Genomic DNA, 88,724 nt, shown 5'->3' with positions numbered 1-88,724 from the left:
CCGTCCGCACCACCATCGGCTCCACCGTCCGCGCCACCGCTGCGCGCGGGCGCACCGCCGGCCTGGTCAGGGTCCACCTTTTCGAAGGCCTCCGAAAGGTTGTCGCTGGTCAGCTTGGAGTCCGAGAACTCCTCGTTGGTCGATTCGTCTTGCGTGCTCATCTGCATCTCCTCGTCCATGGCCCACCGGCTGGCGGACCTATGCCTCACTCTGGACAGCACCGCCCCGACGCGCAACCGGAAGAGCCCGATGTCTCCGATCGCGGCGCCGCCAGGTCAGGTGAGACCGGGGAACCAGATCGCGATCTCGCGCGCTGCAGACTCCGGCGAGTCCGAGCCGTGCACGATGTTCTGCTGGACCTTCAGGCCCCAGTCGCGACCGAGGTCCCCCCGAATCGTGCCCGGCGCCGCAGCGGTCGGATCGGTTGCCCCGGCCAGCGAGCGAAAGCCAGGGATGCAGCCCTGCCCCTCGACGACGACGGCGGTCACCGGTCCGGAGGACATGAACTCCACCAACGGCTCGTAGAAAGGCTTGCCTTCGTGCTCGGCATAGTGCGAGGCCAACTGCTCTTGGGTCGGCATGGTCACGGCGAGCGCGGTCAGGGTGTAACCCTTGGCCTCGATGCGGCGCAGCACCTCACCGGTCAGGCCACGGCGATAGCCGTCGGGCTTGACGAGGACGAGGGAGCGTTCGGTCTGCGGAGTCTCAGTCACAGGCCCCAGCGTAGGCGGCGGGACGCTACGCCTGGATGACCCCTGCGCCGAGGAGGCCGAAGAGCACCAGCGCCGCGATGATCCGATAGATCATGAAGGGCGTGAAGGTGTGCGTGGTGATGTAGCGCATGAACCAGGCGATCACGGCATACCCGACGACGAAGGCGATCACGGTCGCGAGCCAGATCGGGCCCCACGCCGTCCCGGTGCCGATCGCGGTGCCGGTGAAGACCTTGACCACCTGCAGCCCGCCGGAGGCGAGGACCGCGGGGATCGCGAGCAGGAAGGAGTAGCGCGCCGCAGCTTCTCGGGTGAAGCCCATGAACAGGCCGCCGGCGATGGTGCCACCACTGCGCGAGACGCCGGGCACGAGCGCGAGCGCCTGCCAGAAACCGAAGGCCAGCCCGTCGCGCCACGTCAGGTCCCGCAGCTCCTTGTGCTGGCTCGCGCGCCGCTCGGCCGCCAGGATCACCAGGGCGAAGACCAGCAGCATCGTCGCCGTCAGCCACAGGCTGCGCAGGTCCGTCTCGATCCAGTCCTGCAGCGCGAGCCCCAGGATCGCGATCGGGAAAGTGCCCAGGATGACCCACCAGCCCAGGATCGCGTCGGGGTCGTTGCGCGGGATCCGCCCGGCGAGCGAGGCGAACCATGCCTTGATGATCCGGGTGATGTCGCCCCAGAAGTACAGCACCACCGCCGCTTCGGTGCCGAGCTGGCTGATCGCGGTGAACGCCGCGCCGGGGTCGTCCTGGCCCAGCAGGCGCCCGACGATCGAGATATGGGCGCTGGAGGAGATCGGCAGAAATTCGGTCACCCCTTGCACGAGGCCCAGGATGGCGGCAGTCAAGAAGTCCACGCGTTCAGTCCTCCTGGATGTCGTCGCTGCTGGGGTAAGTCACAGCCCACGCCGCCTTGTCCGCGTCGATCCGGCCTCCGTAACGCAGGCACACCCACCAGAGACCGGTAAAGATCAGGCCGACCACGAGCATGGCCGGCAGGATCAAGGCGGAGGCGAGGGTGAGCGCCTGGCACAGCCAGCCGAGCGCGATGCCGGCTCGGCTGCGCAGCGCTCCGGCCGTGACGAGGCACAGGAGAGCCAGGGCGGAGAGGGCCCAGAGGTGGGCGCTTCCACTACCCGCTCCAGCGGCGCTGGTGAGCTGCCACGCGACGAGGCCACCGAAGAACACGGACATGGCCTGCGCTAGGAGGGTGACTGCGCCGAGCCTTCTGGTCATCTGACCCGGCGCCGATGATGCACGGGAGCGCGAGGGGCTCAAGGGACGGTCTTCCACCGCCAGATCATCCCAGACCCAGCAGCACAGGTTTTCCAGGAACACCGCATACCCTTTCGACCACAGCACTCAACTCTCCGCACAGACACCACCAGGAGCCACCGTCGTGCCCCGACCCGGCCGCAGCCAGACCACCGATCGCGCCAGCAAGGTCGCCCAGATCCAGAAGGCGACGCAGGCCGCAGACCGTCGCCGTGCCACCCTGATCTGGGGGGCGGCCGCTCTCGTGGTGGCGCTCATCATCGGGGCAGTCGTGTATGTCGTGGCCAAGGAGAGCCCGGACCTAGCCGACCTGTCCGGAGTCCAGACCTATGAGTATGAGGCGGCCGTCCACAATGACGCCGCGATCACCTACGCCGAGAACCCGCCGGTGGGCGGACCGCACCACAACGCGTGGTGGAACTGCGGCGTCTACGACCAGGAGCTGCCCAAGGAGCACGCGGTCCACTCGCTGGAGCACGGCACGGTGTGGCTGACCTACCAGCCGACGCTGCCGGCGGACCAGATCGAGGTGCTGAAGAAGCTGGGCAATCAGGAGTTCATGCTCGTCTCGCCCATGGCCGACCAGTCCTCCCCGGTCGTCGCGACCGCCTGGAACCACCAGCTGACCCTCGACTCGGCCGACCAACAGACGCTGACCAAGTTCGTCCGGACCTACAAGCAGGGCCCGACGACGCCTGAGCTGGGAGCGGCGTGCACCGGTGGCACGGTGACCGACCTGGTGGATCGGTCATGACGCAGAGCCAGCTCGCTGCCCCACCCCGGGACAGGTGGCGCACCTTCGGCGCTCCCGCGCTGGCGATCGTGACGGTGGCCGCGCTGTGCCTGGGGACGCTGCTCGGCTGGCTCACGTTCGCCCCGCGCTACCCGGCCGATACCAGCGTGGAGGCCGGATTCGCCCGGGACATGAGTGAGCACCACGCGCAGGCGACGCAGATGTCGCTGCTGGTCATGCAGCGCACCGAAGACGAGCCGGTGCGGCGGCTCGCCAGCGACATCACCAACAACCAGGAGTTCGAGCGGGGCGTGATGGCCACCTGGCTCGGCGAGTGGGGCCTGCCGCGGGCCCGTGAGGGTGAGCGGATGACCTGGATGACCGGGCACGATCACGCCGCGATGGACCTGCCCGCGGGCGTGACGATGGCTGGGATGGCGTCGCCCACACAGATCCAGGAGCTCACGGATGCGACCGGCAAGGCGGCGGAGGTGCTCTATCTCCAGCTCATGACGACGCATCACCTCGCCGGCGTCGAGATGGCCGACGCAGCGCTGGAAGGCGCCACCGACCCCGACGTCCTCGCGGTGGCCCAGCGGATGGTGGGCGCGCAGGTCGGCGAGGTCGAGCAGATGGACCAGTTCCTGCGCGACCGTGGCTCGCAGCCCCGCGAGGATGTCTCCGCCTGGTTGACGTCGCGGGCCGCGGACGCGCAGCCTTCCGGCGGCGACAAGGGCCACGAAGGTCGCTGACTCCGCGCGGCACGATGCCTAGCGGCAGAGCGCCTCCGCAAGACGAGCACGGTTCTCCACCAGCCATTGCTCGCGGCGGCGGATCTGGTCGCCGATCCCCTCGTCCCACATGCGCGCCCACCCGCCACCGAGTCGGGCAGCGCGGTCCCGCATCCGGTGCCAGGAGCGCCCCGCTGTCCGGATGGCGACCGGGAGGATGTGGGCGCGCAGCTCGGGGTCCACGCCGTAGGCGTCCACCAGCAACCTGCCCCTGGACGTCGCATCGATCCCACGCATCACTGGCTCCCGGTCCTCGACCGGCATCCACCCTCCCCACCACAGGAGCAGGTTGCCGACGCTGTCGACGCGCGTCGCGGGCCGCACCAGGTCGAAGTCGATCAGGGCAAAGGCCTCTCCGTCTCGGAAGACGGTGTTCTCCGGCGTGACGTCAAGGTGCCCAAGGAAGGAGGGCACCGGATCGCAGGGCTCGTCGGTGGGCAAGGGGGCTAGCCCGGTGGGCGACGCTGAGCCCATGGGCAGCCCGAGCGGGACCATGGCGTCGTCGAGCCGTCGCAGCAGCCGTGCCACCGAGGCCGCACGGTCCTGGTCGGCCACCCAGGACGGCCATGGCCGTCCGGCGACCTCTCCCTCCACGAAGGTCAGCACCTCGCGGCCGCGGTGATCCAGCATCAGGAAGCGCGGTGCCCCGTCAAAACCGACCGCCTCGAGGTGCCGCAGGACCACGTGCACCAGGGGCGAGTGCTCACCGACCGGTCGACGCACCGTGTCACCGACCCGCACCACACCTTCGGTGACGTCGCCACCGGTCAACGGGATCTCTGCCTGCGCCACGGGTCGATCCTCCCAGGGCGCGAGATTCGCCGGGGCGGTGGTGGCATCGGCCTCAGGTGGTGGTCAGACCGAGCAGCGCCCGGACCTCCGCGGCAGTGATGACGGAGCCGGTGGCGAGGACGGCGCCGCCGATGCCCGCCTCGTCTGCCAGCCCGGACGCGACGTCGAGCGCCTCCGGCAGGGTGTCGACGACCGTGACGCGGTCCTGGCCGAAGTAGTCGGCCACCAGGGCCCCGAGCTCACGAGGCGGGATCGCCCGTGGGGAGGTGCTGCGGGTCACCACCACATGATCGAGGATCGGCTCGAGCGAGCGGATCATCGGCTCGACGTCCTTCTCGCGCAGCACCGCCAGCAGGCCGACCAACCGGGTGAAGGTGAAGGACTCACGGATCGCCTCGACCAAGGCGTCGATCCCTGCAGGATTGTGGCCGGCGTCGACCAGCACCGTGGGCGAGCGCCGCACGATCTCCAGACGGCCCGGCGAAGTCACCCCGGCCAGGCCAGCGCGGAGGACGTCGCGGTCGAGCGGCTGCTCACCACCACCCACGAAAGCCTCCACTGCAGCCACCGCCATCGCCGCATTGTGCGCCTGGTGCGCGCCGAAGAGCGGCAGGAAGAGGTCGCTGTAGTCGCTGGCGAGTCCCCTGACCGAGAGCTGCTGTCCGCCGACCGCCACCTCACGGGTCAGCACACCGAAGGAGAGCCCTTCGGCCTTCAGGTCCGCCCCGACCCCGTCGGCTCGCGCGATGAGCACCTCCATCGCCTCCCCCTCCTGCACGCCGACGATCGCGATCGAACCCTCCTTGATGATCCCGGCCTTTTCGGTGGCGATCTCCTGGATCGTGCTGCCCAGGAGACGGGTGTGGTCCAGGGAGATGGGAGTCACCACCGCCACCGTGCCGTCGGCCACGCTCGTGGCATCCCATACCCCGCCCAGACCGACCTCGACGACGGCGACGTCCACGGGCGCATCGGCGAATGCGGCATACGCGAGGGCGACGACGACCTCGAAGTAGGTCATCCGGACCTGACGGCGCGGCTCGTCCTGCGCCATGGACTCGGCGTCGACCATCTCGATGAAGGGCAAGACGTCGTCATAGGCGGCGAGGAAGGACTCGATCGAGACTGGCTCCCCGTCCAGCGCGATCCGCTCCCGCATGTCGTGCAGGTGCGGGCTGGTGAACCGGCCGGTGCGCAGCCCCAGCTCCCGGAGCAGCCGCTCGACCATGCGGGCCGTGGAGGTCTTGCCGTTGGTGCCGGTCAGGTGGACCATCGGAAACGCGTGCTGCGGGTCACCCATCAGCTCCATCACCCGCTGCACGCGGTGCAGGCTCGGCTCCGGCATGTGCTCCGGGGTGCGGTCTAGGATCTCGGCGACCACTTGGTCATAGCGCGCCACCAGCTCCGGCGGGACTTGGGCCGTCGGGCCGCGTCCCTGCCCCCGAGTGGCGGGAACGGCCGCTCCCGGGTCGAGGGGCAGCTCGTTCTCGTCGAGGGAATCGTCGAAGGGCTCGTTGTCGTCGAGGGGCAGCTCGTTGTCCTCGAAGAACTGGTCGCTCATCGGACCTCCATCTTGCTGATCATCAGGTCGACGCGGCGGCCCGCGCCGAGGTCGGCGTTGGTCGTGTATGTCGTGGCTCGGGGCTGGGTGCTGCCGTCCGGGTCGCTCCCGCCGCCGAGGCCGTGGCTCTTCGGCTTGGGCAGGGACGCGCCCGCGCCAGCCGCGCCGAACTGCACCGCCAGAGTCTCGTCCATCACCAGCTTCTGGTGCTCGGTCGCTGCCTGCCACACCTCGTCGTCGCCCACGACGGTCAGGCTGATCCGGTCACTGATCTGCAGACCAGCATCCTTGCGGGCGCCCTGGACGGCACGGACCAGGTCCCGGGCCAGGCCCTCCCGGGCCAGGTCTGGAGTCACCTCGGTGTCGAGGACGACGAAGCCACCGCCGTGTCCGCGCAGCATCGCGGTCGCCTGTCTGCCGCCTTGCTCCTGCGACTGGGCCACCACCGTCTCCAGGGTGTACTCACCTTCCTGCAGCAGCAGACCTCCAGAGGTCACACGCCCGTCCGCAGCCACCGACCAGTCACCGTTCTTGGAGCCCTTGATCGCGGTCTGGACCTCACGGCCCAGGCGCGGTCCGGCTGCCCGGGCGTTGACGGTGAGCCGTTGCTCGACGCCGAAGTCGGCCGCAGACGCCGCCGCGAGGTCCAGCACCTTGACCTGCCTCACGTTGACCTCGTCACGGACGATGTCAGCCAGCGAGGAGAGGCCCTCCGGGTGGGCGGTCGCGACCGTGAGCGTGGACAACGGCAGCCGCACCCGCAGGGCCTCAGCCTTGCGCAGCCCGAGCGTCACTGAGCACACCTCGCGGACCGCGTCCATCGCCGCGACGAGATCCTGGCCAGCGGGCAGGTCGTCGGCAGCTGGCCAGTCGGTCAGGTGCACCGACTCTCCGCCGGTGAGCCCTCGCCATACCTCCTCGGTGGTCAGCGGGAGCAACGGGGCAGCCACCCGGCAGGTCACCTCGAGCACCGTATAGAGGGTGTCGAAGGCATCGTGGTCCTCGGCCCAGAAGCGGTCGCGGGACCGGCGGATGTACCAGTTGGTCAGCACGTCCACGAACGTTCGGATCGTGTCCGCCGCAGCTGCGATCTCGTTGCGTTCGAAGGCGCCCTGGGCCTCCTCCACGAAGTCGCGGGTCTTGGCCAGCAGATAGCGATCGAGTTCGTGCGAGGAGGCCGTCGACCACTTCGCCTGATAGTTGGCCGCGTTGGCATAGAGGCCAAAGAAGTACCACGCATTCCACAGCGGGATCATGGTCTGACGCACACCATCGCGGATGCCCTGCTCGGTGACGATGAGGTTGCCGCCGCGCAGGATCGGGCTGGACATCAGGAACCAGCGCATCGCGTCGGCACCGTCGCGGTTGAAGACGTCACGCACGTCCGGATAGTTCTTCAACGACTTGGACATCTTCTGCCCGTCGTTGCCGAGCACGATGCCGTGGCTGATGCAGCTGCTGAAGGCCGGCCGATCGAAGAGTGCGGTCGCCAGGATGTGCAGCGTGTAGAACCAGCCGCGGGTCTGACCGATGTATTCGACGATGAAGTCCGCCGGGAAATGGTGCTCGAACCAGTCGGCGTTCTCGAACGGATAGTGCACCTGGGCATAGCTCATCGAGCCGGAGTCGAACCAGACGTCCAGCACGTCCTCGACGCGACGCATCGTCGACCGGCCCGTGGGGTCGTCCGGGTTGGGCCGGGTCAACTCGTCGATAAACGGCCGGTGCAGGTCGACATTGCCCTCGCGGTCACGCGGGAGCTGCCCGAAGTCGGCCTCGAGCTCGGCGAGCGAGCCGTAGACGTCGATCCGTGGGAACTGCGGGTCATCGCTGGTCCAGACCGGGATCGGGCTTCCCCAGAAACGGTTGCGGGAGATCGACCAGTCGCGGGCGTTGGACAGCCACTTGCCGAACTGACCGTGCTTGACATGGTCGGGGACCCAGGTGATCTCCTCGTTGGCACGCAGCATGTCGTCCTTGAACTTCGTCACCTCGACGAACCAGGAGGAAACCGCCTTGTAGATCAACGGCTGCTTGCAGCGCCAGCAGTGCGGGTAGGAGTGCGCGTAGGACTCGCGGCGCAGCAGCACCGTGCCGTCGGTCACGGCCCCCTGCTCGCGCCGCTCGTCCGTCCACACCTGGTTGCGCGTCGCAGCCTTCAGGTGCTCCTGCAGGGGTGCGTTGGCATCGAAGACCAGCATGCCGGCGTACTCGTCGACCGGGTGGGTGAACTGGCCGTCGGCGCCGACCGGCATGACGGGCTCGATGCCTTCGCGGTCGGTGACGACCTTGTCGTCCTCACCGAAGGCACCGGCGGTGTGGACCAGCCCGGTGCCGTCAGTGGTCGTGACGAACTCGGCGATGACGAGCCGGTGCGCCTTCTCCCAACCCTGGTAGTAGCGAAACGGCGGCACGTAGGACCGGCCGGACAGCTCGGCGCCCGTGTAGGACGCCAGGACGTTCGGCTCCTCGCCGAGCTCGTGGGCGTAGGACGCGAGGCGTTCCTTGGCGATGATGTAGCGCTGCGGCTCACTCTGACCGTCAGTGGCACCGGGCAACGGCGCCTCCACCACGACGTAGTCGATGTCCTCCCCGACCATGATCGCCAGGTTGGCCGGCAGCGTCCACGGCGTGGTGGTCCAGACCAGCGCGAGCGCACCGTCGAGCACAGGGTCGGGCGTCGAGCCTGGCAGCAGCCGCAGCCCGACGGTCACCGCCGGGTCCTGCCGCACCTGATAGACCTCGTCGTCCATCCGCAGCTCGTGGTTGGACAACGGCGTCTGGTCGTTCCAGCAGTAGGGCAGCACGCGGTAGCCCTCGTAGACCAAACCCTTGTCGTAGAGGCTCTTGAAGGCCCACAGCACCGACTCCATGAAGTCGACGTTGAGCGTCTTGTAGTCGTTCTTGAAGTCGACCCAGCGAGCCTGCCGGGTGACGTAGTCCTCCCATACCTGGGTGTACTTCAGCACCGACTCGCGGCACTTGGCGTTGAATGCCTCCAGCCCCAACTCCAGGATCTCGTCCTTGGTCTTGATGCCGAGCTGCTCCATCGCCTCGAGCTCGGCCGGCAGTCCGTGCGTGTCCCACCCGAAGCGCCGCTCCACCCGTTTGCCGCGCATCGTCTGGTAGCGCGGGACGACGTCCTTGACGTAGCCGGTCAGGAGGTGTCCGTAGTGCGGCAGGCCGTTGGCGAAGGGGGGCCCGTCATAGAAGACGTATTCGTTGGCGCCCTTCTCCCCCGCGGGCCGAGACTCGACGCTCTTGGCGAAGGTGTCGTGCTCGCGCCAGTAGGCGAGCACGGCTTCCTCGATCTCCGGAAAGCGCGGCGAACTGGTCAGCGCGTTGCCGGAGGTGCTGGTGAGCGGATAAGCCATGGGGAAGGCTCCTCGTCAGTGGTGCTGGTGTCGGGTATGCAGTCTCATCCCGAGGACGACACCTTCCCGGCCTGCTCGGCCGGGCGAGTACCGCGGTACCACCTCGCTTGCGCGCCCTCGAGGGACGCACCACTTCCTCCTGCGGCGCTCACGGGCCTGCCCCGTCCGGTTCTAGTGGGGCCACCGCTGGCTCGCGGTGCCCGTTCTGCCGGAAGCTTGCCGCTGATGACGGCTCTGACGCTGTTGTCCCCATGATAACGGCTCTGCGTGGCCAGCTCTGGCTCCACCACCCTCCTGGGCCGATGAACCCCCTGTTATTGCAGGTGGTTCATCCCCATAAGGGGTGGTTCGTCGCCAACTCAGCCAACTCAGCCGGCCCGTCGCCGTGACCGTGCCCGCTGCAGAGCCGCCTCGACCTTGGCGCGGACTACCCCCGGACGGGCCAGGTCAGCCCAGGTGAGCCGGACCACCTCATAGCCCAGCGCTCTCAGACGGTCTTCCCGGAGCTTCTCCGCCGCGAGATCAGCCGGTCGTTCGTACTTGAGCATGCCGTCGAACTCGACCACCACCGAGCCCTCCATCAGGAAGTCCACCCTCGCGACCCACGTGCCGTCACGCGTGAGGATGTCGACCTGGGGACGCACCTGCTCGTAGCCCAGCCGGTGCAGGATCCATGCGGTCCGCGACTCCCCCGCGCTCTCGTGGCGGGCGTCGGCGCGGTCGATGACGACGCTGGCGGCGGGGCGGCCACGTCCCAACCAGGCCCAGCCGCGGAGAGCCTCCAAGTCGTCTCGGGCACAGCGGCCCAGCCGCAGGGCGGAGTCCGCGGCGACCAGCCCGGCCTCGACGCCGAATGCCGCTGCGACCTGGACGCAGGCTATGGACGGCATCACCACGGGAAGCCCGAAAGCGCCGGTCACCCGTGCCTCGTCGACCGCCGCATGTCGGACGAGGTCGCCGCGTCGACGGCTCTTTCCGGCCCCGATGGAGACCACGTGCACGAGGTCGTCGACGCCATGGATCGACAGGCCCATCACGGCCAGCGCGCTGTGGTGGCTGAGCGCGAGCGACGCCGCTCCTGCACCGGATTTTTCAGCGCGATGGCCGCGCTCGAGCATGACCCCTCGCGCCCTGATCAGATGCCGGTCCCACGGGGGTGCAGCACGCCAGAGGTCACCCTCGACGAGCACGTTGCGACGCAGTCGGACGACTCGACCGGAGCAGATCCAGCCGCGCAGCAGCTCCGGTGAGACTCCACGCGCACGCAGCTGCACGGCCGTGGCGATGCCGTCCTGGCCCAAGACCAGGGGCGCGACGATCTCGGTCCACGGGTCGGGGCTCACCTGTCCAGGATGACCTCGCCAGCGACGAGTTGCTGTCGTTATCCACAAGCCTCGTAGGCTCACCGTCATGCCCACCCACATCCAGGCCCTCCGAGAGCTGCTCGGTGATCGGGTTGTCACCGACCCCACCATCGCCGCGGGTTATGCGGCGGACGCCTACCCCCAGGCGACGTCGCTGCGTGGTGAGGAGTTCACCGTGGTGCGCGCCCGCCGCCGTGAGGACGTCGTCAGCACGCTGCGGTATGCCGCTGAGCAGCGCGTCCCGGTCGTCCCGCAGGGTGCACGCACGGCCACGACTGGGGCCGCCTGCGCCCTACCCGGCGCGATCGTGCTCTCGACCGAGCTCATGACGGCTGTGGAGATCGACCCGGTCGAACGGATCGCCGTCGTCGGGCCGGGCGTCATCAATACCGATCTCAAGGCCGCCGCAGCCGAGCACGGCCTGGCCTACCCTCCGGACCCGGCCAGCTCGTCGATGTGCACGGTCGGGGGCAATATCGCCACCAACGCGGGTGGGCTGTGCTGCGTGAAGTACGGCGTGACCGCCGACTACGTCCGCGGCCTCGAGGTCGTCCTGCCCGGCGGGGAGGTCATGCGCACCGGCCGCCGCACGGCCAAGGGGGTCGCGGGCTACGAACTGACCGGGCTCTTCGTCGGATCGGAGGGCACGCTCGGCGTGGTGACCGAGGCTGTCCTGCGGCTGATCCCGCTCGGGGATCCTGCACTGACCGCGCTGGCCGTCTTCCCCACCCTGGACGCCACGATCGCGGGGATCGCCGCGCTGCGTGGCACACGGCATACCCCGAGCCTGATCGAGATGCTCGACGGGCCGAGCATCGATGCCGTCCAGGCCTACGGCGACTACGGCTTTCCGGTCGGGTCGGGCGGCGTACTGCTCGTCCAGTCCGACCGGCCCGGTCATGCGGAGGAGGACGTGCGGGAGTATGCCGCCCTGCTCGGCGGGGCGGGCGCCACCGACGTAGCGGTGGCCGACGACCGGGCAGAGGCAGACCTGCTGATGGAGGGCCGGCGGGTGCTCAACCCGGCGCTCAAAGCCCGTGGATCGCGCTTCATCGAGGACGTCTGCGTGCCTGTCGGACGGCTGGGCGAACTCGTCCGGCAGGCCCAGCTGATCGCCGGGCGGCACGGCCTGGAAGCGACCTGCAGCGGGCACGCCGGCGACGGCAACCTGCACCCGTGCTTCTTCTACGACGACACCGACGCGCTGAGCCTGGCAGCGGCGCAGCGGGCCTTCGACGAACTGGTCCGGGCAGCCTGGGCTCTGGGTGGCACGGTCACTGGTGAGCACGGCGTCGGCGAGGCCAAGGCGCCGTGGCTGGCCGAGGAGCTCGGCGAGGCCGAGATGGCGCGACAACGCGCGCTGAAAGCGCTCTTCGATCCGCTGGGGATCATGAACCCCGGGCGCGTCTACAGCTGAGGGGGCACCTGGCGCGGCGCCCGCCTCCGGTCAGACAGACCGTCAGCCCGTTCAGCCGCGGGGGCCGTCGTCGTCGTCCATCCTGGGGACGTCACGGCCGCTCTCATGGCGACCAGGTGGCTGGTGACCGGGCTCGCGCCCGTAGGGGGTGGTCGTCCCGCCGCGGCCGAAACCGTCGTCGTCTTCGTCACCCAGCCCGCGATGCCCGCCCCGCTGGGGCGGCGGGTAGGGGGTGGTCGCTGCACCGACGCCGAAGCCGTCGTCGTCCTCGTCATCCCAATCGGCCGCGACACCTTCGCGTCGGACCTGGCCACCCTCACCCATGCGCAGATCCTGGGCGGCGACGCCGCTAGCCACCCGGTTGCGCCCGGAGGAGTCGACCAACTGGTTCTCACCGGCCAGTTCCTCGACCGAGATCTCCTTCTCACTGTCCTCCAGACCGAGCTGCAGCAAACGACCGGACTTGCGGTCCTCGAGGTATTCGTTCATCTCCCGCTTGATGACCGGCAGCAGCATGTAGACGCCGAGCAGGTTCACGAAGGCGCAGACGAAGAGGAAGTTGTCGGCGAAGGCGAGGACCTGACCGAAGGTCAGGAGGCACCCCATGACGGTGAAGAACAGGAAGACGACCCGGTAGATGAGGGTCGCGGTCCGGGTGTCACCGAAGAGGTAGTTCCAGGCGCGCTGCCCGTAGTAGGACCAGGTGATCAGCGTGGAGATCGCGAAGAGCGCGACGGCGATCGCCAGGACGGCCGGGAACCAGGAGATGTGCTGGCCGAAGGCGTCCGAGGTGACCGTGACGCCGCCGACGCTGTAGTCGCCGTCGGCGCCCAGGTACTTTGCCCGTTCCCCCTGATAGAAGGAGGTGTTGGCGATGGTGATGGTCAGAGCAGTCATCGTGCAGATGACGACGGTGTCGATGAAGGGCTCAAAGAGGGCGACGAAGCCCTCCGACACCGGTCGCCGGGTCTTCACCGTGGAGTGCGCGATCGGGGCAGAACCCAAACCGGCCTCGTTGGAGAAGGCAGCGCGCGTCATACCCACGATGAGCACGCCGACGATGCCGCCAAGGACCCCCTCGCCAGTGAAGGCGCCGGACAGGATACTGCCGAAGGCGGAGGGGATCTGCGCAAAGTTGCCGAAGATCACGACCAGGCAGGCGAGCACGTAGATGCCCCCCATCAGTGGGACCAGCGTCGAGGTAACCCGGCCGATGGACTTCATGCCGCCGATGATGACCGCGCCGACCAGGACGGCGATCACCACGCCCGCGACCAGCTTGCCGCTGGTGGAGGTGATGAAGCCGGTGCCGTCGGGGTCGATCACGGTGACCAGCTGGGAGTAGGTCTGGTTGGACTGGAACATGTTGCCGCCACCCACGCCGAAGAACAGGATCGCGACGGCGAACAGGCCGGTCAGGCCCACCGACAAGAACTTGGGGAATCTCGCGAAGGCGACCGGAAGATACGTGAACGGGCCACCGGCAACGGTGCCATCCTCACGCAGCTCGCGGTATTTCACTCCGAGGGTGCACTCGGCGAACTTGGTCGCCATCCCGAACAGTCCGGCCAGGATCATCCAGAAGGTGGCGCCCGGACCACCCATGGTGACCGCTGCCCCAACACCGGCGATATTGCCCAGACCCACGGTTCCCGAGAGCGCGGAGGTCAGCGCTTGGTAGTGCGGGATCTCACCCGGGTCGTCCTTGGAGGAGTATTTGCCCTTGATCACGTCGATCGCGACCGGGATGCCACGGACCTGGATGAAGAACAGGTAGAAGGTAATGAAGATCGCGGCGACGATCAGCCAGAGCACCACGAAGGGCATCTCGAAGCCCGGGATGGGCAACTTGAAGAAGATGACGTCTCCGGAGATCTCCGTGACGCTCGCGAAGTTGTCGTCGACCACCTTCTCCAAGTTGGTGATCCACTCTGGATCCCGACTTGTGGTCTGCTGTTCTTCGGCGGCCTTGAGCCACAACTGGGTTCCGAGCATGGGGTTAACTTTCGACATCATCATGGGTCTCGGTCAAAGACATTCGGCGATCGTGATCAAACCGTGATGCTTTTTCCGGGCACATTCTCGCACCTGGACGCACCGGTTCGGCCCAGTGTGCACCGTCTGGGAGAATGTCGCGCATGACCCCACAGGCACGTCCCCTCGACCCTGCGCGTCCAGCTACGCTGCCGGAGCGCCCGTCCGTCGACGGGCTAGAGGAGCGGTGGGTGCCGGTCTGGAAGGACAGCGATCTCTTCGCCTTCGACCGCGAGGCGGCCCTGGCCGCGGACCGGAGCCAGATCTTCGCCGTGGACACCCCGCCCCCGACCGCCTCGGGAAGCCTGCACCTAGGACACGTCTTCGGCTACACCCAGGCGGACTGCCTCGCGCGCTATCACCGGATGACCGGCAAGCACGTCTTCTACCCGATCGGCTGGGACGACAACGGCCTGCCCACCGAGCGCCGGGTGCAGAACTACTACGGCGTGCGCGGCGACGCCACGCTGCCCTTCGACCCCAGCTTCACCCCGCCGCAGACCGGCGGCGAGGGGAGATCCACCCGCGCCGCCGACCAGGTGCCGGTGGGTCGCGCCAACTTCATCGAGCTCTGCGAGGAGCTCACCGTCATCGACGAGCAGGCCTTCGAGGACACCTTCCGCCGTCTGGCGCTGAGCATCGACTGGAATGTGCAGTACCGCACCATCGACGAGCGTTCCCGCGCCGTGGCCCAGCAGGCCTTCCTGCGCAACCTGGCCCGCGGGGAGGCTTACACGGCCGAGGCGCCGGGCCTGTGGGACGTGACCTTCCAGACCGCCGTGGCGCAGGCCGAGCTCGAAGCGCGCGACTACCCGGGTGCTTATCACCGCGTCGCTTTTCACTCCTCGACCGGTGCACCGACCTACATCGAGACGACCCGACCCGAGCTCATCCCCGCCGCCGTCGCCCTCATCGCCCACCCGGACGACACGCGCTACCAGCAGCTCTTCGGAACGACCGTGACTTCGCCGCTGTTCGGCGTCGAGATCCCGATCGTCGCGCACCGCGCCGCTGAGATGGACAAGGGCGCCGGAGTCGCCATGTGCTGCACCTTCGGCGACATGACCGATGTGCAGTGGTGGCGCGAGCTGGACCTGCCGACCCGCTCGGTCATCACCCGCGCCGGCCGACTCCAGGCCGAGACTCCGGACTGGATCACTGGTGGCCCGGGCGAGGCGCTGTATGCCGAGCAGCTAGCTGGCAAGAGCACCTTCGCCGCTCGGGAGGCCGTCGTGGGGGCGCTGCGGGCGTCCGGTGACCTGGACGGCGAGCCGAAGAAGACGCAGCGCAAGGCGAATTTCTTCGAGAAGGGCGACAAGCCGCTGGAGATCGTGACCAGCCGCCAGTGGTTCATCCGCAACGGCGGGCGGCCGGAGGGTGCCGAAGGCCTGCGCGAAGCCTTGCTCGCCCGTGGCGACGAGCTCGCTTTCCACCCCGACTTCATGCGCACCCGCTACCGCAACTGGGTCGGTGGCCTCAACGGAGACTGGCTGGTCAGCCGGCAGCGCTTCTTCGGCGTGCCCCTGCCCGTCTGGTATGCCGTGGACGCCGGCGGCGACGTCGACTACGAAACCGTCCTGACGGCCAACGAGAGCGACCTGCCGGTGGACCCGGTCAGCGATGTCCCGTCGGGTTTCACGCAGGACCAGCGGGACCAGCCGGGCGGCTTCACGGCCGACACCGACATCATGGACACCTGGGCGACCAGCTCGTTGAGCCCGCAGATCGCGGCCGGCTGGCCGACCCAGGGTGGCCAGGGTCCCGGATCCGACCCGGAGCTGTTCGCCAAGATCTTCCCCTTCGACATGCGCCCGCAGGGGCACGACATCATCCGGACCTGGTTGTTCGCCACGGTGGTCCGCGCGCACCTGGAGCACGGCACCCTGCCCTGGACCGACGCCTACATCAACGGCTGGATCCTCGACCCCGACCGCAAGAAGATGTCCAAGTCCAAGGGCAACGCGGTCACCCCGCTCGGGATGCTCGAGGAGCACGGCACCGACGCGGTCCGCTACTGGGCGGCGGCGGCGCGGCCCGGTGTGGACACCATCGACGATCCCGGTCAGGTCAAGGTCGGCAGACGGTTGGCGATCAAGCTGCTCAACGCGAGCAAGTTTGCGCTGTCGTTCGGCGAGCTGCCGATGAGCGCCGACGGATCCCCCGCCGATGCTGCGGCCTTGGTCACCGAGCCGCTGGACCGCTCCATGCTCGCTGGTCTTGCCGAGGTGGTCCACCGCGCGACCGCAGCCTATGAAGCGTGGGACTACTCGACCGCGCTCGACGTCACTGAGGCGTTCTTCTGGAGCTTCTGCAACGACTACCTCGAGCTGGTCAAGGAGCGCGCCTACGGCGGCGCCTTCGGCGACCCCGACGTCGAGTCGGCGCAGCCCTCGCCCGAGACGGTCTCGGCGCGGGCCGCACTTCGTCTGGCGCTGTCGGTGCAGCTGCGCCTACTGGCGCCGGTCCTGTCCTTCGCGACCGAAGAGGTCTGGAGCTGGTGGCACGAGGAGGGCTCCTCGGTCCACGTGCAGTCCTGGCCGGCGGAGGCGGAGTTGGCCCAGGCCATCGCGGGTGCCGACGTGGGCCTCCTCCCGACCCTCGGTCAGGCCCTCACCGGCCTGCGCAAGGCCAAGTCGGAAGCCAAGGTCAAGATGCGCACGGAGATCTCGGCAGCGACCGTGACGGGACCGGCCCTTGACCTGGACCGCGTGCGGACCGCTCTGGGCGACCTGGCCGCCGCCGGCAAGGTGACGGGCGAGATCTCCTATGCCGACGGCGAGCAGCTGGCGGTGTGCGACGTGGCGCTGATCAGCAGCGACCACTAGCAGACCAATCGAGGCGAGCCAGCACCGCGCGAGCTCTCCTCAGCATTCGCGAACGGGCGCTCAGCACATAGGCTGAACGGATGCGTCAGGGCAGCCGATCGACACTCGTCATCGCGCTGCTGGCTGCCGCCGCCGTGGTCCTGCTGCTGGTCTGGAGCAGTGCCAACGGCACGCCGTTGGTCAGCGCCCCGCAGGGCACCTGGGGACCGCCGCGCGCGGAGACCGGCGCCGCCACCCCCACCGTGGAGCTGCAGATCCCCACGGCCGCGCCCGACGGCGCTGGCGATCGCGCTCCGACGGTGTCGACCGACACGATGGTCAACGTCATCTTCGGGCTCTTCCTGATGGCCGTGGTCACGGCCTTCCTCCTCGCGCTGCGGTGGTTGGGCAGGCAGCGCTACGAAGAGCAGCACCGACAGGGCATTGCCGCCGAGGACGAGCTCGTGGCCCTGCTCGAGGCCACCAACGAAGACACCCAGTTTCGGGCCCTATCCGAGGGAGACCCGCGCAACGGCGTCGTTGCCTGCTGGGTGGCGCTGGAAGAAGCGGTCCAACGGTCCGGGCTGAGCCGCAACCGCAGCGAGACCGCTGCCGAGCTGACCGAGCGCGTGCTGTCGCGATGGGAGGTCGACGCGGAGGCGATCACCACGTTGTCCCATGCCTACCGGGAGGCACGTTTCTCCCGGCACCCGATCACCGACGATCAGCGCGACGCCGCGGTCCACGCACTCGATCGGATCCACACCGATCTGCGCCGACGCGTCCAGGCGGAGGACGAGGCTCGGGCGGCGCAGGAGCGCGACGCAGCGCAAGCCGCAGCTGCAGCCGAGCAGGCCAAGACCGATGCGGCCCTGGCCAGATCAAGCCGCCGTCGCAGCCGGGGCGCCTGATGAGACGTCGCCCGCTCCTGTCTCCTGACGTGCGCAGCGTGGTCGTGCCACTCGGCCTGGGCACCATCGGCACCGGAGCGTTGCTGTTCTTCATCGGCTCGTTGCGCTACACCGTGCTGGAGGCGGCGCTCGTCGTCCTCTTGGCCGCCGTCGTGATCTCGCTGGCTCCACTGGTCCTGACCCGCAGCGGCCGGTATGCCGAGCGCGCGTACTGGGCCTCGACTCCCCGCCAGGAGTCGGTGCCCCCTGCAGCCCTGGACTACCGTTTGGTTCGTCTCCGCAGGGATCTGCGCGACGCGGTAGAGCGCGACGACCGCACCGACGAGATCTACCCGCTGCTGCGCGACCTCACCTCCGAACGACTCCTCGCCCTGCACGGCATCAACATCGAGTCCGACCCAGAGGGGGCCAAGGCGGCGATGGACCCCCACCTGTGGCGCTACCTGACCCACCCGCCCACCGACGACCGCAGACGAAGTCGGGGCGCGCTGCATACCGCCCTGGAAGGGATCGAGAAGATATGACACAGCCCGACCAAGAGCACCCCCTCACCCCCGCTGACGTCTCCGCGCAGGCCGGAGAGGTGCTCGACCGGGTCGAACAGGCAGTCGTCGGCAAGCGCGAGGCGCTCACCCTCGTGCTGACCGCCATCCTGTCCGGTGGCCACGTGCTCCTGGAGGACTTCCCCGGGCTTGGTAAGACGCTGGCGGCGCGGTCCTTCGCGCAGACGCTGGGGCTCGACTTCACCCGCGCGCAGTTCACGCCGGACCTGCTCCCTTCCGACCTGACCGGCAGCTTCGTCTACGACCAGTTGGTCTCCGAGTTCGCGTTCCGGCCCGGACCCCTCTTCACCGGCCTGCTGCTCGCCGACGAGATCAACCGGACTCCGCCCAAGACCCAGTCGGCGCTGCTGGAGGCGATGCAGGAGCATCAGGTGACGGTGGAGGGAGCGACCTTCGCGCTCCCTCAACCCTTCCACGTGCTCGCCACCGCCAACCCGGTCGAGTACGAAGGCACCTATCCCCTCCCTGAGGCGCAGCTGGATCGCTTCCTCATGCGGGTCTCCTTCGGCTATCCGACCGCGGAGCAGGAATGGGATGTGCTCACCCGGCGTCTGGTCCGGCAGACCGAGGACCAGCAGCTGGACGCGGTGACTGACGCCGCCGGTCTGGCGGCGATGCAGGCCGCGGTCGAGACCGTGCCGGTCGAGGATGACATCTCCCGCTACTGCGTCGAGCTGGCCGCCGCGACCCGCCGCCACCGCGCGGTGCTGATCGGGGCCTCGCCCCGGGGCTCGCTCGCGCTGATGCTGACGTCGAGGGCGTATGCCGTGGTCGACAACCGCGACTACGTCACTCCCGAGGACGTCAAGGCCGTCGCCCACGCGGTCCTCGACCACCGCATCTCGATCAAGCCGGAGCTGTGGATGTCCGACACCGGCGGTGCGGCCGTCGTCGACACGGTGCTCGGTCAGGTCCCGGTGCCGGGCTCGCGCACCGGAGCCTCGACGGCCCAGGCCGAGTGAGCAGATGAGGGCAGCAGCATGATGGTGGCGCGATGAGCACCATCCGAGGTGACGCCTGGGCGCCCACTCCGGCGTTGGTGCGGCTGCTGGCAATCGTGCTCGTCACGGCACCGGTGGCGGTGTTCTGGCGACGTCCCGACCTGCTCATCCTGGTCAGCCCGCTGGCCGTCGTGCTCGCCTGGAGCCTGGTGACCCGACCCCACGCGATCCCGCGGCGGCGCTTCGCCCTCTCGCACGCCCAAGTGCGCGAAGGCGACCAGGCCTTGGCGGTCGCCGACGTGGAGCCGGTCGAGCACAGCGACTTGCTGGCCGCCGCGCTCTCGCCAGCGCCCTTCGTCGAGGGCGTCCCGCTAGAGAAGGGCCACGAGGTCGAGGATCCCGACGGCGTGCTGGTCCAGCGGACCAGTGCGGTGGTTGACGCCGACGGCCCGCTCGACAATGGTCTGCGCCGCCTCCTGGTCGGGGTGCGTATGACCCGGTGGGGTGTGCGTAGGGTCGGTCCGCTGCAGGTCGCCGCGGTCAGCCCATGGGGCTCCTTCCGTTGGGGTCCGGTGGCCCTGGACCCGCTGGGCCTACGCACCTTGCCGCAAGCGGTCTCCTTCGACGTCCACGGCGCAGCCCCCAACCCCCGGGGCCTGGTGGGCATGCACCGGTCCGCCCGCCCCGGCGAGGGCAGCGAGTTTGCCACGCTGCGTCCCTTCCAGGTCGGCGACCGGCTGCGCCGGATCCACTGGCCGCGATCCACCCGCAGCGCCGGCCAGCTCTTCGTGACGTCCAGCTATGCCGACGAGGACACCCACGTCGCGGTCCTGGTCGACGCGCACTACGACCTGGGCCGCTCCGGCGGCGTGCGTGGCGCGCCGAGCTCCCTGGACCGCTCGGTGCGAGCCGCTGCGGCCATCGCCGAGCACTTCCTCCAGAACGGCGACCGCGTCAGCCTCCGCGTCCTGTCTGCCCGCACGCCGCTGACCGTCCCCATCGGCACCGGCAAGAAGCATGGCGTGCGGATCCTCGACGCCCTCAGCCGCATCGTCCCGTCGCTCGACGATCAGACCGACCCCCAACGGGTCCACCTCGGGGTCTCTGAGGGCACGCTCGTCGTCATGATCTCCGCCCTGGTCTCCCCCGACGCGCTGACCCAGGCCGCTTCCCTCTCCCACCGAGGCTTGTCGGTCGTCGTCATCGACGCGCTCGTCGATCCTGCGGAGGGCGACGTCGTGGCCAGCACAGACAAGGACCCGCTGGCCAGGACCGCCTGGCGGATCCGGATGCTGGAGCGCGACCGTGAGCTGCGCGCGATCCGTGCCAAGGGGGTGGCGGTCGTCCCCTGGCTGGGCCCTGGAAGCCTGGACGTCGTGCTCCGCGAGCTGGGTCGGCGTGGTCGGAAGGGGCGGTTGGCGTGAGGGAGTTTGCCGACCTGTTCATCGACCTGCGCACCGCGAGCAGGACGCAGTTGATGGTCCGGCTGGCGATCATGCTGGGCGCCGTCCTCTTCCTGGCCGCCTACGCCTTGGCCGGCGGCGGCAACCTGCTCGCCTGGGCCGGCATCTTCGGCCTCGGGGCCCTGGTCGTGCTGCAGCCGCATGCGCTCGCGCCGGGACTTTTCCTCACTTTTGCCGTCGTCTCCTGGTGGGCGACCGTCGACGCGGGTTGGCACTGGGCCCTGCTCCCGGCCGCGCTCGGGCTGCTGGTGGCGCACAGCGGCGCGGCGCTGTGCGCTTCGGTCCCGGCGCAGGCACCGTTGCCGGGGAGCGTGCTGCGCCGCTGGGCGGGCCGCTGCGCCGTGGTGGCGCTCCTCACGACCGGGGTATGGGGTGTGGCTGGCCTGTTGATGCTGCGCAACGGAGCGGACCTCGGCACCATCCCGGGAATGCTGGGTCTGGCTGTGCTCGCTGCCGGGCTGGTGCTCTTCGTGCGACGGCGAGAAGCGCGCGAACGGGTAGCGACCCCCGGCAGGTGATCGCGAGCACCGACAGCTCACGTGCTCAGAAGTTCAGGCGCTCTCCTTGCGCTGCTGCCGCTTGCGGGGCACCTCGCGGCGCACGATCGTGGGGTTGACGTTCTCCAGGACCACCTCGCGCGTGATGACCACCTTGGCGATCTCGTCGTCGGAGGGGACGTCGAACATCACCGGCAGCAGCACCTCCTCAAGGATGGCCCGCAGGCCGCGGGCGCCGGTGCCGCGCAGGAGTGCCTGGTCGGCGATCGCCTCGAGGGCATCGCCCTCGAATTCGAGCTCGACCCCGTCGATCTCGAACATCCGCTGATACTGCTTGACCAGCGCGTTGCGTGGCTGCGTCAGGATGTTGATCAGCGCACCCCGGTCCAGTGGGGTGACGGTGGTGATGACCGGGACCCGGCCGATGAACTCGGGGATCAGCCCAAACTTCATCAGGTCCTCGGGGAGGACGTCAGCGAACTGCTCGTTGGCGTCCTTGGGTGAGCGCAACTCGGCGCCAAAACCCAGCCCCTGCTTGCCGGCGCGCGCCTCCACGATCTTCTCCATCCCGGCGAAGGCACCGCCCACGATGAACAGGACGTTGCCGGTGTCGATCTGGATGAACTCCTGGTGCGGGTGCTTGCGGCCACCCTGCGGGGGCACCGAGGCCACCGTGCCCTCAAGAATCTTCAGCAGCGCCTGCTGGACTCCCTCGCCGGAGACGTCCCGGGTGATCGAGGGGTTCTCGCTCTTGCGGGCGATCTTGTCGATCTCGTCGATGTAGATGATGCCGGTCTCGGCCTTCTTGACGTCGAAGTCCGCGGCCTGGATGAGTTTGAGGAGAATATTCTCGACGTCTTCGCCGACGTAGCCTGCCTCGGTCAGAGCGGTGGCATCCGCGATGGCGAAGGGCACATTCAGCATCTTGGCCAGGGTCTGGGCCAGGTAGGTCTTGCCACAGCCGGTCGGGCCGATGAGCAGGATGTTGGACTTGGCGAGCTCGACCGTTTCGTCACCGACGCGCGTCTGGTCCGCCTGGATGCGCTTGTAGTGGTTGTAGACCGCGACCGCGAGCGCGCGCTTGGCCGGGTCCTGGCCCACGACATACTGCTCGAGGAAGTCGAAGATCTCCCGTGGCTTGGGCAACTGGCCCAGTCCCAGGTCGCTGGACTCGGCCAGCTCCTCCTCGATGATCTCGTTGCACAGGTCGATGCATTCGTCACAGATGTAGACGCCGGGGCCCGCGATCAGCTTCTTGACCTGCTTCTGGCTCTTTCCGCAGAAAGAACACTTCAGCAGGTCGCTGCTCTCACCCATGCGTGCCACGTGGACTTCCCTTCAGCGCGGTCGGTGGTCTACCTCTGCCCCCGACGCTACCCCGCGCAGCGCGTCCGTGACAGTCAATTGCCTGCCCGGGAGCGGCGTGTTGGTGACTGTCCGCTGACAGCGCAACTACCTCACCGCACGGCAGCCGCCGACCCAAGTGGCGGGCGGCCGCCGTCACGCGCTGCCTGCACGCCTGGCTCAGTTGTCCCGGGACGCCTTGCGAGAGGCGAGCACTTCGTCGATCAGACCGTAGTCCAGGGCCTGGGCGGCGGTGAGGATCTTGTCTCGCTCGATGTCCTTGCGGACCTGCTCCACGTCCCGGCCGGAGTGCAGGGCCCAGGTCTCCTCCAACCAGGTGCGCATCCGCAGCACCTCGTTGGCCTGGATCTCGATGTCGGACGCCTGGCCGTAGTCGCCACCGGCCAGCGCTGGCTGGTGGATGAGCACGCGGGCGTTGGGCAGGGCGTACCTCTTACCGGGCGCACCCGCCGCCAGCAGCACGGCCGCGGCGGACGCGGCCTGACCGATGACAAAGGTCTGCACGTCCGGCTTGATGTATTGCATCGTGTCGTAGATCGCGGTCAAGGCGGTGAAGCTGCCGCCGGGGCTGTTGATGTACATCAGGATGTCGCGGTCGGGGTCCTGGGACTCGAGCACGATCAACTGGGCGATGACATCGTCGGCCGAGGCGTCATCGACCTGCACGCCAAGGAAGATGATGCGGTCCTCGAAGAGCTTGGTGTAGGGGTCCTGACGCTTGGTGCCGTAGGAGGTGCGCTCCTCGAACTGCGGCAGGATGTAGCGGCTGCTGGGAGCCAGCGAGCCAGCGTCCGCGCGGGCCGTCCACGCGCCGGCGGAGGGATTCAGGTGGGTCATGTCAGCTCTCACTTCTCGTCGCGGGCGGCCGGGGTGGGGGCGTCTGCGGAGCGCTCGTAAACGTGGTCGACGAAGCCGTAGTCCTTGGCCTCGATCGCGGTGAACCAGCGGTCGCGGTCAGAGTCCGTCTCGATCTGCTCGACACTCTGCCCGGTGTGCTCGGCGATGAGCCGGGCCATCTCGCGCTTGGTGTGCAGCATCTGCTCGGCCTGGATCTTGATGTCGGATGCGGTGCCACCGATGCCGCCGGAGGGCTGGTGCATCATCACCTTGGCGTGCGGGGTGGCGTAGCGCTTGCCGGGGGTGCCGGCCGACAGGAGGAACTGGCCCATCGAGGCGGCCAGGCCCATCGCCACGGTGCACACGTCGTTGGGGACCCACTGCATGGTGTCGTAGATCGCCATACCGGCGCTCACCGAGCCACCCGGGGAGTTGATGTAGAGCCAGATGTCCTTGTCCGAGTCCTCGGCCGCGAGCAGCAGCAGCTGGGCACAGATCGCGTTGGCGTTGTCGTCACGCACGTCCGAGCCGAGGAAGATGATCCGCTCCTTGAGGAGGCGGTTGTAGATCTGGTCGTCCAGACCGGCGACCGGACGCTCGGCCATGCCGGTCGGGGTGGTCTCCTGAGTCATAGGTCAATCCCTCGCTTCTTGCGGGTATGCCGTGCCCTCACGGGGTCACGGTGTCGTGTCTTCGCACCTGTCATCGACCCTAACGTCCAGGTGCCGCATGGCACTCCCGCGGGTGGGGCATGTTCGCCCTGAGCGCAGCGCGCTCCACCGCGAAGGCCCCCGACCGGTCGTCGGGGGCCTTCGAGAGTCATGCTGCGCTGGCGGACTCAGGCCTTGGCGTCCTCGGCGTCGTCAGCGCTAGCCTCGACGGTCTCGACCTCGGCGTCAGCCTCATTCTCGACCTCGGCGTCGAGCTCATCGACACCGTCTTCGCCGAGCTCCTCGTCCTCACCCTCGGGGTCGATCTCGTCGAGGTCGATGACGTTGCCGTCGGTGTCCTTGACGGTCGCGGCCTCGAGCACGGAGGCGAGCGCCTTGCGGCGGCCGACCTCCGCGACCATCGCGGGCACCTGGTTCTGCTGGTCGATGCTCTGGGCGAACTCCTGCGGGTTCATGCCGTACTGCTGGGCGGTCATCATGATGTATTCGATGAGCTCACCCTGGTCGACCTGGACCTCGTCCCGCTCGACAAGCGCGTCCAGCAGGAACTGCGTCTTCATCGCCTTGGTCGTGGACTCGGTGACCTCGGCGCGGTGGGTGTCGTCCTCAAGACGGCTCTCGCCCTCCAGGTGGCGGTGCACCTCGGCCTCGACCAGGTTCTCCGGCACCGGGATCTCGACCAGCGCGAGCATCTGGTCCAGGACCAGGTCGCGGGCCTTGATGCCCTGCTCAAACTTGGCTGCCTGCTCGGCCTGCTTGCGCAGGTCCTCCTGCAGCTCGGCCAGGGTGTCGTGCGGGCTGGCCAGCTGGGCGAACTCGTCGTCCAGCTCAGGCAGCTCGCGTTCCTTGACGGTCTGGACGGTGACGGTGACGTCGGCGTCCTCGCCCTCACGGTCTCCGCCGGCCAGCGGCGAGGTGAACTCGACGACGTCACCGGCCTTGGTGCCGCGCAGCGCCTTGTCCAGACCCTTGAGCATGGTGCCGGAGCCGATCTCGTAGGCGACTCCGGTGACGTTGTCGATCTGCTCGTCGCCGATCTTGGCGGAGAGGTCGATGGTCGCGTGATCGCCGGTCTTGGCCTTACGGGTGATCGGCTTCAGGGTGCCGAACCGGGCGCGCAGCGCCTCCATCCGGGTCTCGACGTCCTCGTCGGAGAGCGCCAAGGGCTCGACCTCGACCTCGATCGAGGAATAGTCGGGCAGCTCGAAGGCGGGCATGATGTCGATCTCGGCCTCGAAGGTGAGGTCTTGGTCGTCGGCCATCGGCAGTTGGGTCAGGTTGATCTCCGGCTGGCCGAGCGGGCGGATCTCGTGCTCGGCGATCGCCTGCGTGTAGAACTCGGGCAGCGCGTCGTTGACGGCCTCCTGCACGACCGCCCCGCGACCGAAGCGCTGGTCGATGATGCGGTTGGGGACCTTGCCCTTGCGGAAGCCGGGGATCTGCACCTGCGCGCCGATCGTCTTGTAGGCCACGTCAAGGCGGGGCTTGAGGTCAGCGGCGGGGACCTCGACGGTCAGCTTGACCCGGGTCGGGGTCAGATTCTCGACAGCGCTCTTCACTGGTGGTGCTCCAGAGTGGTTGTGGGTATGTCGTGCCGCGCGGGCACGTGGATAGGTCACCTCATGCTAGGTGGTCGGGGTAGCCGGATTCGAACCGGCGGCCTTCCGCTCCCAAAGCGGACGCGCTACCAAGCTGCGCCATACCCCGCGGACCGTGGTGGACTGGACACCGCGGATGCAGGGTTAGACTACTTCCTCGATCGCGCTCCTCCGAACTCGCTGGCCCCGGTGTGGCAAGGATAACGGCGATCAGCAGCAGTTCTGCGGGTGTAGCTCAATGGTAGAGCCCCAGTCTTCCAAACTGGCTACGCGGGTTCGATTCCCGTCACCCGCTCCGCATCCGCGTGGTGCCAGACACATTGGCAGGGCAACAGCGCGGAGATCAGCTGGCCCTCGAGCCAGTGCCGGTAGTCATCGGCACTGAGCCCAGCCACGTCGCGCAGCATCCGGTGCACCTCTCCGGAGGTGAGCACCCAGACCGTGTCCGCCGCCGCCCCGCCCGCAGGACCTTCCCGCAGCGGTCCCCGGTCCGCGACCCACCCCACGATCGTGGTCATCGCCGAGCGCCGCTGCCGGTCCTGGACCTCGGCTCGCAGCTGGGCAGCTTGCTCGTCCACCGCTGCCGCGCCCAGCAGCACGTCGTCCAGGGGACGGATCCGCTCGAGCTGCTCGGTGACGCCGGCCGCGAGGAGCGCGAGCTGGCGGTGCTGATCCGGCTCCCGCCGCAACGCCTGAGGTCCGGAGCGGTCCAGGACCGCGACCGGCTGGTCGTCACCTCCGACCACCTCGTCGAGGAGCTCCTTGAGGAGCTGGATCTTGGAACCGAAGACCTTGTAGACCGTGTCCGGCGCCACCCCGGCGGCCCGCGCGACCTGCCCGAGGGTCGTCTGCACATAGCCGCGCTGGAGAAAGGCGTCCTGCGCGGCGACGATGATCCGGCGTCGGGTCTGCGCCGCGCGAGCCGCGCGGGACGGAGAGTGATAGCGCCGCCGAGGCGTGGGGTGTACCGTCGTCACATATTCATTCTAGCTCGACTCGATTCAATTCTGGTCGCGACCCTGGGATGAGGAAGGGATGGTGGGCTATGGCTTCCCAGGCAACGTCTGCTCTCGACGTGATCACCAGGATGTTCGAAGAAGGTTTCTCCACGGGCGACGGCAGCGTCGTGGACGAGATCTGTCACCCGGATCTGATCGAGCACCAGTTCGGCATGGCAGCTCGCGGGCCCGACGCAATCGCTCACGTCAAGGCGGCGATGGCGGACGTGCATGCGGCCGTCCCGGACATGCGGTTCACCATCGAGGACTCGACCCAGGACGGCGACCAGCTGTGGGTCAGGGCACGCGGGCGCGGCCACGCCAGCGGCCCGTTCTTCGGGCCACCCAGCGGCGCCGAGATCGACATCACGGTCATCGACGTCGTCACAGTCCGCGACGGGCAGATCGTGGAGCACTGGGGCGTGCCGGACCGCTTCGCGATGTTGGCGCAGACCGGCGTGCTGGCGCGGCTCGGCTAACCGGGGACGGCGCACGAGGCATCCGCTGTTGGTGCCGACCCAACTCAGGTCAGCGCCGCATGGTGCCCGCACCTGCGCCTACGATCCTGCCTATGACTTCCCCTGACACCGTCGTGGTCTCCGGCACCGGTCGCGCGTCTGCCGCACCCGACTCCCTCGTCCTGGACCTGCAGCTCGAGGGGCACGGCTCCACGGTCAGCGAGGCGCTGGCCGCGCTGACCATGGCCTCCCGGGCGTGCGTAGAGGCATTGCCGGGGCATGCGGTCCGCACGCACGGGCTCGGGGTTCACCCACGCCACGACCACCAGGGGCAGCAGGTGGGGCACACCGCATACCAGCAGGTGCAGGTGCGCACGGCTGACCCAGCGGGGGCGGGCGACCTGATCCAACGGCTCAGCGACGCCGTCGGCAACGGACTCGGCGTCAACGGGCTGCGACCGGAGGTCGCCGACACCGCTGAGCTGTCACGCCAGGCCCGCGACCGCGCTTTCACCGACGCCAGGGGGCGGGCGGAGCAGTACGCCGCGCTCGCCGGTCGCGCGCTCGGCGGCGTGCTACAGGTGCGCGAAGGTGGTGTCGACGGAGCCCCGAGGCCCTACGGCAGGGAGGACGCGCGGATGGCGATGGCCTCCGGGCCGGTGGTCGACGCGGCTGACCACGAGGTGGTGGCGACCGTCGAGGTGACCTGGTCACTGGCCTGAGCCCCGGCGGGAGGCGCCGACCGTCACCTCAGAGGCGCAGGCCAGAAGCCTACGGTCGACGGTCTGATCGACGAGCACGCTGACCGGATCGACCAAGGTTTAGACCAGGCCGGTCGCTTCGCCGACGAGAGGACCGGCGGCAAGTTCGGCAACCAGATCGACAGCGCGGGTGACCGGGTGCGCGACGGCCTGGACGGTCTGGACGGCAAGGACGACGACTTCGGCACCACCCCTGCCGACAACGCCTGACTCGACCCACAGCGTGAGGGGCCCGTGCCTGTGCACGTGCCCCTCACGCTGCGCAGGGAAGCTCTGTGTCAATCAGGGCAAGGGCGGCAATGCCCCGTCGGCCTCGTAGGCGCTGACCATGTCGATCCGGCGCTGGTGCCGATCCTCTCCCGAGAACGGCGTGCTCAAGAAGGCGTCGACGATCGCGCGGCCCTCCTGCAGGGAATGCATCCGGGCGCCGAGGGAGACGATACGTGCGTCGTTGTGCTCTCGGGCGAGCTGGGCCAACTCAGGGTTGTAAGCCAGCGCCGCGCGGATCCCCTCGACCTTGTTAGCGGCCATCTGCTCGCCGTTGCCCGAGCCGCCGAGCACGATGCCGAGGCTGTCCGGGTCGGCAGCCACGCCTTGCGCCGCCCGCAGCACGAAGACGGGATAGTCATCGAGGGGGTCATAACTGGTCGGGCCGTGGTCAACGACCTCGTGGCCCTGCTCGGTGAGCCAGTTGACGAGGTCGCGCTGCAGCTCATAGGCCGCGTGGTCGCCGCCGATGTGGACTCGCATGGTGGTCTGCTCCTGGGTGTGGGAGGGGTAGGGGTCAGCTGAAGTCCGGGCCCTTGTCGCGGGTCCGCTTGAGCTCGAAGAACCCGGGAGTGCCGGCCACCAGGAGGCAGCCGTCCCAGAGCCTGCCGGCCTCTTCGCCCTTGGGGGCAGGGGTGACGACGGGACCGAAGAAGGCGACGTCGCCGATCGCGATGACCGGGGTGCCGACATCGTCACCGACCAGGTCGATCGCGCGGTGATGGCTCTCGCGGAGCTCGTCGTCAACCGACTCCCCCTGGGCGATCTCGTTGATGGCCGGGTCCAGGTCGAGCTCTTCTAGGACCTCGGTGATGAGCGACGGCAGGTCCTGGGTGCCCCGTCCGTCAAGGTGGATCTTCTGGCCGAACGCGTCATACATCTTCTTGCGCAGGACGTTGGCCTCGTCCTGCGGCAAGTCGTGGGTCGCCGCGATGATGGCGCGGACCGGGCCCCAACCGCGGTCGTTGAAAGCGCGGTAGTCGGGGTCGAGGTCGCGGCCCTCATTGAGGACCGACAGGCTCATCACCGACCAGGTGACGTCCAGGTCGCGAACTTCCTCGACCTCCATCAGCCAGCGGGAGGTCATCCAGGCCCACGGGCAGCAAGGGTCGAAGAACATTTCGGCTTGCGGGCGGGAGGGAGTCCTGGCTGGTGTCGTCATGCCACCCATCGTGTCACCGAGGCGACGATGAGCCGCCACCCGGCCCCTCGACATACGCTGGACATCTGCGCCGCGCGAACGCCGCGCCTAGCTTCAACCCCACCGACCCCGGAGGTCTCTGCATGCCTGGCACGAACCTGACCCGCGACGAAGCGGCACAGCGTTCCGCTCTGCTGTCCACATCGTCCTACGACGTCGCACTCGATCTCACGCACGGCCCGAAGACGTTCGGGACGACGAGCACGGTGCGGTTCAGCTGCGCGGACCCCGGCGCGGAGTCGTGGATCGACTTCGTCGGCACCTCGGTCGAGTCGGTCGTGCTCAATGGACGCGAGCTCGACCCCGCCCAGGCCTGGGAATCCGGTCGTATCGCGCTCGCGGGGCTGGCCGCCGACAACGAGCTGGTCGTGGCCGCGACCGGCACCTACATGAACACCGGCGAGGGGCTGCACCGCTTCGTGGACCCCTCCGACGGCGAGGTGTATCTGTACAGCCAGTTCGAGGTGCCCGACAGCCGCCGGATGTATCCGGTGTTCGAGCAGCCCGACCTCAAGGCGACCTTCACCTTCAGCGTGACCGCCCCCGCCCACTGGCAGGTCATCTCCAACGAGCCGACACCCCCGCCGCAGCCGGCGCCCCACGCCGCGAACATCGACGGAGGCGAGGTCGCGCGGTGGGAGTTCTCGCCGACCCCGCGGATCTCGTCATACATCACTGCGCTGGTCGCGGGCCCGTATGACGTGGTGCGCGACTCGGTGAGCACGCGCGCGGGCGAGGTGCCGTTGGGCGTCTTCTGCCGCAAGAGCCTGCGTCGCTACCTGGACGCGGACAACATCATGGACGTCACCAAGGCGGGCTTCACGTTCTTCGAGGAGGAGTTCGACCAGCCCTACCCCTTTACCAAGTACGACCAGATCTTCACGCCGGAGTACAACATGGGAGCGATGGAGAACGCGGGTTGCGTGACCATCGTGGAGAGCTATGTCTTCCGGTCCAAGGTGACCGAGGCGATTGTGGAGCGCCGCGCGCTGACGATCCTGCACGAACTCGCGCACATGTGGTTCGGCGACCTTGTCACGATGAGGTGGTGGGACGACCTGTGGCTCAACGAGTCCTTCGCCGAGTGGGCCTCGACGACCTGCCAGGCCGAGGCGACACAGTGGACGGACGCCTGGACGACCTTCGGCACCTCCGAGAAGGCGTGGGCCTACCGGCAGGACCAGCTGTCCTCTACCCACCCGGTCGCGGCGGACATGGTGGACCTGGCCGCCGTCGAGGTGAACTTCGACGGCATTACCTACGCCAAGGGCGCGTCGGTGCTCAAGCAACTGGTGGCCTACGTGGGACGCGAGCCCTTCCGGGACGGGATCCGGGCCTACTTCGCCAAGCACGCGTGGGGTAATACCACCCTGGCGGACCTGCTGGTCGAGCTCGAGGCCACGTCCGGGCGCGACCTGTCCGGCTGGTCGACGGTCTGGCTCGAGACCGCCGGCGTCAACACCTTGACGCCGCAGGTCGAGGTCGCGCAGAACGGCACGATCTCCTCCCTCGCCCTCGTGCAGACCGCTCCCCAGGAGCACCCGACGCTGCGCCCGCACCGACTGGCGGTCGGGGCCTACTCGCTGGACGACGGCGTGCTGCGTCGCGTGCACCGGGTGGAGCTGGACGTCGACGGTGAGCGGACGGAGGTGACCGAGATGGTGGGCCAGCCCATGCCGGATCTCCTGCTGGTCAATGACGACGATCTGGCCTACGCCAAGACGAGGCTGGACCCGGCCTCCCTGGCGACGGCGCTGCGGCACGTCCAGTCCTTTGAAGAGTCGCTACCCCGCGCCCTGGTGCTGGGGACGACCTGGGACATGACTCGCGACGGTGAGATGGCCGCGACCGACTATGTCCGACTCGCGGTGAAGGCGCTGCCGGGCGAGACAGACTCGACGCTGCTGCGGGTGCTGATCCAGCAGGTGACGTCGGCTGCGTTGACCTATACGGCACCGACGCACCGCGAGGGCGTGGTGGCCGAGCTGACCGCGGGACTGCGGGCTGCCGCGAAGGCGGCTGCGCCGGGCAGTGACGCGCAGCTGCAGCTGATCACCGCGTGGGCCGCGCTGGCCCGGTCGGCCGATGACCAGCAGCTGATTGCGGACGTCCTCGCCGGTGACGTGGTCCTCGAGGGTCTCGACCTGGACCAGGACATGCGGTGGACGCTGCTCAACTCGCTGACCGCCTCCGGGGCGGCCGGAGAGGCCCAGATCGTGGCCGAGCAGGAGCTTGACAACACCGCGACCGGGCGGGAGAAGGCGGCCCGTGCGCGATCGTCCATGCCGACCGCGGACGCGAAGGAGGCGACCTGGGTCGCTGCGGTGGAACAGGACGGCCTGTCCAACGCTGTCCTCGCCTCCATGGCGCTTGGTTTCGGCTGGGTGCACGATGACTCGCTGCTGCTGCCCTACATCGAGCGCTACCACGACGTGATCGAGAAGGTCTGGGACGGACGGACCCACCACATTGCCGAGTCGATCGCCGTGGGCTTCTACCCTTTGCGGATCGCCTCCCAAGAGCTCCTCGACGCCTCGCAGCACTGGTTGGACTCCCACCCGGACGTCTCCAACTCGCTACGCCGCACCATCGCCGAAAACCGCGACAGTGTCGCCCGCTGCATCCGCGCCCAGGCGGTCGACGCCACCTCCTGACCGGACGGTCGCTCCTGTCACACCGGACGGTCGGCCCTGCCACACCGGACGGGCACCAGTGACATAGGTCCCCCTATGGCACTCACGCCCGTCCGGTCGTCCACACCCGCAGCGTGCGGGTGGTGGCTTTCCACACTTCCGGGGGAGCACCTTCCCACGACGTCCCCGCGACGACACCTTGGGAGGCATGAGCCTTCGCGATCTTCCGCACCCGTTCAGTCGTCCAGAGGCAGAAGCAGCCGGGATCGGGCGGCGCCGGCTGGAGGAGTTACTACGTCTGGCGAAGGTGCGTCGAGTGCGGCGGGGCTGGTATGTCGTGATGGAGGATCCGGCTCCCCCCAGTGCGCACTGGGAACAGCTCAGATCCGCGCACCTCGACCAGGTCCGCGAACACCTCCGTAGGCTCCCCGGTCACGTAGCCAGCCATACCAGCGCCGCTCTGCTCCACGGCTACAGCGTCCTCATCTCGCCACATTCCCCTATCGAGCTGACCACAGTTGATCGTTGCCCGCGTTCGTGGCGCGAAGACAGACTCGTGGTGCACCACAGCGACTCACACGACATCCCGGTCACCCAGATCGACGGCCTCAGAGTGACCAGCGCCGCCCGCACCGCGGCTGACACCCTCCGATCGCGAAGGCTCCCCCATGGCACCGCACTCGTGGACCAGGCGCTGCGGTCGGGAGTGCTCTCCAAACGGCAGCTTCTGGACGAGCTCTCGACGCAACGGAGGTGGGTGGGGCGCCCCAGAGCCCTTGCGGCCGTCGCGCTCGGCGATCCTCGGCGCGAGACCTGGCTGGAGTCCTACTCCTTCGTCGCGCTCTATGAGCGCGGCGTGCCGATGCCCATCCCTCAGATGAATATGTATGACGATCAACGGAACTTCGTCGGCCGCGTGGACGGCCTGGATCCGGAGAAGGGCATCTTCTTCGAGGCTGATGGCCACGACAAGTACTTCCTCGACATGAACCCCACCACGAGCCCGGAGGAGTCGGCCCTACGTCGACTCCATCAAGAGAAGCAGCGTCACGGGCGAATCGAACGCCTTGGCCTACGCGGCGTGCGATGGACCAGTGATGAGATCTTGAACAAGGCGGAGCGGGTCGCGAGCCGAGTGATGGAAGTCGTCCGTGAGCCCATCCCCGAGATCCGCGGGTATGCCGGGTGGGAGGGGGAGTTACGCCGGCTTCCCTTCGAGGTCGAGCGCAGCGGCGTTGACCTCCACTCGATACGGACCCGCCGTCGTCGCAGGGCCGCCTAGCGCCCCACCCGTCCGGTCTGGCAACAACGACCGCCCGGTCAGTCGCCGCGGTTGACGGTGCGAGCAAGGCGGCGGGCGGTGCGCCAGGTGAAGAGCTCCTCGAGCAGCACCGGGGTCCCGTCAGGGCCAGCCAAGGGGACCCGCCAGTTGGGATACTCCTCGTCGGTGCCGGGCTGGTTGATGACGCGCTTGTCACCGGCGAGGTCGCTGATGCTGACCCCGATGAGCTTGGCGGGGGTCAGGGTCAGGAAGGCGTGCAGCGCCTCGACCTGCTCGGGCACGCCCACCCCTTCACGCAGAAGGCCGCGCCGCCGCAGGTCGGCCAGCACCTCCTCGCGAGAGCGTTCGTCCTCCTCCTGCTCCTCCTCCAACGACCGCTCGAGCAGCCCCAGCCGGTGCCGCAGCTCGACGTGCACCCCTTCCAGATAGCCCGCCGTCGGGGGCAGGTCGTGTGTCGTCACCGTGGCCAGGCACAGCTCTCGATACTGCTCAGGGTCGAGCAAGCCGCCATCGCCCTCCCAGTCACGCTCGAACCACAGGATCGAGGTGCCCATGACACCGCGATCGGTGAGGTAGTCGCGCACCCACGGCTCCACGGTCCCCAGGTCCTCACCCACCACGACCGCACCCGCACGGTGCGCCTCCAGCAGGAGGATGCCGATCATCGCTTCGTGGTCGTAACGCACGTAGGTGCCGTGGAAGGGCTTCATGCCCTGCGGGATCCACCACAGGCGGAAGAGCCCGATCACGTGGTCCACGCGCAGGCCACCGCTGTCGCGGAGCGCGGCGCGGATCATGTCTCGGTAAGGCTCATAACCCAGCTCGGCCAACTTGTCCGGACGCCATGGCGGCTGGCTCCAGTCCTGACCGACCTGGTTGTACTGGTCAGCTGGCGCTCCCACCGTCACGCCCCGAGCCAGGGCATCACCCAGAGCCCACGCGTCCGCGCCGTCCGGATGGACCCCAACCGCTAGGTCCGAGATGACGCCGAGCGCCATACCCATGTCCACCAGGTCGCGTTGCACGCGGGAGAGCTGGTCGTCCAGGATCCACTGCAGCCAACAGTGGAACTCCACCTCGTCGGCCATCTTTTCCGCGAACGCCTCGACTTCGGCGCTGCGCGGGTCCTGCATCTCCTTGGGCCAGGAGCGCCACCGGCTCCCGTGCATCTGGCACAGTGCGCACCAGGTCGCAAAGTCCACGAGCCCCTGACCCTCGCGCTCGACAAAGGCGTTGAACGCCCGCGCCCGACGCAGCGACCGACGCTGCCGAAAGATCATCCGCAGCGCTGCTTCCTTGGCCATCCACACGGCATCGCGCTCCAGGAACTCCAGGCTGAGGTAACGCTTGGCGTCGTCGGAGTGCCACTCCACCAGTTGCCTCTCGGCCGCGGACAGATATCCGACCTCGGGCACGTCCTCGACCCGGATGTAGAGCGGGGAGACGAACCGTCGGCTCGTCGGCAGGTAGGGGGAAGGCTCGATCGGGGGGACCGGCTCGGCAGCGTGCAGCGGGTTGACGAGCACGAAGTCGGCGCCGAGACCGGCGGCCCAGGCCCCGGCGTCCCCGAGGTCCGCCAGGTCGCCCATCCCCCACGACTCCTGCGATCGCATCGCATAGAGCTGGGTCATCAAGCCCCAGCTCTGCGCCCCGTCCCGCGCTAGCGCCTCCGGCAGCTCGATCCGCTGGGGGGTGATGACGAGCGGCATGTGGCGGACCGCGGCGCCGACCCGCACCTCGACCGCGTGCCACCCCAGCGGCAGGTCTACCGGCAGGTCGAGGAACACCCGCACCGCCTGCACGCCGTCGACCTCGCGCCTTTCCTTGCCCTGCTTGCGAGCGCCCACCGCGCTGGTGGTGCCGTCCTCGAGGATCAGCCGGACCACGAAGGCGGTGCCGTCGGCCAGGTGCACCGGGACCTGCGGACGCTCCCCCTCGCTGACAACCGTGACCGGTGGCAGGATCCGGATCCACGGCGCTTCCTCCACCTCCGCCAGGGCCGCCTCGATGTCGTCGTCGCTTTCCGCCTGAATGCCGAGTGCGCCCAGGACGGCGAGCACGGTCTGGGTCGGGACCTGAGTGTGGCGGCCCTGCCAGTCCCAGAACTGCGTGGCGACGCCATAGGCATCAGCCAGCTCGGTCAGACGGGGGGTGAGCTCGGGCACGGGGAAGCCTTTCGACGTGTCACGGGGGGGATGGCGACCCTAGTTTGTCAGGCTCGGCCACGTGCTCCCGCACTCAGCGCGCCGCAGCCGCGACAATGCGGGGTATGCAGACGCTCACGTGGCCGTTCACCAGCTGGGACTCGACGGTGGACTGGCTGCTGGGGCCACCCTTGAGGATCGTCCTGATCATCCTGGGTGCCCTCATCCTGCGGTGGGTCCTGCACCGCGCCGTCCGCAGCGTCGTCGACAACGCGGTCGAGCGCGCCGACGACCACGAGCGCAGCAGCTTTGAGCGGATGCTCCACTCGGCCACCGGCGCCAACCAGGAGCGCCGGCGCCAGCGTGCCCTGACGATGGGCACGGTGCTGCGCAGCCTGGCCACCTTCACGATCGCCACCATCGCCCTCCTGACGATCATGGCCGAGGTCGGGCTCCCCCTCGCACCCCTACTCACGTCAGCCGGGATCGGTGGCATCGCGCTCGGCTTCGGCGCGCAGGCGCTCGTTAAGGACTTTCTCTCCGGGATCTTCATGATCATCGAGGACCAGTACGGCGTCGGCGACGTCATCGACACGGGCGAGGCCACCGGCACCGTCGAGGAGGTCACGCTGCGGGTGACGCGGCTGCGCGATGCCACCGGGGTCGTCTGGTTCATCCGCAACGGCGAGATCGTCCGGATCGGCAACAAGAGCCAGGGCTGGGCGGTCGCCACCATCGACGTGCCGGTCGCCTACGACCAGGACCCCCAGCAGGTCATCGGCCTGCTCCACACGGTCGTGGAGAGCCTCGCCCAGGACCCGACGTGGGCCGACAAGCTCCTGGAGCCACCGACGGTGGCAGGGGTCGAATCGGTCTCCGGAGGCACGATGACGATCCGGATCTTCGCCAAGTGCCGCCCCGGTGAGCAGTACGCCATCCCCCGAGAGCTCCGCGAGCGCGCCAAGCGCGCCTTCGACCAGGCCGGCGTGCGGGGCCCGGCCATCACGCCGACCACCGGCTCGCATTCCTGAGACCGCGGTCCACTGCCGCCGGCTGAGAGGATGTCGTGATGGGAGGGCACCGCCACGACGACCAGCTGAGCGCCTTTGTTGGTCGGCACGCCCTGGACCTGCACCGCACCGCCCGCATGCTCACCGGCGACACGGACCGGGCCGACGTCCTGACCGCACGGGCAGTGCGCCGCTCGGCGAGGACCTCGAGCGGTCCGGTCGGGCTGGACGAGGCGCGGGCCGGGCTGGTCCAGGACTTCCTGCGGACAGCGCATCGGCACCGCTGGGGGCGGCCCTCCTTCGGGATCTCACCTGACGGGAGCCTCGGCGCTGACGCGGGCGAGGTCGTGGCCGGTATGCCGCCTCGTGAGCGGGCCGCTTCCGTCCTGGGCCTGGTCCACGGCTGGGCGCCGGCCCGGGTGGGTCGCGCCGTCGGCGTCCGGACCAGGAAGGTCGCCAGCCAGATCTCGTCGGTGTCTGGGGTGAGGGACGCGCTGGAGGCAGTGGCGGATCGCCACGACACCTCAGAACAGGACCTCGTCGAGACCCTCCTCACCGACCTCCGCTCGCCCCCCGAGTCGCCCGTCACCCCGGCCGGTGCCGCCCTCCCCGTGAGCGGTCGTCTCCGCTCGCTGCGCGGTCACTGGCGGTTGCTCCTGCTGGCTGGCCTGGTCCTCATCCTCGCTGGCGCCGGCTGGGCGCTCACCCACAACGACCCTAGAGACCCCGCCGCCACCGGCCGGGTCGGCACGGCCCAGTCGATGCCGGAGGTCAGCCTGGCGTCGCGCGGCTGGGAGCTCGACGCCAGGGGCAAGGCGCCGACGAGCAACGAAGGCCTGCAGCTGCTCCAGTCGGTCACCATCGACTACGGCAACGCCAACGCACCGCTGGAGCTGATGGGCGGCAACCACGGGAAGTTCGCCAAGTTTGCCGTGCTGTGGTGCGACCTCCCCGCGGTCGACGACCCCCACCTGGTGATCCCGGCGCTGACGATGACTTTCGACGAAGGTCCAGTGACACTCCCGTGCGCGGGCCGGCAAGGCCAACCGCCTGTCACCCGGCTCACTCCGACACCGTTCGGCCTGGTGTCGCCCCAGGACGCGAGCCTGACCTGGACCGGGGATCTGCCCGGCCGCGGTAAAGCCCTGCTCGCGTTCTACTACGAGGTCAACGGCGCCGATGACATGCTCGCCCACAATGCAGCGGTGAGGCAGGGCAACGCCACCGAGCCCGCGGTGCCCGCCGGATCGGTGCCGGTGACAAAAGACAGCCCAAGCATCCGCGGATGGTGGGGGCGCACGTACGTCCAGAAGGTCGAGATCACGCACGACTCGGCCGTCAGCGCATGGGCCGGATCCAGCGCGGCCCTGATTGTCACCGTCGATGGACAACCGCTCACCGACGACGGGGATCTGCGCGCGTGGAACGGCGCCACCCCGGCGGACCTGTGGCACCAGCAGGACCCGATGCTGCGCGACGGTGCGTGGCTCGTCTACGGGCCGGACCAGGCCAGGACCTTTGCGCTGCCCGACACGCTGCGGCCAGGTCCTGGCGAGCGCCGGACCGTGGTTGTGACGACCCTTGTGCAGGACAGCGACGAGGTGCGTTGGCAGGTCCAGGTCAGCGACGCTACCCCCATCCCCCAGCACACGACGAGCATCGAGGCGAGCAGCGGGCCGGGTCTCGATCCGAGCACCCAGGCGCCGGTTCCTTACTTCGTCGGCGGTCATCGCTTCGTGGCCCGGTGGGACTTCCCCGCCGACGGCTACCCCTACGATCTGCAGCCACCCGGCAGTTCAGTCGAGTCTGCGCTCTTCATGACCGCCCTCGACACCGACTCGATCATGCAGTTCGTCCAAGGACCTTATGGCAATGAAGGCTCGGTCCAGTCGGAGTTCGGCACCGCATACCTGTCCTTCTCCTACCAACTCGTCGACAACTTCAGCTACCCCCGCGACGCCTGGGGCATGCCGCCGCCGAAAGGCCAGGAGCCGGGCAGTCTCCGCGCCGCACTCCAGGCCCTCCCTGGTCAGCCGATGGCGCCCCTCTGGGCTTTTGAGCCCGTTCCCTACGAGGATTTCGACTTCACCGACGCGCCGCCCCTGCCGTCGTCATGGCCCGCACATGAGGACAAACCGTTGGCCTTCGAGGGGCAGCGACCCCCGCCTCTTGGCCACGGCACGCTCAAGAACGGTGTGGTGACCCTTGAGGGCGAGGGACGACCACGCTTCGCAGTAGTGACGACTCAGGGCAAGGGACGTCTCCGCATGCTGATCAGCGGCCAGCCGATAGAGGAGCTCGAGCCGCACCGGGGAGGGTGGTGGTCAAGCTGGACGGAGGAGCCCGTCACCAGCGAGCTCTACCTGGGCGAGGGCGTCGGCGACCTGGACGATCTGACGATCGAGGTGGAGGGCTACGACCAGGGCTTTGCGATCGAGCTGTTCCCCGACGGCTCTCGACGTTAGCGCCACCTGAGAGACTGGGGGCGTGAGTGAGCAGCCGCAGACGATCCAGGCCCGAGCCGTCCCCCAGCTCTCGTTCTACGAGCGGGTCGGCGGGCACGAGACCTTTGTCCGGCTCGTGCACGAGTTCTACCTCGGGGTGGCCGACGACGAACCCCTGCGCGAGATGTACCCCGAGGAGGACCTCGGTCCCGCGGAGGTCCGCCTACGGATGTTCCTCGAGCAGTACTTCGGCGGACCGGGCACCTACTCCGAGCAGCGGGGACATCCCCGACTTCGGATGCGTCATGTGCCGTATGAGGTGACACCGACGCAGCGCGACCGCTGGCTGCACCACATGTTCGCCGCGATCGCCACGATCAGCGACCAGATGGAGCCGCAGGACGAGGAGTTCATGAGGACCTACATGCTCAACGCGGCGCACTCGCTGGTCAACGCCCTCGAGCCCTGACCTGTCCCCCTCCCGGGTGAGCCGCCTGCAGCCGACCCGGGCCTTCGACATACCCTCGTCTGTCGTGACCTCTGTCTCCCCCCACGCCCCCCAGTCGCACGAGGCACCCTGGTGGCGCCACGCCGTCCTCTACCAGGTCTACCCCCGCAGCTTCGCCGACAGCGACGGCGACGGAGTGGGCGACCTGCCCGGCCTTACCGCCCGCCTGCCCTACCTTGCCGACCTCGGCGTCGACGCCCTGTGGATCAGCCCGTTCTACGTCTCCCCGATGATCGACGCTGGCTATGACGTGGCCGACTATCGCGACGTCGACCCCCTGTTCGGGACGCTGGCGGACGTGGACGTGCTCATCGAGGCGGCCCACGGGCATGGGCTGCGCGTGCTGATCGACCTGGTGCCCAACCACACCAGCGGTGAGCACACCTGGTTTCGAGCAGCCCTGGCTTCCGGGCCGGGATCGCCCGAGCGTGAGCGCTATCTCTTCCGCGAAGGACGCGGCGAGCAGGGAAACGAGCCGCCGAACAACTGGAAGTCGGTCTTCGGCGGCAGCGCGTGGACGCGGGTGACGGAGGCGGATGGCACGCTCGGGCAGTGGTATCTGCACCTCTTCGACAGCTTGCAGCCCGACCTCAACTGGCGCAACCCGCAGGTCGTTGACGAGTTTCACGACGTGCTGCGCTTCTGGCTGGACCGGGGCGTCGACGGCTTCCGGGTCGACGTCGCGCACGCGCTCCTGAAAGACGAAGCGATGCCGGACTGGCAGGAGAAGGCGGTGATGGCGGCGTCGCACTCCGAGGGCGCGGAGCACGCCAACCTGGGACCGATGTGGGACCAGGATGGGGTGCACGAGATCTACCGGGCCTGGCGCTCGATCCTGGACTCCTACAACCCGCAGGGCGACCCCGCACTGGACCGGATCCTGTGCGCGGAGGCTTGGCTCCCCTCGCAGCAGCGCACGATGCGCTATGTGCGGCCGGACGAGATGCACCAGGCCTTCAACTTCCACTTCCTGGAGACGTCCTGGCGTGCCAAAGACGTGCGCACGGTCATCGATGACTCCCTGGAGGCTGCCGATGCGGTCGGCGCGCCGACGACCTGGGTGCTGTCCAACCACGACGTGGTCCGCCACGCCTCGCGCCTGGGACTGAGGGTCGGTGCGTCACGGCCCAACGGGATCGGCGCGCGCAGCGTCCAGCCCAACGCGGTGCTGGGGCTTCGCAGGGCCAGAGCGGCGACGGCTCTGATGCTCGCGCTGCCAGGATCTGCCTACCTCTACAACGGCGAGGAGCTGGGACTGCCAGAGCACACCGCGCTGCCAGACCGGGTGCGCCAGGACCCAGCCTTTTTCCGGACCAAGGGTAAGGAGATCGGTCGGGACGGCTGCCGAGTCCCGTTGCCGTGGGAGGCCGGCGCCCCCTCCTACGGCTTCGGCCCAAGCCCCGACGGCGCGACGTGGCTGCCTCAGCCGCTGGTCTACGGCTCGCTCGCCGCCGACCGGCAGGAGGGCGTGACCGGGTCGACCCTGGAGATCTACCGGAGCATGCTGCGCCTGCGGCGCGTGCACGATCTGGGGGTCGGCGGCCTGCGTTGGATCGACGGGTATGGCGCGCAGGTCCTGGCCTTCGTCAACGCGCGCAAGGACGGCATACCCATCACCGTGCTGACAAACCTCGGCGACGCTGCGGTCGCGCTTCCCGAGAGTGCGGAGGTCCTGGTCTGCAGCGGTCGGCTCGAGGATGGGCTGCTCCCCCAGGACACGACCGTCTGGCTGGCTCAGCGCGACAGGATGTAGCCGGCTGGCAGAGTCACCCGAGTCCAGGACCCACTCGCTGAAACGGTGGCGGTCAAGCCGTCGCCGGGACGGGCAAAACCGAGCACCTTGGCGGCGAGCCCAGCGCCTGCAGTCGCCCCACCGGCGACCGCGCGCGACCAGACCAGGTTGCGGAGGCGGGCCACCGCGTTGGCTCCCGACCCTTCGGGAGCGCCCTTGGCGATCTCCTCGATCCCTGCCTCAGCAGCCCCCAGGAGCACGACCGAGGAGACCCTGCCATAGTCCTCCCAGCCACCCCGCGGCGGCGTCACCGCAGTCCAGATCGGTTGCACCGTCGCTGGCGGCACGGGGATGGTCGTGCCCGCGTCGTGGGTCGCGGCCCGCCTCGCAAAGCGGTCGCTCAGCGCCGCCAGGGGCACGGTCACATCCAGGTCGTGCTCCTCCGCGAGCGGCATCGTGCGCAGCGCCAGCACCAGGCCGGCCTGGGTCAAACCCTGGCCCGGAACGACAGCGGTCCAGGCGGCGAGCACCCGCCCGACCGCCTGCAACCGGATCGCGGCGTCACTGTCGAGACTCTTGGCCCGCGTCACGTAGGTGGCCAGATCGGCGATGGCCTCGCCATCAGCAAAGTTCAGCACCGACGGTCCCGCGGCAGCGGCGCTCATCCCGCCACCGCCCGTGGGGCGGCAGCACGCTTGTCGCTGCGCAGCCGCGGTCCCGTGCCGAGGACCGCGGAGAGCGCCTCGCGCTCCGCCGCGCCGAGCCGCCGCGGTCGCTCCGTCTGCAGGTCATAGGACACCAACGTCACCCGACCCCGTGCATAGACCGTGTCGTCTCCCTGGGCGCCAGCCACCGCATACCCCAGCTCGAAGCTCGCTGCCCCCACGTCGCTGCACCACACCGCAACCCGACAGGGCGCATAGGCAAAACCCATCGGCAAGAGGTAGTCGATCGCCTGAGACACGACCAGCATGCCCTCGTCGATGAGGTCGCGGTCCTGCCCGAACCAGTCTTTGAAGGCGTAGACCCGCGCTTCTTCGAAGAACCGCAGGTAGTTGACATTGTTGACGTGCGCGTAGGCGTCCATGTCGGCCCAGCGCACCGTGATCGGATAAACCAGCGCCACGTCGGGCACGTTGGTCAGGGGATGAACGCTCATGCGCCCATTGTCACCGCAGCGACGCCGCCCGGCTCCGCCGCCCCAGAGGTATGGCGAGCCTCCTGCTCTCCCTGGCGCTCCGGCTCGGATGCGACGGCACTCTGGAGCCGAGTCCAGGCCGTGCGGATGTGAGTCTCCATCAGCGTCTCTGCGCGCTCGGCCTCGCCGCTACTGATCGCCTCCAGGACGGCCCGGTGCTCGGCGTTGAACTCTGCCCTGATGCGAGCGAAGACATCGTCGTCCAGACGCGACAGGCTCGTCATCAGCGGCGCTCGCACCGACTCGCGGATGGCGATCGTCGTCTCCGCGGCGAGCCGGTTTCCGGCTGCCTCCGCGATCGCGACGTGAAAGGCCGCGTCGGCGTCGTTGAAGTCGAGCCGCGACTGCGCGCCGTCCATGTCCTCGACCCGCGCCTGCAGTCCGTCCAGCTGCTCGAGCGTGACACCCTGCGCCGCCAGGCGCACACTGAGCCGCTCCAGCGCGACCCGCACCTCGATCACGTCCTCGAGCGGGTAGTGCATGAGGGCGACGTGAATCCGCATCAATCGCGTAAGCGCGCCGGAGGACAGCGCTGCCACCCGCGTCCCCCCGGTCCCGCCAGCGCCCACCGAGGACCTCAGGACCCCCTGGGCCTGCAGGGATCGGACCCCCTCGCGCACTGCGGCACGGCTCACTCCTAGTTGCACGGCGAGGTCGCGCTCAGCAGGGAGGACGTCGCCGACCTCGAAGGCGCCGCAGAGGATCCGGTCCTCGATCCACCCCACGACCTGTTCGTAGGCCCTGGGCGTCGCCCCCGTGCTGGTGCTCATACTTTGGCTCGCGCCCGTGCTCGTGCTCATCGCCTCCGCCTCCACTACCCTTGACGTCGTGTGAGCATAGTCCTAGACTTCCCCTCCAGCAATGGTCTAACCATTGACCCAGCCGGTCGGTCATGGGCGATAGGGCCAACAGAGGGCTTGCGACAGAGGAGGCTCGATGAGGGGTCCACGCGTGGCGCTCTTCGCCACCTGCTTCAACGACACCATGTGGCCCCAGGCTCCCCGTGCGACGGTCACCGTCCTGGAGCGGCTGGGCTGCCGGGTGGAGTTCCCCCGCGCGCAGACCTGCTGCGGGCAGATGTTCACCAACACGGGGTATGCGGATGAGGCCACGCCTCTCGTGCGCAGCTTCGTCGACCAGTTCGGCGCCTACGACTACGTCGTCGCGCCCTCTGGATCGTGCGTCGCTTCGATCCGGGAGCAGCACCCCATGCTCGCGCGGCGGTCTGGGGACGAGGGCCTGGCGCAGGTCTCGGAGCAGCTCGCCCCCAAGGTCTACGAGCTCTCCGAGTTTCTCGTCGACGTGCTGGACGCCACCGACGTCGGCGCCTACTTTCCGCACCGCGTGACCTACCACCCGACCTGCCACTCGCTGCGCCTGCTCCGCGTCGGCGACAAGCCGCTTCGGCTGCTGCGCGCGGTGCGCGGGATCGACCTCGTCGAGTTGCCGGAAGCGGAGGAATGCTGCGGCTTCGGCGGCACCTTCGCAATCAAGAACGCCGACATCTCCATCGCCATGGGATCGGACAAGGCCCGGCACGTCCGCGACACCGGGGCCGAGGTGCTGGTCGCCAGCGACAACTCCTGCCTCTCGCACATCGGCGGACTGCTCGACCGCACGCGAGCCGGCGTGCGCCATCTGCATCTGGCAGAGGTGCTCGCCTCGACCGAACAGGATCCGGCATGAGCTCGGCACCCACGCAGCACGACGCGCACCGACACCCCGCCCCGCCGCAGGCCACGAGCGCGACCTTCATCGGCATGCCCGACTTCCCGCACGCGGCCCGCAAAGCCCTGGCCAACACCCAGCAACGACACAATCTCGCTCATGCCACTGCCACGATCCGCGCCAAGCGCGCGCAGGTGGTCGGCGAGGTCGAGGCATGGGAGGACCTGCGGGTGGCCGGCGCCGAGGCCAAGGACGAGGCGCTGCACCACCTGCCCCCTTATCTGGAGCAGCTCGAGACCAATCTCATCAGCCGCGGCGCGACCGTGCACTGGGCCCGTGACGGCGCCGAAGCCAACCGGATCATCGTCGATCTCGTGCGGGCCAAGGGCGCGCAGGAAGTCGTCAAGGTCAAGTCGATGACGACCCAGGAGATCGAGCTCAACGAGGCGCTCGAGGCAGCCGGGATCGATGCTTGGGAGACCGACCTCGCCGAGCTCATCGTGCAGCTCGGGCACGACCTCCCCAGCCACATCCTGGTCCCGGCGATCCACCGCAACCGGGCGGAGATCCGGGAGATCTTCCTGCGCGAGATGGGCCAGGTCGGCCGCCCCGCACCACCGGACCTCACCGATGAGCCCGCCCGGCTGGCGGAGGCCGCACGCCTGCACCTACGGGAAAAGTTCCTCCGCGCCACCGTCGCCATCTCCGGGGCCAACTTCGCGATCGCGGACACCGGCACGCTCGTCGTCGTCGAGTCCGAGGGCAACGGCCGCATGTGCCTGACGCTGCCGCAGACGTTGATCTCGGTGGTCGGCGTCGAGAAGGTGCTGCCGAGCTTTGCCGACCTGGGCACCATGCTGCAGCTGCTGCCGCGGTCCAGCACCGGCGAGCGGATGAACCCCTACACCTCGATGTGGACCGGCGTGCACGACGGCGACGGGCCGCAAGAGGTCCACGTCGTGCTGCTCGACAACGGACGCAGCCACGTGCTCGCCGACGAGCTTGGGCGGCAGGCGCTGCGCTGCATCCGTTGCTCGGCCTGCCTCAACGTCTGCCCCGTCTACGAACGCGCCGGCGGCCACGCCTATGGCTCGGTCTATCCCGGCCCGATCGGTGCCGTCCTCAACCCTGCGCTCCGCGGCACCGGGACCCCGATCGACCGCTCCTTGCCGTTCGCATCGTCACTGTGCGGCGCGTGCTTCGACGCCTGCCCGGTGCGGATCGACATACCCGCGATGCTCGTCGACCTGCGCACCCAGGTCGTCGACGAGTCCTCGCGCCGCTCCCCCGAGGCGCTGGGGATGAAGGCCGCCGCCTGGACGTTCGGCGACCACCGCCGGCTGGAGGCGGCGCAGCGAGCCGCGACCCTCGGCAGCCGCGTCATCGGCAACCGGACGATCCGCAGCGTCCCCGGCCTGGGCGCATGGACCCAGGCTCGCGACGTGCCGACGCCACCACGTGAGACGTTCCGCCAGTGGTGGGCCAGGACCCACGGCGACTCCGAGAGCCCGGAGGAAAGCTCGTGAGCGCCCGGGAAGAGATCTTGGGCCGGTTGCGCGAGGCGACCGAGGACGTGGCCACGGCCGTGGGCGCCCGCGGCAACGTCCCTTTCATCGCTGTCGAGTCGCCGGGGCCGGACCAGACGCTGGATCTCTTCGCCGAGAACGTCGCCGACTATCGCGCCACCGTGGTCCGCTGCGCGCTGCCGCAAGTGGGCGCGACGATCGCAGCCGCCCTGCACCGAGGGGGCGCACGCACCGTCGTGGTGCCCGACGGGCTCGAAGCATCCTGGGTGGCCGACCTGCACGAGAGCGGGATCAGCTTGGTCGCCGACGAACAGCTCACCCCGGACCGGCTCGACGCGATCGATGCCGTGGTGACCGCGGCTCGGGTCGGTGTCGCCACTACCGGCACGATCGTCCTCGACCACACCCCGGACCAGGGCCGTCGCGCGCTCACCCTGGTCCCCGACCAGCACGTCTGCGTCATCCGCGCCGACCAGGTCGTCCACGACGTCCCGCATGCGGTAGCCCTGCTCGACCCCAGCCGCCCACTGACCTGGATCAGCGGACCCAGCGCCACCAGCGACATCGAGCTCAACCGTGTCGAAGGAGTCCACGGCCCCCGCACCCTGGACGTCATCATCATCACCACCCCCTCACCACCGGACGTGCGCCGTGGCGGCCCGGCGTGCATTAGCCACTCACCTGAGTGACCTGTCCCCGCCAGCCGGCGGTATGGCGTGCACGAGCCACTCACCTGGGTGACCTGTCCCCCGCCAGACGATGTCGAGGGTCGACTCGCTGGCGAGCGCCCCTACCGGGACCATTAGGCTCGGCAAGGTGACTGACGGAGTGTTGGACGATCCCATCGATGATCTGCTCGACGTACTGGACCTCAAATGGGAGGGCTCCACCACGATCCAGGTAGCGTCGCCGAACGACGCGACCGGAGACCTTGGCGTGTCACCGGGTGACGTCTTCGTCGGCCGCAGCCAGCCGCAACCGCACGGCCGGGTCTTTGGCGGTCAGGTGCTCGCACAGTGCGTCATCGCCGCAGGTCGGACGGTTGAGCGGGTGCCTGACACCGGTCAGGGCAAACGGCACATCCACTCGATGCACGGCTACTTCCTGCGCGCTGGCGACGCGAGTAAGCCGATCCGGTTCCTCGTCGAAGGGATGCGCGACGGACACAGCTTCTCGGCCCGTCGCGTCCACGCCATTCAGGAGGGTCGAATCCTGATGTCGATCATCATGTCGTTCCAGGAGGAGTCCGAGGGCCTGGAACATCAGGACCCGATGCCGGACGTGCCGGGCCCGGACAACTTCCGTTCTGACCGCGACATCCTGGCCAAGGTGGACAACCCCGTCGCCAAGCACTTTGCTCGTCGCCGCGCGCTGGACCTGCGTCACGTCGAGCGTCTGCTCCTCCAGCCGACCGGACCCGGCCCGGCGGAGCAGTCGGTCTGGATGCGCGTGGACCGACCGCTGCCCGACGACGACCTGCTGCACGCGGCGATCCTGGCCTACGGCTCGGACTACGTCTTGCTCGAGCCCATCCTGCGCCGCCATGGCATCAGCTGGGGCGACCCACGCCTGCGCCCGGCGAGCCTGGACCACTCCATGTGGTTCCACCGCCCGGCTCGCGTGGACGACTGGGTCCTCTACACCCAGTCTTCACCCTCTGCCCAGTCCGGACGGGGCCTCGGGCTCGGACAGATGTATGCCCAGGACGGCACCCTGCTCGCCACGGTCGGCCAGGAAGGCATGGTCCGTCTCAAGAGCTGAGAAGACTGCGCACCCTCCGTCAGTCACTGTCCGAGACGCGGGCCGCCGTGCCGTAACGCGCGCCGGGGGGTTCGGGGTGGGGGCGGTCACTGCATAGTTCAATCGCCGAGGCGGCCCTGATCAGGCCCAGGTGACTGAAGGCCTGAGGATAGTTGCCAAGCATCCGCCCCGCGACGGGGTCGTACTGCTCGGCGAGAAGCCCGAGCTCGCCCGCAGTGCCCGTGAGTTTGTTCATCAGGTCCTTCGCAACCTCCAGGCGGCCCGAGTGCGCATACTGCTCGACGAGCCAGAAACTGCAGATGAGGAACGACGCCTCGCCGCCAGGCAGCCCGTCCATGCCATGTCCGGTGCGGTAGCGGTGCACGTAGCCGTGGTCGTCGACCAACTCCGCCTCGATCCTGGCCACCGTCGCGAGCATCCGCGGGTCGTCGTAAGCGACGAACCCGGTCTGCGGGATCTGCAGCAACGAGGCGTCGACGAGTGTGTTTCCATAGGCTTGGCGGAAGGCCCCGTCCGGCCCGATCCCCCGCTCCTCGATCTCTTCGCGCAGCCTGCCCCGCAGCTGACGCCACTGGTCCACGTCCCCCGACAGCCCATGCTCCTCCACTGCCCTGACAGCCTGGTCAAAGCCCGCCCACATCATCACCCGACCGTGCGTGAAGAAGTGCGGCTCCCCTCGCATCTCCCAGATCCCGTGATCAGGCTGGTCGAAGCGTCGCGTCTGCACGTCGAGCATCGCCCGCTGCAGTGCCCACGAAAACTTGTCTTCCTCCCGACCGCCGTCCCGCAGTTGCGCGAGCGCGATCAGCACCTCACCGATCACGTCCGCCTGGTACTGGCCCACCGCACCGTTGCCGACACGCACAGGGCGGGACGCCGCATACCCCGCTAGGTGCGGCAGCTCGCGCTCGAGGAGGTCACGCTCACCGCCCACGCCATACATGATCAGCATGTCCTGCGGATCGCCGGCCACCGCCCGGAGCAGCCACTGCCGCCACGCCGCAGCGCCTCCGTCGAAGCCATGCGCCATCGTCGCCTCGAGGGTCAGCGCGGAGTCGCGCAGCCAGGTGTAGCGGTAGTCCCAGTTGCGGCTGCCGCCCAACTCCTCCGGCAGCGAGGTGGTCGCCGCCGCCACAATGCCACCGGTGTCCGCATGGGTCAGCGCGCGTAGCACGAGAAGTGAGCGCCGCACCTGCCCGGCCCATGGTCCGTGCGCATCGATCGAGCTGGCCCACCCGTGCCAGTTCGCGATCGTCGCGTCCAGCTCGGTGGCGACGTCCATCATCGGCGGCACGTCGCGCCACGAGTCTTGCCCCGTCAGCACCCAGATCAACTCCTCACCCTGGCGCAAGGTATGACGTGCGCGGTGCCGCTGCTCCCCGGGCGCGGCCGTGGGCAGGGGCCCGTGCAGGGCCAGTGCCGCAGGTCCACCGACGGCGTGGAGGACCTCCTCGGTCGATCCGTCCTCTCGATCGACGTGGATGCGTTGGACCCAGGGCACGACGTCGCCATAGGAAAAGCGCATACACAGGTCGTGCTCCACCTCGACCGTGCCCTCGGTGCACCGCACATGACGCACCAAGTCTGAGCAATCCTGACCGATGGGCATCCAGTCGAGCACCTCGGCGGTCCCACCGGGCGCGCGCCACCTAGTGCGCAGCACGAAGGTGTCTTCGAGGTAGTCGCGCCCCTCCACCCGGCCATCGACGATGCCGATCAGCCAGCGGCCGTTGTCGGGCGTCCCCAGCAGCGCGCTGAACACCGACGGGGAGTCGAAACGCGGCAGGCACAACCAGTCGACGCTGCCCGTCGGGGAGATGAGCGCGGCGGTCCGCAGATCACCGACGAAGGCGTAGTCACCGATCGGGACGGGCTGCGGGGTATCGGTGCTCATATGCATCGGCCTATCGTCGCAGCGTTGGCCGTGATCCGCAGGTCGCGCGGAAGACCTCTGAGGCGATACACTCTCCTGCATAGTTATGTGACGCTGTGAATATTTCCTGTCTGCAGCGTCCACAGTCTCCACAGCAGGCCTGGGAATGCCCCATCTGCTGCGCCACACCGGGCCGGAGCCGTCCCGACACATTTCCACGCGGCTCCATGCCGCCCGGTGCGGACGGTGCCATGATCCAGAGCTCTTCTTCCTCGACCCGCCACCTCCGCACGGCCCCGGGGCGGGAACCCGGCCTATACGACGGCACCCACGAGCATGACGCCTGTGGAGTGGCCCTCGTCGCGACGTTGCGGGGCTATCCAGGGCACGACATCGTGGCCCACGCGATCACCGCCCTGCACAACCTGAACCACCGCGGCGCGGTCGGCGCTGAGCCAGACTCGGGGGACGGTGCCGGCATCCTGACCCAGATCCCGGACCGCTTCCTGCGCTCCGTGCTCGACGTCAACCTCCCAGCCGCGGGGCACTATGCCGTGGGGCTGCTATTCCTGCCGGCGGACCAGGTTGAGGGCCCGGTCCGCGACCGGGTCACGGAGATCCTGGAGCAGTCTGGTCTTCACGTCCTGGCCTGGCGTGAGGTGCCGACCCGGCCCGAGATCGTCGGTCCGACCGCGCGGGCCGCTATGCCGCTCATCCGGCAACTGGTGGTCGCCTCCCGATCGGGTGAGTCGGGTCTGGATCTGGAGCGCCGGGTCTGGTTGGCGCGCAAGATCATCGAGCGCGAGACCCAGTGCTACCCGGTCTCACTCTCTTCGCGGACCATCACCTACAAGGGCATGCTGACCACCAGCCAACTGGCTCAGTTCTTCCCCGACCTCACCGACCCGTTCTACGAGTCCGAGCTGGCCATCGTCCACTCTCGCTTCTCGACCAACACGTTTCCGTCGTGGCCGCTGGCCCACCCCTACCGCGTCATCGCGCACAACGGCGAGATCAACACCGTCCGCGGCAACCGCAACTGGATGCACGCGCGAGAGAGCAAACTGTCCAGCCCCGTGTTCCCAGGCGACCTGTCCCGCGCGCTGCCCATCTGCACCCCCGGGGCCAGCGATTCGGCAACCTTTGACGAAGTGGTGGAGTTGCTGCATCTCGGCGGGCGCACCCTGCCGCACGCTCTCCTGATGATGGTCCCAGAAGCGTGGGAGAACAACGCCGAGCTCCCTGACGACCTCCGGGCATTCTACGAGTTCCACGCCACGCTGATGGAACCCTGGGATGGCCCGATGAACCTGGTGTTCACCGACGGGACCCTGGTCGGGGCGGTTCTGGACCGCAACGGGCTGCGCCCCGCCCGGTACTTGGTCACTCAGGACGGGTTGATCGTGCTGGCATCCGAGTCCGGTGTGCTGCCCATCCCGGAAGACTCCGTCGTGGCCAAGGGCCGGGTCGAGCCAGGACGGATGTTCCTGGTGGACACCGCCCTCGGCGAGATCGTCGACGACCGGGCCCTGAAACAGGAGTTGGCCGCTGCCCAGCCCTACCGTGCCTGGCTTGATGCCAATCTCGTGCGCCTGTCGGACCTACCCGAACGGGTCCATGTGCGGCACACCCACGCCTCCGTCACTCGGCGTCAGCAGATCTTCGGGTATACCGAGGAGGAGCTTCGAATCATCCTCTCCCCCATGGCGCAGGCCGGGATCGAACCGTTGGGGGCGATGGGCTCCGACGCGCCCATCGCCGCCCTCTCCGAGCGCCCCCGGTTGCTGTTCGACTACTTCGTCGAAGCGTTTGCGCAGGTCACCAACCCGCCGCTGGACTCGATCCGCGAGGAGGTCGTCACGTCGTTGAGCTCTTCGACCGGGCCTGAGTTGAATCTGCTCGAGGAGAGTCCGGTCCATGCTCGACAGGTCGTGCTGGACTTCCCCGTGATCGACAACGACCAGCTGGCCGCACTGCGCCATATCAACCTCGAGGGCCTGCACCCCGACTTCGCCCCAGTGGTGATCCGGGGGCTCTACCGGGCCGGTGGGGGTGGGCAGGCGCTCACCGAACGGCTCGAGGAGATCTGCGTGCAGGTCTCGCAGGCCGTGGAGCGTGGGGCCTTCTTTATCGTCCTGTCCGACCGGCATGCCGACCGGGAACACGCACCGATCCCCTCCTTGCTGCTCACCAGCGCCGTCCACCACCACCTGGTGCGTGAGCACACCCGCACCAGGGTCGGACTGCTGGTGGAGGCGGGCGACGTCCGAGAGGTCCACCATGTGGCACTGCTGATCGCCTACGGCGCTGCAGCAGTCAATCCCTACCTGGCGATGGAGACGGTCGAGGACCTGTGCCGGTCCGGTCGCCAGCTCGACGGACTCGATCCGGACCTGGCCATCGCGAACCTCATCAAGGCGCTCGGCAAGGGCGTGCTCAAGGTCATGAGCAAGATGGGCATCTCCACCGTTTCCTCCTACCGCGGCGCGCAGACCTTCGAGGCAGTAGGCCTCTCGCGCGAGTTGATGGACCGCTGGTTCACCGGGACGACCAGCCAGCTCGACGGGATCGGCCTCGACGTCATCGCCCGGGAGGTAGCTGCACGGCACAGCGTGGCCTACCCGCTGAGTGGCATCCCGCCCTATCACCGTGACCTTGAGGTGGGCGGCGAGTACCAGTGGCGCCGGGAGGGTCCACCGCACCTCTTTAATCCCGAGACGGTGTTCCGGCTGCAGCACTCCACGCGCACCGGCCGCTACGACATCTTCCGCCAGTACACCGACCTGGTCGACGACCAGTCACGGCAACTGATGACGCTGCGTGGGCTGCTGCGCCTGGTCGGGGACCGAGAACCGTTGCCGCTGGAGGAGGTCGAGCCGGTTACCGAGATCGTCAAGCGCTTCTCCACCGGAGCGATGAGCTACGGGTCGATCTCGCGCGAGGCGCACGAGACGCTCGCCATCGCGATGAACCGCCTCGGCGGTCGATCCAACACTGGGGAGGGCGGCGAGGAACTCGATCGGCTGATGGACCCCGAGCGCCGATCGGCGATCAAGCAGGTTGCCTCGGGCCGATTCGGGGTGACCAGCGCCTACCTCGTCAGCGCGGACGATATCCAAATCAAGGTGGCCCAGGGAGCCAAACCCGGCGAGGGCGGCCAGTTGCCGCCAGGAAAGGTGTACCCCTGGATCGCTGCCACGCGGCACTCCACGCCAGGTGTGGGCCTCATCTCCCCGCCCCCACACCACGACATCTACTCCATCGAGGACCTGGCCCAGCTCATCCACGATCTCAAGAACGCCAACCCCCGCGCCCGCATCCACGTCAAGCTGGTCAGCCAGATCGGTGTCGGCACCGTCGCCGCAGGGGTCTCCAAGGCGCACGCGGACGTCGTCCTCATTTCGGGACACGACGGCGGCACCGGAGCCAGTCCCCTGACCTCGCTCAAGCACGCCGGCACACCCTGGGAGCTGGGACTGGCCGAGACCCAGCAGACCCTGCTGCGGAACGGGCTCCGCGACCGGATCACGGTCCAGGTCGACGGACAGCTCAAGACCGGGCGCGACGTTGTCATTGCGGCGCTGCTCGGAGCCGAGGAGTTCGGCTTCGCCACGGCCCCGCTCGTCGTTTCCGGCTGCGTGATGATGCGAGTCTGCCACCTGGACACCTGCCCAGTGGGAGTGGCCACTCAGAACCCCGAGCTACGCGCACGGTTCACCGGCAAGGCCGAGCACGTGATCACCTTCTTCCAGTTCATCGCTGAGCAGGTTCGCGAGCTGCTCGCCTCCCTGGGCTATCGAAGCCTGGATGAGGTGATCGGACGGGTCGAGCTCCTCGACACGAAGGCCGTGATCGGCCACTGGAAGGCAGCTGGCCTGGACTTGACGCCGATTCTGTATGCGGAGAAGCTCCCGGAGGGTGCGACGCGGCGACGCAGCACCGATCAGGACCACGGCCTGGACCGGGCGTTGGACCATCAGCTCATCGCAGCCGCCGCGCCGGCCCTGGAGCAGGGCCAGCCGGTCAGGACGCAGTTCTGCGTGCGCAACGTCAACCGGAGCGTCGGCACCATGCTGGGTCACGAAGTCACCCGTCGCCACGGCCCGGACGGTCTGGCAGACGGGACGATCGAGGTGACGTTGACCGGATCGGCGGGGCAGTCACTCGGCGCGTTCTTGCCGCGAGGGGTCACCCTGCACCTGATCGGGGACGCTAACGACTACGTGGGCAAGGGCCTGTCCGGTGGCCGTATCGTGGTTCGTCCTCCCGAGACGGGGCACTACGTCGCCGCAGACCAGGTCATCGCCGGCAACGTCATCGGTTACGGCGCCACGTCCGGACAGCTCAACCTGCGCGGACTGGTCGGCGAGCGGTTCTGCGTGCGCAACTCCGGAGCAATCGCGGTGGTCGAGGGGGTCGGCGACCATGCCGTGGAGTACATGACCGGTGGCACGGTACTGATCCTCGGCCCGACCGGCCGCAACCTCGGCGCCGGGATGTCAGGGGGGACGGCATACTGCCTCGATCTGGTCCGCGAACGGGTCAACCACGCGGCCTTGACCTCCGGCGACCTGCTCCTGGAGGCCCTCGAGCCTGGCGGGGCTCCCGCCGGGTTGCTCCACACGTTGCTCACCGAGCACATCGACCTCACCGGCTCCTCCGTCGCGCAAGCAATCCTGGCCACGCCCGACTGGCCAGCCCGGTTCACCCGGATCACCCCACGGCAGTATGCCGGGGTCCTACGCATTCGTGAGCAGATCCAGGCCCGAGGGGACGACCCCGACGGCCCCCACTCCTGGCAACTTATCCTGGAGGACTCCAGTGGCTGACCCGCACGGCTTCCTTAGCCACCGAGACCGCGAGCCCCAGCCCAGCCGGCCCGTTCCGGTCCGCATCATGGACTGGAAGGAGGTGCACACCGCCCAGGAGGACGGTGCTCTCCGCCGTCAGGCCGGCCGATGCATGGACTGTGGCATCCCCTTCTGTCACCAGGGTTGTCCGTTAGGCAATCTGATCCCGGAGTGGAACGACCTGACCCGGCGCGGCAACTTCCGCGAGGCGATCGAACGGCTGCACACCACCAACAACTTTCCGGAGTTCACCGGACGGCTGTGCCCTGCACCGTGCGAGACCGCTTGCGTCCTCGGCATCAGCCAGCCCGCGGTGACCATCAAGTCCGTGGAGCTCTCGATCATCGACCGAGCCTTCGACAACGGGTTGGTCACCCCGCAGGAGCCCGAGTGGCTCAGCGGCAGGACCATCGCCGTGGTGGGCTCCGGCCCGGCCGGTCTGGCTGCTGCCCAGCAGCTCGGGCGCGCAGGTCACACGGTGGTCGTGTACGAGCGCGATGACGCAATCGGTGGGCTCCTGCGCTATGGCATCCCCGAGTTCAAGATGGAGAAGTCGGTCCTGGACCGACGCCTGGTCCAACTGCGCGCGGAGGGCATCCGGTTCCGCACCGGGGTGCAGGTCGGTGGCAACGGACCTGAGGACCTCAACCTCACCGAACTCTCTCAGCGATTCGATGCTGTGGTGATCGCCGTCGGGTCAACGGTGCCGCGCGTCCTCGGCGTCGCGGGTCAGGGCGTCAGTGGCGTCCTACCGGCCATGGCCTACCTCGTCCCCGCCAACCGCGAGGCGCTGGGCAATGAGGCAGCTATCAGCGCCGAGGGAAAGGACGTGGTGATCATCGGCGGTGGAGACACGGGCGCTGACTGCTATGGCACAGCGATACGACAGGGGGCGCGCAGTATCACCCAACTGGACATCCGGCCACAGCCGCCCACCGCACGTCCGGAGCACCACCCTTGGCCGACGTATCCGCTGATCCACCGCGTGGGTGAATCGCACGAGGAGGGCGGCGAGCGGGTCTTCGGAGTCAACACCCTAGAGGTGATCGCCTCCCAGGGATCTGTCACCGGCGTGCACATCGTGGACGGTCAGCGGGTCGACGGACACTTCGACGCTCACGCCGGGACGGAGCGAACCATCCCCGCCGACCTGGTCCTGGTAGCCCTGGGGTTCACTGGCCCCGACCCCGTCGTGGCCACCGGCGCCAGACTCGCCACTACTGACCGCGGCAACTTCGCGCGGGACGAGCAGTACGCCACCGAGGCGCCAGGGGTGTTCGTCGCAGGCGACGCGGGGCGTGGCCAATCGCTCATCGTCTGGGCCATCGCCGAGGGCCGGGCCTGCGCCGCTGCAGTGGACCGGTTCCTCACTGGCGACACGACCCTGCCTGCGCCGGTGCTCCCCACGGATGCCCCGATCACGGTCTGAGGTGGGAACAGAGCGCAGGTCAATACCCGACGCCAAGGATTGGCAGCGCCTGCCGGCTGCGCACTACCCGGCGGACACCGGTGATCGGGTCGAGGAAGCGCACCTCCTGCGCGAGCAGCTGCAGCGGGGTGGTGAAATCCCTTGGATCGACGGGCGTGACCTTCGGGTAGAGCGGATCGCCCAGGATTGGTATGCCCAGACCGGCCAGGTGTATCCGGAGCTGATGGGTCTGACCGGTGGTGGGGGTGAGCCGGTAGCACCCGACAGACCTGGGCCGAGGAGCCTCAACGACGTCGCCTAACCGGGCCAGCTCATCCGGCTCGATCAGCTCCACCCGGGTGATCGCGTTGGGCGCACCCTCCTCGACCACGGTTTGCAGTGAGCCACGGCGCTTGACCAGGCGGTTGCAGACGGTGAGCGGCAACTCGAGGTCGGGACGCAACGGCGCCAGAGCCTGGTAGGTCTTGGACAGCCCCCCGTCCTGCACCATGCGCTGATAGGCCGAGCGCACCTCTGCGCGGGCGGCCAGGAGCAGGACACCGCTGGTCAGCCGGTCCAGACGGTGAAGGGGGGACAACTCGGGCAGATCCAGGTCACGCCGAAGCCGGACGACTGCGCTCTGCACCACGTGCGCGCCACGCGGCATGGTCGCAAGGAAGGGTGGCTTGTCGACCGCCAGCAGCCCGGTCTCCTCGTCCTGGAGCAGCACTGTCAACTCCCACGGCACCGGGACTTCCTCCGGGAGGTCCCGATAGAGGTATGCCGATCGGCCGGGTCGATAGGTGGTGCTCGCCCCCACCACGGTCCCGTCGTCCAGGAGCACCTCTTTGGACCGGATGCGCCGCCACACGCCAGGCTCGTCGCCGGTGCGGTCGACCAGGAAGTCGGCGACCGACCCCCACTGTCCCTGGACCGGCATCCGCACCCGAGCGGCGCCGACCCCGTCGCGCGGCGGCAGCGGAGGTGGCTGGCGGCGCGATCGCGGTCGGCGTGGCACGGGTCTAGTCGCGGGTGAGCTTGCGGTACGTGACGCGGCTGGGTCGGGCTGCGTCCGCGCCGAGGCGCTTCACCTTGTTCTCCTCGTAGGAGTCGAAGTTGCCCTCGAACCAGTACCACTTCGAGGGGTCCTCGTCGGTGCCTTCCCACGCCAGGATGTGCGTCACGACGCGGTCCAGGAACCACCTGTCGTGAGAGATCACGACGGCACATCCCGGGAACTGGAGCAGGGCGTTTTCCAGCGAGCCCAGCGTCTCGACGTCCAGGTCGTTGGTCGGCTCATCCAGGAGCAGCAGGTTGCCACCCTCCTTGAGCGTGAGCGCCAGGTTGAGGCGGTTGCGTTCACCGCCAGAGAGCACCCCCGCCTTTTTCTGCTGGTCCGGCCCCTTGAAGCCGAACTGGCTCACATACGCCCGAGAGGGGATCTCGACCTGGCCGACCTGGATGAAGTCGTTGCCGTCGGAGACGACCTCCCACAGCGACTTTTCGGGGTCGATGCCACCCCGTGACTGGTCGACATAGGAGATCTTGACGGTGTCGCCGACCTTGACCGAGCCCGAGTCCGGCTCCTCCAGACCGACGATCGTCTTGAACAGGGTGGTCTTGCCGACACCGTTGGGGCCGATGACGCCCACGATGCCGTTGCGGGGAAGGGTGAAGTTGAGACCGTCGATGAGGACCCGGTCGCCGAAACCCTTCTTCAGGTCCGAGACCTCGATGACCTGGCTGCCCAGACGCGGACCCGGCGGGATCGCGATCTCCTCGAAGTCGAGCTTGCGGGTCTTCTCCGCCTCCGCAGCCATTTCTTCATAGCGCGCCAGGCGCGCCTTGCTCTTGGTCTGCTTGGCCTTGGGGTTGGATCGCACCCATTCCAGCTCGGACTCCAGCCGCTTGGCGAGCTTGGCGTCCTTCTTGCCCGAGACCGCCAGCCGATCGCGCTTCTTCTCCAGGTAGGTGGAGTAGTTGCCCTCGTAGGGGTAGAGGCGCCCACGGTCGACCTCGGCGATCCACTCGGCGACGTGGTCGAGGAAGTAGCGGTCGTGAGTGACCGCAAGCACGGCGCCGGGGTAGTCCTTGAGGTGTTGCTCCAACCACTGGACCGACTCGGCGTCCAGGTGGTTGGTGGGCTCGTCCAGCAGCAACAGGTCGGGCTGGGACAGCAGCAGCTTGCACAGCGCCACCCGACGACGCTCTCCGCCAGAGAGCACGGAGACGTCGGCATCCGGTGGGGGGCAGCGCAGCGCATCCATCGCCTGCTGGAGCTGCGCGTCCAGATCCCAGGCGTCGGCGTGGTCGATCTCCTCCTGGAGCTTGCCCATCTCCTCCATCAACGCGTCAAAGTCCGCGTCCGGATCGGCCATCATCTCGGAGATCTCGTGATAGCGGTCCAGATTGCCCTTGATCTGGGCCACCCCCTCCTCGACGTTGCCCAGGACCGTCTTGTCCTCATTGAGGGGGGGCTCCTGGAGCAGGATTCCGACGCTGTAGCCAGGGCTGAGCCTGGCCTCCCCGTTGGAGGGCTGGTCCAGACCAGCCATGATCTTCAGGATCGTCGACTTGCCGGCGCCGTTGGGGCCGACGACACCGATCTTGGCGCCCGGGTAGAAGGACATCGTCACGTCGTCGAGGATCACCTTGTCGCCGTGCGCCTTTCGGGCACGCGTCATGGTGTAGATAAATTCGGCCATGCCTGCCAGGGTATCCGCCACCACGGGCCATTCCGAATCCCGGCCGCGGGCCATGAGGGGACCCGCGACCGGGACCGGATCGCCGCTAGCTCGCGGCCAACTGGGGCTCCACCCCATCCGCCGGGATGTCCTCGCCCGATGCTCCCGTCAGGCCATGCACCTCACCGTTGTGGTCGACCTCGATCCCGTCCTCAGTGACGAACCGACTCGGCCACTGCCCGCCCTCAGTCCAGTCCGGCGGACCGCCCTCCTCCGGCGGCGGGGCGGAGGCGGCATACTCATCCTCCGCGGCGTAGGTCTTGCTCCCTTTTGCGTAACTCGTCGTGCCCCAGGTCAGGTCCACGCCGATGCTCTCGGCCGTGATCGTGGGCCGAAACCCCTTCCCTGTCTCGGTAGCCCACTCGTGGAGTCGAAACTTGCCATAGGCCACCACGGGCATCCCGACGTCGAGGCAGGCGAGCGCGTTAGCGCCGAGACCGTTGCCGCAGATGATGTCGTAGAACGTGGTCCCGAGCTCGATCCACTGCTGCTTGTCGCGGTCGAAGCGTCGCTCGTTGACGGCGATCGGCACCACCGCGAACGGCCGGCCGTCGATCTTTCGGTGCTTGAGCTCCGGTGGCCTGGTGATATTGCCGGACACCGCCATCTTCATCTCGTTGAGCATCTTCCCCTCCTTGGTCGTGCCCGTCGGTGACGGGCCTACGTCCTGCCATCGTGGAGGGAGGCACGTCACATCTAAAGAGCGATCACCCAGGGTGTGGACAGCGCAGGGGCGCGAGCAGGGGATGTGCATGAGCCAGCGCGCGGCGGGGCTTTAGGCAGCAGCCCTCACCAAGAGCTCGCGGGTCTTCTCGTGCCGGTCAAGCACGGCGATGAGAGGTCGTCGGACATGCTGGTAGGAGACTTCTTCGACCGCCTCGTCCAGACGGATTTCGACCACTCTGCGTCGTCGCTTGGCGCCGACTCCAGCGAGGATCCGGCTGAGCGCCGCGAGCAGCAGGCCAGCCAGCACCCCGCCCGCGAGCAGTGCCAGCGGGATCGGGATGATGCCCCAGAAGGGCGCGTCGATCGGGATCTGCATCCAGCCCAAGACGCCCAGCAGCACCAGCCACAGGAGGCCACCGACCGCCGCCAGTGCCAGGAGGAGTTGCAGCACCCCCACCACCGCCCACCAGATCGGAGCTCGCTCGCGCAAGGGGGTGCTGACAACGGCTTGGTCTAGCGCGTCGGAGAGGTCATCGTGGCTCGGGCTGGCCGCCTCGACAACGGCGTCCGCCCACCGCGGTGGCAGCGTCGTGGCGGCTTCCTCGGCCAACTGGCGGGTCGCGAGCTGGACGTTGGCGCGGGCGGCGGGGGTCGGTGCGGGCAGCGACGACCGGCCGAGCACGCCACGAACGTCAGAGGGTGCGATGCCGCTGGGGCTGCGGGAGTCATCACCCAGCCGGAGCCGCTTCAGCGGGTCAGGGCGCAGCGCTGAGGCCCACCGCGTGAAAGGCCACCCGGCGCGGGTCTTGGCCTGTCGCAGGTAGTCGCGCTGCACAGCGTCGAGCACCACGGGCACGCCAGAGGCGACCTTCAGCGCCTCCTGCAGCCGGTGGTCGGCCTCGTCGGTGAAGGGAGGGGTCGCGTCCGCTACTCCCTCGGCCACCGTCTCGGCTATGGAGCGCACGTCCCCGACGAGGCGCGCCTCCGTGGCGTTCTTGGCGCTGACGACGGCGGCGATGCGTTCACGCAACACTGCCACTCCGGCACCGGTGACCGCGGAGGTGCCCAGCACCTCGTGGTCACCGGCCCCGTCGGCCTTGACCAGCGCGCGCAGGTCCTCGCGGATCCGGTCGACGTCCCCGTCGCCGCGGACCCGGTCGATCTGGTTCAGGACGACCAGCATCACGGTGTCGTGGTGCCGCAGCGGCTGCAGATAGTCGTCGTGGAGCCGAGCATCGGCATACTTCTGAGGATCGGCAACCCAGACGAAGACATCGGTGCGCTCCAGGATGCGGTCCGCCTCGATCCGGTGTCGAGTCTCCCGGGAGTCAAAGTCGGGCAGGTCGACCAGCACCAACCCGTCCAGCCCGAGGTTGTCACCGGTCGCCGTGACGTGATGGCGGTTGGCGATGCCCAGCCAATCGAGCAACTCCGCGCCGTCCTCCTCCCCCCAGATCGCGGCCCCCGCCTCGGCCGTCGTGGGGCGGCGCGGGCTGATCCTGGAGACGTCCTCGCCGACGATGGCGTTGAAGAGGCTGGACTTGCCAGAGCCGGTGGCCCCGGCAAGCGCGACCACCGTGCGGCCGCCCTTGATCGCCCACCGTTCGTCCACCCGGTCCACGACCGTCCTGGCCTTGCCCGACTGCTCGGGGTCAAGTTGGTCACCACCGGTGTCCAGCGCTGAGCGGAGGGTCTGCGCGCGCTCGGTGAGCGGGAGCGACGCTCCGGTGTCCTTGCGACGACGACCGATCATCGTGCTGCCTCCACTTCCGCCGCGGACCGAGTCAGGCCCGCGATCGCTTCCGGCTGCACGGAGACCTCATCCAAGACCCTGTCGAAACGGGCGCTCTCCTGCGCATACAACACCTCGACCAGTTCAAGAAGCCGCTCACGGGCCTTCACGGCCATCGCTCGCACAGCCTGGTCGCCGAAGACTGCCTCGAGCAGCCGTTGCGCGACCACTGCAGAGCCAGCTCCGACGGCGACCTCGGCGCCGGTCGGGATAAACATGGTCGAGCTGAACACCACGAACATGAGCAGGACCCCCAGCCCGTTGACACCGAAAGCCAGGTAGCGCGCCGTCGACCGGCGAGAGCCGGCCTCCTCGCGCACCATCTCGAAGATGTCGTGCTGCCAGTCGCGGATCAGACGTTGCACGTCATCAAGGAACTGCGGCGAAGCCTTGGACAGCTCCGGGTGCGCGCTCATCAGAGGCGGGCCGCCGGGCGCGGACTTCCAGACCCTGGTCGCAGTGCTCGCGGCGACCTGGCCATGGGAGGCGATGAGGGCGGCCGCGCCGGACTGCAGCGCCTCACCGAGCGGCTCGGAGGTGACCTGCTTGCCGGTGAAGAAGGCGCTGACCCGGTCGCGCACCCGACCGATGCCGGCCTCGATCGAGCGTAGGAACTCACCGGTGCCGACGAGTTCCTGCCAGCGGGCCAGCACCTCGCCACGCAGCAACGAGCCGTCCTGGACGCCGTCGCCGACCCCGCTCAGGGCGTCCGCGTAGGCGGCGCGCGGGGCAGCCGCGAGCACGTCGCGGGCAGCGCTCTGCTGCTCTCCCGCCGAGATCAGGTGGTCGGCCCGGTCCCCGAGCGACCCGAGGGTGCCGGTGAGAGTACGGCGGATGACGATCGAACGGGCGCGCGCATCGCTGGCCAGGGAGTGCAGCCAACCGCGGAGCCGCTCGATCTGCTGCGCCGGGATGCGGCCCTCCTCGAGATCGACCTCGGTCACGGTGAAGATCGGGGACTTGCCCAGGCCCTGGTCCCGCAGCATCGAGGCCAGGTGGAGACGGATCTGCGACAGGGCCTCCGGCGGGACGCGGTTGAGCACGATGGCCACCGAGGTGCCGCGCTCGGACGCCTCCCGCAGCAGGTCCCACGGGACGGCATCGGCATAGCGTGCCGCCGTGGTGACGAAGAGCCAAAGGTCGGCGGCGGACAGGAGCTGCTTGGACAGCGAGCGGTTGGCCTCCACCACCGAGTCGATGTCGGGGGCGTCCAGCAGGGCCAGGCCCGAAGGCAAAGAGTCGGAGGGCACCAGCCGCACGGCGCCTGGGTCATCCTGCGAGCCGTCGCCCGCGACGCGCGCCAGCTCGGGCAGGACCCGCTTGTCGGTGAACCACCGGGAGTCCTGCTCGTGGTGCACGAGGACGGAGGAGCGGGTGGTGGGTCGGATCACGCCGGGACGGGAGACCTCTGCACCGATGATGGAGTTGACCAGCGTCGACTTGCCGGCACCCGTGGAGCCACCCACTACAGCCAACAGCGGCGCGTCCAGCGAGCGCAGCCGTGGCAGGACGTAGTCGTCGAGTTGTTGGACCAGCTCCCGTTGCTCCACCCTGGCGCGGTCCACCCCGTCCAGCTCCAGGGGAAGGCGGACGGCGTCCACTGACGCGCGCAGCCCTTCGACGGCAGCGAGTAGCGCAGCAGGATCCTTGGTCACAGAGCCAGTTTCTCCCGCGGGGGGCCACGATCCAAAGCGAACCGCCGAGCAGGGGCAGACCCCGAGCGACTCAGCGGGTCGTGTCGGCGTGCGCGAGCAGCCCTCGGGACTCCGTGAGGAAGCGCTCTGCGTATGGGCCGAACCAGTCACCGATCTGCGCAAATCGCGTCACGAACCCAGCCCGATCCCCCGAACGCAGCAGCGTGAGCGCCTCATCGAAACGCTCGTGATAGCGCTGCAGCAGCACGAGCGAGTCCGGGGAGGCGGTGATGATGTCGTAGTACAGCTCGGCGTCCTGGGCGAAGAGTCGCCCGACCATGATGAGCTCCAGCCGATAGATCGGCGAGGACAGCGCCAACAGTTCGGTGAGGTCGTGATCCTCGTGCGCGAGGTGCAGTCCGTAGGCGAACGTCGAGAAGTGCCGTTGCGCCTGGATCAGACTCATGGCAGCGTCGTGGTCGCGTGCCGAGACCTCGTGGACCCGTGCTCCCCAGAGCCGGATCTGCTCGACCAGCCAGCGAGAGGCCTGCGGATCGCGCCCCGGAACCGCGGCGACGACCTGCTTGGCCAGGCTGTCGACGTCGGGTCCAAACATCGGGTGCAGACCCAGCACCGGGCCGGGGTGCGCCGCCAGCATCGCGGCCATGACCTCCGTCTTGGTGGAGGTCAGGTCGACGAGCAGGGCGTCCTCACGTAGAGGGGGTAGAGCGCGCACGACCCCCACCGTGTCCTTGATCGGGACTGAGATCACCACCAGCCCCGCCTCGGAAACGAGCGTCTCTGCGTCGTCGGGGTCGGTGTCGCGCTCGACGACGTGCACGTCATACCCGGAGAGGACGAGCATCCGAGCGAAGAGCGCGCCCATCCGACCCGCACCACCGACGACCACCACCGGGCCGAGGTCTGGCGCCTGGCGGGTGAATCCCATGTTTTTCTCTTGCGTGTAGGACTCACGCATGCAGCGGCGCAGGATGTCCTCGATGAAATCGGGGGAGATTCCGTGCTGCTCTGCCAGGGTCCGCTTAGCGGCGATCATGGTCTGCTCGCGCGCAGGTGCATAGATCGGCAGCCCGTGACGCCCCTTGACCTCCCCGACCTGGCTGACGAGGTCGAGGCGACGCTGCAGGAGGTCGAGCAACTCGGTGTCGACATCGTCGATCTGGGCACGCAACTCCGAGAGCGGACCCTCGCTCGCGTCGGGGTCCTCCAGCGGTCCGCCTGTCATGGTCGCCGATCCTAGTCGGCGGTTCGTCCTACACTCTCTTCCTGTCCGCCCCCGTAGCTCAATGGATAGAGCAACGGCCTTCTAATCCGTAGGTTGCAGGTTCGAGTCCTGCCGGGGGCGCTTGGAAATAGGCCGCTGACCTGCAGCGATACGTTTGCCCTCGGTGCCGCTGCGGAGCCAGGCGTGCACGCGGAGCCTGAAGACGACGCGACGGCTTCAGCTTTGATGCTCGAGGTTGAAGGCGAGGTGTTCGAGGTGCGAGCGGACGGGCGCGGAGATCGACCCTGCCACTGGTTATCTCCGAGAGGCTTGACGTCCGCGCGTACCTCGGCGGGCGGTGGTGTGTCTCTTTCATGTCACACGAGACTGCGGCGGAGCATTCCGTGGCCCTGGTCAAGGGCCCGACCCGGCGGCAGATGAGTGTTCCGCGGAACACCTCGAGCCATTTCGAGAGAAGACCCACCGGCCGGAGTTGCGGCGTAAGCGTCGAGCGCCTCGATCTCCTCAGCAGAGAGGCGCACGGCGATCACCTGCGCCGGCTCGGCCCCCCGCCCGGGACGTCCCCGACCGCGGCGCTTCAACTCCCCGACGTCATACCCGGCCCCCGCTTCGTCAGCCCACTGCTGGATCTGCTCATCAGTTCCCTGGTCTTCAATTGCCATGACAAAATCGTCTAACGAAATTCGGGAGTCAGGAAAGAGGCAGTCTCCAACTGTCGGGCACGACTGCGCGGCGTGCGGCAACACCGGATGTTCCGGAGGCCTCGCAGACAGATTGCATGGCGCGGGTACGGTCCTGGAAGACTCAGTTCAGCGCTACGGGAGCGGAGGAAGGTCCGGTATGACCGATTACGACCAGTTCGCGCAGGCGTATTCCGCCGCGAACGAGAACAACCTGCTGAACGCGTGGTATGAGCGGCCGGCCATGGTTGAACTCGCCGGGGACGTCGATGGCCGGCGCGTCCTGGACGCCGGCTGCGGGTCCGGTCCCTTGAGCGCGGACCTGCGTGACCGGGGCGCTCTCGTGAGCGGGTTCGACCTAAGCCCGGCCATGGTCGCGCTGGCTCGTGAGCGGCTGGGCGCGGAGGTCGATCTGAAGGTCGCCGACCTCGCGGAGCGTCTGCCCTACGAGGACGACTCGTTCGATGTCGTCGTCTGCTCGCTGGCGCTGCACTATCTGAAGGACTGGGTCGCACCCTTGACAGAGCTACGGCGCGTCCTGCGCCCTGGTGGGCACCTCGTCGTCTCTGTGCCCCACCCGGCGGCGTACCTGTTCAACTACCAGGGCAGTGACTACTTCGCTCTCACCCAGTATTCCGAAGAGTTCGAGTTCGGCGAACAGCACGCGGTTCTCACCTACTGGCACCGTCCGCTGCATGCCATAACCGACGCGTTCACAGAGGCGGGGTGGCGGATCTCGGTGGTGAGCGAGCCCTCGTGGTCACCGGATACACCTGCGGAGCTCCTGCCAGCGAACGCGGGCGAACGGACCGCCTTCGTGTGCTTTCTCTTCTTCGCTCTACACGCGCTCTGAACAGCCAACGCTCCGTGAGACCCGCTTGAGCCTAGGTCCACGACCTGGCCGCAGACCTTCAAGTCCCTCACCCGCCTTCACCCGTCCCGGTTCGACCCGCTCGACCATCAGGGCGGTGAACTCGTCGTCCATGCCCTACCGGGCGCCCCGCTCAAGTTCGAAGAGCCGATTAAGGGGCTTCCCTCGCCGAGATCATCGGCCGGTGCAGGTATGAAGTGTTCGCGCGCTCAGACGCCGGGCACGAAGAGCCGTCGGTGGTCGGTCACCAAACGCAGCAGTTGCTCTTCCCTGCGCAGCCACTCCTGGTCAATCCCGTCGGCGTTCATGTGCGCTCGCACCATCGCCAGCTCCCCGCTCTCATCCTGGAAGGCCTGCATGGCCCGCTCGGCGCGGCGACCTCCGGCCCGGCGCGCCCACCCTCGCGCCCGCCGGCGCTCCCCCGGGTCGGCGAGCATGGCGACCTCGGCTGGGGTGTACCAGCCGTTGATGCCGTAGCCGGTGAGCAGGTCACGCAGCAGCCGCGACTCCCGGCGGCGAGACCAGCGCAGGAGGAGGATGAAACCGATGAACAACGGCACCTGGACCAGCAGGAAGATCACCAGGTAGGCCTGGGCTGCCTCGACCGCGCTGTAGTTCCACAAGCCGTGCAGGAAGACGGCGCAGGCATAGCCGACCAGGACGATCCAGATCGAGGAGAAGCGGCGCCGGTGCGCGATCAGGCCGAAGGCGAGGCCCGTGCAAACGGTGAACATCGGGTGCGCGAACGGGCTGACCAGCCCTCGCACGACGAAGACCCCGACCAGACCGGGCGTGCCCAGCTCGGCGTAGGCATTGCCGATGTAGAACATGTTCTCGACGAAGGCGAAGCCGGCCGCGATGATGCCGGCGTAGACGATGCCGTCGGTGATGCCGTTGAACTCGCGTCGGGCGCGCCAGAAGATCAGCGCGACACCCAGCCCCTTGAGGAACTCTTCGGTCACCGGCGCGATGATGACCGCCCCGACCTTCAGCGGATCGCTGCTGCTCAGCTCGCTGATCGCCTGCACGCCGAGCTGGTTGAGCAGCAACGCGCCGAGCGTGGAGATCAACGCTCCCCACAGGAAGGCGAACCACAGCAGCCGCGTCGGCTCGGGCTCGAGGCGGTCGACCCACAAAAAGGTCGGGATCACGATGCCCAGCGAGATCGCGGCGGTGGCCAACGCCATACCTGCCGTCGCTAGTCCGAGCGACTCCCCGGCGAAGCCCCCGAGCACCACGGCCGCGATCCCGAAGGCCACGACCACCGCGCTGGAGAGCACGATCTGCCGGATCATCGGCCGACGCGTCGCATTGGAGGCCACCTGCTCCGCCGGCTGATATGTCATCAGCCCACGCCATCCCCCGTCGGGCGTGGGAGCATCCGGCGGGCGCGATGAAGGCATGCCGCCGAGAGTACCGAATCGTCGTACTGGCTACTCTCAGGAGCGTGACTTCTGAACGCATCGTCTGGATCGACTGCGAGATGACCGGGCTGGACCTCGGGGCAGACGCCCTGATAGAGGTCGCTGCCCTGGTCACCGACTCCGAGCTCAAGGTGCTCGGTGACGGTGTCGACGTGGTGATCCGCCCGCCTCAGGAAGCGCTGGATCAGATGGGCGACTTCGTGCGCACCATGCACACCACCTCTGGGCTGCTCCCCCAACTGGAGCACGGCATCTCACTGCGGGAAGCGCAGGAGCAGGTCCTGGCCTATGTGCGCAAGCACGCCCCCGACGCCAAGCGCGCGCCGCTGGGCGGCAACACGGTCAGCACCGACCGAGCTTTCTTGGCGCGCGACATGCCTGGCCTCGAGGAGCACCTGCACTACCGGATCATTGACGTCTCCTCGGTCAAAGAGCTGGCCCGGCGCTGGTTCCCCCGCGCCTACTTCGCCTCGCCGCGCAAGACGGGCGGTCACCGCGCGCTCGGCGACATCGTGGACAGCATCAACGAGCTGCGCTACTACCGCGAGGCGGTCTTCCAGCCTCAGCCGGGGCTGGGCACCGAGGCCCTGCGCGAGATCGCGGCCCGCTTCGCCACCGTGCCGGCCGAGGAGCCCACCACTGGCCAGGACATAAGTGCAGTCAGCCCCGCCGAGGGCGGAGATACCAGTCCGGCAGTGGGGTCGGCCGAAGGTCGGTGACGTCATCGGGCGCGCTGAGGCTGAGCACCGCACGCTGGATATCCGGCAGTGCGTCCAGGGAGTCCTCGAGCGCCTCGAGCCGCGCGGCCACCTCGGACTCCGGGGCATCGCCGACCAGATCGACGGCCGCGACCAGGAAGATCCGGTCGGCGCCGACCCACTCCATGTGCAGCGCGCTGACCCTCGTGACCTCCGGCTGCTCTAGCAACGCGTTGAGCGCCGTGTTGCGAGCGAGCGGGGTCACCACCTCCCCCGTCAAGAAGTCGATGTTGCGAGCGACGAGGAAGATCGCGACAGCACCGAGCAGCAGACCGACGGCGATCGAGCCCAGGGCGTCCCAGAGCGGGTTGCCGGTGGCCTGGTGGAGCCACAGGCTGAGTGCGGCGATCACTATCCCGATCAGGGCGGCGGAATCTTCGGCGAAAACCGAGCGGAGCATCGGGTTGGACGTCACGTGCAGATAGCGCAGGGGCCTGAGTTGGCGCGCCTGCGCCGCAGCGCTCGCTTGGCGCCACGCCTGCAAAAAGCTGACACCCTCGAGCACGAACGCGACGGCCAACACGACATACGCCCAGGTGTATGACGTGCCAGCCTCCCCGGGTGCGCCGAGGGACTGGAGTCCGTGCCAGACGGACACCGCCGCCCCCACGGCAAAGAGTCCGAAGGCGGCAAAGATCGACCAGACGTAGCCCTCGCGGCCGTAGCCGATCACATGGGTCGCATCCGCCGGACGGGCGGCTCGACGGGTGCCGATGAGGAGAAAGATCTCGTTGCCGGTGTCTGCCCACGAATGCGCGGCCTCGGCGACCATCGCGGCCGAGCCGGTGATGAACGCGACGATGGTCTTGGCGACGGCGATGAGGAGGTTGGCGCCGAAGGCGACCAGTACCGTGACCAGACTCTCGTCCGTCGAGGTGCTCCCCTCCGCTGCTTCGCTCACGAGCACAAATCTAGTCGTCGCGCCTGACAAGAGGGATAAAAACGGTCGCCAGGCACATCGTGCCTGTCCATCGGTGGAGTGAGCTCCCGCGCACGCTCCTGAGCTGCACTGATGCTCACTCGTGAACGGTTGTGCGACGGTGTGACACGTCTCCTGGGGCCTGCTGCTCACTCGTGCTCGGTCCGGTCTGATCGTCACGGTCGCTTCCATGTCCACGGTCACCGTCCAAGAGCGGCTGGGCGGCTTGGGCGCCAGCGTCCAACACCGCAAGCCAGAAGGGCGTGCAACACGGGTGATCCTTGGCGACCCAGAGGGCAACGAGTTCTGCATCGCTGCCCATCACGAGCTTACCTCTGAGATCGACCAACCCCGCCTGATCGCCCAGGATCCGGGCCCACTGCTTCTTCCCGGCCTTGACGTACGCCCTGGCGTACCTCGTCGTGACCTCGGCGCGAGACCTCATCGACAACCCGCCGTCGCGGGCAGTCCTCGTGAGTCTCGTCGGAGGATGGACCCGCCCAATGGCTAGATGATGAATAACAGGTCGCGAACTCGAACATTTACTCAAAGAGACCTCGGTGATTACTTCACGTGAGCGCGCGCCGAGGGCGGTGCCGTGCCATGGTGCGAACGTGTCCCGAATCGGCATATATGTGCTGACCCCGGCGCTGGTGCTGGTGCTCGGCAGGTGCTCCGCGGAGCCGTCTGGCGAGGCCGCGGCTCAGGCCGTCGCGCGTTTCGTCCAGGCGGTCGCGAACGACCCCGCCACGGCGTGCGCGCTGCTCGCGCCGGAGACCCGCAAGGAGCTCGAGGACAGCGAGGAGACCTCGCGCGAGCAGGGCCTGGCCGAACAGCGCCTGCCGACGGGGTCCGGCGAGAGCTAGGGCGTCGAGGTGACCGTCTCCCCGGGACGAAGTTCTTATCCATCATTAGCCGGATGAAGCCGAGCACGATGATGGCCATCGTGGAGCCCACGAGCAGAGCCAAGTAGACCCTCACCTCGCTGAACGTCATGTGCGACCAGGTGAATGCGTTGGGTGGGTCAGCAGGAACATCGTCACCGTCGACGTGGAGATCATCGCGGGGAAGATCAGGCACATCTTCCGCTCTCGCTTCATGCGCTGTTGGCCGTGCAGTTCGTTGTGGGTGACATCGTCGGCTCACTGCATATCGGACAGGGTAGGACGAGGACCGGGGGCAGGCTTCTCTCAGAGGTCCGGCTCGCCGAGGCGTGGAGGACGCTCCAGGTAGTCCTGCTCGTCGATCTCGCCGCGGGCGTAGCGCCCGTCGAGGATCCGGCACGCGACGACGGCGATGACGTCATCTTGTCTGCGGCGGGTCAATCGACCAGGATCGTGCCCATCATGCCGCGAGCCCCGTGGTCCAGTATGTGGCAGTGGTACACGGAGCGTCCGCCGAAGTCGGCGAACCGGATGCGCACGGTCGCAGACTGCAATATTTCTGGGTTACATCCCCCGCGGTCTCGGTGTCTTCCGGGGCGGCACAGGCGCATCTCGGGCTGCTGATCGTGCCCGGGTCAGGCGCCTCACCTCCGTTTCCAGGGTGAGCACCTTGGCAATGCCCGCCAGGTTGAGTCCCTGGTCCAGGAGTTCTCCGATGCGTTGCAGCCGTTCCACGTCTTGGTGGCTGTACAGGCGAGTGCCGCCGGGGGTTCGGTCAGGTTCGATGAGGCCCCGTCGCTCGTAGACGCGCAGGTTCTGGACCTGCATCGAGGCCATCTGCGCGGCCACTGAGATGGCGAAGACCCCGCGGGACGGATCAGTCACGCCTTCGTTCTCCTCGCTGGCGATTCGTGGTGAAGATTTTCGCGGCCGGGTCTTGATCCTGCTTGCAGCATGTGTTATATAAAACCTGTAACAGCAACATCAGATGCTGTTCATGGTACCCCGCATCGCAGAGGAAGGAAGAACCCATAATGTTGATCCGCACCGCTGACCCGTTTCGTGATCTGGACCGCCTCGCCCAGCAGGTCCTCGGCACCACCAACCGTCCCGCGGTGATGCCAATGGACGCCTGGCGTGAGGGCGACGAGTTCGTCATCGAGTTCGACCTGCCGGGCGTCGCCGCGCAGAGCATCGACCTCGACGTCGAACGGAATGTGCTGACCGTGCGTGCCGAGCGAGTGGCCCGCAACGGCGACTGGGAGATGCTGGCCTCCGAACGCCCGCGCGGAATGTTCAGCCGCCAGCTGGTCCTGGGCGACAACCTTGACCTGGGCAAGATCGAGGCCGGCTACGAAGGCGGGGTGCTCCGACTTAGGGTGCCGGTCGCCGAACAGGCCAAGCCCCGCAAGATCCAGATCAGCTCCGGATCCCAGGCCGACCGCGCGGCCCTCAACGCCTGAGCCGACGGCCCAGACGCGGTGGGGCTCGGCGGGCAGCACGCCGTGATCCGCCGAGCCCCACCCATCCATCAAGCAAACGGCAAGCAGGGGCAGTCAGGCAAGTGAAGGTCTCAGCTCGATATCGGTGCGCGTCGACACAGCGTCGCCGAAACGGGTAGCCCGTGCCTGCTCAGCCGGCTCGACGAAGTCCTGATCAGGAGGGGTGTTGCGATGTATCCAACCCGAGCAGCCCGCGAACTAGGGATCCTGTTGCGGATCAGTCGCGAGCTCGACGTCGTAGGTGATGTGACCGCGATCGTTGACAACCCCTCGGAGTTGTTGGCGTGGGCCACCACACTGACCGACCCGGCCTTGATGGCCTGGCGAGCAACCGACTCCGGCTGCCGCTACCTGCAGGTCAGCGCCACCCATGCCCATGAGCCCATCCGAGGACGAGTAACCGCCGTCCTCCATTGCGATCAGCACCTGGACTTCTGGCGTGAGTTGAACCACGCCAGCGACCTCGAGGCCGGCAACAGAACACCCCTGACCCTCACCGACCTTTCCCGCGCCTGGCAGGCCATGACCATCCCCCCGCCCAACTGACGTCGCCCACACCGACGCCGCGACAGCCAAAACGAAACGCAGAAGGTCAGCGGCAAGTCCCTATGCAAGCCCTGAGCTGCCCTAACGGCCGTAGACCACTGCTCGATGGTAGGCGCATCCTCGGGCGGGTTTGCGCAGTTGAGCGACGGCACTGCCTGTCCCGACGCGGAAGGTCCGCGTCCGTGGTGCGGGCCTAGACCGGACTGCCGCGGCGTATCAGCTGTGCGTCAGTTCGGGTGCTGACCCAAGTCAGCACGTGCACACAAGTGCTCGACATAAGAAACCCCGGATTCCGCACCGTTAGGCGGAATCCGGGGCCCTACCTGCAGTGACGTGGGGTCACGTCAGCCCTCAACGGGTGAGTGACGGGACTTGAACCCGCGACCACCTGGACCACAACCAGGTGCTCTACCTACTGAGCTACACCCACCATGATTGCCCGGCCGAGCCAGGCTCGGTTGGGCAACGGCGATTATCCTACAGGCTGACCCGACGGGCTCAAACCCGCACCGTGCGCGCTCTGCCGGCTCAGTCGCTCTGGTCCTGGCGCGCTGCCGCCGCGACCATCCTCAGCTCACGCGCCTCCTGGACCATTGCCGCGCTCTTGGCTGCCTTCTTGGCGGTGCCCCTGGCGTCACGGGGCGGGAGCTGGATCGACTCCTCGGCCGCGATGCCCGCCGACAGCTCGCGAGCCCGCTCCAGCTCCGCGTCGAGCTCGGCGCCGAGCACCAGGGCGATGTTGATGAGCCAGATCATCAGGAGCAGCACGATGACACCACCCAGCGCGCCGTAGGTGGCGTTGTATTTACCAAAGTTGGCGGCGTAGAAGCCGAAGCCGGCTGCGGCAGTGACCGCGATGGCCAGCGCCAGGATTGCGCCGGGGCTGATCCAACGGAACTTCGGCTGGCGCACATTGGGAGTCCCCCAGTAGAGCAGGTCGATCACCCCCACGACGACGACGACGATGACCGGCCACTTGAAGATGTTCCACAAGAACGTGGCCTGCTCAGACAACCCCAGATAGCCGAAGATCGCCTCGGACAGGCCCCCCGAGAGCGTCACGGACAGCACGATCGCGACGAGCGTCAGAGTGATCACCAAGGTGAGCAGCAGGAGCCAGGGCCGCAACTTCCACACTGGCCGCCCCTCCTGCACCTCATAGACCGCGTTCATCATCCGGCTGAAGGCGTTGACGTAGTTGGAGGCCGACCACAACGAGGCCAGCACACCGACGACCAGCAGCACGCCGCCGCCGCCCGCATCCTGCATGGAGTCGACATACCCGGTGGCGGTGGCGAGCGTCTCCGGCTTGAGCCCTAGCTCTCCGCCGAGGCTCTCGATCGCCGCGGTCGTCGCGCCGCCCTGGCCGACGACGCCCAGGAGCGAGGTGAGCGCCAGCAGCATCGGCGCGATCGACATCATCGCGTAGTAGGTGAGTGCTGCCGCCAGGTCGGTGCCTCGATCGTCCCCAAACTCGGCGAAGGCCCGCTTCGCTACTGCCTTCCAGTCCCGCCGCGACAGGTCGGTGGGCGAGTCGGCCGCGTGCTGCTCGGCCTCGCGGAAGTCGGCCCGGTCTCGGGATCGCTTGGTGGTCTCGTGAGCCTTCTGTCGCTGGTCAGTCACGCCTGACAGTCAAGCATCCCTGGCCCGGATATGCAGACTCACGGGGACGACGAAGGGGCCGGCCCGCTCGCGGACCTGCCCCTTGCCAATGGTGCGCCCACAGGGACTCGAACCCCGAACCCGCTGGTTAAGAGCCAGCTGCTCTGCCAATTGAGCTATAGGCGCGACAGCGGACAACATTAACACCGCTGGAGGGCGGGGCCAAAACTTGCCGCCGTCACCACCTGGGGACACTCCCTACCTGCAGATGAGCAAGACTGGACCCTATGCGAGCGCTCGTGAAGCCAACCGCCGGGCCGGGCCTGGAGCTCATGGAGGTCCCGGAGCCGCAACCCGGCCGGGGCGAGGTCAAGATCCGCGTCCTGAGAGCCGGGCTGTGCGGGACCGACCTGCACATCGAGAGCTGGGATGACTGGGCGGCCTCGATGCTCACACCGCCGCTCGTGGTGGGGCACGAGTTCTACGGAGAGGTCGTCGAGCTTGGCGAGGGCGTGCCGACCGGTGGACGCTACGGCCTCCAGGTCGGCCAGCGGGTCTCCGTCGAGGGTCACGTGGTGTGCGGCCACTGCCGCAACTGCCGCGCCGGCCGTCGTCACATGTGCGTCAACACCTCCAACCTCGGCGTCAACCGCGACGGCTGCTTCGCCGACTACGTCGTGGTGCCCTTCTCCAACGTGTGGGCGCAGCCAGACCTGATCGACCCCGATCTCGGTGCCGTTTTCGACCCGCTCGGCAACGCCGTGCACACCGCCTTGTCCTTCCCGCTGGAGGGCGAGGACGTCCTGATCACCGGCGCCGGACCGATCGGCATCATGGCGGCGGCCATCGTGCGCCACAGCGGCGCGAGGTATGTCGTCGTGACAGATGTGTCCCCCACCCGCCTCGAGCTGGCCCGAGCGGTGGGCGCCGACGTCGTCGTCGACGTCTCCACCGACAGGATCGCCTCGGCGCAGGAGCAATTGGGGATGACCGAGGGCTTCGACATTGCGCTGGAGATGTCGGGCAACCCGTCGGCCGTCAACGAGCTGATCGCCAACTGCACGCACGGTGGCCGGATCGCGATGCTGGGGCTCCCTGCCGAGCCGTACGCGATCGACTGGGGCAAGGTCATCACCCACATGTTGACGATCAAGGGGATCTACGGCCGGGAGATGTATGAGACCTGGTACAAGATGACCGCGATGCTGCAGAGCTCGGAGTTGCTGCGCGACCGCATCCGCTCCGTCATCACACACCGCTACCCTGCCGAGCAGTGGGCCGACGCCTTCGCTGCCGCCCGATCGGGCCAGGTCGGCAAGGTCATTATGGACTGGAGTTGAGGAGAGAGACATGTATGGAGTGAGAGAACAGCTGGCCGCAGAGCTCGCCGACATCGAGGCGCAGGGACTGACCAAGCACGAGCGACAGATCACCACACCTCAGTCCTCCCACATCGGGACCACCCAGGGCGAGGCCCTCAACTTTTGCGCCAACAACTATCTCGGTCTGGCCAACAACCCTGACGTCGTCACGGCCGCCCGAGACGCCCTGGACGAGTGGGGCTTCGGGATGGCCTCGGTGCGCTTCATCTGCGGGACGCAGACCCAGCACCGTGACCTGGAGAAGGCGATCGCCGACTTCGTCGGGACGCAGGACGCGATCCTCTTCCCGTCCTGCTTCGACGCCAACGGCGGCATCTTCGAGGTCATCCTCGGGCCAGAGGACGCGATCATCTCCGACGAGCTCAACCACGCCTCGATCATCGATGGCGTGCGGCTGAGCAAGGCGGACCGCTACCGCTACAAGAACCGCGACATGGACGACCTGCGCTCCCAGCTCCAAGCGGCCCGTGGCCAGGACTCCCGCCGCATCCTCATCGCCACGGACGGCGCCTTCTCCATGGACGGCTACCTCGCGCCGCTGCCGGAGATCTGCGACCTGGCTGAGGAGTTCGGCGCAATGGTCCTGGTCGACGACTCCCACGCGACCGGTTTCATCGGTGAGGGAGGACGCGGATCGCACGAAGCGCGCGGGGTGATGGACCGGGTCGACATCTTGACCGGGACCCTCGGCAAGGCCCTCGGTGGCGGCAGCGGCGGTTACGTCGCCGGCCCGCAGGAGGTCGTCGACCTGCTGCGGCAACGCGCCCGCCCCTACCTCTTCTCCAATGCGGTCGCCCCGTCCGTGGTCGCCGGGTCCCTGAAGGCGCTGGAGATCGCGCGGGACTCCGACGAGCCGAGGGCCCAACTGCGCCGCAACGCCGAGCTCTTCCGCTCGCTGATGACGGAGGCCGGCTTCGACCTGCTGCCCGGTGAGCACCCGATCGTCCCGGTGATGTTCCGCGGTGAGGACGGCGCTCGCAGGGCTACGCAGGTCGCCGACGCGATGCTCGCCACAGGTGTCTACGTGATCGCCTTTTCTTTCCCCGTCGTCCCCAAAGGCCAGGCTCGAATCCGGGTCCAGTTGTCCGCCGCCCACTCCGAGGACGACGTGCGCACCTGCGTCGACGCCTTCGTCGCGGCCCGGTCCGAGGTCGACACGGTCTGATGACTGGTGCCCCGCGACCGACCGCGAAGCCACCCAGGGAGATGACGCAGGAGCAGGCACTGGCGATGCTCCGCAGATACTCCCGGGTCCAATGGGTCGCCACCATCGTCGCGTGGTCGATCGCGGGCCTGATCATGATGCTGATCCGCAGGTTGCTTTTCGAGGACCCCTGGTCCAGTGCCGTGAGCTATGGGGCCTACTTCGGCCTGGTGCTGATGGTGGTCTTCCTCGCCATGGACTGGCGCCGCGCCCATCGGCTGCCGGACACATCGGGGTGGGACCGGCTAGAGGAGGCCACCATCATGGCGCGCGAGGGCCCTACGGTGACGCTGAGGGGCAAGCGTGGAGCACGCCGCACCGTCACTGCCCTGGTCCGCCAGTCCCATCTCCTGCGCGAGGGAGACCCTGTCTGGGTGGGCCCATCGCTCACCGCCGGAGAGCGGTTGGTCCTGGTGCGGTCCACCGCCGGTCCGTTCGGCACCCCCGTCCTTTCGTCCTTCGAGCCGGCGACCGCAGGCGCGGGCCAGTAGGAGCCGGAGACGGCACCCCCCGTCAGAGCCAGCCGGACCGCTTGAAAGCGCGGTGCAGGATGGTCACGATGACGACCATCGAGAGCAGCGCGAGCGGATAGCTCAACAGCCAGTGCAGTTCGGGCATGTGATCGAAGTTCATCCCGTAGATGCCCGCGATCAACGTGGGGACGGTGATCATCGCCGCCCAGGCCGAGATCCGACGCATGTCGGAGTTCTGCTGCAGCGCGATCTGGGACAGATGGGCCGACAGGATGTCGCTGAGGAGCGCGTCATACGACTCGATGTTGGCGATGACCTCGGCCAGGTGGTCCGCCACGTCGCGGAAGTGCAGCCGCAGCTCTTTGGAGTGCACGCTCCCGGAAGTGTCCACCAGGCCGGCCAGCGGCGCTCGCAGTGGGAGCGCGGCCCGGCGAAACTCCAGGACCTCGCGCTTCAGCCGGTAGATGGTGCTCGAGTGGGTCCGGTTTCCTCCCCCGAAGACGTCCCGCTCGATCCTGGCCAGGTCGTCGGCCACCTCGTCGTCGATGGTGCGATAGGTGTCAACCACCTTGTCGAGCAGGCCGTGCAGGACAGAGAGCGGACCTTCCCTCAGCAGCAGTTGCTCGTGCGTCTCCAGATGCTCGCGCACTCCGTGCAGCGGCGCGACGTCACCACGGCGCAAGGTGACGACGAAGTGGGGGCCGATGATGGCCATCACCTCGCCGGTCTCGATGTCGGAGGTCTCCTCGACATACCGCAACGTCTTGACGACGGCAAAGACCGTGGTGTCGTAGGCCTCCAGTTTGACGCGCTGATTGCCCTTCTCGACGTCCTCGACGGCGAGCGGGTGCAGGTCGAGCTCGGCCCGCACGAAGTCGAACTCGTCGACCGTGGGGTCCTTCAGCCCGACCCAGACGAAATCGTGGGACGACGCACCTGGCTCGCGGAGGCGGGAGAGCTCGGCACTGAGGTCTGCGCACTCCTGCCGGACGCCGCCCCGGTAGACCGCCTGGTCGACGATCACGACGGGGTGGTCAGCCCTTGTTAAAGACGCGCCGGAGCAGGCCCAGACCGAGCGCCGCGCCGGAAACCCCACCGAGGACCTTGGCGAGCCGGTCGTAGCGAGGCTGACCTTGCGCGTCGAAGGCTGCGTCGTTGGCCTTGCCCTTGATGGAGGCGAGGGCGTTCGCCTTGAGCGTGTCGGGGCTGACGCGGTAGGCCAGCTCGTCGACGGTGCGGGAGAGGCGACTACGAGTAGCCGCGAGGTCGGCCTCGATCTCCTTGGGAGCGCGGGCGGGCTGCTTGCTGGCCATGGGTGGTGACGTCCTAGGGTTGAGGGTCCAGGTCCTGCTGAGACGATAACGCAGAACCTTCCATCCCGAACCTTGGAGGCACTTGATGTCCCGACTCGAAACCGGTCAGACCGCCCCGGCCTGGACCCTGCACGATGCCGAGGGCACGGAAGTGAGCCTGTCCTCCTTCGCTGGCCGCAAGCTCATCATCTACGTCTACCCCGCTGCGATGACCCCCGGATGCACCACGGAGGCCTGCGATTTTCGGGACAACGAGGCGATCTTCGCCAAGCACGGGTATGCCGTCGTCGGAGTCTCCCCGGACGCACCGGCCAAGCTCGCCACCTTTGCCGAGCAGGAGGCACTCTCCTTCCCGCTCCTCTCCGACGAGAGCAAGTCCATGCTCGAGGACTACGGTGCCTACGGCGAGAAGAAGCTCTATGGCAAGACCGTCGTCGGCGTGATCCGCTCGACGTTCGTCGTAGACGAGGGCGGCAAGATCGAGCTGGCCCGCTACAACGTCAAGGCCACCGGCCACGTCGCCTCCCTCGCCAAAGCCCTGGGCATCGACCTCTGACCGGACGGTCGCCAGTGCGAGCAGGCTCGCGTGACCAACACGGTGCGCTCGGCGGGAGTCGAACCCGCACACCCGAAGGCACAGGAACCTAAATCCTGCGTGTCTACCAGTTCCACCACGAGCGCGAGCGACCAGCCTAACCTTCGACCCGGCCCGATCCGTCAGCCGATCCTCACCTGCCCGCTCACGGTCGTGAAGGTGTCGCCGCCGACCCAGACCTGCCCGTCACGCTGCTCGAGGTAGACGCGCCCGTCTCGAAGCAACCGCGCGCCCTGACCCGCGACATACCGCTGCGGCAATCGGCCCGAGGTGATGAGCCACTGGGCCAGACCAGCATTGAGGCTGCCGGTGACGGGGTCCTCCTCGACACCTGTGCCGTCCCCATAGAACGCCCTGACCTCGACGTCCTTGCCCTTCGTGGACGGGTCGGGCCATCGGCCGATCACCCCCACCTGGAGCTGCCGGGTCAGCAGCGGGTCGGGCTCGACCGCGAGCACCTCGTCCGCGCCGGCGAGCTCGACGCCGATCCAGCCAGGTCCGTTGTCGATCCACGCCATCCCTCGGACCTGGCTCGCCTCCAGTCGCAGCGCGTCGCGGACGGCAGCCTCCTGGGCTGCGGCGAGCGGTCCGGAGCGCGTCAGTGGCGGCGCTGCGAAAGCGAGTCGATCAGCGGTGCTCACCGTGACCAGTCCCGCTCCGCACTCCTGCACGACGTGACCGGTATGGCGAGGCTCGCCCCCGGCCTCCAGCCAGGCGTGCGCGCTGCCGAGGGTGGGGTGGCCGGCGAACGGCAGCTCACCGGTAGTGGTGAAGATGCGCACCCGGTAGTCCGCGGCGTCGTCGCTCGGCGTGAGCAGAAAGGTCGTCTCCGACAGGTTGGTCCACCGAGCAAACGCGGCCAACGTCTCCTCATCCAGCCCGTCTGCGTCATGAACGACGGCGAGCGGGTTGCCGCGCAGCGCGTGCGCACTGAACACGTTGACCTGGGAGAACCGACGCGTGGTGACCATGGCACCGATCTTGGCAGGCGACGGAGGCGCCGCCGAAGGCGCGGCGAAAAAGCTCCTTAGCGCGCCGTCAGGCCGGTGGTCGGCACGCCAGGAGTGAGCACCTGCCAGTCGCGGCCCCACGTCTTCGTCTCGGCCACGACGACCTCGACGAGGTCACGGGTCGTCAGACACAGCACGGCCGGACCGGCGCCGGAGACGACGGCAGCATGTCCGAGGCCACGGAGGGCGTCGACGGCACCCATCGTGACGGGGTAGGCATCCCGGCGGAGCTCCTGGTGAAGCCAGTCCTGCGTGGCATCGAGCAGCATCGACGGCTCGTGGGTCAGCGCGTGCACCAGCAGCGCGGATCTGCCAGCCTGGCGCACCGCGTCGGCGCGGGGCACCTGGGGACCGAGCAGGGCCCGCGCGATCGACGTAGCGAGGCGCACCCCGGTGGGGATCAGCACGATCGGCTCGACGTCCGGGTGCAGCGTGGGGCGGGCCGTGCGCACGACCTGCGCGCTCGGCATCCACGACACCGTCAGCCCGCCGAAGACTGACGCCGAGGAGTTGTCCGGGTGTCCCTCCAGGATCCCCGCATGCGTGTTGACCAGCCCCAGGTCGGCCTCGGTCAGGTCGCCGGCCCGAGCGAGCGCAAAGCCCAGCCCCAGACCCCCCACTGCCGCCGCGGCAGAGGAGCCCAGACCGGCCGCCATCGGGATGGCGTTGCGGCAGGTCACCCGCAGGTCATAGCCGTCGCGCCAGCCGATCCCGCACGCCTGCAAGGCTTCCCGCAACGACGCGACGACCAGGTTGTCCTCGCTCGCGGGCAGGTCGGCCGACCCTTCCCCCTCGACGACGACCTCCAGACCCGCGCCTTGCGGCATGACCTCGACGCGATAGTGGTCCTGGATCCCGAGCGCCAGGCCGATCGTGTCAAAACCGGGCCCGAGGTTGGCCGAGCTCGCGGGCACGGACACCGTGACCGAGGCGCCCACGCTCAGGGAGCGCATCAGTCCAGTCCCAGCGCGACCGCGGCGCTAACCACGTCGACGCTGATCTGATGCGGCTCGACCTCCGAGCCGTCGGTGTTGCGCAACGCCCACTGGGGGTCCTTGAGGCCGTGGCCGGTGACCGTGCACACGATGGTTGCACCGGCCGGCACCCGGCCTGCGGCGTGCTGCTTGAGCAGGCCTGCGACCGACGCCGCTGACGCGGGCTCGACGAAGATCCCCTCCCGTGAGGACAGCAGTCGGTGCGCGGCGAGGATCTCCTCATCGGTCACTGCCTCGATGAGGCCGCCGGATTCGTCGCGCGCCGCCTCGGCCTTCTCCCAGGAGGCCGGGTTGCCGATCCGGATCGCGGTCGCGATCGTCTCGGGCTCGTCGATCGGGTGGCCCAGTACCAGCGGCGCCGCACCCGCCGCCTGGAAGCCCCACATCTGCGGCAGTCGAGTGGACACCGCGACACCTCCCGCGCCAGGGGCGTCCGCGTCGGCATACTCCCGATAGCCCTGCCAGTAGGCGGTGATGTTGCCCGCGTTGCCGACCGGCAGGCAGTGGATCTCCGGCGCGTCACCGAGGGCGTCCACGATCTCGAACGCCGCAGTCTTCTGCCCCTCGATCCGCGCCGGGTTGACGGAGTTGACCAACTCCACGGGGTAGGCCTCGGCGAGCTTGCGCGCGATCATCAGGCAGTCATCAAAGTTGCCGTCCACCTGGATGAGCGTGGCGCCGTGCGCGATGGCCTGCGACAGTTTGCCCATCGCGATCTTGCCGGCGGGCACCAGGACTCCGCAGGTCATCCCGGCCTTGGTGGCATAGGCCGCGGCGCTGGCGGAGGTGTTGCCGGTGGAGGCGCAGATGACGGCCTTGGCACCCTTGCGCGCGGCGTTGCTGATCGCGGTCGTCATGCCCCGGTCCTTGAACGAGCCGGTGGGGTTGAGGCCTTCGTACTTCACGTGCACCTGCGCACCGACGACCTCGGAGAGGTGCTCGGCCAGGATGAGCGGCGTCCCGCCCTCGCGCAGCGTGACGATCCGCTCGGTGAGCGTCGCGGGGAGCCGGTCGGCGTATTCGGCGATCACGCCGCGCCACTGGTGAGCCATGAGGTGCCTCTTTCGGGGGCTCGGCGGTGGATCGACCCTCGTCAGCGGGTCAGGATCTTGGGACAAGGGTATGGCGTCGGCGCGCAACGACCGTCAGCGGAGTTGGCCCAGACGGTGAGTGAGATCGGCACCCAGGGCACGGAAGGCTTCACCACGGTGGGAGATCGCGTTCTTCTCCTGCGCGCTGTGCTCGGCGAGGGTGCGCCCGTCCGGGCGCAGGAGCAACGGGTCGAAGCCGAAGCCACCGGTCCCTCGCAACTGGTGAGCGACCACTCCCCGGCAGTGCCCGTGCCGAACGATCTCCTCGCCGACCGTCCCAGGCTCAGCGCCCGGCAGGACCAACGCGGCCGCACAGACGAAGGAGGCGGCGCGGTGCCCATCGGGCACATCCGCGAGCTGGGCGAGCACCAGGACATTGTTGGCCTCGTCACGAGACAGGCCGGTCGCCTCCCCCAGCGGCCCGGACCAGCGCGCCGAGAAGACCCCCGGGGACCCGCCGAGCACGTCGACGGCCAGCCCAGAGTCGTCAGCCAGCGCCGGCAGCCCGGTGGCGGCTGCCGCATACCTCGCCTTGAGCAGCGCGTTGTCGGCAAAGGTGACGCCAGACTCGACGACGTCCTCCAGACCTTCGAAGGCATCCAGACCGACCAGCTCGAGGCCGACCTGCTCCAGGACCGGCCGCAGGATCTCCCGGAGCTCCACGACCTTGTGCGCATTGCGCGTGGCGAGGACCAGCCGGCGGTCTGCCTGGCCGTCGCTCACCAAGTGGGCGGGCCCTGGTCGATATCGGCGCCGACCTCGTGCGAGACGGCGCCCCCCATGTCATCTGCGCCGAACGCCGCGGCCTGGCGGGCCGTGAGCTCGGCGCAGCCCTCGGAAGCGAGGTCAAGCAGGGCGTCGAGCAGTTCGCGGTCGAAGGGCAACCCCTCAGCGGTGCCCTGCACCTCCACGAAGCGGCCGTCGCCGGTCATCACGACGTTCATGTCGGTGTCCGCGCTGGCGTCCTCGACATAGTCCAGGTCGAGCACCGGCTCTCCCTTGACGATTCCGACGCTCACTGCGGCGACAGACCCGGTGAGGGGCTCGGCATTCTTGGCGATCAGGCCGGCTGCGCGGGCGTTCTCGATGGCGTCCACGAGCGCGACATAGGCGCCGGTGATGGACGCCGTTCGGGTGCCGCCATCGGCCTGGAGCACATCGCAGTCAATCTGGATGGTGTTCTCCCCCAGCGCCTCCAGGTCGATGATCGCGCGCAGCGAGCGTCCGATCAGGCGGCTGATCTCGTGCGTGCGTCCGCCGACCCGCCCCTTGACCGATTCGCGATCGGAGCGCGTGTGCGTGGCGCGCGGCAGCATCGCATACTCCGCGGTCGTCCAGCCTTTGCCGCTCCCGGCGCGCCAGCGGGGCACACCCTTGGTGAACGACGCCGCGACGAGGACCCGGGTCTTCCCGAACTCGACGAGCACGCTGCCCTCGGCATGGTCGAGCCAGTTGCGGGTGATGCGGATTTTTCGGAGCTGGTCTGGGGTTCGGCCGTCGTGGCGCTCGCCATGGGTCATGAGCCCAGGGTATGCCGTGGCGCCGCTCGACCCGACGCGCACTCACGTCGGCGCGACCGACGATCAAAGAATGACTGGTCACCCCTCGGTCGGTGCGGGCGTCTTTGGCGCGGGATCTAGCGGCACCGTGAACCACGGCAGCATGAGCTGGGTCAGCGGGCCGATCACGACGGCATAGAGAACGGTGCCGACGCCGACGACTCCACCCAGGAGCCAACCGACCACGACGACCGCGACTTCCAGGCTGGTCCGCACCACGCGGATGGAGACTCCCGTGCGCCGGGCCAGACCGGTCATGAGCCCGTCGCGAGGGCCGGGGCCCAGTTGTGACCCGATATACATCGCGGTGGCGATGCCGTTGAGCAGGATGCCTCCGAGCATCAGGACGGCGCGCGCCGCCAGGCCGTTGGGCTCGCTGAGCACGGCCAGCACCAGGTCGGCCACGATGCCGACGACGACCGCGTTGAGCAGGCTCCCCAGTCCGGGGAGTTGCCGGATCGGGATCCACAGCAGGAGCACGACGATCGAGGTGACGATGACCACTGTGCCAAAGCTCCACGGCACGATCGTGGTGAGGCCTTGATGGAGGACGTCCCACGGCAGGACGCCGAGCGTGGCGCGGACGAGCATGGCCATCGACAGTCCATAGAGGGTGAGCCCCACCATCAGCTGGCTCAAGCGCCACGGCATCCGCCCGGCGTGCAACGCGGCGACCGGCCCGAGAGCCGTGAGCTGGCGTCGCGGATCACGCGAGCGAGCACGCAGGTGGTCACCGACCGAGGACAGAGCGTTCATGGTCGTCAGTCTGCCCTGCCACCCCGTCTCCACCGCGACCGTCCCTGGATTCAGCCTGGTCCGCATCTCAGGTATGCTGGACGTGTCACAGGGTTTCGCACGCCGGGTGGCTGGGACGGCGTGCACGCACTTCACGTGACCTCCGAAAGGCCAACCAGCGGGTGTCTCCCCTCCAGTCCTACCAACGCCTCTTTGCCCTGACCGGGCCGCTGTACATCGCTGTCGCCTTCCTCGGCCGGCTCCCCCTGGCAATGGCGCAGATCGCCGCGCTGCTCGCCGTGTCCGGCGCCACCGGCACCTACACCGCAGGCGGCGTGAGCGCTGGCGCCCTGGCCATAGCCAACGCCGTGGGCGCGCCCATCGCGGGGGCCCTGACCGACCGCATCGGGCAGCGCCCAGTCCTGCTCGTCCAGAGCATCGTCGGCACGATCGGCCTGGCAGCGCTGGCGATCCTGACCTCCGCACACACCATCGGTGAGGCCTGGTGGCCGATCCCTGTGGTCGCGGCGGTCGCTGGCTTCTTCGTCCCGCAGGTCGGCACCATGGCGCGCGTCCGCTGGCGTCCCATCTCCAAGGCTGGCCACGCCGAGGATCCCAGGGTCATGGACGCCGCCTTCTCCTATGAGGGCGCTGCCGACGAAGCCTCCTTCGTCCTCGGCCCGGCCCTGGTCGGCGTGGTCGTCGCCTTCTTCGACCCCATCGCGGCGCTGATCGTCGCAGCCGGCCTGCTCGGCGGTTTCGGCACCTGGTTCGCGCTGCACCGCACCGTCACCCTGGTCGGACCAGCCCCTGCTCAAGTCGGCGTGCGAGCTCGGCTCATCACCCCGGCACTGATCATCCTGGGCGCGATCCAGCTCGGGATCGGGATGGTCTTCGGGTCAGTGCAGACCGGCACCTCGGTGCTGGCCACCGAGGCCGGCCAACCCGGCCTGACCGGCCTGCTCCACGGCCTCCTCGGGGTGGGCAGCGTGCTGGCCGGCTTGGCCGTCGTCGCCATCCCGGAGGCCTTCGGCTACGAGCGCCGACTGCGCCTGTTCACGGCTGGCCTCTTCGTGCTGGCCCTGCCGCTGCTGGCCGTGCACAGCCTGCTCGGGCTCACCTTCGCGCTGCTCGGTCTCGGCCTCGCGGTGGCCCCGTCGATGATCACCACCTTCACCCTCGCCGAACGCATCACCCCGGCGCGCCGGCTCGGTGCCGCCATGACCGTCCTGGCCGCGGCGACCGGCACCGGGTATGCCGTGGGCGCCGCGTTGGCCGGGCGGGTCGCGGATGCTGCCGGCTACCAACCAGCCTTCGCGGTCTCCGTCGGCGCCACCGCACTGGCCCTACTGCTCGCGCTGGTCGGCGCTCGTCGTCTTCGCTCCGAGATCGACCGCGCCGCGGCACCGCCGGGGCTGGCCTCGCCCGCAGGGCCCTCAGACGATCGCGTCACGCCGGCCTGAGCCAGCCCCCCGCATCTGAGCCCCCCACATCTGCGGCCGCCTGAGAGCTCAGTCCGCCCTGACCTTGATCCGGATCCGCTGATAGCCGCTGGCCCCATCTGGCGCGGGCGGCGCGATCTGGTCGGTCTGCACCTCACCATTGCCGTCGGTCGCCCGAACCTCCAGCTCGTGCTCGCCCTCGGTGGCCGGCCAGGTCCATGACCAGAGGCGCCACGAGTCGACGTTGGGCTCCTCGCGGAGCGGCGCGGCCTGCCAGTCGCCACCGTCGACGCGGACCTCCACTGCGTCGATCCCGCGATGCTGCGCCCAGGCAACTCCCGCGACGACGACATCCCCGGCGGCCACGGTCTCGGCGTTGCGCGGGACGTCGATCCGCGAGGCGGTCTTGATGGGGCCGAGTGCGTCCCAGCCTCGCGGCGTCCAATAGCCCTCGTCCGCGTCGAACCGGGTCACTTTCAGCTCGGTCACCCACTTCGTCGCGGAGACGTAGCCGTAGAGGCCAGGCACGACCATACGGACCGGGAAACCGTGCTCACGGGGCAGCGCCTCACCGTTCATCCCCACCGCCAGCAGCGCGTCGCGGTCGTCGGTCAGCGCCTCGATCGGCGTGCCCGCCGTCCATCCATCGATGCTTCGCGACAGCACCATGTCGGCTTCCGGCTGCACGCCGGCGCGCGCCAACAGCTCGCGGATCGGCCAGCCGATCCAGCGCGCGTTGCCGGCCAGGTTGCCGCCGACCTCGTTGCTCACGCAGGTCAACGTGACCAATTTCTCGAGGTGCTCCTCCGCCAGGAGCTCCTCGAAGCTGAGCTCGATCTCCTTGTCCACCAGCCCGTAGACCCGCAACGACCACTCCGCCGGGTCGATGCGTGGCACCTGCAGCGCGGAGTCGATGCGATAGAAACCGTCGTTAGGGGTCAGGTATGACGTGACGCCAGGGACGTCAAGGCTGGCACCCGCGGGGACGCTCACCGGGGTGCGCGGCGTCGGCAGACGGAAGGCCCGCGCCACCTTCTCCGCGGTAGCGCTTCCGGCCGACATGGCGCGCCCGGCCACGACGCCAAGGATCCCCAGCACCGTCAGTCCTCCGGCGACGCGGATCACATCGCGCCGGGAGGCCCGGTCAGCGTCGTCGAAACGACCATCGAGGCCAGCGTCGAGGCTTTCGACGTCGCTTCTCTGCGGATCACCCCGGTCGGCCAGCCAGCGCGGCAGCGCCCGCAGCAGCCACAGCCCCACCAAGGTCGCCGCCACCGTGGGCAGCACGTCCGGCGCGCTCGAGCCGGGGCGGGAGAGCACCGCCGCCATGCCGATCACGCCGACCAGCGCGAAGAGGGCCTGCGCCAACCCGGTCCGCCGACGGTTGAGGACACCGATCACCGCGACCACCGTGGCGATCACGAGGATCATCCCCACCGCGAGCGCCATCTTGTCTGCGGTGCCGAAGGTCGAGACCGCCCAGTCCTTGAGCCACGCCGGGGTGCGGTCAACGAAGGCGCCCCCGATCGCGAGCAACGGGGACGGGCTCCCGGCCGAGCCGAGCCAGCCCGTCCACAGCGCGGCCATCAGCTCCGCCACCCCCAGCGTGACCGCACCAGCAGCCACGCCCACCGCAGCGCCATCCCTAGTTCTCATCGGGCGATCCTCTAACGCTTGGCTGGGAGAACGCCTGGCCAGGGTGCGGTGGGTGGCGTCGCCGACCTAGACGGCCGTGACCAGCCCTGGTCGCGCGAGCTCGACCTCACCGGACCAGACCTGGGCGGCCTCGGCACGGCATACCTGCGGGTCGTTCCACGGCGGCAGGTGAGTGAGCATCAACCGACGGGCACCGGCCTGGACCGCGGCCTCCGCAGCCCGCCGTGCGCTCAGGTGGATTCCCCGCGCACGGTCGCGACCCTCCACAAAGCTCGCCTCGCTCAGCACGAGGTCAGCCTCGGACATCAAGGGCAGCAGGCCAGGACAGCTGTCGGTGTCGCCGGTGTAGGCCAGGACGCGGCCGTCCGCCTCGACGCGCAGCCCGAACGCGGGCACCGGGTGGCGCACGGCAAACGGCGTGATCCGCAGGGGGCCGACGGTAAAGGGGACCGTGTCCACCAGGTCGACGAACGCCATCCCTTTGAGCGGCTCCGACCCGGCCACGCCATAGGCGCGGGCCAGCCGCTCGGCGGCACCGGCCGGGGCATGGACGAGGAGGTCGCTCGTGGCCGGGACCGGGCCATGTCCCCGCCAGACCCGCATCGCGGTCAGGTCGAGGCAGTGGTCGGGGTGCAGGTGGGACAGCACGACCGCGTCGACGGCCAAGGGGTCGGTATGGCGTTGCAGCGCGCCGAACGCTCCCGACCCGAGGTCGAGCACGACCCGCCAGCGGCGCCCCTCCTGCTCGGCGGTGACCAGGTAGCAGCTGGCCGGTGAGTCCGGCCCGGGCAGCGAGCCGGTGCAACCGACGATCGTCAGGTCCATGGCACCATCATGCCCACGTCTTTGGCAGCACGCCCGCGAGTCAGTGCTCTGACGTCGCCCGCTGCCCGGGCAGGCCGACGTGCTCCTCGGCCCCGAGGTCGACGGAGGCCTGGTGGACCTGGTCGACCTCGGGGCCGAGGAAACGTCGGGCTAGGAAGGTGAAGCCATGGGGGTCGCCCGTGGTCAACCACTGGTGGAATGGATCGTTGTTGGCGGGCGCGAGGAGGTCGCCGTCGGTCAGCACGCGGAAGAGATCGGCTGCGGTGGCGGCGGCGGAGGAGACCAGGGTCACCTGCTCACCGAGGACATACTGCAACGCCGACGTCAGCAGCGGATAGTGGGTGCACCCGAGGATGAGCGTGTCGATGCCCTTGTCCTGCAGCGGAGCCAGGTAGCCACGCGCGGTCTCGATGACCTCGGGACCGCTGGTGATCCCGGCCTCGACCAGCTCCACGAACCTCGGGCAGGCCACGCTGGTGACGGAGACCTGCGCGGGTGCGGCGACGAAAGAGTCAAGGTAGGCGCGGGACTGGTGGGTGGCCTCGGTGGAGATCACGCCGATCCGGCCCGAGCGGGTCACTGCCATCGCCCGGCGCACGGCCGGTCGGATGACCTCCACCACGGGCACGTCATACCTCTCCCTGGCGTCGGCAAGCACCGCCGCAGAAGCGCTGTTGCAGGCGATGACCAACGCCTTGACCCCGTGGTCGACGAGCCGGTCGAGGCATTCGAGGGCATACCGGCGGACCTCGGCGATAGGGCGTGGGCCATAAGGCGACCGAGCGGTGTCACCGAGGTAGAGGATCGACTCTTGCGGCAACTGGTCCAGGATCTCCCGAGCCACCGTGAGGCCGCCGAATCCGGAGTCGAAGACGCCGATCGGGGAGTCGGTCATCGGGACCCAGAGTCGTCGTCGTCGGCATCGTCAACTAGCCCCTCGTCGGCGCTGACGAACGGGTTGCTCATCGAGCCGATGCCCTCCACCTCTACCTCGACACGCTGGCCCGCCTCGACCTGCCCCACTCCGGCCGGGGTACCAGTGAGGATGATGTCGCCGGGCAGCAGGGTGAACGCCGCCGAGACGTATTCGATGATCGCGCCGATCCCGTGGACCATGTCAGCGGTCGTCCCGTCCTGGCGGACCTGACCGTCGAGCCGGCTGATGACCCTGAGGTCGGTGACGTCGAGGTCGGTCTCGATCCACGGGCCGATCGGGGTGAAGGTGTCCATGCCCTTGGCGCGCGCCCACTGCCCGTCGCTGCGCTGCAGGTCACGGGCAGTCACGTCGTTGGCCACGGTATAGCCGAAGATCACGCCGCGGGCGTCCTCGGCGGCCACGTCCTTGCAGAGCCGGCCGATCACGACCGCCAGCTCGGCCTCGTAGGAGACCTCCTGGGTCAGCGACGGGATCACCACCGGGTCACCGGGCCCGCACACGGAAGTGTTGGGGATGAGGAAGAGCAGCGGCTCAGGCGGCACCTCGTTGCCCATCTCCGCCGCGTGATCGGCGTAGTTGCGACCCACCGCGACCACCTTGCTGCGGGGGATCACCGGGGCCAGCAGTCGCACGTCTTCGACCAGGAAGGTCTCGCCGGTCAGCTCGATGCGGGTGTAGAGGGGGTCGCCGGTGATCTCGGCGATCTTCTCGCCGGCCCCGTCCACGAGACCGAAGTGGGGGTCGTCACCAGCGGTGAATCGGGCGATGCGCATGCTTCTAGGGTATGCGGTGCCCCTACGCCCTCATGCCCCTA

The 88,724-nt window shown here is 68.4% G+C and carries 78 protein-coding genes, 6 tRNA genes and 2 pseudogenes; 37 read left to right on the top strand and 49 right to left on the bottom strand.

Annotated features, from left to right (window positions below):
• Nucleotides 1-275 precede the first annotated feature (275 nt).
• The 3 genes from ndk to Q4P07_RS02355 are packed head-to-tail and all read right to left on the bottom strand — an operon-like array spanning nt 276 to nt 1,948.
• Nucleotides 276-713, bottom strand: coding sequence for a nucleoside-diphosphate kinase (gene ndk / locus Q4P07_RS02365; protein WP_303373284.1), 438 nt, complete (start codon nt 711-713; stop codon nt 276-278).
• A gap of 25 nt (nt 714-738) precedes the next feature.
• Complete coding sequence (locus Q4P07_RS02360; RefSeq protein ID WP_303373283.1) at nt 739-1,569, bottom strand: undecaprenyl-diphosphate phosphatase; 831 nt, start codon at nt 1,567-1,569, stop codon at nt 739-741.
• Nucleotides 1,570-1,573: 4 nt separating this feature from the next.
• The gene (locus Q4P07_RS02355; RefSeq protein WP_303373282.1) at nt 1,574-1,948 is read right to left on the bottom strand and encodes a DUF4233 domain-containing protein; all 375 of its coding nucleotides are present in this window, start codon (nt 1,946-1,948) and stop codon (nt 1,574-1,576) included.
• Nucleotides 1,949-2,111: 163 nt separating this feature from the next.
• On the opposite strand from Q4P07_RS02355, the gene Q4P07_RS02350 reads away from it, so the two are divergent.
• Both Q4P07_RS02350 and Q4P07_RS02345 read left to right on the top strand, forming a co-directional pair.
• A complete protein-coding gene (locus Q4P07_RS02350) occupies nt 2,112-2,741 on the top strand; it encodes a DUF3105 domain-containing protein (RefSeq protein ID WP_303373281.1) in 630 nt (209 codons plus the stop codon).
• The gene (locus Q4P07_RS02345; protein ID WP_303373280.1) at nt 2,738-3,472 is read left to right on the top strand and encodes a DUF305 domain-containing protein; all 735 of its coding nucleotides are present in this window, start codon (nt 2,738-2,740) and stop codon (nt 3,470-3,472) included. The genes Q4P07_RS02350 and Q4P07_RS02345 overlap by 4 nt, the downstream gene beginning before the upstream one ends.
• 18 nt (nt 3,473-3,490) lie before the next feature.
• Here the strand turns inward: Q4P07_RS02345 and Q4P07_RS02340 are convergent, their stop codons facing one another.
• The 4 genes from Q4P07_RS02340 to Q4P07_RS02325 form a co-directional block, all read right to left on the bottom strand.
• Nucleotides 3,491-4,303, bottom strand: coding sequence for an aminoglycoside phosphotransferase family protein (locus Q4P07_RS02340; RefSeq protein WP_303373279.1), 813 nt, complete (start codon nt 4,301-4,303; stop codon nt 3,491-3,493).
• Nucleotides 4,304-4,355: 52 nt separating this feature from the next.
• Nucleotides 4,356-5,864 carry a folylpolyglutamate synthase/dihydrofolate synthase family protein gene (locus Q4P07_RS02335; protein WP_303373278.1) on the bottom strand — a complete coding sequence of 503 codons (1,509 nt, stop codon included), beginning with the start codon at nt 5,862-5,864 and terminating at the stop codon, nt 4,356-4,358.
• Entirely contained in the window at nt 5,861-9,238 is a 3,378-nt protein-coding gene (gene ileS / locus Q4P07_RS02330) for an isoleucine--tRNA ligase (RefSeq protein WP_303373277.1), read from the bottom strand. Before ileS ends, Q4P07_RS02335 begins: the two co-directional genes overlap by 4 nt.
• 368 nt (nt 9,239-9,606) lie before the next feature.
• Nucleotides 9,607-10,581 (bottom strand): hypothetical protein, encoded by a 975-nt coding sequence (locus Q4P07_RS02325; protein WP_303373276.1) that lies wholly within the window; start codon nt 10,579-10,581, stop codon nt 9,607-9,609.
• Between the two features lie 67 nt (nt 10,582-10,648).
• Between Q4P07_RS02325 and Q4P07_RS02320 the strand changes: the two genes are divergently transcribed.
• On the top strand, nt 10,649-12,019 hold the full coding sequence (locus tag Q4P07_RS02320; RefSeq protein ID WP_303373275.1) for an FAD-binding oxidoreductase: 1,371 nt from the start codon (nt 10,649-10,651) through the stop codon (nt 12,017-12,019).
• Between the two features lie 51 nt (nt 12,020-12,070).
• Here Q4P07_RS02320 and Q4P07_RS02315 read toward each other — a convergent pair whose 3' ends face one another.
• Nucleotides 12,071-14,014 (bottom strand): sodium:alanine symporter family protein, encoded by a 1,944-nt coding sequence (locus tag Q4P07_RS02315; RefSeq protein WP_303373274.1) that lies wholly within the window; start codon nt 14,012-14,014, stop codon nt 12,071-12,073.
• Nucleotides 14,015-14,157: 143 nt separating this feature from the next.
• Between Q4P07_RS02315 and valS the strand changes: the two genes are divergently transcribed.
• The 6 genes from valS to Q4P07_RS02285 all read left to right on the top strand — a co-directional run bounded on the left by valS (nt 14,158) and on the right by Q4P07_RS02285 (nt 21,253).
• Nucleotides 14,158-16,878 carry a valine--tRNA ligase gene (gene valS, locus Q4P07_RS02310; RefSeq protein WP_303373273.1) on the top strand — a complete coding sequence of 907 codons (2,721 nt, stop codon included), beginning with the start codon at nt 14,158-14,160 and terminating at the stop codon, nt 16,876-16,878.
• An 80-nt stretch (nt 16,879-16,958) separates the two neighbouring features.
• Nucleotides 16,959-17,768 carry a DUF4129 domain-containing protein gene (locus Q4P07_RS02305; RefSeq protein ID WP_303373272.1) on the top strand — a complete coding sequence of 270 codons (810 nt, stop codon included), beginning with the start codon at nt 16,959-16,961 and terminating at the stop codon, nt 17,766-17,768.
• A complete protein-coding gene (locus Q4P07_RS02300) occupies nt 17,768-18,292 on the top strand; it encodes a hypothetical protein (protein ID WP_303373271.1) in 525 nt (174 codons plus the stop codon). Before Q4P07_RS02305 ends, Q4P07_RS02300 begins: the two co-directional genes overlap by 1 nt.
• On the top strand, nt 18,289-19,293 hold the full coding sequence (locus tag Q4P07_RS02295; RefSeq protein WP_303373270.1) for a MoxR family ATPase: 1,005 nt from the start codon (nt 18,289-18,291) through the stop codon (nt 19,291-19,293). The genes Q4P07_RS02300 and Q4P07_RS02295 overlap by 4 nt, the downstream gene beginning before the upstream one ends.
• Nucleotides 19,294-19,325: 32 nt before the next feature.
• Complete coding sequence (locus Q4P07_RS02290; protein WP_303373269.1) at nt 19,326-20,696, top strand: DUF58 domain-containing protein; 1,371 nt, start codon at nt 19,326-19,328, stop codon at nt 20,694-20,696.
• Nucleotides 20,693-21,253, top strand: coding sequence for a hypothetical protein (locus tag Q4P07_RS02285; protein ID WP_303373268.1), 561 nt, complete (start codon nt 20,693-20,695; stop codon nt 21,251-21,253). The genes Q4P07_RS02290 and Q4P07_RS02285 overlap by 4 nt, the downstream gene beginning before the upstream one ends.
• A 33-nt stretch (nt 21,254-21,286) precedes the next feature.
• Here Q4P07_RS02285 and clpX read toward each other — a convergent pair whose 3' ends face one another.
• The 5 genes from clpX to Q4P07_RS02260 all read right to left on the bottom strand — a co-directional run bounded on the left by clpX (nt 21,287) and on the right by Q4P07_RS02260 (nt 25,812).
• Nucleotides 21,287-22,558: an ATP-dependent Clp protease ATP-binding subunit ClpX gene (gene clpX, locus Q4P07_RS02280; protein WP_303373267.1), complete on the bottom strand. Its 1,272-nt coding sequence runs from the start codon at nt 22,556-22,558 to the stop codon at nt 21,287-21,289.
• Nucleotides 22,559-22,756: 198 nt separating this feature from the next.
• Entirely contained in the window at nt 22,757-23,434 is a 678-nt protein-coding gene (locus tag Q4P07_RS02275; RefSeq protein ID WP_303373266.1) for an ATP-dependent Clp protease proteolytic subunit, read from the bottom strand.
• A gap of 8 nt (nt 23,435-23,442) precedes the next feature.
• A complete protein-coding gene (locus Q4P07_RS02270) occupies nt 23,443-24,066 on the bottom strand; it encodes an ATP-dependent Clp protease proteolytic subunit (protein ID WP_303373265.1) in 624 nt (207 codons plus the stop codon).
• A gap of 206 nt (nt 24,067-24,272) precedes the next feature.
• The gene (tig, locus tag Q4P07_RS02265; protein WP_303373264.1) at nt 24,273-25,664 is read right to left on the bottom strand and encodes a trigger factor; all 1,392 of its coding nucleotides are present in this window, start codon (nt 25,662-25,664) and stop codon (nt 24,273-24,275) included.
• A gap of 71 nt (nt 25,665-25,735) precedes the next feature.
• A tRNA-Pro gene (locus tag Q4P07_RS02260) sits at nt 25,736-25,812 on the bottom strand.
• A 115-nt stretch (nt 25,813-25,927) separates the two neighbouring features.
• On the opposite strand from Q4P07_RS02260, the gene Q4P07_RS02255 reads away from it, so the two are divergent.
• A tRNA-Gly gene (locus tag Q4P07_RS02255) sits at nt 25,928-25,998 on the top strand.
• On the opposite strand, the gene Q4P07_RS02250 is transcribed toward Q4P07_RS02255, so the two are convergent.
• Nucleotides 25,970-26,680 carry a TetR/AcrR family transcriptional regulator gene (locus Q4P07_RS02250; protein WP_303373263.1) on the bottom strand — a complete coding sequence of 237 codons (711 nt, stop codon included), beginning with the start codon at nt 26,678-26,680 and terminating at the stop codon, nt 25,970-25,972. The two genes, Q4P07_RS02255 and Q4P07_RS02250, sit on opposite strands and share 29 nt — an antisense overlap.
• Before the next feature lie 68 nt (nt 26,681-26,748).
• On the opposite strand from Q4P07_RS02250, the gene Q4P07_RS02245 reads away from it, so the two are divergent.
• The 3 genes from Q4P07_RS02245 to Q4P07_RS02235 all read left to right on the top strand — a co-directional run bounded on the left by Q4P07_RS02245 (nt 26,749) and on the right by Q4P07_RS02235 (nt 28,130).
• Nucleotides 26,749-27,180 (top strand): ester cyclase, encoded by a 432-nt coding sequence (locus Q4P07_RS02245; protein WP_303373262.1) that lies wholly within the window; start codon nt 26,749-26,751, stop codon nt 27,178-27,180.
• A 92-nt stretch (nt 27,181-27,272) separates the two neighbouring features.
• Nucleotides 27,273-27,881 carry an SIMPL domain-containing protein gene (locus Q4P07_RS02240; protein ID WP_303373261.1) on the top strand — a complete coding sequence of 203 codons (609 nt, stop codon included), beginning with the start codon at nt 27,273-27,275 and terminating at the stop codon, nt 27,879-27,881.
• A gap of 63 nt (nt 27,882-27,944) precedes the next feature.
• The gene (locus tag Q4P07_RS02235; RefSeq protein ID WP_368660239.1) at nt 27,945-28,130 is read left to right on the top strand and encodes an antitoxin; all 186 of its coding nucleotides are present in this window, start codon (nt 27,945-27,947) and stop codon (nt 28,128-28,130) included.
• Nucleotides 28,131-28,202: 72 nt separating this feature from the next.
• Here the strand turns inward: Q4P07_RS02235 and Q4P07_RS02230 are convergent, their stop codons facing one another.
• Both Q4P07_RS02230 and Q4P07_RS02225 read right to left on the bottom strand, forming a co-directional pair.
• Nucleotides 28,203-28,670: a ribose-5-phosphate isomerase gene (locus Q4P07_RS02230; protein ID WP_303373260.1), complete on the bottom strand. Its 468-nt coding sequence runs from the start codon at nt 28,668-28,670 to the stop codon at nt 28,203-28,205.
• Between the two features lie 34 nt (nt 28,671-28,704).
• Entirely contained in the window at nt 28,705-29,349 is a 645-nt protein-coding gene (locus tag Q4P07_RS02225; protein ID WP_303373259.1) for a disulfide bond formation protein DsbA, read from the bottom strand.
• Between the two features lie 122 nt (nt 29,350-29,471).
• On the opposite strand from Q4P07_RS02225, the gene pepN reads away from it, so the two are divergent.
• Together pepN and Q4P07_RS02215 are read left to right on the top strand one after the other, a co-directional pair.
• Nucleotides 29,472-32,042: an aminopeptidase N gene (gene pepN, locus Q4P07_RS02220; RefSeq protein WP_303373258.1), complete on the top strand. Its 2,571-nt coding sequence runs from the start codon at nt 29,472-29,474 to the stop codon at nt 32,040-32,042.
• Between the two features lie 187 nt (nt 32,043-32,229).
• Nucleotides 32,230-33,303 (top strand): hypothetical protein, encoded by a 1,074-nt coding sequence (locus Q4P07_RS02215; protein ID WP_303373257.1) that lies wholly within the window; start codon nt 32,230-32,232, stop codon nt 33,301-33,303.
• Nucleotides 33,304-33,341: 38 nt separating this feature from the next.
• Here Q4P07_RS02215 and malQ read toward each other — a convergent pair whose 3' ends face one another.
• Nucleotides 33,342-35,468 carry a 4-alpha-glucanotransferase gene (gene malQ / locus Q4P07_RS02210; RefSeq protein ID WP_303373256.1) on the bottom strand — a complete coding sequence of 709 codons (2,127 nt, stop codon included), beginning with the start codon at nt 35,466-35,468 and terminating at the stop codon, nt 33,342-33,344.
• Between the two features lie 104 nt (nt 35,469-35,572).
• Here malQ and Q4P07_RS02205 point away from each other — a divergent pair, with 104 nt between their 5' ends.
• The 4 genes from Q4P07_RS02205 to Q4P07_RS02190 all read left to right on the top strand — a co-directional run bounded on the left by Q4P07_RS02205 (nt 35,573) and on the right by Q4P07_RS02190 (nt 41,162).
• Nucleotides 35,573-36,478, top strand: a complete 906-nt coding sequence (locus tag Q4P07_RS02205) for a mechanosensitive ion channel family protein (protein WP_303373255.1) — start codon at nt 35,573-35,575, stop codon at nt 36,476-36,478.
• A 38-nt stretch (nt 36,479-36,516) separates the two neighbouring features.
• Nucleotides 36,517-38,922, top strand: coding sequence for a hypothetical protein (locus Q4P07_RS02200; protein WP_303373254.1), 2,406 nt, complete (start codon nt 36,517-36,519; stop codon nt 38,920-38,922).
• 22 nt (nt 38,923-38,944) lie between these two features.
• Nucleotides 38,945-39,370 carry a globin gene (locus Q4P07_RS02195; RefSeq protein WP_303373253.1) on the top strand — a complete coding sequence of 142 codons (426 nt, stop codon included), beginning with the start codon at nt 38,945-38,947 and terminating at the stop codon, nt 39,368-39,370.
• Nucleotides 39,371-39,434: 64 nt separating this feature from the next.
• Nucleotides 39,435-41,162, top strand: coding sequence for a glycoside hydrolase family 13 protein (locus Q4P07_RS02190; RefSeq protein WP_303373252.1), 1,728 nt, complete (start codon nt 39,435-39,437; stop codon nt 41,160-41,162).
• On the opposite strand, the gene Q4P07_RS02185 is transcribed toward Q4P07_RS02190, so the two are convergent.
• The 3 genes from Q4P07_RS02185 to Q4P07_RS02175 are packed head-to-tail and all read right to left on the bottom strand — an operon-like array spanning nt 41,144 to nt 43,109.
• Nucleotides 41,144-41,806, bottom strand: a complete 663-nt coding sequence (locus Q4P07_RS02185; protein WP_303373251.1) for a hypothetical protein — start codon at nt 41,804-41,806, stop codon at nt 41,144-41,146. The two genes, Q4P07_RS02190 and Q4P07_RS02185, sit on opposite strands and share 19 nt — an antisense overlap.
• Nucleotides 41,803-42,300 carry a thioesterase family protein gene (locus Q4P07_RS02180; protein ID WP_303373250.1) on the bottom strand — a complete coding sequence of 166 codons (498 nt, stop codon included), beginning with the start codon at nt 42,298-42,300 and terminating at the stop codon, nt 41,803-41,805. The genes Q4P07_RS02185 and Q4P07_RS02180 overlap by 4 nt, the downstream gene beginning before the upstream one ends.
• Nucleotides 42,297-43,109 (bottom strand): FadR/GntR family transcriptional regulator, encoded by an 813-nt coding sequence (locus Q4P07_RS02175; protein WP_303373249.1) that lies wholly within the window; start codon nt 43,107-43,109, stop codon nt 42,297-42,299. Before Q4P07_RS02175 ends, Q4P07_RS02180 begins: the two co-directional genes overlap by 4 nt.
• Nucleotides 43,110-43,275: 166 nt before the next feature.
• Between Q4P07_RS02175 and Q4P07_RS02170 the strand changes: the two genes are divergently transcribed.
• The 4 genes from Q4P07_RS02170 to Q4P07_RS02155 all read left to right on the top strand — a co-directional run bounded on the left by Q4P07_RS02170 (nt 43,276) and on the right by Q4P07_RS02155 (nt 47,294).
• Entirely contained in the window at nt 43,276-44,025 is a 750-nt protein-coding gene (locus Q4P07_RS02170; RefSeq protein ID WP_303373248.1) for a (Fe-S)-binding protein, read from the top strand.
• A 74-nt stretch (nt 44,026-44,099) separates the two neighbouring features.
• Entirely contained in the window at nt 44,100-45,533 is a 1,434-nt protein-coding gene (locus Q4P07_RS02165) for a LutB/LldF family L-lactate oxidation iron-sulfur protein (protein ID WP_303373285.1), read from the top strand.
• Nucleotides 45,530-46,222, top strand: coding sequence for a lactate utilization protein C (locus Q4P07_RS02160; protein WP_303373247.1), 693 nt, complete (start codon nt 45,530-45,532; stop codon nt 46,220-46,222). Before Q4P07_RS02165 ends, Q4P07_RS02160 begins: the two co-directional genes overlap by 4 nt.
• A 127-nt stretch (nt 46,223-46,349) precedes the next feature.
• The gene (locus Q4P07_RS02155) at nt 46,350-47,294 is read left to right on the top strand and encodes an acyl-CoA thioesterase II (RefSeq protein WP_303373246.1); all 945 of its coding nucleotides are present in this window, start codon (nt 46,350-46,352) and stop codon (nt 47,292-47,294) included.
• A 19-nt stretch (nt 47,295-47,313) separates the two neighbouring features.
• Here Q4P07_RS02155 and Q4P07_RS02150 read toward each other — a convergent pair whose 3' ends face one another.
• Nucleotides 47,314-49,188: a glycoside hydrolase family 15 protein gene (locus tag Q4P07_RS02150; RefSeq protein ID WP_303373245.1), complete on the bottom strand. Its 1,875-nt coding sequence runs from the start codon at nt 49,186-49,188 to the stop codon at nt 47,314-47,316.
• A gap of 230 nt (nt 49,189-49,418) precedes the next feature.
• On the opposite strand from Q4P07_RS02150, the gene gltB reads away from it, so the two are divergent.
• Nucleotides 49,419-53,996 (top strand): glutamate synthase large subunit, encoded by a 4,578-nt coding sequence (gene gltB, locus Q4P07_RS02145; protein WP_303373244.1) that lies wholly within the window; start codon nt 49,419-49,421, stop codon nt 53,994-53,996.
• Entirely contained in the window at nt 53,989-55,446 is a 1,458-nt protein-coding gene (locus Q4P07_RS02140; protein ID WP_303373243.1) for a glutamate synthase subunit beta, read from the top strand. The genes gltB and Q4P07_RS02140 overlap by 8 nt, the downstream gene beginning before the upstream one ends.
• Before the next feature lie 19 nt (nt 55,447-55,465).
• On the opposite strand, the gene Q4P07_RS02135 is transcribed toward Q4P07_RS02140, so the two are convergent.
• The 6 genes from Q4P07_RS02135 to tyrA form a co-directional block, all read right to left on the bottom strand.
• Complete coding sequence (locus Q4P07_RS02135; protein ID WP_303373242.1) at nt 55,466-56,443, bottom strand: pseudouridine synthase; 978 nt, start codon at nt 56,441-56,443, stop codon at nt 55,466-55,468.
• Between the two features lie 4 nt (nt 56,444-56,447).
• Entirely contained in the window at nt 56,448-58,130 is a 1,683-nt protein-coding gene (gene ettA, locus Q4P07_RS02130; RefSeq protein WP_303373241.1) for an energy-dependent translational throttle protein EttA, read from the bottom strand.
• 85 nt (nt 58,131-58,215) lie between these two features.
• Nucleotides 58,216-58,794, bottom strand: coding sequence for a single-stranded DNA-binding protein (locus tag Q4P07_RS02125; protein WP_303373240.1), 579 nt, complete (start codon nt 58,792-58,794; stop codon nt 58,216-58,218).
• Nucleotides 58,795-58,944: 150 nt separating this feature from the next.
• Nucleotides 58,945-60,588 carry a GTPase gene (locus Q4P07_RS02120; RefSeq protein ID WP_303373239.1) on the bottom strand — a complete coding sequence of 548 codons (1,644 nt, stop codon included), beginning with the start codon at nt 60,586-60,588 and terminating at the stop codon, nt 58,945-58,947.
• The gene (locus tag Q4P07_RS02115) at nt 60,585-62,282 is read right to left on the bottom strand and encodes an ABC transporter (protein ID WP_303373238.1); all 1,698 of its coding nucleotides are present in this window, start codon (nt 62,280-62,282) and stop codon (nt 60,585-60,587) included. The genes Q4P07_RS02120 and Q4P07_RS02115 overlap by 4 nt, the downstream gene beginning before the upstream one ends.
• Before the next feature lie 70 nt (nt 62,283-62,352).
• The gene (gene tyrA / locus Q4P07_RS02110) at nt 62,353-63,507 is read right to left on the bottom strand and encodes a bifunctional chorismate mutase/prephenate dehydrogenase (RefSeq protein ID WP_303373237.1); all 1,155 of its coding nucleotides are present in this window, start codon (nt 63,505-63,507) and stop codon (nt 62,353-62,355) included.
• 47 nt (nt 63,508-63,554) lie between these two features.
• Between tyrA and Q4P07_RS02105 the strand changes: the two genes are divergently transcribed.
• A tRNA-Arg gene (locus tag Q4P07_RS02105) sits at nt 63,555-63,627 on the top strand.
• Between the two features lie 353 nt (nt 63,628-63,980).
• Here the strand turns inward: Q4P07_RS02105 and Q4P07_RS02100 are convergent.
• Nucleotides 63,981-64,169, bottom strand: a pseudogene (locus Q4P07_RS02100) (antitoxin); the annotation flags it as partial.
• 178 nt (nt 64,170-64,347) lie between these two features.
• Between Q4P07_RS02100 and Q4P07_RS02095 the strand changes: the two are divergent.
• On the top strand, nt 64,348-65,040 hold the full coding sequence (locus Q4P07_RS02095; RefSeq protein WP_303373236.1) for a class I SAM-dependent methyltransferase: 693 nt from the start codon (nt 64,348-64,350) through the stop codon (nt 65,038-65,040).
• Between the two features lie 227 nt (nt 65,041-65,267).
• Here the strand turns inward: Q4P07_RS02095 and Q4P07_RS02090 are convergent, their stop codons facing one another.
• Nucleotides 65,268-66,461: a PrsW family intramembrane metalloprotease gene (locus tag Q4P07_RS02090; protein WP_303373235.1), complete on the bottom strand. Its 1,194-nt coding sequence runs from the start codon at nt 66,459-66,461 to the stop codon at nt 65,268-65,270.
• On the opposite strand from Q4P07_RS02090, the gene orn reads away from it, so the two are divergent.
• On the top strand, nt 66,452-67,201 hold the full coding sequence (gene orn, locus Q4P07_RS02085; protein WP_303373234.1) for an oligoribonuclease: 750 nt from the start codon (nt 66,452-66,454) through the stop codon (nt 67,199-67,201). The genes Q4P07_RS02090 and orn overlap by 10 nt on opposite strands.
• Here orn and Q4P07_RS02080 read toward each other — a convergent pair.
• Nucleotides 67,143-68,141, bottom strand: a complete 999-nt coding sequence (locus Q4P07_RS02080) for a cation diffusion facilitator family transporter (protein ID WP_303373233.1) — start codon at nt 68,139-68,141, stop codon at nt 67,143-67,145. The two genes, orn and Q4P07_RS02080, sit on opposite strands and share 59 nt — an antisense overlap.
• A gap of 208 nt (nt 68,142-68,349) precedes the next feature.
• On the opposite strand from Q4P07_RS02080, the gene Q4P07_RS14330 reads away from it, so the two are divergent.
• Together Q4P07_RS14330 and Q4P07_RS02075 are read left to right on the top strand one after the other, a co-directional pair.
• A complete protein-coding gene (locus Q4P07_RS14330; RefSeq protein ID WP_368660238.1) occupies nt 68,350-68,670 on the top strand; it encodes a VOC family protein in 321 nt (106 codons plus the stop codon).
• A 103-nt stretch (nt 68,671-68,773) separates the two neighbouring features.
• Entirely contained in the window at nt 68,774-69,025 is a 252-nt protein-coding gene (locus Q4P07_RS02075) for a hypothetical protein (RefSeq protein WP_303373232.1), read from the top strand.
• A 324-nt stretch (nt 69,026-69,349) separates the two neighbouring features.
• Here Q4P07_RS02075 and Q4P07_RS02070 read toward each other — a convergent pair whose 3' ends face one another.
• The 3 genes and pseudogenes from Q4P07_RS02070 to Q4P07_RS02060 all read right to left on the bottom strand — a co-directional run bounded on the left by Q4P07_RS02070 (nt 69,350) and on the right by Q4P07_RS02060 (nt 69,928).
• Nucleotides 69,350-69,484, bottom strand: a complete 135-nt coding sequence (locus tag Q4P07_RS02070) for a hypothetical protein (protein ID WP_303373231.1) — start codon at nt 69,482-69,484, stop codon at nt 69,350-69,352.
• Nucleotides 69,481-69,582: pseudogene (locus tag Q4P07_RS02065) on the bottom strand (multicopper oxidase domain-containing protein); the annotation flags it as partial. The pseudogene Q4P07_RS02065 and the gene Q4P07_RS02070, both read right to left, overlap by 4 nt.
• Nucleotides 69,583-69,607: 25 nt before the next feature.
• The gene (locus Q4P07_RS02060; protein ID WP_303373230.1) at nt 69,608-69,928 is read right to left on the bottom strand and encodes a MerR family transcriptional regulator; all 321 of its coding nucleotides are present in this window, start codon (nt 69,926-69,928) and stop codon (nt 69,608-69,610) included.
• Between the two features lie 149 nt (nt 69,929-70,077).
• Between Q4P07_RS02060 and Q4P07_RS02055 the strand changes: the two genes are divergently transcribed.
• Nucleotides 70,078-70,506 (top strand): Hsp20/alpha crystallin family protein, encoded by a 429-nt coding sequence (locus Q4P07_RS02055; protein ID WP_303373229.1) that lies wholly within the window; start codon nt 70,078-70,080, stop codon nt 70,504-70,506.
• Nucleotides 70,507-70,716: 210 nt separating this feature from the next.
• Nucleotides 70,717-71,091, top strand: coding sequence for a hypothetical protein (locus Q4P07_RS02050; RefSeq protein ID WP_303373228.1), 375 nt, complete (start codon nt 70,717-70,719; stop codon nt 71,089-71,091).
• A 357-nt stretch (nt 71,092-71,448) separates the two neighbouring features.
• Here Q4P07_RS02050 and Q4P07_RS02045 read toward each other — a convergent pair.
• From Q4P07_RS02045 to Q4P07_RS02035, 3 genes are all read right to left on the bottom strand, one after another.
• A tRNA-His gene (locus Q4P07_RS02045) sits at nt 71,449-71,521 on the bottom strand.
• 98 nt (nt 71,522-71,619) lie between these two features.
• Nucleotides 71,620-72,714: a YihY/virulence factor BrkB family protein gene (locus Q4P07_RS02040; protein ID WP_303373227.1), complete on the bottom strand. Its 1,095-nt coding sequence runs from the start codon at nt 72,712-72,714 to the stop codon at nt 71,620-71,622.
• An 89-nt stretch (nt 72,715-72,803) separates the two neighbouring features.
• Nucleotides 72,804-72,879, bottom strand: a tRNA-Lys gene (locus Q4P07_RS02035).
• A gap of 101 nt (nt 72,880-72,980) precedes the next feature.
• Here Q4P07_RS02035 and tdh point away from each other — a divergent pair.
• Genes tdh through Q4P07_RS02020 form a run of 3 tightly spaced genes read left to right on the top strand, consistent with a single transcriptional unit; the run spans nt 72,981 to nt 75,770 of the window.
• A complete protein-coding gene (gene tdh, locus Q4P07_RS02030; RefSeq protein ID WP_303373226.1) occupies nt 72,981-74,033 on the top strand; it encodes an L-threonine 3-dehydrogenase in 1,053 nt (350 codons plus the stop codon).
• Between the two features lie 10 nt (nt 74,034-74,043).
• On the top strand, nt 74,044-75,240 hold the full coding sequence (locus Q4P07_RS02025) for a glycine C-acetyltransferase (RefSeq protein WP_303373225.1): 1,197 nt from the start codon (nt 74,044-74,046) through the stop codon (nt 75,238-75,240).
• A gap of 41 nt (nt 75,241-75,281) precedes the next feature.
• Nucleotides 75,282-75,770 (top strand): hypothetical protein, encoded by a 489-nt coding sequence (locus Q4P07_RS02020; RefSeq protein ID WP_303373224.1) that lies wholly within the window; start codon nt 75,282-75,284, stop codon nt 75,768-75,770.
• Between the two features lie 22 nt (nt 75,771-75,792).
• On the opposite strand, the gene Q4P07_RS02015 is transcribed toward Q4P07_RS02020, so the two are convergent.
• Both Q4P07_RS02015 and Q4P07_RS02010 read right to left on the bottom strand, forming a co-directional pair.
• Nucleotides 75,793-76,776, bottom strand: coding sequence for a magnesium and cobalt transport protein CorA (locus tag Q4P07_RS02015; protein WP_303373223.1), 984 nt, complete (start codon nt 76,774-76,776; stop codon nt 75,793-75,795).
• A gap of 10 nt (nt 76,777-76,786) precedes the next feature.
• The gene (locus Q4P07_RS02010) at nt 76,787-77,065 is read right to left on the bottom strand and encodes a DUF3618 domain-containing protein (RefSeq protein WP_303373222.1); all 279 of its coding nucleotides are present in this window, start codon (nt 77,063-77,065) and stop codon (nt 76,787-76,789) included.
• 85 nt (nt 77,066-77,150) lie between these two features.
• On the opposite strand from Q4P07_RS02010, the gene bcp reads away from it, so the two are divergent.
• Nucleotides 77,151-77,621: a thioredoxin-dependent thiol peroxidase gene (gene bcp, locus Q4P07_RS02005; protein WP_303373221.1), complete on the top strand. Its 471-nt coding sequence runs from the start codon at nt 77,151-77,153 to the stop codon at nt 77,619-77,621.
• Between the two features lie 43 nt (nt 77,622-77,664).
• Here the strand turns inward: bcp and Q4P07_RS02000 are convergent.
• The 7 genes from Q4P07_RS02000 to Q4P07_RS01970 all read right to left on the bottom strand — a co-directional run bounded on the left by Q4P07_RS02000 (nt 77,665) and on the right by Q4P07_RS01970 (nt 83,071).
• A tRNA-Leu gene (locus tag Q4P07_RS02000) sits at nt 77,665-77,746 on the bottom strand.
• A 36-nt stretch (nt 77,747-77,782) separates the two neighbouring features.
• Nucleotides 77,783-78,631 carry a PhzF family phenazine biosynthesis protein gene (locus tag Q4P07_RS01995; RefSeq protein ID WP_303373220.1) on the bottom strand — a complete coding sequence of 283 codons (849 nt, stop codon included), beginning with the start codon at nt 78,629-78,631 and terminating at the stop codon, nt 77,783-77,785.
• Between the two features lie 56 nt (nt 78,632-78,687).
• Nucleotides 78,688-79,623 carry a homoserine kinase gene (locus tag Q4P07_RS01990; protein WP_303373219.1) on the bottom strand — a complete coding sequence of 312 codons (936 nt, stop codon included), beginning with the start codon at nt 79,621-79,623 and terminating at the stop codon, nt 78,688-78,690.
• Nucleotides 79,623-80,717: a threonine synthase gene (gene thrC / locus Q4P07_RS01985; protein ID WP_303373218.1), complete on the bottom strand. Its 1,095-nt coding sequence runs from the start codon at nt 80,715-80,717 to the stop codon at nt 79,623-79,625. The genes Q4P07_RS01990 and thrC overlap by 1 nt, the downstream gene beginning before the upstream one ends.
• A gap of 93 nt (nt 80,718-80,810) precedes the next feature.
• Nucleotides 80,811-81,479: an RdgB/HAM1 family non-canonical purine NTP pyrophosphatase gene (gene rdgB, locus Q4P07_RS01980; RefSeq protein ID WP_303373217.1), complete on the bottom strand. Its 669-nt coding sequence runs from the start codon at nt 81,477-81,479 to the stop codon at nt 80,811-80,813.
• A complete protein-coding gene (rph, locus tag Q4P07_RS01975) occupies nt 81,476-82,276 on the bottom strand; it encodes a ribonuclease PH (protein ID WP_303373216.1) in 801 nt (266 codons plus the stop codon). The genes rdgB and rph overlap by 4 nt, the downstream gene beginning before the upstream one ends.
• A 78-nt stretch (nt 82,277-82,354) precedes the next feature.
• The gene (locus Q4P07_RS01970; RefSeq protein WP_303373215.1) at nt 82,355-83,071 is read right to left on the bottom strand and encodes a YitT family protein; all 717 of its coding nucleotides are present in this window, start codon (nt 83,069-83,071) and stop codon (nt 82,355-82,357) included.
• Between the two features lie 161 nt (nt 83,072-83,232).
• Here Q4P07_RS01970 and Q4P07_RS01965 point away from each other — a divergent pair, with 161 nt between their 5' ends.
• On the top strand, nt 83,233-84,513 hold the full coding sequence (locus Q4P07_RS01965; RefSeq protein WP_303373214.1) for an MFS transporter: 1,281 nt from the start codon (nt 83,233-83,235) through the stop codon (nt 84,511-84,513).
• A gap of 48 nt (nt 84,514-84,561) precedes the next feature.
• Here the strand turns inward: Q4P07_RS01965 and Q4P07_RS01960 are convergent, their stop codons facing one another.
• The 4 genes from Q4P07_RS01960 to Q4P07_RS01945 form a co-directional block, all read right to left on the bottom strand.
• Complete coding sequence (locus Q4P07_RS01960; protein ID WP_303373213.1) at nt 84,562-86,148, bottom strand: molybdopterin-dependent oxidoreductase; 1,587 nt, start codon at nt 86,146-86,148, stop codon at nt 84,562-84,564.
• A gap of 66 nt (nt 86,149-86,214) precedes the next feature.
• Complete coding sequence (locus Q4P07_RS01955; protein WP_303373212.1) at nt 86,215-86,973, bottom strand: MBL fold metallo-hydrolase; 759 nt, start codon at nt 86,971-86,973, stop codon at nt 86,215-86,217.
• Nucleotides 86,974-87,013: 40 nt separating this feature from the next.
• Entirely contained in the window at nt 87,014-87,868 is an 855-nt protein-coding gene (murI, locus tag Q4P07_RS01950) for a glutamate racemase (RefSeq protein ID WP_303373211.1), read from the bottom strand.
• The gene (locus Q4P07_RS01945) at nt 87,865-88,683 is read right to left on the bottom strand and encodes a fumarylacetoacetate hydrolase family protein (protein WP_303373210.1); all 819 of its coding nucleotides are present in this window, start codon (nt 88,681-88,683) and stop codon (nt 87,865-87,867) included. The genes murI and Q4P07_RS01945 overlap by 4 nt, the downstream gene beginning before the upstream one ends.
• Nucleotides 88,684-88,724 lie beyond the last annotated feature (41 nt).

It is taken from the genome of Ornithinimicrobium sp. (assembly GCF_030537745.1).
Lineage (GTDB): Bacteria > Actinomycetota > Actinomycetes > Actinomycetales > Dermatophilaceae > Ornithinicoccus.
The sequence above is the reverse complement of the archived record's forward strand: the minus strand, read 5'-3'. Positions and strand labels throughout refer to the sequence as shown.

Bases quoted from the DNA above. Each gene is read 5' to 3' on its own strand.
- Q4P07_RS01945 (WP_303373210.1), bottom strand. From the start codon at position 88,683: ATGCGCATCGCCCGATTCACCGCTGGTGACGACCCCCACTTCGGTCTC.
- Q4P07_RS02120 (WP_303373239.1), bottom strand. From the start codon at position 60,588: ATGATCGGTCGTCGTCGCAAGGACACCGGAGCGTCGCTCCCGCTCACC.
- Q4P07_RS02290 (WP_303373269.1), top strand. From the start codon at position 19,326: ATGAGCACCATCCGAGGTGACGCCTGGGCGCCCACTCCGGCGTTGGTG.
- Q4P07_RS02180 (WP_303373250.1), bottom strand. From the start codon at position 42,300: ATGAGCGTTCATCCCCTGACCAACGTGCCCGACGTGGCGCTGGTTTAT.
- Q4P07_RS02020 (WP_303373224.1), top strand. From the start codon at position 75,282: ATGACGCAGGAGCAGGCACTGGCGATGCTCCGCAGATACTCCCGGGTC.
- Q4P07_RS01970 (WP_303373215.1), bottom strand. From the start codon at position 83,071: ATGAACGCTCTGTCCTCGGTCGGTGACCACCTGCGTGCTCGCTCGCGT.
- Q4P07_RS02270 (WP_303373265.1), bottom strand. From the start codon at position 24,066: ATGACTCAGGAGACCACCCCGACCGGCATGGCCGAGCGTCCGGTCGCC.
- murI (WP_303373211.1), bottom strand. From the start codon at position 87,868: ATGACCGACTCCCCGATCGGCGTCTTCGACTCCGGATTCGGCGGCCTC.
- Q4P07_RS02245 (WP_303373262.1), top strand. From the start codon at position 26,749: ATGGCTTCCCAGGCAACGTCTGCTCTCGACGTGATCACCAGGATGTTC.
- Q4P07_RS02320 (WP_303373275.1), top strand. From the start codon at position 10,649: ATGCCCACCCACATCCAGGCCCTCCGAGAGCTGCTCGGTGATCGGGTT.
- Q4P07_RS02345 (WP_303373280.1), top strand. From the start codon at position 2,738: ATGACGCAGAGCCAGCTCGCTGCCCCACCCCGGGACAGGTGGCGCACC.
- Q4P07_RS02240 (WP_303373261.1), top strand. From the start codon at position 27,273: ATGACTTCCCCTGACACCGTCGTGGTCTCCGGCACCGGTCGCGCGTCT.
- Q4P07_RS02230 (WP_303373260.1), bottom strand. From the start codon at position 28,670: ATGCGAGTCCACATCGGCGGCGACCACGCGGCCTATGAGCTGCAGCGC.
- Q4P07_RS02170 (WP_303373248.1), top strand. From the start codon at position 43,276: ATGAGGGGTCCACGCGTGGCGCTCTTCGCCACCTGCTTCAACGACACC.
- Q4P07_RS02205 (WP_303373255.1), top strand. From the start codon at position 35,573: ATGCAGACGCTCACGTGGCCGTTCACCAGCTGGGACTCGACGGTGGAC.
- Q4P07_RS02335 (WP_303373278.1), bottom strand. From the start codon at position 5,864: ATGAGCGACCAGTTCTTCGAGGACAACGAGCTGCCCCTCGACGACAAC.
- tyrA (WP_303373237.1), bottom strand. From the start codon at position 63,507: ATGACAGGCGGACCGCTGGAGGACCCCGACGCGAGCGAGGGTCCGCTC.
- Q4P07_RS02050 (WP_303373228.1), top strand. From the start codon at position 70,717: ATGTATCCAACCCGAGCAGCCCGCGAACTAGGGATCCTGTTGCGGATC.
- Q4P07_RS02125 (WP_303373240.1), bottom strand. From the start codon at position 58,794: ATGCTCAACGAGATGAAGATGGCGGTGTCCGGCAATATCACCAGGCCA.
- Q4P07_RS14330 (WP_368660238.1), top strand. From the start codon at position 68,350: ATGTCCACGGTCACCGTCCAAGAGCGGCTGGGCGGCTTGGGCGCCAGC.
- rph (WP_303373216.1), bottom strand. From the start codon at position 82,276: ATGACCCATGGCGAGCGCCACGACGGCCGAACCCCAGACCAGCTCCGA.
- Q4P07_RS02090 (WP_303373235.1), bottom strand. From the start codon at position 66,461: ATGCCTTCATCGCGCCCGCCGGATGCTCCCACGCCCGACGGGGGATGG.
- Q4P07_RS02355 (WP_303373282.1), bottom strand. From the start codon at position 1,948: ATGACCAGAAGGCTCGGCGCAGTCACCCTCCTAGCGCAGGCCATGTCC.
- Q4P07_RS02095 (WP_303373236.1), top strand. From the start codon at position 64,348: ATGACCGATTACGACCAGTTCGCGCAGGCGTATTCCGCCGCGAACGAG.
- Q4P07_RS02025 (WP_303373225.1), top strand. From the start codon at position 74,044: ATGTATGGAGTGAGAGAACAGCTGGCCGCAGAGCTCGCCGACATCGAG.
- Q4P07_RS01995 (WP_303373220.1), bottom strand. From the start codon at position 78,631: ATGGTCACCACGCGTCGGTTCTCCCAGGTCAACGTGTTCAGTGCGCAC.
- gltB (WP_303373244.1), top strand. From the start codon at position 49,419: ATGATCCAGAGCTCTTCTTCCTCGACCCGCCACCTCCGCACGGCCCCG.
- Q4P07_RS02200 (WP_303373254.1), top strand. From the start codon at position 36,517: ATGGGAGGGCACCGCCACGACGACCAGCTGAGCGCCTTTGTTGGTCGG.
- Q4P07_RS02315 (WP_303373274.1), bottom strand. From the start codon at position 14,014: ATGCTCGGAACCCAGTTGTGGCTCAAGGCCGCCGAAGAACAGCAGACC.
- Q4P07_RS02300 (WP_303373271.1), top strand. From the start codon at position 17,768: ATGAGACGTCGCCCGCTCCTGTCTCCTGACGTGCGCAGCGTGGTCGTG.
- bcp (WP_303373221.1), top strand. From the start codon at position 77,151: ATGTCCCGACTCGAAACCGGTCAGACCGCCCCGGCCTGGACCCTGCAC.
- Q4P07_RS02185 (WP_303373251.1), bottom strand. From the start codon at position 41,806: ATGAGCGCCGCTGCCGCGGGACCGTCGGTGCTGAACTTTGCTGATGGC.
- Q4P07_RS02295 (WP_303373270.1), top strand. From the start codon at position 18,289: ATGACACAGCCCGACCAAGAGCACCCCCTCACCCCCGCTGACGTCTCC.
- Q4P07_RS02165 (WP_303373285.1), top strand. From the start codon at position 44,100: ATGCCCGACTTCCCGCACGCGGCCCGCAAAGCCCTGGCCAACACCCAG.
- ettA (WP_303373241.1), bottom strand. From the start codon at position 58,130: ATGGCCGAATTTATCTACACCATGACGCGTGCCCGAAAGGCGCACGGC.
- Q4P07_RS02150 (WP_303373245.1), bottom strand. From the start codon at position 49,188: ATGAGCACCGATACCCCGCAGCCCGTCCCGATCGGTGACTACGCCTTC.
- Q4P07_RS02225 (WP_303373259.1), bottom strand. From the start codon at position 29,349: ATGACGACACCAGCCAGGACTCCCTCCCGCCCGCAAGCCGAAATGTTC.
- thrC (WP_303373218.1), bottom strand. From the start codon at position 80,717: ATGGCTCACCAGTGGCGCGGCGTGATCGCCGAATACGCCGACCGGCTC.
- ileS (WP_303373277.1), bottom strand. From the start codon at position 9,238: ATGGCTTATCCGCTCACCAGCACCTCCGGCAACGCGCTGACCAGTTCG.
- Q4P07_RS02010 (WP_303373222.1), bottom strand. From the start codon at position 77,065: ATGGCCAGCAAGCAGCCCGCCCGCGCTCCCAAGGAGATCGAGGCCGAC.
- Q4P07_RS02055 (WP_303373229.1), top strand. From the start codon at position 70,078: ATGTTGATCCGCACCGCTGACCCGTTTCGTGATCTGGACCGCCTCGCC.
- pepN (WP_303373258.1), top strand. From the start codon at position 29,472: ATGCCTGGCACGAACCTGACCCGCGACGAAGCGGCACAGCGTTCCGCT.
- tdh (WP_303373226.1), top strand. From the start codon at position 72,981: ATGCGAGCGCTCGTGAAGCCAACCGCCGGGCCGGGCCTGGAGCTCATG.
- orn (WP_303373234.1), top strand. From the start codon at position 66,452: ATGAAGGCATGCCGCCGAGAGTACCGAATCGTCGTACTGGCTACTCTC.
- Q4P07_RS01955 (WP_303373212.1), bottom strand. From the start codon at position 86,973: ATGGACCTGACGATCGTCGGTTGCACCGGCTCGCTGCCCGGGCCGGAC.
- Q4P07_RS02305 (WP_303373272.1), top strand. From the start codon at position 16,959: ATGCGTCAGGGCAGCCGATCGACACTCGTCATCGCGCTGCTGGCTGCC.
- valS (WP_303373273.1), top strand. From the start codon at position 14,158: ATGACCCCACAGGCACGTCCCCTCGACCCTGCGCGTCCAGCTACGCTG.
- Q4P07_RS02215 (WP_303373257.1), top strand. From the start codon at position 32,230: ATGAGCCTTCGCGATCTTCCGCACCCGTTCAGTCGTCCAGAGGCAGAA.
- Q4P07_RS01960 (WP_303373213.1), bottom strand. From the start codon at position 86,148: ATGAGAACTAGGGATGGCGCTGCGGTGGGCGTGGCTGCTGGTGCGGTC.
- Q4P07_RS01990 (WP_303373219.1), bottom strand. From the start codon at position 79,623: ATGCGCTCCCTGAGCGTGGGCGCCTCGGTCACGGTGTCCGTGCCCGCG.
- Q4P07_RS02275 (WP_303373266.1), bottom strand. From the start codon at position 23,434: ATGACCCACCTGAATCCCTCCGCCGGCGCGTGGACGGCCCGCGCGGAC.
- Q4P07_RS02175 (WP_303373249.1), bottom strand. From the start codon at position 43,109: ATGAGCACCAGCACGGGGGCGACGCCCAGGGCCTACGAACAGGTCGTG.